Annotated in this window: 149 protein-coding genes and 1 tRNA gene (1 of these 150 running past the window's edge); 119 read left to right on the top strand and 31 right to left on the bottom strand. The window is 71.1% G+C overall.

Annotation, left to right across the window (positions count from 1 at the left end):
* The 25 genes from ABR738_RS00750 to ABR738_RS00630 form a co-directional block, all read left to right on the top strand.
* A protein-coding gene (locus ABR738_RS00750) for a hypothetical protein (RefSeq protein WP_350227963.1) crosses the window boundary here: on the top strand, nt 1-235 show its 3' portion. Its footprint begins 74 nt before the window's first position; 235 of the gene's 309 nt are visible here — the last part of the coding sequence; its start codon lies off the left edge, out of view; it ends in the stop codon at nt 233-235.
* Nucleotides 232-783: a hypothetical protein gene (locus tag ABR738_RS00745; protein WP_350227962.1), complete on the top strand. Its 552-nt coding sequence runs from the start codon at nt 232-234 to the stop codon at nt 781-783. Before ABR738_RS00750 ends, ABR738_RS00745 begins: the two co-directional genes overlap by 4 nt.
* Nucleotides 780-1466 (top strand): hypothetical protein, encoded by a 687-nt coding sequence (locus ABR738_RS00740; protein ID WP_350227961.1) that lies wholly within the window; start codon nt 780-782, stop codon nt 1464-1466. The genes ABR738_RS00745 and ABR738_RS00740 overlap by 4 nt, the downstream gene beginning before the upstream one ends.
* On the top strand, nt 1463-2128 hold the full coding sequence (locus ABR738_RS00735) for an ASCH domain-containing protein (RefSeq protein WP_350227960.1): 666 nt from the start codon (nt 1463-1465) through the stop codon (nt 2126-2128). The genes ABR738_RS00740 and ABR738_RS00735 overlap by 4 nt, the downstream gene beginning before the upstream one ends.
* The gene (locus ABR738_RS00730; RefSeq protein WP_350227959.1) at nt 2115-3308 is read left to right on the top strand and encodes a DUF5131 family protein; all 1194 of its coding nucleotides are present in this window, start codon (nt 2115-2117) and stop codon (nt 3306-3308) included. Before ABR738_RS00735 ends, ABR738_RS00730 begins: the two co-directional genes overlap by 14 nt.
* The gene (locus tag ABR738_RS00725) at nt 3305-3523 is read left to right on the top strand and encodes a hypothetical protein (RefSeq protein ID WP_350227958.1); all 219 of its coding nucleotides are present in this window, start codon (nt 3305-3307) and stop codon (nt 3521-3523) included. The genes ABR738_RS00730 and ABR738_RS00725 overlap by 4 nt, the downstream gene beginning before the upstream one ends.
* The gene (locus tag ABR738_RS00720) at nt 3523-3972 is read left to right on the top strand and encodes a RusA family crossover junction endodeoxyribonuclease (protein WP_350227957.1); all 450 of its coding nucleotides are present in this window, start codon (nt 3523-3525) and stop codon (nt 3970-3972) included. Before ABR738_RS00725 ends, ABR738_RS00720 begins: the two co-directional genes overlap by 1 nt.
* A complete protein-coding gene (locus tag ABR738_RS00715) occupies nt 3969-4598 on the top strand; it encodes a WhiB family transcriptional regulator (protein ID WP_350227956.1) in 630 nt (209 codons plus the stop codon). Before ABR738_RS00720 ends, ABR738_RS00715 begins: the two co-directional genes overlap by 4 nt.
* Nucleotides 4595-5527 carry a hypothetical protein gene (locus tag ABR738_RS00710; RefSeq protein ID WP_350227955.1) on the top strand — a complete coding sequence of 311 codons (933 nt, stop codon included), beginning with the start codon at nt 4595-4597 and terminating at the stop codon, nt 5525-5527. The genes ABR738_RS00715 and ABR738_RS00710 overlap by 4 nt, the downstream gene beginning before the upstream one ends.
* Before the next feature lie 175 nt (nt 5528-5702).
* On the top strand, nt 5703-5972 hold the full coding sequence (locus ABR738_RS00705; protein ID WP_350227954.1) for a hypothetical protein: 270 nt from the start codon (nt 5703-5705) through the stop codon (nt 5970-5972).
* Nucleotides 5973-6046: 74 nt separating this feature from the next.
* Complete coding sequence (locus tag ABR738_RS00700) at nt 6047-6418, top strand: hypothetical protein (RefSeq protein WP_350227953.1); 372 nt, start codon at nt 6047-6049, stop codon at nt 6416-6418.
* A gap of 86 nt (nt 6419-6504) precedes the next feature.
* Nucleotides 6505-6900, top strand: coding sequence for a hypothetical protein (locus ABR738_RS00695; protein WP_350227952.1), 396 nt, complete (start codon nt 6505-6507; stop codon nt 6898-6900).
* Nucleotides 6901-6985: 85 nt separating this feature from the next.
* Complete coding sequence (locus ABR738_RS00690; protein ID WP_350227951.1) at nt 6986-7438, top strand: hypothetical protein; 453 nt, start codon at nt 6986-6988, stop codon at nt 7436-7438.
* A complete protein-coding gene (locus tag ABR738_RS00685) occupies nt 7438-7935 on the top strand; it encodes a hypothetical protein (RefSeq protein ID WP_350227950.1) in 498 nt (165 codons plus the stop codon). The genes ABR738_RS00690 and ABR738_RS00685 overlap by 1 nt, the downstream gene beginning before the upstream one ends.
* Before the next feature lie 165 nt (nt 7936-8100).
* Nucleotides 8101-8445, top strand: coding sequence for a hypothetical protein (locus ABR738_RS00680; RefSeq protein ID WP_350227949.1), 345 nt, complete (start codon nt 8101-8103; stop codon nt 8443-8445).
* A 14-nt stretch (nt 8446-8459) separates the two neighbouring features.
* Nucleotides 8460-9353, top strand: coding sequence for a hypothetical protein (locus tag ABR738_RS00675; protein ID WP_350227948.1), 894 nt, complete (start codon nt 8460-8462; stop codon nt 9351-9353).
* A gap of 111 nt (nt 9354-9464) precedes the next feature.
* Nucleotides 9465-9905 carry a hypothetical protein gene (locus ABR738_RS00670; RefSeq protein ID WP_350227947.1) on the top strand — a complete coding sequence of 147 codons (441 nt, stop codon included), beginning with the start codon at nt 9465-9467 and terminating at the stop codon, nt 9903-9905.
* Nucleotides 9906-10113: 208 nt separating this feature from the next.
* The gene (locus ABR738_RS00665) at nt 10114-10263 is read left to right on the top strand and encodes a hypothetical protein (RefSeq protein WP_350227946.1); all 150 of its coding nucleotides are present in this window, start codon (nt 10114-10116) and stop codon (nt 10261-10263) included.
* Nucleotides 10264-10296: 33 nt separating this feature from the next.
* On the top strand, nt 10297-11079 hold the full coding sequence (locus ABR738_RS00660) for a hypothetical protein (RefSeq protein WP_350227945.1): 783 nt from the start codon (nt 10297-10299) through the stop codon (nt 11077-11079).
* Complete coding sequence (locus ABR738_RS00655) at nt 11076-11636, top strand: DUF1643 domain-containing protein (protein WP_350227944.1); 561 nt, start codon at nt 11076-11078, stop codon at nt 11634-11636. Before ABR738_RS00660 ends, ABR738_RS00655 begins: the two co-directional genes overlap by 4 nt.
* A gap of 29 nt (nt 11637-11665) precedes the next feature.
* A complete protein-coding gene (locus ABR738_RS00650; protein WP_350227943.1) occupies nt 11666-12460 on the top strand; it encodes a hypothetical protein in 795 nt (264 codons plus the stop codon).
* The gene (locus ABR738_RS00645; protein WP_350227942.1) at nt 12457-13119 is read left to right on the top strand and encodes a nuclease-related domain-containing protein; all 663 of its coding nucleotides are present in this window, start codon (nt 12457-12459) and stop codon (nt 13117-13119) included. The genes ABR738_RS00650 and ABR738_RS00645 overlap by 4 nt, the downstream gene beginning before the upstream one ends.
* Entirely contained in the window at nt 13116-13835 is a 720-nt protein-coding gene (locus tag ABR738_RS00640; protein WP_350227941.1) for a hypothetical protein, read from the top strand. Before ABR738_RS00645 ends, ABR738_RS00640 begins: the two co-directional genes overlap by 4 nt.
* A 160-nt stretch (nt 13836-13995) precedes the next feature.
* Nucleotides 13996-15723, top strand: coding sequence for a coiled-coil domain-containing protein (locus ABR738_RS00635; protein ID WP_350227940.1), 1728 nt, complete (start codon nt 13996-13998; stop codon nt 15721-15723).
* 25 nt (nt 15724-15748) lie between these two features.
* Nucleotides 15749-16777: a DNA polymerase Y family protein gene (locus ABR738_RS00630; RefSeq protein ID WP_350227939.1), complete on the top strand. Its 1029-nt coding sequence runs from the start codon at nt 15749-15751 to the stop codon at nt 16775-16777.
* A gap of 214 nt (nt 16778-16991) precedes the next feature.
* Here the strand turns inward: ABR738_RS00630 and ABR738_RS00625 are convergent, their stop codons facing one another.
* A complete protein-coding gene (locus ABR738_RS00625; RefSeq protein WP_350227938.1) occupies nt 16992-17186 on the bottom strand; it encodes a hypothetical protein in 195 nt (64 codons plus the stop codon).
* Nucleotides 17187-17250: 64 nt separating this feature from the next.
* A complete protein-coding gene (locus ABR738_RS00620) occupies nt 17251-17865 on the bottom strand; it encodes a MarR family transcriptional regulator (RefSeq protein WP_350227937.1) in 615 nt (204 codons plus the stop codon).
* Nucleotides 17866-18096: 231 nt separating this feature from the next.
* Here ABR738_RS00620 and ABR738_RS00615 point away from each other — a divergent pair, with 231 nt between their 5' ends.
* The 19 genes from ABR738_RS00615 (at nt 18097) to ABR738_RS00525 (ending at nt 27150) form a co-directional block, all read left to right on the top strand.
* Nucleotides 18097-18324, top strand: coding sequence for a hypothetical protein (locus ABR738_RS00615; protein ID WP_350227936.1), 228 nt, complete (start codon nt 18097-18099; stop codon nt 18322-18324).
* Entirely contained in the window at nt 18315-18698 is a 384-nt protein-coding gene (locus ABR738_RS00610) for a hypothetical protein (RefSeq protein WP_350227935.1), read from the top strand. Before ABR738_RS00615 ends, ABR738_RS00610 begins: the two co-directional genes overlap by 10 nt.
* 58 nt (nt 18699-18756) lie before the next feature.
* The gene (locus tag ABR738_RS00605; RefSeq protein ID WP_350227934.1) at nt 18757-19146 is read left to right on the top strand and encodes a hypothetical protein; all 390 of its coding nucleotides are present in this window, start codon (nt 18757-18759) and stop codon (nt 19144-19146) included.
* Nucleotides 19143-19373, top strand: a complete 231-nt coding sequence (locus tag ABR738_RS00600; RefSeq protein WP_350227933.1) for a hypothetical protein — start codon at nt 19143-19145, stop codon at nt 19371-19373. Before ABR738_RS00605 ends, ABR738_RS00600 begins: the two co-directional genes overlap by 4 nt.
* A complete protein-coding gene (locus tag ABR738_RS00595) occupies nt 19370-20449 on the top strand; it encodes an adenine nucleotide alpha hydrolase family protein (protein WP_350227932.1) in 1080 nt (359 codons plus the stop codon). Before ABR738_RS00600 ends, ABR738_RS00595 begins: the two co-directional genes overlap by 4 nt.
* Entirely contained in the window at nt 20446-21237 is a 792-nt protein-coding gene (locus ABR738_RS00590) for an N-6 DNA methylase (RefSeq protein WP_350227931.1), read from the top strand. Before ABR738_RS00595 ends, ABR738_RS00590 begins: the two co-directional genes overlap by 4 nt.
* Nucleotides 21238-21378: 141 nt before the next feature.
* On the top strand, nt 21379-21567 hold the full coding sequence (locus ABR738_RS00585; protein WP_350227930.1) for a hypothetical protein: 189 nt from the start codon (nt 21379-21381) through the stop codon (nt 21565-21567).
* Entirely contained in the window at nt 21564-21860 is a 297-nt protein-coding gene (locus ABR738_RS00580; protein WP_350227929.1) for a hypothetical protein, read from the top strand. The genes ABR738_RS00585 and ABR738_RS00580 overlap by 4 nt, the downstream gene beginning before the upstream one ends.
* 2 nt (nt 21861-21862) lie before the next feature.
* Nucleotides 21863-22192 (top strand): hypothetical protein, encoded by a 330-nt coding sequence (locus tag ABR738_RS00575; RefSeq protein ID WP_350227928.1) that lies wholly within the window; start codon nt 21863-21865, stop codon nt 22190-22192.
* Entirely contained in the window at nt 22189-22500 is a 312-nt protein-coding gene (locus tag ABR738_RS00570) for a hypothetical protein (RefSeq protein ID WP_350227927.1), read from the top strand. Before ABR738_RS00575 ends, ABR738_RS00570 begins: the two co-directional genes overlap by 4 nt.
* Entirely contained in the window at nt 22497-22790 is a 294-nt protein-coding gene (locus ABR738_RS00565) for a hypothetical protein (RefSeq protein ID WP_350227926.1), read from the top strand. The genes ABR738_RS00570 and ABR738_RS00565 overlap by 4 nt, the downstream gene beginning before the upstream one ends.
* Nucleotides 22791-22878: 88 nt before the next feature.
* Complete coding sequence (locus ABR738_RS00560) at nt 22879-23436, top strand: hypothetical protein (RefSeq protein WP_350227925.1); 558 nt, start codon at nt 22879-22881, stop codon at nt 23434-23436.
* Nucleotides 23437-23494: 58 nt separating this feature from the next.
* Nucleotides 23495-24082 (top strand): hypothetical protein, encoded by a 588-nt coding sequence (locus ABR738_RS00555; protein ID WP_350227924.1) that lies wholly within the window; start codon nt 23495-23497, stop codon nt 24080-24082.
* A complete protein-coding gene (locus ABR738_RS00550) occupies nt 24079-24453 on the top strand; it encodes a hypothetical protein (RefSeq protein WP_350227923.1) in 375 nt (124 codons plus the stop codon). The genes ABR738_RS00555 and ABR738_RS00550 overlap by 4 nt, the downstream gene beginning before the upstream one ends.
* Before the next feature lie 17 nt (nt 24454-24470).
* The gene (locus ABR738_RS00545) at nt 24471-24968 is read left to right on the top strand and encodes a hypothetical protein (protein WP_350227922.1); all 498 of its coding nucleotides are present in this window, start codon (nt 24471-24473) and stop codon (nt 24966-24968) included.
* A complete protein-coding gene (locus ABR738_RS00540) occupies nt 24965-25306 on the top strand; it encodes a hypothetical protein (RefSeq protein WP_350227921.1) in 342 nt (113 codons plus the stop codon). Before ABR738_RS00545 ends, ABR738_RS00540 begins: the two co-directional genes overlap by 4 nt.
* 106 nt (nt 25307-25412) lie before the next feature.
* Nucleotides 25413-26009, top strand: a complete 597-nt coding sequence (locus ABR738_RS00535; protein ID WP_350227920.1) for a hypothetical protein — start codon at nt 25413-25415, stop codon at nt 26007-26009.
* 396 nt (nt 26010-26405) lie between these two features.
* On the top strand, nt 26406-26801 hold the full coding sequence (locus ABR738_RS00530; RefSeq protein ID WP_350227919.1) for a hypothetical protein: 396 nt from the start codon (nt 26406-26408) through the stop codon (nt 26799-26801).
* A gap of 85 nt (nt 26802-26886) precedes the next feature.
* Nucleotides 26887-27150 (top strand): hypothetical protein, encoded by a 264-nt coding sequence (locus tag ABR738_RS00525; RefSeq protein WP_350227918.1) that lies wholly within the window; start codon nt 26887-26889, stop codon nt 27148-27150.
* A gap of 67 nt (nt 27151-27217) precedes the next feature.
* On the opposite strand, the gene ABR738_RS00520 is transcribed toward ABR738_RS00525, so the two are convergent.
* From ABR738_RS00520 to ABR738_RS00510, 3 genes are all read right to left on the bottom strand, one after another.
* Nucleotides 27218-27865 (bottom strand): Rv1352/Rv1906c domain-containing protein, encoded by a 648-nt coding sequence (locus ABR738_RS00520; RefSeq protein WP_350227917.1) that lies wholly within the window; start codon nt 27863-27865, stop codon nt 27218-27220.
* Nucleotides 27866-27938: 73 nt separating this feature from the next.
* Complete coding sequence (locus tag ABR738_RS00515; protein WP_350227916.1) at nt 27939-28319, bottom strand: toxin Doc; 381 nt, start codon at nt 28317-28319, stop codon at nt 27939-27941.
* A 3-nt stretch (nt 28320-28322) separates the two neighbouring features.
* Nucleotides 28323-28574 (bottom strand): antitoxin MazE7, encoded by a 252-nt coding sequence (locus ABR738_RS00510; protein WP_350227915.1) that lies wholly within the window; start codon nt 28572-28574, stop codon nt 28323-28325.
* A 127-nt stretch (nt 28575-28701) separates the two neighbouring features.
* On the opposite strand from ABR738_RS00510, the gene ABR738_RS00505 reads away from it, so the two are divergent.
* The gene (locus ABR738_RS00505; protein ID WP_350227914.1) at nt 28702-29190 is read left to right on the top strand and encodes a hypothetical protein; all 489 of its coding nucleotides are present in this window, start codon (nt 28702-28704) and stop codon (nt 29188-29190) included.
* 121 nt (nt 29191-29311) lie between these two features.
* The gene (locus ABR738_RS00500; protein ID WP_350227913.1) at nt 29312-29917 is read left to right on the top strand and encodes an NUDIX hydrolase; all 606 of its coding nucleotides are present in this window, start codon (nt 29312-29314) and stop codon (nt 29915-29917) included.
* Here the strand turns inward: ABR738_RS00500 and ABR738_RS00495 are convergent.
* Nucleotides 29914-31179 carry an NsdA family TPR-like regulatory protein gene (locus ABR738_RS00495; protein WP_350227912.1) on the bottom strand — a complete coding sequence of 422 codons (1266 nt, stop codon included), beginning with the start codon at nt 31177-31179 and terminating at the stop codon, nt 29914-29916. The two genes, ABR738_RS00500 and ABR738_RS00495, sit on opposite strands and share 4 nt — an antisense overlap.
* Before the next feature lie 514 nt (nt 31180-31693).
* On the opposite strand from ABR738_RS00495, the gene ABR738_RS00490 reads away from it, so the two are divergent.
* From ABR738_RS00490 to ABR738_RS00410, 17 genes are all read left to right on the top strand, one after another.
* Nucleotides 31694-31939 (top strand): hypothetical protein, encoded by a 246-nt coding sequence (locus tag ABR738_RS00490; RefSeq protein ID WP_350227911.1) that lies wholly within the window; start codon nt 31694-31696, stop codon nt 31937-31939.
* 221 nt (nt 31940-32160) lie between these two features.
* Nucleotides 32161-32595, top strand: coding sequence for a hypothetical protein (locus ABR738_RS00485; RefSeq protein ID WP_350227910.1), 435 nt, complete (start codon nt 32161-32163; stop codon nt 32593-32595).
* Nucleotides 32595-32819 (top strand): hypothetical protein, encoded by a 225-nt coding sequence (locus ABR738_RS00480; RefSeq protein WP_350227909.1) that lies wholly within the window; start codon nt 32595-32597, stop codon nt 32817-32819. The genes ABR738_RS00485 and ABR738_RS00480 overlap by 1 nt, the downstream gene beginning before the upstream one ends.
* Nucleotides 32816-33241 carry a hypothetical protein gene (locus tag ABR738_RS00475; RefSeq protein ID WP_350227908.1) on the top strand — a complete coding sequence of 142 codons (426 nt, stop codon included), beginning with the start codon at nt 32816-32818 and terminating at the stop codon, nt 33239-33241. The genes ABR738_RS00480 and ABR738_RS00475 overlap by 4 nt, the downstream gene beginning before the upstream one ends.
* A complete protein-coding gene (locus tag ABR738_RS00470; RefSeq protein ID WP_350227907.1) occupies nt 33241-33507 on the top strand; it encodes a hypothetical protein in 267 nt (88 codons plus the stop codon). The genes ABR738_RS00475 and ABR738_RS00470 overlap by 1 nt, the downstream gene beginning before the upstream one ends.
* A gap of 89 nt (nt 33508-33596) precedes the next feature.
* Nucleotides 33597-33854: a hypothetical protein gene (locus ABR738_RS00465; protein ID WP_350227906.1), complete on the top strand. Its 258-nt coding sequence runs from the start codon at nt 33597-33599 to the stop codon at nt 33852-33854.
* A gap of 135 nt (nt 33855-33989) precedes the next feature.
* Nucleotides 33990-34463, top strand: coding sequence for an NUDIX domain-containing protein (locus tag ABR738_RS00460; protein WP_350227905.1), 474 nt, complete (start codon nt 33990-33992; stop codon nt 34461-34463).
* Between the two features lie 54 nt (nt 34464-34517).
* The gene (locus tag ABR738_RS00455) at nt 34518-36944 is read left to right on the top strand and encodes a hypothetical protein (protein WP_350227904.1); all 2427 of its coding nucleotides are present in this window, start codon (nt 34518-34520) and stop codon (nt 36942-36944) included.
* Between the two features lie 35 nt (nt 36945-36979).
* Nucleotides 36980-37240, top strand: coding sequence for a hypothetical protein (locus tag ABR738_RS00450; RefSeq protein ID WP_350227903.1), 261 nt, complete (start codon nt 36980-36982; stop codon nt 37238-37240).
* Between the two features lie 75 nt (nt 37241-37315).
* On the top strand, nt 37316-37540 hold the full coding sequence (locus ABR738_RS00445) for a hypothetical protein (RefSeq protein ID WP_350227902.1): 225 nt from the start codon (nt 37316-37318) through the stop codon (nt 37538-37540).
* A gap of 270 nt (nt 37541-37810) precedes the next feature.
* Nucleotides 37811-40126, top strand: a complete 2316-nt coding sequence (locus tag ABR738_RS00440; RefSeq protein WP_350227901.1) for a hypothetical protein — start codon at nt 37811-37813, stop codon at nt 40124-40126.
* A 54-nt stretch (nt 40127-40180) separates the two neighbouring features.
* Nucleotides 40181-42682, top strand: a complete 2502-nt coding sequence (locus ABR738_RS00435; protein WP_350227900.1) for a DNA translocase FtsK — start codon at nt 40181-40183, stop codon at nt 42680-42682.
* Nucleotides 42683-42684: 2 nt separating this feature from the next.
* The gene (locus ABR738_RS00430; protein WP_350227899.1) at nt 42685-42879 is read left to right on the top strand and encodes a hypothetical protein; all 195 of its coding nucleotides are present in this window, start codon (nt 42685-42687) and stop codon (nt 42877-42879) included.
* Nucleotides 42880-42889: 10 nt separating this feature from the next.
* Nucleotides 42890-43054: a hypothetical protein gene (locus ABR738_RS00425; protein ID WP_350227898.1), complete on the top strand. Its 165-nt coding sequence runs from the start codon at nt 42890-42892 to the stop codon at nt 43052-43054.
* Nucleotides 43054-43638 (top strand): hypothetical protein, encoded by a 585-nt coding sequence (locus tag ABR738_RS00420; protein ID WP_350227897.1) that lies wholly within the window; start codon nt 43054-43056, stop codon nt 43636-43638. Before ABR738_RS00425 ends, ABR738_RS00420 begins: the two co-directional genes overlap by 1 nt.
* A 51-nt stretch (nt 43639-43689) precedes the next feature.
* On the top strand, nt 43690-44397 hold the full coding sequence (locus ABR738_RS00415; RefSeq protein WP_350227896.1) for a restriction endonuclease: 708 nt from the start codon (nt 43690-43692) through the stop codon (nt 44395-44397).
* Nucleotides 44398-44739: 342 nt separating this feature from the next.
* Nucleotides 44740-45768 (top strand): ATP-dependent DNA ligase, encoded by a 1029-nt coding sequence (locus tag ABR738_RS00410; RefSeq protein WP_350227895.1) that lies wholly within the window; start codon nt 44740-44742, stop codon nt 45766-45768.
* Nucleotide 45769: 1 nt separating this feature from the next.
* Here the strand turns inward: ABR738_RS00410 and ABR738_RS00405 are convergent, their stop codons facing one another.
* Entirely contained in the window at nt 45770-46792 is a 1023-nt protein-coding gene (locus ABR738_RS00405) for a helix-turn-helix transcriptional regulator (protein WP_350227894.1), read from the bottom strand.
* A gap of 666 nt (nt 46793-47458) precedes the next feature.
* Here ABR738_RS00405 and ABR738_RS00400 point away from each other — a divergent pair.
* Nucleotides 47459-47749: a hypothetical protein gene (locus ABR738_RS00400; RefSeq protein ID WP_350227893.1), complete on the top strand. Its 291-nt coding sequence runs from the start codon at nt 47459-47461 to the stop codon at nt 47747-47749.
* A gap of 221 nt (nt 47750-47970) precedes the next feature.
* Here the strand turns inward: ABR738_RS00400 and ABR738_RS00395 are convergent, their stop codons facing one another.
* Both ABR738_RS00395 and ABR738_RS00390 read right to left on the bottom strand, forming a co-directional pair.
* Nucleotides 47971-48462 carry a hypothetical protein gene (locus tag ABR738_RS00395; protein ID WP_350227892.1) on the bottom strand — a complete coding sequence of 164 codons (492 nt, stop codon included), beginning with the start codon at nt 48460-48462 and terminating at the stop codon, nt 47971-47973.
* Between the two features lie 35 nt (nt 48463-48497).
* Complete coding sequence (locus ABR738_RS00390) at nt 48498-48872, bottom strand: DUF6011 domain-containing protein (protein WP_350227891.1); 375 nt, start codon at nt 48870-48872, stop codon at nt 48498-48500.
* A gap of 420 nt (nt 48873-49292) precedes the next feature.
* Here ABR738_RS00390 and ABR738_RS00385 point away from each other — a divergent pair, with 420 nt between their 5' ends.
* The 8 genes from ABR738_RS00385 to ABR738_RS00350 all read left to right on the top strand — a co-directional run bounded on the left by ABR738_RS00385 (nt 49293) and on the right by ABR738_RS00350 (nt 55303).
* The gene (locus ABR738_RS00385) at nt 49293-50573 is read left to right on the top strand and encodes a DNA methyltransferase (protein WP_350227890.1); all 1281 of its coding nucleotides are present in this window, start codon (nt 49293-49295) and stop codon (nt 50571-50573) included.
* 15 nt (nt 50574-50588) lie between these two features.
* Nucleotides 50589-51053, top strand: coding sequence for a hypothetical protein (locus ABR738_RS00380; RefSeq protein WP_350227889.1), 465 nt, complete (start codon nt 50589-50591; stop codon nt 51051-51053).
* A complete protein-coding gene (locus tag ABR738_RS00375) occupies nt 51053-51256 on the top strand; it encodes a hypothetical protein (RefSeq protein WP_350227888.1) in 204 nt (67 codons plus the stop codon). The genes ABR738_RS00380 and ABR738_RS00375 overlap by 1 nt, the downstream gene beginning before the upstream one ends.
* A complete protein-coding gene (locus ABR738_RS00370; protein ID WP_350227887.1) occupies nt 51253-51792 on the top strand; it encodes a ParB/RepB/Spo0J family partition protein in 540 nt (179 codons plus the stop codon). The genes ABR738_RS00375 and ABR738_RS00370 overlap by 4 nt, the downstream gene beginning before the upstream one ends.
* On the top strand, nt 51789-52841 hold the full coding sequence (locus ABR738_RS00365) for a DNA cytosine methyltransferase (protein WP_350227886.1): 1053 nt from the start codon (nt 51789-51791) through the stop codon (nt 52839-52841). The genes ABR738_RS00370 and ABR738_RS00365 overlap by 4 nt, the downstream gene beginning before the upstream one ends.
* A 100-nt stretch (nt 52842-52941) precedes the next feature.
* A complete protein-coding gene (locus ABR738_RS00360; protein WP_350227885.1) occupies nt 52942-53229 on the top strand; it encodes a hypothetical protein in 288 nt (95 codons plus the stop codon).
* Between the two features lie 72 nt (nt 53230-53301).
* A complete protein-coding gene (locus ABR738_RS00355; RefSeq protein ID WP_350227884.1) occupies nt 53302-53703 on the top strand; it encodes a hypothetical protein in 402 nt (133 codons plus the stop codon).
* A gap of 40 nt (nt 53704-53743) precedes the next feature.
* Nucleotides 53744-55303: a terminase large subunit domain-containing protein gene (locus tag ABR738_RS00350; protein WP_350227883.1), complete on the top strand. Its 1560-nt coding sequence runs from the start codon at nt 53744-53746 to the stop codon at nt 55301-55303.
* 46 nt (nt 55304-55349) lie between these two features.
* Here the strand turns inward: ABR738_RS00350 and ABR738_RS00345 are convergent, their stop codons facing one another.
* The 6 genes from ABR738_RS00345 to ABR738_RS00320 form a co-directional block, all read right to left on the bottom strand.
* Nucleotides 55350-55565: a hypothetical protein gene (locus ABR738_RS00345; RefSeq protein ID WP_350227882.1), complete on the bottom strand. Its 216-nt coding sequence runs from the start codon at nt 55563-55565 to the stop codon at nt 55350-55352.
* 101 nt (nt 55566-55666) lie between these two features.
* Nucleotides 55667-55885, bottom strand: coding sequence for a hypothetical protein (locus tag ABR738_RS00340; RefSeq protein WP_350227881.1), 219 nt, complete (start codon nt 55883-55885; stop codon nt 55667-55669).
* Nucleotides 55886-56072: 187 nt separating this feature from the next.
* Nucleotides 56073-56420, bottom strand: coding sequence for a hypothetical protein (locus ABR738_RS00335; protein WP_350227880.1), 348 nt, complete (start codon nt 56418-56420; stop codon nt 56073-56075).
* A 142-nt stretch (nt 56421-56562) separates the two neighbouring features.
* Nucleotides 56563-57057, bottom strand: coding sequence for a hypothetical protein (locus ABR738_RS00330; protein ID WP_350227879.1), 495 nt, complete (start codon nt 57055-57057; stop codon nt 56563-56565).
* Nucleotides 57058-57212: 155 nt separating this feature from the next.
* The gene (locus ABR738_RS00325) at nt 57213-57497 is read right to left on the bottom strand and encodes a MerR family transcriptional regulator (RefSeq protein WP_350227878.1); all 285 of its coding nucleotides are present in this window, start codon (nt 57495-57497) and stop codon (nt 57213-57215) included.
* Nucleotides 57498-57587: 90 nt separating this feature from the next.
* The gene (locus ABR738_RS00320) at nt 57588-57809 is read right to left on the bottom strand and encodes a hypothetical protein (RefSeq protein WP_350227877.1); all 222 of its coding nucleotides are present in this window, start codon (nt 57807-57809) and stop codon (nt 57588-57590) included.
* A gap of 127 nt (nt 57810-57936) precedes the next feature.
* Between ABR738_RS00320 and ABR738_RS00315 the strand changes: the two genes are divergently transcribed.
* From ABR738_RS00315 to ABR738_RS00180, 28 genes are all read left to right on the top strand, one after another.
* Entirely contained in the window at nt 57937-58245 is a 309-nt protein-coding gene (locus ABR738_RS00315; protein WP_350227876.1) for a hypothetical protein, read from the top strand.
* Between the two features lie 66 nt (nt 58246-58311).
* Nucleotides 58312-60126 carry a hypothetical protein gene (locus tag ABR738_RS00310; RefSeq protein ID WP_350227875.1) on the top strand — a complete coding sequence of 605 codons (1815 nt, stop codon included), beginning with the start codon at nt 58312-58314 and terminating at the stop codon, nt 60124-60126.
* A gap of 56 nt (nt 60127-60182) precedes the next feature.
* Entirely contained in the window at nt 60183-61019 is an 837-nt protein-coding gene (locus ABR738_RS00305; RefSeq protein WP_350227874.1) for a hypothetical protein, read from the top strand.
* Between the two features lie 105 nt (nt 61020-61124).
* A complete protein-coding gene (locus tag ABR738_RS00300; RefSeq protein ID WP_350227873.1) occupies nt 61125-61535 on the top strand; it encodes a head decoration protein in 411 nt (136 codons plus the stop codon).
* A 14-nt stretch (nt 61536-61549) separates the two neighbouring features.
* Nucleotides 61550-62620, top strand: coding sequence for a major capsid protein (locus tag ABR738_RS00295; protein WP_350227872.1), 1071 nt, complete (start codon nt 61550-61552; stop codon nt 62618-62620).
* 2 nt (nt 62621-62622) lie between these two features.
* The gene (locus ABR738_RS00290; protein ID WP_350227871.1) at nt 62623-62895 is read left to right on the top strand and encodes a hypothetical protein; all 273 of its coding nucleotides are present in this window, start codon (nt 62623-62625) and stop codon (nt 62893-62895) included.
* 91 nt (nt 62896-62986) lie between these two features.
* Entirely contained in the window at nt 62987-63319 is a 333-nt protein-coding gene (locus tag ABR738_RS00285) for a hypothetical protein (protein WP_350227870.1), read from the top strand.
* Entirely contained in the window at nt 63316-64170 is an 855-nt protein-coding gene (locus ABR738_RS00280; RefSeq protein WP_350227869.1) for a hypothetical protein, read from the top strand. The genes ABR738_RS00285 and ABR738_RS00280 overlap by 4 nt, the downstream gene beginning before the upstream one ends.
* Nucleotides 64167-64421: a hypothetical protein gene (locus ABR738_RS00275; protein ID WP_350227868.1), complete on the top strand. Its 255-nt coding sequence runs from the start codon at nt 64167-64169 to the stop codon at nt 64419-64421. Before ABR738_RS00280 ends, ABR738_RS00275 begins: the two co-directional genes overlap by 4 nt.
* Nucleotides 64412-64621, top strand: a complete 210-nt coding sequence (locus ABR738_RS00270; RefSeq protein WP_350227867.1) for a hypothetical protein — start codon at nt 64412-64414, stop codon at nt 64619-64621. The genes ABR738_RS00275 and ABR738_RS00270 overlap by 10 nt, the downstream gene beginning before the upstream one ends.
* A gap of 28 nt (nt 64622-64649) precedes the next feature.
* Nucleotides 64650-65030, top strand: coding sequence for a hypothetical protein (locus ABR738_RS00265; RefSeq protein WP_350227866.1), 381 nt, complete (start codon nt 64650-64652; stop codon nt 65028-65030).
* Entirely contained in the window at nt 65027-65455 is a 429-nt protein-coding gene (locus ABR738_RS00260; protein WP_350227865.1) for a DUF6093 family protein, read from the top strand. The genes ABR738_RS00265 and ABR738_RS00260 overlap by 4 nt, the downstream gene beginning before the upstream one ends.
* A complete protein-coding gene (locus ABR738_RS00255; protein ID WP_350227864.1) occupies nt 65452-65853 on the top strand; it encodes a hypothetical protein in 402 nt (133 codons plus the stop codon). The genes ABR738_RS00260 and ABR738_RS00255 overlap by 4 nt, the downstream gene beginning before the upstream one ends.
* Entirely contained in the window at nt 65850-66284 is a 435-nt protein-coding gene (locus ABR738_RS00250) for a hypothetical protein (protein WP_350227863.1), read from the top strand. Before ABR738_RS00255 ends, ABR738_RS00250 begins: the two co-directional genes overlap by 4 nt.
* Before the next feature lie 82 nt (nt 66285-66366).
* A complete protein-coding gene (locus tag ABR738_RS00245) occupies nt 66367-66894 on the top strand; it encodes a phage tail tube protein (protein ID WP_350227862.1) in 528 nt (175 codons plus the stop codon).
* Nucleotides 66891-67448 carry a hypothetical protein gene (locus ABR738_RS00240; RefSeq protein ID WP_350227861.1) on the top strand — a complete coding sequence of 186 codons (558 nt, stop codon included), beginning with the start codon at nt 66891-66893 and terminating at the stop codon, nt 67446-67448. Before ABR738_RS00245 ends, ABR738_RS00240 begins: the two co-directional genes overlap by 4 nt.
* Entirely contained in the window at nt 67415-67801 is a 387-nt protein-coding gene (locus ABR738_RS00235) for a hypothetical protein (protein WP_350227860.1), read from the top strand. The genes ABR738_RS00240 and ABR738_RS00235 overlap by 34 nt, the downstream gene beginning before the upstream one ends.
* A 24-nt stretch (nt 67802-67825) precedes the next feature.
* On the top strand, nt 67826-73009 hold the full coding sequence (locus ABR738_RS00230) for a phage tail tape measure protein (protein WP_350227859.1): 5184 nt from the start codon (nt 67826-67828) through the stop codon (nt 73007-73009).
* Nucleotides 73006-73908, top strand: coding sequence for a phage distal tail protein (locus tag ABR738_RS00225; protein ID WP_350227858.1), 903 nt, complete (start codon nt 73006-73008; stop codon nt 73906-73908). Before ABR738_RS00230 ends, ABR738_RS00225 begins: the two co-directional genes overlap by 4 nt.
* Nucleotides 73905-74831: a hypothetical protein gene (locus ABR738_RS00220; protein ID WP_350227857.1), complete on the top strand. Its 927-nt coding sequence runs from the start codon at nt 73905-73907 to the stop codon at nt 74829-74831. The genes ABR738_RS00225 and ABR738_RS00220 overlap by 4 nt, the downstream gene beginning before the upstream one ends.
* Nucleotides 74831-75928, top strand: a complete 1098-nt coding sequence (locus ABR738_RS00215; protein ID WP_350227856.1) for a hypothetical protein — start codon at nt 74831-74833, stop codon at nt 75926-75928. The genes ABR738_RS00220 and ABR738_RS00215 overlap by 1 nt, the downstream gene beginning before the upstream one ends.
* 26 nt (nt 75929-75954) lie before the next feature.
* Complete coding sequence (locus ABR738_RS00210; RefSeq protein WP_350227855.1) at nt 75955-78159, top strand: hypothetical protein; 2205 nt, start codon at nt 75955-75957, stop codon at nt 78157-78159.
* Nucleotides 78160-78338: 179 nt separating this feature from the next.
* Nucleotides 78339-79154: a hypothetical protein gene (locus tag ABR738_RS00205; protein ID WP_350227854.1), complete on the top strand. Its 816-nt coding sequence runs from the start codon at nt 78339-78341 to the stop codon at nt 79152-79154.
* 8 nt (nt 79155-79162) lie between these two features.
* Nucleotides 79163-80623, top strand: coding sequence for a peptidoglycan-binding protein (locus ABR738_RS00200; protein WP_350227853.1), 1461 nt, complete (start codon nt 79163-79165; stop codon nt 80621-80623).
* Between the two features lie 17 nt (nt 80624-80640).
* Nucleotides 80641-80892 (top strand): hypothetical protein, encoded by a 252-nt coding sequence (locus ABR738_RS00195; protein ID WP_350227852.1) that lies wholly within the window; start codon nt 80641-80643, stop codon nt 80890-80892.
* A 15-nt stretch (nt 80893-80907) separates the two neighbouring features.
* Nucleotides 80908-81153: a hypothetical protein gene (locus ABR738_RS00190; protein WP_350227851.1), complete on the top strand. Its 246-nt coding sequence runs from the start codon at nt 80908-80910 to the stop codon at nt 81151-81153.
* Entirely contained in the window at nt 81132-81785 is a 654-nt protein-coding gene (locus tag ABR738_RS00185; RefSeq protein ID WP_350227850.1) for a DNA cytosine methyltransferase, read from the top strand. The genes ABR738_RS00190 and ABR738_RS00185 overlap by 22 nt, the downstream gene beginning before the upstream one ends.
* Nucleotide 81786: 1 nt before the next feature.
* Nucleotides 81787-82314, top strand: coding sequence for a DNA (cytosine-5-)-methyltransferase (locus tag ABR738_RS00180; protein ID WP_350227849.1), 528 nt, complete (start codon nt 81787-81789; stop codon nt 82312-82314).
* A 162-nt stretch (nt 82315-82476) separates the two neighbouring features.
* On the opposite strand, the gene ABR738_RS00175 is transcribed toward ABR738_RS00180, so the two are convergent.
* Nucleotides 82477-82626, bottom strand: a complete 150-nt coding sequence (locus ABR738_RS00175; protein WP_350227848.1) for a hypothetical protein — start codon at nt 82624-82626, stop codon at nt 82477-82479.
* A 132-nt stretch (nt 82627-82758) separates the two neighbouring features.
* A complete protein-coding gene (locus tag ABR738_RS00170) occupies nt 82759-83439 on the bottom strand; it encodes a GntR family transcriptional regulator (protein ID WP_350227847.1) in 681 nt (226 codons plus the stop codon).
* A gap of 330 nt (nt 83440-83769) precedes the next feature.
* Between ABR738_RS00170 and ABR738_RS00165 the strand changes: the two genes are divergently transcribed.
* From ABR738_RS00165 to ABR738_RS00150, 4 genes are all read left to right on the top strand, one after another.
* Nucleotides 83770-85071 carry an aminotransferase class III-fold pyridoxal phosphate-dependent enzyme gene (locus tag ABR738_RS00165; RefSeq protein WP_350227846.1) on the top strand — a complete coding sequence of 434 codons (1302 nt, stop codon included), beginning with the start codon at nt 83770-83772 and terminating at the stop codon, nt 85069-85071.
* A 14-nt stretch (nt 85072-85085) separates the two neighbouring features.
* Entirely contained in the window at nt 85086-86342 is a 1257-nt protein-coding gene (locus ABR738_RS00160; protein WP_350227845.1) for an SIR2 family protein, read from the top strand.
* A gap of 67 nt (nt 86343-86409) precedes the next feature.
* Nucleotides 86410-86865, top strand: a complete 456-nt coding sequence (locus ABR738_RS00155) for a GNAT family N-acetyltransferase (RefSeq protein WP_350227844.1) — start codon at nt 86410-86412, stop codon at nt 86863-86865.
* Between the two features lie 170 nt (nt 86866-87035).
* A complete protein-coding gene (locus tag ABR738_RS00150; protein ID WP_350227843.1) occupies nt 87036-87890 on the top strand; it encodes an SDR family oxidoreductase in 855 nt (284 codons plus the stop codon).
* Nucleotides 87891-87935: 45 nt separating this feature from the next.
* Here ABR738_RS00150 and ABR738_RS00145 read toward each other — a convergent pair.
* The 3 genes from ABR738_RS00145 to ABR738_RS00135 form a co-directional block, all read right to left on the bottom strand.
* Nucleotides 87936-88010, bottom strand: a tRNA-Trp gene (locus ABR738_RS00145).
* 70 nt (nt 88011-88080) lie between these two features.
* Nucleotides 88081-88842: a hypothetical protein gene (locus ABR738_RS00140; protein WP_350227842.1), complete on the bottom strand. Its 762-nt coding sequence runs from the start codon at nt 88840-88842 to the stop codon at nt 88081-88083.
* Nucleotides 88843-88940: 98 nt separating this feature from the next.
* Nucleotides 88941-89414 carry a hypothetical protein gene (locus ABR738_RS00135; RefSeq protein WP_350227841.1) on the bottom strand — a complete coding sequence of 158 codons (474 nt, stop codon included), beginning with the start codon at nt 89412-89414 and terminating at the stop codon, nt 88941-88943.
* Nucleotides 89415-89861: 447 nt separating this feature from the next.
* Between ABR738_RS00135 and ABR738_RS00130 the strand changes: the two genes are divergently transcribed.
* Nucleotides 89862-90599 carry a hypothetical protein gene (locus tag ABR738_RS00130; RefSeq protein WP_350227840.1) on the top strand — a complete coding sequence of 246 codons (738 nt, stop codon included), beginning with the start codon at nt 89862-89864 and terminating at the stop codon, nt 90597-90599.
* Nucleotides 90596-91534 carry a hypothetical protein gene (locus tag ABR738_RS00125; protein ID WP_350227839.1) on the top strand — a complete coding sequence of 313 codons (939 nt, stop codon included), beginning with the start codon at nt 90596-90598 and terminating at the stop codon, nt 91532-91534. The genes ABR738_RS00130 and ABR738_RS00125 overlap by 4 nt, the downstream gene beginning before the upstream one ends.
* Before the next feature lie 215 nt (nt 91535-91749).
* Here ABR738_RS00125 and ABR738_RS00120 read toward each other — a convergent pair whose 3' ends face one another.
* Entirely contained in the window at nt 91750-92034 is a 285-nt protein-coding gene (locus ABR738_RS00120; protein WP_350227838.1) for a hypothetical protein, read from the bottom strand.
* Nucleotides 92035-92169: 135 nt separating this feature from the next.
* On the opposite strand from ABR738_RS00120, the gene ABR738_RS00115 reads away from it, so the two are divergent.
* Complete coding sequence (locus tag ABR738_RS00115) at nt 92170-92649, top strand: hypothetical protein (RefSeq protein WP_350227837.1); 480 nt, start codon at nt 92170-92172, stop codon at nt 92647-92649.
* Nucleotides 92650-92664: 15 nt separating this feature from the next.
* Here ABR738_RS00115 and ABR738_RS00110 read toward each other — a convergent pair whose 3' ends face one another.
* Both ABR738_RS00110 and ABR738_RS00105 read right to left on the bottom strand, forming a co-directional pair.
* Nucleotides 92665-92916: a hypothetical protein gene (locus ABR738_RS00110; protein WP_350227836.1), complete on the bottom strand. Its 252-nt coding sequence runs from the start codon at nt 92914-92916 to the stop codon at nt 92665-92667.
* Between the two features lie 41 nt (nt 92917-92957).
* Nucleotides 92958-93404, bottom strand: coding sequence for a hypothetical protein (locus ABR738_RS00105; protein ID WP_350227835.1), 447 nt, complete (start codon nt 93402-93404; stop codon nt 92958-92960).
* A gap of 223 nt (nt 93405-93627) precedes the next feature.
* On the opposite strand from ABR738_RS00105, the gene ABR738_RS00100 reads away from it, so the two are divergent.
* Nucleotides 93628-94311: a hypothetical protein gene (locus ABR738_RS00100; RefSeq protein WP_350227834.1), complete on the top strand. Its 684-nt coding sequence runs from the start codon at nt 93628-93630 to the stop codon at nt 94309-94311.
* Between the two features lie 56 nt (nt 94312-94367).
* Here ABR738_RS00100 and ABR738_RS00095 read toward each other — a convergent pair whose 3' ends face one another.
* From ABR738_RS00095 to ABR738_RS00085, 3 genes are all read right to left on the bottom strand, one after another.
* Complete coding sequence (locus ABR738_RS00095; RefSeq protein ID WP_350227833.1) at nt 94368-94760, bottom strand: restriction endonuclease; 393 nt, start codon at nt 94758-94760, stop codon at nt 94368-94370.
* Nucleotides 94757-95224 carry a bifunctional DNA primase/polymerase gene (locus tag ABR738_RS00090; protein ID WP_350227832.1) on the bottom strand — a complete coding sequence of 156 codons (468 nt, stop codon included), beginning with the start codon at nt 95222-95224 and terminating at the stop codon, nt 94757-94759. The genes ABR738_RS00095 and ABR738_RS00090 overlap by 4 nt, the downstream gene beginning before the upstream one ends.
* A 475-nt stretch (nt 95225-95699) precedes the next feature.
* A complete protein-coding gene (locus tag ABR738_RS00085; protein ID WP_350227831.1) occupies nt 95700-96428 on the bottom strand; it encodes a TnsA-like heteromeric transposase endonuclease subunit in 729 nt (242 codons plus the stop codon).
* 247 nt (nt 96429-96675) lie between these two features.
* Between ABR738_RS00085 and ABR738_RS00080 the strand changes: the two genes are divergently transcribed.
* The 3 genes from ABR738_RS00080 to ABR738_RS00070 are packed head-to-tail and all read left to right on the top strand — an operon-like array spanning nt 96676 to nt 98865.
* Nucleotides 96676-97923 (top strand): NsdA family TPR-like regulatory protein, encoded by a 1248-nt coding sequence (locus ABR738_RS00080; protein WP_350227830.1) that lies wholly within the window; start codon nt 96676-96678, stop codon nt 97921-97923.
* Between the two features lie 7 nt (nt 97924-97930).
* A complete protein-coding gene (locus tag ABR738_RS00075) occupies nt 97931-98488 on the top strand; it encodes a GNAT family N-acetyltransferase (RefSeq protein ID WP_350227829.1) in 558 nt (185 codons plus the stop codon).
* Between the two features lie 20 nt (nt 98489-98508).
* The gene (locus ABR738_RS00070; protein ID WP_350227828.1) at nt 98509-98865 is read left to right on the top strand and encodes a hypothetical protein; all 357 of its coding nucleotides are present in this window, start codon (nt 98509-98511) and stop codon (nt 98863-98865) included.
* Between the two features lie 17 nt (nt 98866-98882).
* Here the strand turns inward: ABR738_RS00070 and ABR738_RS00065 are convergent, their stop codons facing one another.
* Nucleotides 98883-99296 carry a MarR family transcriptional regulator gene (locus ABR738_RS00065; RefSeq protein ID WP_350227827.1) on the bottom strand — a complete coding sequence of 138 codons (414 nt, stop codon included), beginning with the start codon at nt 99294-99296 and terminating at the stop codon, nt 98883-98885.
* Nucleotides 99293-99814, bottom strand: a complete 522-nt coding sequence (locus tag ABR738_RS00060; protein ID WP_350227826.1) for a MarR family transcriptional regulator — start codon at nt 99812-99814, stop codon at nt 99293-99295. The genes ABR738_RS00065 and ABR738_RS00060 overlap by 4 nt, the downstream gene beginning before the upstream one ends.
* A gap of 864 nt (nt 99815-100678) precedes the next feature.
* Between ABR738_RS00060 and ABR738_RS00055 the strand changes: the two genes are divergently transcribed.
* On the top strand, nt 100679-101080 hold the full coding sequence (locus ABR738_RS00055; RefSeq protein ID WP_350227825.1) for an SPDY domain-containing protein: 402 nt from the start codon (nt 100679-100681) through the stop codon (nt 101078-101080).
* Nucleotides 101081-101157: 77 nt separating this feature from the next.
* On the opposite strand, the gene ABR738_RS00050 is transcribed toward ABR738_RS00055, so the two are convergent.
* Complete coding sequence (locus tag ABR738_RS00050) at nt 101158-101763, bottom strand: hypothetical protein (protein ID WP_350227824.1); 606 nt, start codon at nt 101761-101763, stop codon at nt 101158-101160.
* Nucleotides 101764-101834: 71 nt separating this feature from the next.
* Here ABR738_RS00050 and ABR738_RS00045 point away from each other — a divergent pair, with 71 nt between their 5' ends.
* Complete coding sequence (locus ABR738_RS00045) at nt 101835-102053, top strand: hypothetical protein (protein WP_350227823.1); 219 nt, start codon at nt 101835-101837, stop codon at nt 102051-102053.
* Between the two features lie 32 nt (nt 102054-102085).
* On the opposite strand, the gene lexA is transcribed toward ABR738_RS00045, so the two are convergent.
* Complete coding sequence (lexA, locus tag ABR738_RS00040) at nt 102086-102742, bottom strand: transcriptional repressor LexA (RefSeq protein ID WP_350227822.1); 657 nt, start codon at nt 102740-102742, stop codon at nt 102086-102088.
* A 349-nt stretch (nt 102743-103091) separates the two neighbouring features.
* Between lexA and ABR738_RS00035 the strand changes: the two genes are divergently transcribed.
* On the top strand, nt 103092-103328 hold the full coding sequence (locus tag ABR738_RS00035; protein WP_350227821.1) for a hypothetical protein: 237 nt from the start codon (nt 103092-103094) through the stop codon (nt 103326-103328).
* Between the two features lie 400 nt (nt 103329-103728).
* Here ABR738_RS00035 and ABR738_RS00030 read toward each other — a convergent pair whose 3' ends face one another.
* Entirely contained in the window at nt 103729-104043 is a 315-nt protein-coding gene (locus ABR738_RS00030) for a hypothetical protein (protein WP_350227820.1), read from the bottom strand.
* 605 nt (nt 104044-104648) lie between these two features.
* On the opposite strand from ABR738_RS00030, the gene ABR738_RS00025 reads away from it, so the two are divergent.
* From ABR738_RS00025 to ABR738_RS00005, 5 genes are all read left to right on the top strand, one after another.
* A complete protein-coding gene (locus ABR738_RS00025; RefSeq protein ID WP_350227819.1) occupies nt 104649-104984 on the top strand; it encodes a hypothetical protein in 336 nt (111 codons plus the stop codon).
* A gap of 2 nt (nt 104985-104986) precedes the next feature.
* Complete coding sequence (locus ABR738_RS00020) at nt 104987-106057, top strand: hypothetical protein (RefSeq protein WP_350227818.1); 1071 nt, start codon at nt 104987-104989, stop codon at nt 106055-106057.
* Between the two features lie 26 nt (nt 106058-106083).
* Nucleotides 106084-106560 (top strand): hypothetical protein, encoded by a 477-nt coding sequence (locus ABR738_RS00015; RefSeq protein ID WP_350227817.1) that lies wholly within the window; start codon nt 106084-106086, stop codon nt 106558-106560.
* A 67-nt stretch (nt 106561-106627) separates the two neighbouring features.
* Nucleotides 106628-106966 (top strand): hypothetical protein, encoded by a 339-nt coding sequence (locus ABR738_RS00010; RefSeq protein ID WP_350227816.1) that lies wholly within the window; start codon nt 106628-106630, stop codon nt 106964-106966.
* A gap of 69 nt (nt 106967-107035) precedes the next feature.
* A partial coding sequence (locus ABR738_RS00005; RefSeq protein ID WP_350227815.1) for a hypothetical protein occupies nt 107036-107408 on the top strand: 373 nt, incomplete at its 3' end.

The following is a 107408-nucleotide window of genomic DNA, read 5'->3' as shown; positions in this document are numbered from 1 at the left end:
CCCGGTGCACGTCCTGCTGGCGCACGACACCAACCTGGACAGCTACACCCGCCTGGAGTGGGACGGCACCTACATCGGGCGCCTGCACGTCGGCGGCGTCGTCCTGGAGGGAACCGCCGAGGAACTGGCCCGCTTCGCCCGTGAGGCGGAGATCGCCGCCGCGATGGCCGCCGCCGCCCAGTACCTCGACGCCGACCGCCCCGGCACCCTCAGCCCGAGCGGGGGAGAGGCATGACCACCATCGCCCTCTCCGCCCTCGACACCGGGCAGGAGTACGACGTCGACACCCGGCCGGGCACCCTCGGCATGTACGAGGGCGTGGTCACCGGACCGCTCGGCAGCATCACCGGCGACGCCTACGCGCTTCATGAGCTGGGCATGGCCCTGATCGCCGCCTCCGGCAGCGCCCTGTTCGCCACCTGGCTGCGCGTCGACACTCCTGGTCCGCTGAACCCGCTCGAGGTCCCCGTCCCCGACCCGACCCAGCTCACCACCGGCCAGGCCACCGCCCACGAGGCGCAGATCAACGTCCTGCTGGTGTGGATGGGCGCCGGGCACGAGCACCTCCCCGTCGAGGCCGGCGACTGGATCGGCGACGACGACACCGCCACCGCCCTGGTCGACGACTACTCCGACCTCCACTTCGCCGCCGGGCGCCTGCACGCCCGCAGCCGCTGCCGCTACGACCACATCCACCGCACGACCGTCGAGCACCCCGACGACCTGGCCGCCGTATGCCGCCAGGCCCAGGAGTGCACCGGAGACGAGGACTTCACCGCATGAGCCCCGAGCCCACCACGCCCTTCCCCGCCCGGCACGCGGCGTACCTCGTAGAAGTCGATGCCCGCCAGGCCGCCGCCACCGACGGCGTCTGGGGCGTCTACGACCAGGACACCCTGGTCGAGGTCGTCGCCGGCCTCCAGGAGACTGGCACTGGCTACCGCTGCACGCGCCAGATCGCCCGTCTCGACGAGGACCCCATCGACAACATCGAGGGGCACTCCGACTGGGACGCCGACCGCGACTACCAGCAGCTCCTCAACGACGCCGCGTTCATGGCGCACGCCCGCACCGACGTACCGCGGCTGCTGGCCATCATCACCGAGCAACAACAGCGCCTGGCCGACCTCACCGTGAAGGTCCGCGAGTTCCGCATCCCGCTGCGCAACACCCTCGGCGGGTACAGCGAGCTCACCGTCGAGCGCGGCCCCGGCCCCTTCGACGCCCTGTGGGCCGTCACCGACGGAGCACCGCGCCAGAAGCGGTTCTGGCACGACAGCGCTGCGGCCCCGGGCTGGCACTACCTCAGCGAGGCCGGACCTGCGCACGCCTACCGCCACACCGTGCAAGGCGCCTTGGCACTCGCCGACGAGGTCGCCGCACTCGAGGGTGCCCTCCTCGACAACGAGATCATCAAAGCGCGCACACAGCAGGCCGCCCCCGGCATCCCGGGCAGCGCCCGGTGAGCGCCACGACCGACCACTGGGTGCGCTTCGACCCCGCGGGGTGCGCGCACAGCTCCGCGTATGTCGCCGAAGTGCCGCTGGCCGAGGACGCCTACCGCCGGGCTGTCCCGAAGATCGCCGACCGGCGCCGCGAGGCTGCGGCGGGCTGGACTCTGAAGCGCCTTACCAAGGAGCAGTGGCGCGAGCAGGCGAAGCCCTGCTTCACCGGCGACTGCGCCCACCAAGTCGTCGAACCGCCGCGTGAGGTACGCGCGCTGACGGTCCGCCAGCCATACGCCTGGGCACTGCTGCACGGCAAGCAGGTGGAGAACCGCACCTGGCCGGTCCCGGCCGCGCTCGTGGACAGCACCGTGCTGCTGCACGCCGGCAGGGAGCCGCACCGCCAGGGCCTGCACGACCCGCGAGTCCTCGGCCTGGAGGGGCTGCCCGCCCGCGAGGACCTCGTCACCGGCGCGGTGCTCGCCGTCGGTCGCCTGACCGGCTCCCACCTGGAGACGGGCGGCTGCTGCGCGCCCTGGGGCGACCGTGAAGTCTTCCACTGGACGTTCGCCGACTGGCGGCCGCTCAAGGACCCGGTGCCCGCCACCGGCACGCTCGGCCTGTGGCGCCCCAATGCCGACCTGCTCCGCCTCATCGAGGAGGCCGACCGTGTCCGCGCGTAGCAGCATCGAATGGACGGACATGACCTGGTCGCCGGTCATCGGCTGCACTCGGGTTTCCCGCGGCTGTGACGGCTGTTACGCGATCCGCACCGCGCACATCCGCAGCCGCAACCCCAACCCGAAGGTGGCCGAGGCGTTCGCCGGCACCACCCACCACAGCGGCGGCCGACTCGACTGGACCGGGCAGGTCAACCTGCTCGAGCAGCGTCTTACCGACCCCCTGCGGCGCACGTCGGCCTTGCGGATCTTCGTGGACTCGCAGAGCGACCTGTTCCACGAGCAGGTCCCCGACGCCTTCATCGCCCGCGTCTTCGCCGTGATGGCGCTGACCCCGCGCCACACCTACCAGGTGCTCACCAAGCGGCACGGACGGATGCGGGCCCTGCTCGGCAGCCCGGACTTCCGGCTGCTGTGCGAGGAGGCCGAGGCCGCCCTCGTCGCCGACCCGGCCACCCCCGGTCTGCCCCGCTACGCCCGCGAGCAGCACATGCGGCGGTGGTGGAGCAGCTTCGCCGACCCGCTGCCCAACCTCTGGCTGGGCGTCTCGGTCGAGGACCAGAAGACCGCCGATATGCGCATCCCGGCTCTTCTGGAGACCCCGGCCGCTGTGCGGTGGATCAGCGCCGAGCCGCTGCTCGGCCCGATCGACCTCGACGGCCCCCTCCACCCGCTGGGCGTGCGCCTCAAATTGACGTACTGGCTCACCGGCCGGCCTGGCCTCGGCGAACCCCGCACGACCGCCACCGGCCTGCAGATGCACCCGCTGGTCACCGGCCCCCGGCTCGACTGGGTGGTGGCCGGAGGCGAGGCCGGGCCCGGGGCACGCCCCGTCCACCCGGACTGGCTGCGCTCCTTGCGCGACGCCTGTGCCAGCTCCGGCGTCCCGTTCCTGTTCAAGCAGTGGGGCCAGTGGGGGCCGGACGCCCCGGTCGACGCCGAGGGCCGGATCGTCCGCGGGCGGCGCGGCCTGGGCGTGAGCCTGGCCGACGACGGCACGGTCTACCAGCCCGGCGACTTGGCCTACCCCGACGGCCCCCGCTACGGCGAGGCCCTGCGCGCCGGGCACGACCGGGCCCGGCTCACCCAGGTCTACAGCCTCGGCAAGGGGAAGGCAGGCCGCGAGCTGGACGGTCGCACCCACGACGACTACCCCACGCCCCGTACGGAGGCGGGCCCGTGACCGCCTACCCGATCGGTGTCGAGGTCGCCTGCGACGGGCCGGCCGCCGACCGGGACTGCCCCGAGTCGGCGGCGGTCCGCGCGCAGATCACTTCCACGACCGCGCGCGAGGTCCGCGCCGACGGGCGCCGCGACGGCTGGGGGCGCCGCCGCCGCGGCAAGCGCCTGGTCGACCTGTGCCCCAGCTGCGACACCGACACCCAGAAGGAGCGCTGATGAACAGCACCCAGCCGTCCGTACGGCCGACGGCCCGCAGCTGGCACCTCGAACTGCCCACCGGGCTCACGCTGATGACCAGCAACGAACGACTCCACCACCTGCAGCGGTCGGACCGCACCCGCGCCCTGCGCCAGGCCGCCCGAATCGCCGCCCAGGTCGCCCGCATTCCGCACCTCGAGCGCGCGTACGTCACCTGCTACCTGCGCGCCAAGGACCGACGCCGCCGCGACCCGGGCAACTGGTACCCCTCCGCCAAGGCCGTCCTGGACGGCATCGTCGACGCCGGCGTGCTCGCAGACGACGACGCCACCCGGCTCCTCGGCCCGGACATGCGCCTCGGCGACGTCCTCAAGTCCGGCCCCCAACTCCTCCTTGTGGTCACGGACCTTACCCAGATGGACCCCGGCCACCTCGCCCTTCTCGACCCCCTGGGAGCAGCAGCATGACCACCGCAGTCCTCACCCACCCCACCACCCCGGCCGACACCGACTGGGCCCGACGCAGCGCCTGCACCGCCGAGACCGCCGACGACTTCTTCGGCACCTCGGCCGCAGCCGAGGCCCGCGCCCGGGCGGTGTGCCGCACCTGCCCCGTGCGCATCCAGTGCCTCACGGAGCGGATCGCGGGTGACCCCGACGACGGCGGGGGAGTCCTCGGCGGCCTGACGGCGGCCCAGCGGCGCATCCTGACCACGGCTCAACTCCTCGGCGAGCGCCCCGACCTCCGCCGGGCCGACGAGCTGCTCACCCCGCGCTGGCGCTATCGGCTGCACCAGCTGCGCAGCGCAGCCGTCGCCCCCCGGCGGATCGCGGAGATCTTGACCGCCGAGGGCATCGAAGTGGACGCGATCACCGTACGGGTCGCGCTGTGGTGGAGCGGGGCCAGCGGAAAGGTGATGGGCCGACGGCAGCGGGGCGACCGGCGCCCGCTGTGGCAGCGCCTGCGTGACGACTACAGCGACGAACTCCAGCGCTTCCGGGCGCAGGGAGCCCGCCACGCCGACGGAGCGGACTACCTCGGTGTGGGGGTTGGCACCTACGGTCGGGCCGTGCAGGAGCTGAAGAAGGCGTGAGCGCAACGAGCACCGTGATGAACCCGGCGGTTCTGGCCGCTAAGGCCCGCTGGGCGCGCCGTCGCCGACGTCTGATCGCCTATGGGCAATGGGATCCCTTCATGCCGGCCGAGCCAGTCCGGGCCCACCTGGCGGGGCTCGCCGAGATCGGAATGCCCCGCAAGGGAGTGGAGCAGGCACTCGGCCTCCGTGAGAGCTCCCTACGGCACGTGGCCAGCGGAACGTACGGCTACGGACCGGGAGAAAAGGTGACCCGGGAACTCGGGGAGGCGGTCCTCGGCTTCTGGCCCGCTCTGGCCGACTTCCCCGACAGTGCCCGCATCGCCCCCCTCGGAACCGTCCGGCGGGTTGAAGCGCTGGCAGTGGTCGGCTGGTCCCGGGCGCAGGTGGCCGCTCGGGTGGGCCGCAACGGCGTCTCGTTCCGGAACTCCCTGCGGAGCGACAGAATTTCGGCGGCGCTCGCGAAGGCAGTGGTGCGCGTGTACGACGAGCTGTGGAACCAGCGTCCCGAGGACCACGGCGTTCCCGCGTGGAATGCCGAGCGTGTACGGCGCCAGGCGCAGGCTGACGGCTTTTACGGACCGCTTGCCTGGGATGACGAGGACGTCGACAACCCCGCCGCATTTCCTCGGGACGACGCGGAGGCCCCCGCGCCGACGCAGGGCGAGAACGTCGCCGACCGATACCTGCTGGGGGAGTCGGTGGTTCTGGACGCGAGCGCGCGCCGGTCGGTGCTGCTGCACCTGATGGAGTGGACGGACCTGCCCGTCGAGCAGGTCGCCGAGCGCCTCGAGATGACGGAGAGCGCAGTGTCGCGCGCCTGGGAACGGGCCAAGGACCGGGCCCGCGTGGAAGGCCGCCGGGCGCCGTGGCGACGGGTGTACGTACCCCGGCGCGAATCGGCCGCGGAGGAGGCCGACGCAGCTTGACGGGGGCCGGCCGTAGTACGTCGCGCCGGAACAGCTTCTGACCAGGGCGGTCTCCACTCGGAGGCCGCCCTTTTGGTGCGTCCTGAAACCCCTAAAACTGTTGCTTACGTATTGGGTTTTGCGTAGTGTCTGGGGTGCCGACAAAGACACGCGAACCACCCAAGGAGCTGGCCAAGTGACCACCACCCACGAGATGCGCCTGATCGACACCAACGGCTACACGGTCCCCGGCGCGGTCCGCTACGGGGTGCCCGCCACCCAGGTCGCGGCCACCGAGACCGAGCTGAAGGCCTTCGCCCCGGCCGACGCGGCCGACCAGAAGGCGGTGCACCTCGAGCACGCGGCCGCCCTTCACGACGAGGTCAGCGCCGACAACCAGCGCGCGGCGGCCCGCCGGATCCGGGCCACCGAGTACCGGGTGCGGATCACCCCGCCGCTCGCCTGACCGGCCAGGCCGGGGCCTTCGGGCCCCGGCCCCGCGCCCACCGCCAGCCCCGGCTACCAACTGGAGAGAACACGATGAGCATCCCGACCGCACGAGGCCACCTGCCCAAGGGCACGACGACCCGCAGCCGCGCCATCGCCCACAGCCGTCTCGCCAAGGCCATCGCCACGGCCATGGCGCTCTACACCGAGTTCGACACCCAGGCCACCCCGGCGATGATCGAGCGGCTCACCGACGCCGACTACGCACGCGCGGCCAACGCCGCCGGAGTCCACCCCCCGAACAGCGAGACGACCCGCGCCCAAGTGCGCCTCCTGCTCCGGATCCTGGTCGCCCTCGGCACCACCGAGGGCGCGGACGAGGCGGACGTCATCTCCGCCCTGCTCGCCGCACCCAGCCTGAAGGGCCAGCCCAGCCTGGTCGCCCTCCTGGTACCCGTCGCATAGACGACCGCGCCTCCTCACCGCTGGCCGGGGCACCTGCGCCCCGGCCAGCACTGCGCCCGCTCCCACCTCCTGAAAGGCGACCCCGCATGCCCATGCAGTCCACCGCCGCCCTGCTCATAGCCCTGGCATCCCAGGCACTCGACGGCCTCAACAGCGTCGACACCCGGACCCTGGACGCCTTCGCCGCCCACGGCCTGGCGACCATCACCTTCGCGTCGACGGGCGACCCCGCCACCGACCGGCAGGCGGTGGAACGGATCAACGGCGAGCTGTGCCTGCTGGACCAGCTCGACCTGACCCTGCCGGTCACCGTACGGCCGTCGGACGACAACGCCACCCTGGCCGCCGCCGCCGACTCCCTGCATCACCTGGCCACGCTCCTGGACCGCGCCCACCGCGACGCCGACCAGGACCAGCCCAGGCAGATGGACCGTGAGACCGCCCTGAAATTCGCGGAGAACGTCCTGAGCAGCGTCGGCTGACCCGCCCGGCAGCCCGCTCCGCGCCCGTCCGGGGCTCGGAGCGGGCCCCTTCGTCTTCCCTCTACGCGTGAAAGGCAGGCCCCTCGTGAGCGAGACCATCACCGTGACCGAACTGCGCTGGAACAAGGACGTCTACCCGCCGGTCGCCAGCGACACCACCAGTTGGGTCCCGTGCACTACCACCGACGGCACCCCCGCCGCCCTGGCCCTGGACGAGGAAGAGCGCGAGTCCCTCGGCGCCCGACTTCTCTACCTCGACCGCGCAGACGACGTCATCCACGACGAGTTCTTCGAGGCGGGACGGCTGTACCGCCGCAACGGCGTCACCTTCCGCTGCGAGAGCCTGGCCTCCTACCCGGGGACCAACGAGCTGCGCGCCTTCGGCTTCGAGCGGCACGGCAAACCCACCGCCCGCTGGGCGCCCGCCATGCTCAGCGACCGCGCCTGGCGCAAGGGCTGGCAGGACATCACCTGCCCGGCGCACGGCTACGAGTGCCCCCCGGACGCGGCGGCCGTCGACTGCACGGCCGGCCGCTGATGGGCACCGCCGTCCTCGAACGCACCCAGGACCCCGACGTCTCAGCAGCGCCACGCCTCGCCAAGGCGCCCCACCCTGCACCCGAGGCGCAGCCGTTCGGCCACGACCAAGCCCTCGACGCGATGCTCTACGCCGCACGCCGCATGGGCATCGTGGCCACCGACCGGCAGATCGCCACGCTGCTCGGCGTCGCCGAACGCCACCTACTGGTCCCCGGAAGCGACGGGAGCTCCTTCCCGCACGGAACGATGCGCGGCTACCGCCGCCACCGCCGCCGTAAGGAAGCAGCATGCGAGGACTGCCGCAGGGCGTGCCGCCTGGCGGCCGCCGAGCGCCGCAAGCGCAACCGGGTGGAGCGGCAGATGAAGCCGTGTGGCACCGAGGCCGCGTACCACCGGCACCTGCGCGCCTGGGAGGACCCCTGCGACTCCTGCCGCACGGCCCATCGCGCCTACGTGCAGGAATACCGCGAGCGCCGGCAACGCGCCATCGCCTGACGGGCCGGTTTGAACCGCACAATCCAAACCCGTTGCTTACGTATTGGGTTTGAACTAGTGTCTGTTCTGCACGGCCCCCACCCCCCTCCGGGGCCACGCACCGGCCGCGCTCGCCAATCCCCTCGGCGGGCGCGGCCACCCAACCCGCTCTACGGAGGCCCCCCGATGACGACGGCTCGCCGCATCACCGACCAGCTCGTGCCCCTGCTGATGGCGCTCGGCGGCCTGACCGTCGGACGGATCGCCCTCCAGGTCGCCGCAGCCCACGGCAGCAGCCTCCTGTGGCAGGCCGGCACCGCGCTGGTCGCGTACACCATCACCGTCACCCTGCTCGGACACACCGGCGGCGAGGACCCGTACGAAGCCGTCGCCTCCGCCACCCGCGCCCTCGCCTTCGTCGTGCAGACGGCGGTCACCGGCGCCCTGCACCTTCTGTGCTCCACCGTCCAGCTCCTGGCGCTCCTCTGCGGCGGCCTCGCCGCCCTCGCCGCCACTCCCGCAACAATCTGAAAGGCCACGCACTCGTGACCAGCCTGCCCCGCTACGCCCTGCACCTCCCCGACGGCCGGTGGGCCTACTACCTGCCCGAGCCCGACCGGCGACCCGGCACCCGCACCGGCCTGTTCGCCGACGGAGAGCCCGTCAAGCGCCTCGTGCCGATCGTCGATGCCAAGGGCCACTGGTACACCAGCGACCACCTCGCCGAGAAGATCACCGCCGTGTACCAGCCGCATCCGGAGGCGATCGGGTATGAGCTGAGCGACCCCACCGCGCTGTCCACGCGCTACCCGGCGAAGCTGACCCCCGAGGAGTGGAAGGAGCGCTCCTCCGACGAGTACTGGCGGCTGTACCGGTGCGTCACCCAGGACCGCGCGCCGGTCGAACACGTCTACGAGGGGCCGTTCCTTCCCTTGGAGGGCCGCCAGCCGCCCGCGCCGGACGAGCCCCAGTGGCGCGCGGACCTCCCGACCGAACTGACGCAGCGGGTCGAGTACCGCCACCTTTTCCCCGGCCACATCCCCGGACTCAAGCAGCACCTCGAGGCCCGCATCAAGCAGATGCCCCGCGTGCAGTACTGCTTCGTCGACTACAAGGGCGCGCCCGGGATCTACGTGAGCTTGCGTGTCCCCTTCGACGAGCCCCGGACCGCCTTCAGGTCGGACATCGGACGAAGGGGACAGCCGCTGAAGTCCGGGCGCACCGTGCAGGTTCTCGTCGACCGCCGCCTGGACCTGCCGGTCCCGGCGGCCGTGTACGGGCCCAACTATGAGACGGCCCTGGCCGACTGGGAGCGCCAGGTTGCCTTCTGGCTTGCGCAGGTCGAGGAGGCAGCGGTCGCCGCCTGTTCCGCCTGCGACGGCAAGGGCTACGTCCCGCACGGCGCCCTCGACCCCAGAGCCGCCGCGCAGCAGCTCTGAGCAGCGCCATGTACCTGCGGCGCCCGCTGCGCACCCGCGCGGCGGGCGCCGGCCAAGCCCGGCCGGGGCGTCCGCCCCGCCCGGAGACCGTCGAAGAAGGAGAACCCTCCTGTGAATGACCGCCCCGCCCATTTCGGCACCGCCTACGCGCTGTTGCGCGCCGCGGCCGACGGTGCCGACCACTGGGTGCAATCGGCCGTGTGTGCCCAGGCCAAGGGGGCCACCGACGCGGCCCCCGTCGTCTACGAGGACCCCAGGACGCAGGTGAAGACCCCCTTCGGTACCAACGGGGGTCGGCGGGCGTGTGCCTGGCACGTCGTCACCTACACCGCCACCCAGGGCCTGGTCCTCGTCGCGGGCACCCGTGTCCTCGGCGTCCGGCTCCACCCGGGCGCCGTTGCCGGTGCCCTCGCCCTCTCGAGCCTGACCCACTACGCCGCGGACCGGCGCGTGCCGAACGGGCTCCTGCACCGGCTCGCCAAGAAGACCGGCAAAGAACGGTTCTACAAACTCGCTGATTTCGGCATGAATGGTGCATATGCCCTTGATTAGGCATGGCACCACGGCTGGGAAACCCTGGCCGCCCTGACCGCGACCGCCGGAGCGAACCGCCGGTGACCCCCGGGAGCCCGCTTCTGGCCGGCCCCTGCTCGAGGGACTCACCCTCGGCGAGGTCCGCACGGAACTGGAGCGGCTCGTCGCGCTGGCGCAGACCGGCGACCGGCCGCGACCCACCCTGATCAACCCAGCCGGGCACCCGATGCCCGGCTGGGAGTGGGTCGTCGAACAGCGCACCGTACGCCCGCGGAACACCCCGCCCACCTGGTGGGTGCGCACCGTCGAGGACCCGGAGACCAGCGCCGAGCACCTGCACGCCGGCGTTGCCCGCCTCGAAGACCACCGGCCCTGAAGGCCACAACCCGAACCCCAGGAGCTGCACCTCATGAGCGACCGACTCGTCTACCTGGACACCGAGTTCGACCCGCGCAACCCGACGCTGGCCGGGTTCCTGTCGATCGGCGTCACCGACAACGCCGCCGAGCCCGTGGAGTACTACGGCATCAACGCCGACGCCGACCTCGACGCGCTCGTCGACCACCCCTTCATCCCCGACCACGTGCTGCCCTACCTGCCCGTCGTCATCGTGCGCGACGCCAACGGGACGCCCGTGAAGATCAGCTGGGACGAACACCACCCGGATTTCGCCCGCGTCCTGCCCGCCGAGCAGATCGCCGCCGACCTCGCCGCCTACTTCCCCGGCGAGGACGAGCCGGAACTGCTCGCCAACTGGGGCAAGGACGACCTCGGCTACCTCCACCGCCTCTACGGCAACGACTGGGGCGCCATGCCGCCCGGCATCCCACGGATCTTCACCGACCTCGAGGTCCTGCGCCGCCAGCTCGGCGCGCCCAAGCCGCCCGTCCAGCTCGCCGACGAGCACCACGCCCTGGCCGACGCCCGCTTCAACCGCGACTTCCACGAGCACCTGCTGCACTTCCAGGCCGCCCAGCGAGTCAACCTCCAGGACCTGGCCCAGCAGCTCTACACCGCGCTCGGCGCCGGGGCCGGACAGCGGGCCGCCCGGCCCGCCATGCCCGCCCGCCATGCCGGGACGCCCCGGCCCCGCTGGGACGAACTGACGGACGTCACGCGCGCCCACCACGAGCGGGTCGCGCAGGAGCTGCTCGCACGGTTCGACATCCGGAACCCCCAGGGAAGCCGATGACCGCGGGACTCGCCGCCCCGCCGCTGGCGGACCTGCTGGCCGAGGAGGACCACGGGTTCGCCGACCGCCCCCTGGGCACGGCCGTGTTCAACACCGCCCGCACCCACCGCTATCTGCTGACCCGGCTGTGGGACCAGAACCTGCCGCTCGCCGTCTTCATCATGCTCAACCCCTCCACGGCAGGCGCCCGGGACAACGACCCCACCGTCACCCGCTGCATGCACTTCGCCCGGCGCGAGCAGGCCGGCGGGCTGGCGATTGTGAACCTCTTCGCCCGCTGCGCCACCAACCCGGCCGCGCTGAAGACCGACCCCGACCCGATCGGCCGCTACGCCGACTCCTTCATCGACCACACCGTGGCCACCTCGCACTTCGTGGTGGCCGCCTGGGGCGCCCACGGTGACCTGCACCACCGCGCCGAGCAGGTCACCGACCGACTGTGGCGGCGCGGCATCGGCCTGCGCTGCCTCGGCACCACCGACGGCGGCCAGCCCCTGCACCCGCTCTACCTGCGCTCGGACACCCCCCTGGTGCCGTACGCGCCCCCCGGAACCTGACCGCCCACCACCACAGAGAGGACCGCGCCGTGATCAACACGACCGCCTCCACCAACGAGCAGCCCGACGACCAGGACGACGAGGAGACCCCGCCGACCGTCGAGGACACGCTCGAGACGCTGGCGCAGATGTACCTGCGGACCGTGGCGCTGCCGCTGCCCCGCAACCCGGCCACCTTCGGCTGGCAGACCACCGCGGGCACCCTCGCGGCGCTGTCCGCGCGGCTGCTGCACTTCGTGAACACCACCGACCCCGGCCGGGCGGCCGGGTTCGCTCGCTTCTACCACGGCCACCTCGGTGACGGCCCGCACCCGCTGGCCGTCACCCGGTGGCTCGAAGACACCGTGGCCGGCGCCGACTTCGACGAGTGGGTGGCACAGGCCAAGGAACAGGCGGCAGGCGCGTTCACCGCCACCAGTCACCCGTCCGGACTGGCCGACCTCGGCATCCTGCTCGGCGACGACGTCCTCGCCGTCCTGACCAACGGGCTCGACGCCACCTGGAAACAGTGGTCCGAGCACGGCAGCCAGCGGCGGGCGTGCTTCCTGCCCGGCTGCGTGCGCGACTTCGACCTCGTGGGCGCCTGGTCCGGGAAGGACGGCACGCACAGCGAGGGGTGGCTGTCCTCGTCCGCCATTGGATACGCCTGCCCAGAGCACGCCACGTACCTATGGGCCGGCGACCACCAGCACATCCCGCAGTGGCGCAAGGACGACGGCCTGGTCTGCTCCTGCGGCTGGACGTCGGAGCCGGTCAGGTTCCGGGCGCACGGCACCGTCCTGTACCAGGCGCACGCCCTCGCAATTCTGGAGGCGGACGCATGACCAACTCCGCACAGGCCCGGGCCGACGCGTTACGCGCCGCCCAGCAGCCCACCGGCTGGCGGGGACACCTGAAGGCGCTCCTCGGGTTCACCACGCCGGTCAGCGCTGCGGCCGAGGCCGAGATCCGCGACTGGGATGCCGGCGCCGAGGGGGAGCGCCGGACCGCCGAACTCCTACGGCCTCTGGGGCAGGAGGGCTGGTACGGGCTTTACGACCGTGCGGTTCCCGGGGCCGACGTCGCCAACGTGGACTTCGCCCTCATCGCGCCGAACGGCCGAGCCTTCACGGTCGACGCGAAACTGTGGAGCCGCGACGGAGTCGTCCGCGCCGTCAACGGCCGTTTGCTGCACGGCGATCGTCCCTACGACCGGGTGATGCCCTCCGTGCTGTTCGAGACCCGGCAGATCGAGGCGGAGCTGCAGAAGGAACTGCCGCGCACAGGCCGGGGGCGCACCGTGGTCACGCCGGTGATCGCAATGCACAACGCCCCGGTAGACGGTGGGGGATTCACTCTCGAAGGCGTCCGCATCATCCCGGCCGACCGGCTCCTTGGCCTGCTGCGCTCCCACGCGGGCCCGCCCGACCCGCAGTGGGCCGCCACCGTCGCCGCGGCGGCCGAACGGATCCTGCCCCGCTACGTCGAGGACGACGACCTGTGACCCCGGTTCGGGTGCGTGCCGAGCGCGCCGCTCACACCGTCGGGTACGGGCTGGTGACCGGACTGGCCGGGGCGGCGGTCGGTGCCGTGACCGGCGGGCTCGGCTGGGCCCTGGTTGTCGGCGGCGCCTCAGCGGTCGCCGGGGGCCAGGTCGGCCGGACACGCCCCGACAGCGCCGCACGGCGCAACGCCCGGCTGACCGCCGCCACGGCCGACCAGCTGGGCCCGCTGCGCCGCGACGGCTGGCATCTGCTGCACGCCCGGCCGATCGGGCAGGACACCGACCGCATGTACCACCTCTGCGTGCCGCCGTCGGCGCATCTGGTCGTCGTGGTCATGGACTGGGCGGGGTGGCCGGCGGACGCGCACATCTCCCGTGACGAGGACGGCAACCTCTACGCCGGCGAGGCAGACGGCGAAGTCGCTGTCGACTGGGTCCTGCACGCCGCAGACACCGTCGGGCAGGCGCTCTGGGCCAAGCGCAAGACACTCGGGAACATCGGCCTCGCCCAGGTCCTGCCGGTGCACGGGGCCAGCGTCGGCACCGACGGGCACGTGCAGGTCCACCGGGATCACGACAACGAGCGCCGTGAGATCAACGTGGTGCAGGCGCAGGCCCTCGTCGACAAGATGCGCACCGTCCCGACCGCCGTCACTCGCCGGACGAAGAGGGCGGCCTGGGCCTGCACCCAGTTCCTGGACGTCACGTTCCCCTGATCACCGCCGACCGTCGCGGGCCGCCCCCTCCCGGGGGCGGCCCGCAGTCGTTTCGGGGGCCGCGAAACAAGATCAAAAGAACCCTGAAATCTATTGCTTACGTATTGGGTTTTACCTACGTTGTGGACGACGCAGACCACCCGATTTGGAGGCCGCCCCGATGACTCATCCCGTCACTACGCTCGTCTATCGCTCGGCCATGCCGGTCACGCACCGCGCCGTGGCCGCCGTCGGCGGCGACGTGCTCGACGTCGTACGCGGCGCCTTCAGCAACTGGCTGAAGGGGAAGTACCACCGGGCGGTGCCGCTCGGCTCCGGCCACCACCACCTCGCCGACGGCTCGCTCCTCACGTCGCACGCCGCCTATGCCGCCGACGGCTCCGAGTACGCCACCCGGCTCGAACTCCGCCAGGACACCCCCGAGGCCACCTGGCGCACCACGGTCACCGCCGTCCTGCCCCAGGAACATCCCGGCGCGGTACGCCTAGACCTCGAGTGCTTCCCCACCGGCAGCGGGCAGCCGCAGGCCCAGAAGCCCCGGCTGGTGCGGGACCTGGTGCGGGAACTCGAGCTCAACGACGGCCTCTCTCGGCTGACCGTGAACGGCCTGCGCGTGAAGGCCGACAACGTCGGCCGCCTCGTGGATGTCCTGTGCGACCCGGCCCGCACCCTCCCGGTCATTGTGGCCGCCCGGCCCCGCCAGCCCGATCCGCTGTGGTCGGACCGGGTCAGCCAGACCATGCCTCGCGCGGCGGGCGACGCCTCCCTCTACCTGCTCTGGGACGAGGACGCGGTCGACGCCTTCCGGCGCGCTATCGGGACGCATCACCGGGTTGCCCCCGGCTCGGTGCGCACTTTCCTGCCCGGCGTGGACCCGGCCTGGGAGCCCGACGCCGCCCGCCACCGCTGGCTGGCCCAGGCCCGCTGGCTCGACCCCGGCGACCACGCCTGGCACGGGGTCGCGCGCACGGTCCAGAGGATGGCCCTGGCCATGCAGCAGCCGACGGCCCTGCGGGCTCTGCAGTTCCCCGACTTGGCCGAGCAGGAACGCCGCGAGCGGCAGGAAGCCGTGACCAAGGCGCGCTCCGTGGCCGCCCCCGCCCTCCATCAGCCCGAGGCGGCGGAAAGCGCACTCAAGGACGAAGTCGCCCTGCTGACCGGCCTGTTGGAAGTGGCGAGCGACCAGCTGCAGGAGGAGGGCCGAACCCTCCAGCTGGCCGAGCAGACCAACACCTCCCTGGCCGAGCAGCTCCAGGCGGCCGTCACCGCGCGGGAGGCCGAAATGGAGGACCACCTGCTGACCCTGACCGCGCTCGAGCGGGCCCAGGCCGAGAGCGACCGGCTGCGCGAGCTGCTGATGAGCCAAGGCCGCTGGGAGGAGGTGGCCGCAGCCACCGAGGCGCTGCCTGCCATTCCCGCCTCGTTCGAGGAGCTGTGGGCACGCATCGCGGCCTTCGAGCACGTGCGGGTCACCGCCGACCGCCGGATCACGCTCGGCCTCGACGAGCACGCCGAGGCCCGGACCTGGGCGGCGAAGGCGTGGAGCGGACTGGCAGCCCTCAACTCCTACGCAGAGCATCGTCTCCAGGGCCGGGCGGGCGGCTTCCGCCACTTCTGCCAGGACCCGCCCGCCGGAGCCCGGGTCTACCCGGTCAACCAGATTGCGATGGCCGAGTCGACAGCCACCATGCAGGCCTTCGGACGCGAACGGATGTTCCCGGCACTCGACGGGGAGCTGGTCGAGATGCAGCCCCACCTCAAGCTCGCCGGACGCGGCAACCTCTGCCCGAGAGTGCACTTCCTGGACGACGTCGCCGGTACGGACGCCTCCGGACTGGTGATTGTCGGCTACCTGGGACCCCACCTCACCAACACTCGAACCAGCTAGAACGAATGTTCGATAAGGTGGAGGGGTGAGCACGCCCGCACCCCTCCACCGCGACGAAGCCGCCCACCGGGCGGCCGTCCTGCACCTGCGGGTCGCGCCGGGCACACCCGAGGCCCAGTACCGGGCCGTCTTCGACGTTCTGGAACCCATCTCGCCGATCGTCCAGGTCATTCCACCCGGCGCGGCCCTCGTCGATGTATCCGGCGTCCTGCGCCTGCACCAGCGCACCCCCGCCCAGCTGGCGGGAATCATCCGGCTGCGCAGCCTCGCGCTGTCCGGCGTCGACCTCCATATCGGCGTAGCCGCGAACTGGGCCCTGGCTGCCACCGCCTCCGCACGCCCGGAGTCCGACGGCATCCGCCTGGTCCCCGACGACCCAGCCGCGGTCGCCGCCTTCCTGCACCCACTGCCGATCGACGCCCTGTACGGCATCGGCCGGCGCCAAGCCGACACTCTCCGGGGCTATGGCATCCACACCGTCGGCGCCCTCGCTGCGGTGCCCTCCGCCACCGTCCAGCGCATCCTCGGCGGTCGGGAGGGACGCCTCCTGCAGCAACGCGCCCACGGTCTGGACTACCGGCGCGTCACCCCGACGGCACTGCCCCGCTCCACCGGCGAGAGCAGGCACTTCGACCGAGACGTCCTGGACCGCGCCGTCCTGCGGGGCGCGATCCTGGATGCCGCCGTCACGATCGGCGCCCGGCTGCGCGACCGCGACCAGGCCGCGACCGCTCTCCAGCTCCAGCTCCGCTTCGCCGACCGGACCCTGCTGGTGCGCTCGCGCAGGCTCCCGGCCGCGACCGCACACAGCTTCGACCTGCGGGACACCGCATACGCGATCTTCGACGGACTGCACCTCGAGCGGGCCCGGGTCCGCGCCGTCACGGTCCGCGCGGAACAGCTCGTGGACGCCGACAAGGTCGCCGAGCAGATCTCGCTGGACCGTTCCGAGGAGAACGTCCGCCTCCTGGAGACCGCCGTCGACCGGGCCAACCGCCGCTTCGGCCCCGGGGCAGTCCGGCCGGCCACACTCGCCGGCCGCCGCACCGCCTGACGGGCCGGACAGCAGGCGCGACGACGACTTGGCCGCGCTCGACGGCTGCGCCCGTACAGTGCGCGCCACCCTCTGGTCCCGTACCGCCGATCAGGGGCAGCGGTACGGGACCAGAGGGTGGCGTCACCGGGTCGGCCTCCGCCGACGACGAGGCTGGGGCGCGGCGATGGTCGGGCATGGCCCCGTGCGGCGGAGTGCCCGGTCGTGCGGGTCCTCAGCGGGTCGCGGCGCGCGACCAGTCCCGCTTCTCGATGGCTCGCGCCCGGCGGCGCTGGCGGGCGCGCAGCTTGCCGAGCTGGCGGTCGGTGGTCGTGGCTTCGCGGAAGAGGTAGCAGGTGCAGCCGCGTCCGGCGTGGCGGCAGGGCTGGCTGGCGTGGCGGCGGGCGGTCTTGCTGAGCATGCGGGCCATCGGGTCCTCCTCGGTCGGATACGGGGCCGGGGCGCCCGCTGGGTGCGGGCGCCCCGGCGGGCGGCTACGCCTGTCCGGCGAGCCGGTAGCGGCGCGGGCTCTCGGCGGTCAGCTCGGCCTGGCCGTGGTCGGCGAGCTTGGCCAGGGCGTTGGCGACCGCCCCGGCGCTGCGGCCCAGCTTCTTAGCCAGGCCGGAGGGGCCGATCTCCTGGGTGGGGTGGGCCTCCAGGTACTCGTAGACCTTCTGCCGCAGGTCGCCGCGTGCCAGGCGCTTGGCGGGCGCAGGCGCGGCAGCGGGGGCCGGGGCCTCGGGCTCGCCGGTGGCCGCCGTCTCGGGCGCGGTGTCGGCCTCGAGGGCCTCGGCCGTAGCGGGCTCGGCGTCGTCGGCCGGGGCCTCGGTCTCCTCGAGCTCGTCGGAGATGTGCTCGGGCGTGGTCTCGACCGGCCGGTAGTACCAGCGGTCCGCCGTCTTGCGCCCGCCGTCCTTCTCGCCGCGCTCGCGGTAGGCGAGGTTGTGGCCCTCCAGGGCGGTGAGGGCCTTGCCCGCCGTCGAGCCGCCGATCCCGGCGTAGGCGGCGATCTCCGAGGCGGTCGCGCCGGAATGGTCGGCCAGGGCGGCGAGCGCCTTCTGCTCGGAGGCCTTGAGTCCGGCCGGGGCCTGCGCGGTGGTGTTCGTCATCGTGTCCTCTTCCTTCGGTTTCGGGCGTTCGGGAGCTCCCCGGCCGGGGGCAGCTGGTGCTGCGGTTGCCCGTGGCGCGAGGCCTTCGCGGTGTTCCTCGGGCACCTCCATCAACGCTCTGATCGGCCCCGAGAGTCAAGATCAAAACCGCGTTGAATGCTATTGCTTACGTATTGGGTTTCATCTATGGTGTGGACACGCGAACAACCCCACCCCCGAAGGGAGTCGGCGATGCCCGAGAACACCGACACCACGCACATGACCGGCGCCGAGCGCCTGGCCCAGGACCAGCTGGAGCGGCGAGTCGCCTACGCGGTCGCCCAGCTCAAGGCGGGCAAGTACCTCACCCTCACCAACGACTCCGCCGGCGAGGTCAACGGCATCTGCGGCCACGACCCGCACGAGGGCCGCCCGTACATGACCAAGCTCCTGGAGAGCGGGGTCCGCAAGTGGGACTGACCGCACCGGCTGCCGCCGACGCCACCGCCCGGCTGCTCGCCCTCATCGAGGCCGGGCTGCCGGGCGGCACCGCCCCGGTCCAGACCGCCCTGCTTCTGCTCAACGTCGCCACCGGCCAGGAAGAGGTCCGCCTCTACAGCAAGGTCCCGGGCGGCGAGCCCGGACACGAGACCAGCGTGTTCCGCTCCGAGGCCCCGCACGGACTCTTCGCCCTCGGCCTGATCGCCGCCCTGCACGCCCACCGCCTGCACAACTGGCGGCCCCTGCGCGACGGCTACATGCCGGGCGTGATCGACCTCAAGACCCGGCGCATCACCGGCCAGGTCGGCTGGGCCATCGACCTGCGCCACCACCTCGACACCGACGAGGACTGAACCCGCCCGGGGGCCCGTGCCCCCCGGGCCCGCCCAACCCCACCACGGAAGGCACCCCATGCCCATCAACACCTCGCCCTCCCCGGCCACTCACAAGAGCGTCCCCGACGCCGAGGGACGCGGCACCGTCCTGCGCGTCACCACCACCCACCACCTCGACGGCGAGACCCTGGCCCTGCACCTGTTCGAGTCCTTCGCCCACTACCTGGAGCACGGCGAGCCGCTGCCGGACGAGATCACCGCCGACACGGTGATGCACTGCCTCGGCCAGCAGGCCGCCGAGTGCGCCGAGGGCTGGCACCAGGCGGTCAACGAGCCGACCCAGGAGAGCTGGGAGGCGGTGTGGCCCTGGGCCGAGGCCCAGATCCGCCGCCTCTTCCCCGACCTGACCTGGAACGTCGAGGAAGGCCACCGCACCCTCAACCCGCCCCGGGGGAACGCGGCATGAGCACCCCCACCGAGACCTCCACACCGCCGCTCGGCATCACCGAGAAGAAACACATCGTGGCCCGGGCCCTGCTGCACCAGGCCGGGAACCTGGTGGAGTTCTGGAGTGCCATCGGCGACGACGACCGGGTGGACGCCGCGTTCGCCCGCGAGTGCCTGAACCGCTGGCTCAAGGACCTGCCCGGCGACGCCTGGGACCTCCGCCTCGGCCCGGCGAAAACCTCGTGAGCGCCCAGCTCGACCTGTTCGCCACCGGCCCCGCCGCCTTCGACGCGGTGGAGCTGGTGGCGGCGCAGGACTTCATCATCGTGAACCTGTCCGGCGGCAAGGACGGGCTGCGAGCCGCCGTGATAGCCCGGGACACCGCCGTCCGGGCCGGCGTCGAGGACCGGCTGTGGACCGTCCACGCTTCCCTCGGGCCGATGGAGTGGCCGGCCTGCACGCTCAACGGCGTCCGCTACCCCAGCGTCGGTGAACTCGCAGCCGAGCACTCCCGCCTCCTCGGCGTCCCGCCCGAGCGCCACCTGGAGCTGCGCCGCCACCGCGACGGCGTCCCCTACGACCTGCTCACCTTCATCGCCCAGCGCGGCGACTGGCCGTGGCTCGGCCCGGCCAGGTTCTGCACCGGCGACTGGAAGACCAAACTGATCTACGGCGCCTTCAGCGCCACGGTCCGCGCCTTCGTGAAGGCCCACGGCCGGCCCGCCCGGATGCTGAACGTGCTGGGCCTGCGAGCCGACGAGAGCCCGGACCGGCGCAAGCGCAAGCCGCTGCTCCGCACCACCGAGAACACACACCGCATCGTCGACGAGTGGCTGCCCGCCCACGCCGAGACCACCTCCTTCGTCAAGGACTGGACCGACGCCGGGAGTTGGCCACACCACTGGGCCTACGACTCCGCCCCCGGCGCGGGGGACTGGGCAGGCAGCAGCCGGTGCAGCTGCTCCGCGTGTGTGTTCAGCAACCACCGCGACCTCTTGCTCGCCGTCGCCCGCCGACCCCGGCTGGCCGCCCTGTACGCCGAAGTCGAGTACGCGCGCGGCATCCCCTTCAACCCCAACACCACCATCACCGCGCTCATCGAGGAGGCCGCCCGTCCCGGCGCCCCCGACCCCGGCGTCGTCCTGGACGACAACACCCCCGACTTCGACGCGCTGCAAACCGCCGTCCGCGCCGCCCTCACCCTGCCTCCGAAGCGCAAACCGCGCCCCGGCACCGGACCGGGCACCCTGCCGCCCCTGGGCGGCGGATGCGACGGCTGTTCCCTGGCCGGGGACGGCCTCCTACTGCTGGAGGAACTGTGACAGTCACGCCCCAGGAAGCCGTCACCGCCTGCGCACGGGCGGCCGAGGCCCATGCCCAGCACGCCCCATGGCGCGCGGCGCTGCAGTACACGATCCGCTCGCTGATCGACCGGGTCGCCGTAGCCCGCCACCTGGCTCCGCCCCGCCTCGAGCGGCCGGAGAACCAGATCGCCGAGCAGGCCCTGGACGCACTCGGCTCGCTGGAGGGCTGGCACATCCTGGACCTCGGCGACGTCCACCAGTACCTCCTCCAACTCACCGTCACCCACGACGCCGACGGCCGGGCCACCGTCAAGAAGGACGGCCTCGCCGCCCGCGGCACCCTCGGCTCCTGGTACACCCCGCCCGAGGTCGCCGCGTCGATGTGCCGCCTGTCCTTCGGCCCCCAGCTCGACCACCTCGTCCTAGATCCGGACCCGGGCGCCGCCCTGCGCCTGCTGGTGATTGACCCGGCCTGCGGCGTCGGCGTCTTCCTCGTCGAGGCCGCCCGGCTGATCGCCCGACACCTCGCCGAGCGCGTGTCCGGCGTCTCCCCGGCCCCGGCCGCCCACCTTCCCTACGCCCTGCCGATCGTGATCCGCGAGTGCATCTTCGGCGTCGACATCGACCCGGTGGCCGTCGACCTCGCCCGCACAGCCCTGTGGCTCGAGGTCGGCGGCCGCGAGCCGTTCGACTGGCTGGACGACAACATCATCGTCGGCAACGCCCTCGATGACGAGATGCCGCCCGGCTTCACCGCGCGCCGCGGTGAAGCGCCGACCGCGGCCGAGCGGCGGCGCGGCACCTGAGCCGGCGCCTCGCAGTAGACGTCTGCCTGGTGGGCCGCCACGAAGCAGGCCGAGGACGCGTCGCCAAGCTCCATAAAACCGTTGCTTACGTATTGGGTTTAGAGCTACTGTCGCACCGCATCCACCAAGAAGGAGACGCGCATGCCCCGATCTCGCCGCAGCCCCCGCAGTCCCGGCGTCAGCCTCGGCAACCGCGCCGCTGGCTTCCACCGCTACACCGACGAAGTCGGGTTCGACGGCGGCAAGAAGTACCTGCACCGCCGCGTCCGCTTCCAGGGCAAGGCCGCACTGCGCCGCCTCGTCCGCGAGGCGACCGGAGAGCAGCAGTGAGCCCGGCCACCACCCACACCCGCCCACGGGCGGATGCGGCCGCAGACCAACCGCCACCACCCGTCGCCCTCACTGTCGACCACCTCGGTCGGCCGCTGTGCGACGGCACCACCCACCGAGCCACCCGCAACTGCGCTCGGCTCGCCGACTTCCGGCTCGAGCGCCCCGGCGCCCAAGCCGTGCCCGACCACGCCTGCGAGCGCCACGTCGGGCAGGTCGCCGCTACGCAGAACGGCGGCGAGAGCGGACCCAGCTACGAGCACCGCCTGATACCGATCCGCACAAAGGAGTGAGAGTGCCCGCCCGGAGTCTCCAGCCCGCGCCGTACGGCTACGGCCTGAGTCGCCACGACGGCGGCACCCTCCAGCACATCCTCGCGGCTGACTGGACCATCACCTTCCACCCCGGCCACCTCGACAGCCTCTGGGAGGAGTACCGCGCCGACCGCTGGTACCCCACCGCCCCGGGCCGCTGCCGCCGTGTCGCCACCTGGAAGGCTCCCGCCGCCACTCCCGGCGGCGGGGGGCCGCCCCTCTGCCCGGCGTGCCAACTCACCGACCGCCAGCGCGCCCTGAACGACACCCGGATCGGGCCGCCCCTCACCAGGAGAGGACCTCTCGCATGACGCCCGACCAGCGCCCCTCCGTCTACGACGCCGCCCGAGAGAACGGCCACGCCGCGTTGCGTACCCTGCTGGGCGCGCACGTCGCGCCCACAATCGCCGACGCGATCACCAACGCAGCCCTCCAGGCCGGCCTGGAGATGCTCGCCGCCAACCGGATCACCGACCCCGGCTCCGCGGGCTACGGCGAGCCCGTCCACTGGCTCGTCTACAACGCGATGCACGAGCGCGCGCTGCGCGCCGAGCACGCCCTGGAAGCCGCGCTGCGGAACACGGCGGCGCAGACCGGCGCGGACGGCGGCGCACAGTGAGCGTGCTGATCACGCTGGGCCTCGGCGTCATGGCGTGCGCCTACGCCGGCATGCTGACCGGCCGCCTCGCCGGATACCGCGCCAGTGGCCTGCTCGCCGTGTCGTCCATCCTCGGCGCGGCCCACTCCGTCCGCAGCCACCACACCGTCAACGCCTGCCTGTTCGCCGTCCAGGCCGCAGTCCTCGCATGGGCCTGGTGGAACGGCGGAGGCGGCGACGACTCCCGCCGCGGCCTGCGCCGCCTGCGCCATCTGTTCACCCCCGTCCGCCGCACCGCCCCCGCAGCCTGAGCACCCAGGCCCACGCGAATACCTTGCTTACGTATTGGGTTTGGAGCTATGTTTTGGCTGTCCTGATCAGCTCCCACCTGGAGTCCGCATGCCCACCCGCACCGCTCGCGACTACGCCGAGACCGCCCTCCTCGAGCACATGATCACCGGCACCCTGAGCGACGACGACCACACGACGAACGCGGCCGTCGCCCTGCTCAACTCGACGAGAGCATGCCTCTGCTGCGGCAACAACGCGGGCTGGGCGGCCCTGGCGGTGGCCGAGCGCATCTTGATCGCCCTGGACCAGGGCCTGCCGGGCCACCGGTACCACCTCACGACCTCCTTCGACCACGACGCCGTGCGCCACGTCGTCGGGCTCCAGGTCGACAGGGTCGACGGGGAGCTCGAGGCGGACGCCGAGGACGCCATACGCTTCCTGCTCGTCCTGGCCGCCGGTGTGTGCCAGGGCAGTGCCGGACTGACGGCGCGCTCCTCGCGCCTCGGCGGGGACGACCAGGTAAGGGCCTGGAGCATCGGCGGCGGGGCCGTCTCCCCGCTGAGCCGCGCCGAGGTGTTCAACGCCTACTGCACCGACGCCGCCACGGGCGAGCCGATTCCGCCCTGCCCGCAGACCGAGTACTGCGACGCCTTCATCCTGCGCTGACACCGCCCACTCGGGGCGGCGGCTCACGGGCCACCGCCCCGCCCCCGGAGGGACCGAAGTGACCGAAATCCCCAACCCTGCTGACGGCGCGTCCGGCGGCGTCCGCATCCTGCCGCCCGCCTCCGGCAACCGCCACCACTACCGCTACCGCCTGGCCAAGACCGTCCTGGCAGACGCCCCCGGCGACCCGATGTACGGCACCGGAGGCGACCCGAAGTCCATCGTCGCCATCCACCACCACGCCGGCCGCTGCAACCAGAGCGCCAAACGCATCCGCGAACACGCCGACCTGAACGCCCAGTGGACCACCCTGCTGCAGAGCGTCGGCTTCACCGTCCGCGCCGGGCGCTGCGGCATCGTCGCAACCTGCGCCCTGCCCGCCACCCGCGCGGCCGTCGAACCGCACGGCCCGGCCGAGGAGTTCACCCGCACGGTGACCTTCCCCGACTACGGCGTCGGCGGCCTGCTGCGCTTCGAGCCCACCTACGCCAGCGCCGACTACTCCGTACTCACCGAGGACGGCACCTTCCTGTGGAGCGTCAAGTCACTCGACCAGGGCGTCGCCGCGCTCGCCGTGCACTGGGGCCTGCCCGACGACACCTTCGACACCACCTATACCCCGCGCGGACAGCAGGTGACCCGGTGACCGGACCGAACGCCTTCTCCGCCGAGGAGACCCTCGCGGCCCTCCGCCAGGCGATGCAGCCGGAACACATCGGCAACCGCTTCGACCGCGGCTACGCCTGGGCGATGGACGGCGCCCGCACGATCGTCGGCCGCCACCGGCCCGACGCCAGCGACGCCAAGACCCTCGCCGCCGTCACACCCGCACTGCGCGACTGGCTCGACGAGGGCCCCGACTACGACAGCCACGACTACAACCGCGGCTGCGAGGCCGGCCAGGAGGCCATCCGCCTCATCCTCGACGGCGACCCGGACGAGATCATCTCCCACCTCGAGGACGCCGCCCGCACCGCCATCCAGCTCCTGAACATCGCCCAGCAGCGCACCACCTGACCCGAGAGGACCCTCGCATGGCCCGCAACATCGGCATGGCGCCGGACGCCCAAGTGTGGCGCGCCGTCGTCACCAAGACGTTCTCCGACGGCGTCACCGAGACCGTGTACGAAGGCCCCTACGACAAGGCTGCCAAGGCCCGCGGCCGCGTCACCTTCTGGCGAAACTGGATGACCGACCGCCACGGCGGAACGGCCAAGGGCCACATCGAACGGGCCAAGCCCGTCTGGGAGAAGGCCCCGGACCCCGCTCCGCGCCGCACGCCCGTGAAAGAGACGGCACCCGCGCCCGCGGCCCCGACCGGCCCGGTAGACCGGACCGTCCTGCGGATGGTGTCCCTCGCCATCGACAACCGCGACGTCACCCACGGCCGCCACGTCGCCGACCTCCTGACCAAGCACGGCCACTGCGAGGAGGCCGAAGCCGTCACCGCTGAACTCCGCGCCCGCAACGGCCACCTCTCCGCCCGCCAGGCCCTGACCTTCCTCGAGCAGCGGGGGAGCGGCGCCCGATGAGCACCCGCCCCTGCACCTGCCGCTACTGCGCCCCACCGGCCGCCCAGCCCGCGCCCGAGCCCGCCGCGCGACCGGCCATCGAACTGCCCGACGCCCCGCGCGACTTCCGCGTCCACACGCCCGACGGCGAGACGCAGGACTGCACGCTGCACCCGGACGGACGGATGACCACCGTCATGGCCGGCCAGGTGTGGAGGTCGGGGCTGTCCCTGGAGGACATGCTCGAGATGAACTGGGCCGGGGCCCGGATCGAGTGGGACCCGGCCGAGGCGCCGCCGCCTCCGGCGGCCCCCGCGCCCCCGCCCGGCCCGGCGTACGTCGCGGAACCGGGATGGTGAGACGCCTCTGCCCTACGGTGGCCGACGCCATACTGGCCCCGGGGCCCCCGGGGCCCCCGGCGGGACCGGCGCCGCCCACCAGCCGACGACACCGGACGGACCGTTCATGACGAAGGCGGCCACCCCGTCAGCCAACCAGCCCGGACGGGGCGCACCGCGCGACCTCGAGGCGGAAGCGTTCGCCGCGGTCGCCGAGGCCGCCGAGCGTGGCCACCTGCTCAGTACCGAGCAGGTCGCCGCCCTGCTCCTGCGGACCGGGCGGGTACACGGCCCGGCCCTCCTGTTCGACGCCTGGTTCGGTAAGGCGATCGACGTCCGCACCCTCGCCGCCCACGTCGGCCGCGTGTGGAGTCTGGCCGAGTACCCCGACGCCGCCCTGGACCGCTCGGCCTGGCGCGAGATGTTCACCCTGGCCGGGTTCACCGTCGACGGCCAGCCCGCCGAGCGGCCCGCGGACCCAGTCGAACTCTGCCGCGGCAGCGTGCCCAAGCGCCGGACCGACTGGTCGTGGACCACCTGCCGGGCCGTCGCCGAGGGGTACGCCACCGGAACCGGCGCCCGCCGGCCGCCCACCGGCCGCCTGTACCGGACCACGGCCCCGCCCTGCGCGCTGCTCGCGTGCAACGCCGGCCGGGGCGAGGACGAGTATGTGCTCGACACGAACGGGCTGGCCATCGTCGAGGTGCCCCTCACCCACGGGTAGGGAGGGGTGCCCGCCCGTACTGTGACTGAGCACGGTGGTTGTCACCAGCGTCCAGGCGCGGCCTGGCGTTCCTCGTCGGCGTGAGCACGGTTGTTGACACCGGATGAGCGCGCTACTTGTCACCAGCTCGCCGTTCGCACGCTTGCTGTCACCTGCGCCGATCTCGCGAGACGGCCCTGACCTGCGCCGGTCGGCGTGGCCGATCTTGTGGCAGCTCCAGCCGAGGGTCGTGGTGACAGATACCGCGCTCACGGTGACAAGCGTCATGATCAGTCACACGTACCGGGGCCCCCGCGCCGAAGCCGAAGAAGATCGCCGAACCCTCTTCCAACTCTACAACATAGCGTTGTATAGTTAGGGCGTAGGGACAAGCCCGAACACCCCAAGGGGGACACCATGCAGACCACGGTCACCTTCGACAACGGCGCCAGCGCCCGGATCGGCCACTTCAAGGACATCGGCCACGCCCTGTACACCTTCGGCGACGACACGATCCTGGTGAAACCGGCCTACTACGGCCAGCCCGACCGGTACGACGTCGCCCTCAACCTCGGCAGGCCCGGCGACACCAGCGGCTACCGGCTCACCGGCCTCCACATCGGCGACTGGCTCCTGACCGGCACCGTCCTCTGCACCGGCTACAGCTTCACGCCGGTACCGCATCCCCACACCCCGACCGCCAACCCCCTGGCCGACATCACCGACCCGGCCGCACGGCAGGACGCCGCCGACCACCTCGGCCAGATCGCCTACCACTTCCACAGCACCCTCGCCCCCGCCACCAAGTGGTGAGTGACGGCGAACGCCCCGGCCCTGCAGCCCCCGAGCTGCGGGGCCACCGGGGGTGCCACAACCGCACCCACCGAAGGAGCACGCCATGCCCACCCAGACCACCGCCGAGGCCGTCGCCGCCGTCCACAACCACCTCGACGCCCTGCACGCCAGGGAGGCCCACGACCTCCTCGCCGAGCTCCTGGATGACCTGGTGGCCGCCGCCCACACCGGCGACCAGGCCGCCGTCGACCACGCGCTCGTCGCGGTCCACCTGGATCACGACGCCCTGCACCCCGGGGAGGCCCACGACGACCTCGCCGAGGTCCTTGCCGCCGTCGTCACCGCCGCCCAGACCGCGCCCGCGTGAACCGCACCGCCCTGGGCCCCTAGGCCAACCGCCTGGGGGCCCAGGGCGTCGCAAGAGGAGGGGTCACCTACTTCACGGGCTGCCACGAACCGCACGACCGGGTGGTGAACTGCCCGTCCCCGGCCCGAACCACGACCGTCACCGCCTGCGCGGACGTAGCGAACTGGTTATCCAGCGGCTCCCCAGACTTCGACGTCCGCTCCCAGTAGCAGTTCCGCAGCGCACCCGTAGTCCGGTATGTGCCCGCTGGGATCTTGCCCGTGCCGCCCCCTACCTCGTACGTACCGTCTGTGAACCAGCGCTCGAACGAGCCCGTCACCGCCGCCTGCAGCGTCTTCGACTGAGCTGGGCAGAAACGGTTCACACCATCCCGCAGCACCGCCTCGCTGTCGGGCTTGGGCAACTCCTTATCTGCCAGCCACTGGGCTGACGGCACGCCGTTGACCTCGCCATCGCCGAGCAGCTCGCAGTACCGCTTCATCGCGTCCGACGCCGAGGCGGTCCCCTGCCCGTCGAAGTAGAAGCGAGTTCCCAGCGCCACTGCGTCGAAGTCCCCCTCGGGCGTCGACGGTTCAGCCGGTTCCGGCTCCGTCGGCGTGCTCGACGGTACGGTCGTCGGCTTCGCGGCCGCTGCGCCGCCGTCGTCGCAACCACACATAACTACCGCCGCCAGCATGCAGGCCGCCGCGGTCCCCACCCCGTATACAAGTCTCATCCGCGCAGGATGCCACCCAAGGATCATGCGCGAGGCCAGAGTTCCGGGATTCGCGCCGCCCGGGCGGCGCAAGCTACTGAGCCGGGCGCAACGCGCGCAGCCGGTCGGCCACGTCGTAGACCGTCAGCTGCAGCGTGCGGATCTCGCGCACCAGCGTCTCCCATGGACCAAAGGAATCGTCGACTGTCTCCCCGGACGCCCGGATGTACGCCACGGCGACGCCGTACGCGAAGTACGCCGAGCGGGCCGGCAACGGGCGCAGGAGCACCAGCTGCTCCAGCAGCGCCGCAGCCCGCCAGTAGGCGTCGGGTTCGTCGGCGCCGAGCATCGGCGTGTTGACCCGGTGCCGGGCCACGGCGGCGACCAACGCCGAGTAGTCACGAACGCCCAGCTGACTGCCGAGCAGGTCCTCCTGGCGGTCAAGGAGCCACCGAAGGTCGACGTGCAGTTCCACGCGTCAGGCCGCCCGCCCCGTCACCCCGACGGGGGCCGGGGCCTCCTCGGGGAACGCCGCGTCGAACGCCTCGGCGATGCCCGGCCTGCCGGTGACCTCCTGGAAGATCGCCGTGGCCTCGGCCAGCTTCAAGTGGTTCTCCTCCTGCGCGGCCAGGTCCCCGAGGAACGCCCGCAGACTCTTGCCGTGCGCCGCGGCGACGGCGGCCAGCCGGTCGCGGACCTCGGAGTCGACCTTCACGGTGGTATCTGCCATGCCATCGAGTATCCATCTCTAGGTACCTCTGTGAATACCGAACGGCCGAACTCCCACGACGCCGTCGTGCGGTGCCCCAATTCGGACGCCCTGAACAGCACGAACACGCCAATGTGAGAATCGGGGCATGTTCGCCAAGCTCCGCCGCAAGCACCGCTCTGCCGCCGCTCCGACCCCTTCTCCAGCGCCTTCCCTGGAGCCCCCGGCATCCGTGCTCGAAACGGCGGACCACCGTGTGGTCGCCCGCGCCGAGCGGATTCGTACTGCCCTCCAGGAGGCCGGCGCCGACCTCGATAGCCTCGGCCCCGAACCCGCCTGGCTCGCAGTTGCCGGCACACAGAGCCTGCCTCTCGGCGACTTCGAGCGGGCCGAGCTGATCGCCTACCTGGGCAGCGCCACCACCAAATGCGTCAGCTCCGACGAGGAGTGCGCCAAGGCCCTCACCGCGCTCGACACCTACGTCGCCCACCGCGAGCTGGCCCGTGTGGGCCTGTATGTGGAGAACTGCAGCGCCAGCCTCCCCGCAGCAGCCCTGCGAACCCTCCGCGACCGCGCCCTCGAAGCCCAGCTCCCCGGTACCGAGGACTCCGCCAGCCAGCTGCCCCAGGCCCCCTGACCGGCCGTCACCCTGTTACAGGCCCGCACCCACCGGGATTACCCACCATGGGTAAACGGTGCCGGGCCGGCGGGCAAGGCTGTTTCTCTAAGGTGGGAACACGACCACGGAGGGGACCAACGTGTCAGTGCAGGAGCAGGCGTCCGGACAGGCCAACACCGCCACCGAGCGGAGCGAGGCCGAGAAGGCCAGCGAGTGGCAGGTCTTCGGCGAGAGGAATCTCTACGAGAACCGCTGGGTGACCCTCGCCAAGGTCGACATCCAGGAGCCCGACGGCAACCGCTACGAGCACCACAAAGTGCTTCTCCCGGCCGCCGCCATGGTCGCCATGGTCGACGACCAGGACCGCGTCCTGATGATGTGGCGCCACCGCTTCGTCCCCAACCTCTGGAACTTCGAACTGCCCGGCGGCCTCATCGAGGCCGGCGAGGACCCCGCTGCCGCGGCGGCCCGCGAGGTCGTCGAGGAGACCGGCTACCGCACCACCCGCCCACTGGAGCGCGTCGTCGACTTCGAACCGATGATCGGCACCTGCACATCGCCGCACCACGTCTACATCGCCCGCGGCGTCGAGAAGGCGGGCGAACCCACCGAGAAGAACGAGGCCGCCCACATGGAGTGGGTCCCGCTCGACGACATGCTCGGCCTGATCTCCGCAGGGAAGATCCGCAACTCCGGCACCCTCGTCGCCGTGCTGTTCCTCCTGGCCACTCGGGCCAAGGCCTAGGCGGCGACCCCCGCCAACACCTGGGCGATCCGGCGCCGCTGCCGTACCGAGCTCGTCAACGCCGCCAGGTCCTGCGCACGCAGGGCCTGGCGGCGTGCTTCCTCCCGCTCCCCACGCCGCGCCAGCACCACCGCCAGGTCGCACCGCACCCCAGCCTCCGCCCGCGTGAACCCGGACATGTCCATCGACGCCAGCGACGCCGTCAGGTCCTCCAGAGCTTCGTCCGCCCCCAGCGTTGCCAGCGCATTCCCACGCCACCGGTCCAAGTGCGAACCGCCCAGGAACAGGAACGGTAACGCCGGGTCAGCGGGGTCTGTCGGCCGCACTGCCTCCGCCCGGTCCATGCCGGCCCGGCACAACGCCTCGTGCCCGGCCACCGCGTGTGCCTCCGCCTCGGCCGCGAACAGCCACGTCTCCATCAGCGGCGGCAACCCGCCCCCAGCGCTTTCGCGGGCGAACCGCACCTGCTCCACCGCCTGATCCGCCTCACCCAAGTCCAGCAGCACGTAAGCCTGTTGCCCCATCGCGTGCGCCAGCAGCGCTGCCGAGCCCGACTGCCGGGCTGCTGACTTCGCCGTCTCATGCAGCCGCCACGCCTTCTGGTACTGACCCAGATCCAGGGCCTGCCAGCCTGCGAGCGTTGCGGCCTCCGTCAGCGCCGCCGCCATCGGCTCCCGGCCGCCCGGCGCCGTCCGGTACCCCAGCAGATCCTCCATCTGCGCGATCTGCGCCTCCAACTGGGGAAGCACGGTGGCCGCGCCCATCTGCCGGTCCATCTGGCGCATCGTGTCGATCTGCATCGCGTACAGCCGTGCCACCGTGCCCTCCGCAGCCGAGGCCCGCGCGAGCTCCCGCTTCAGCTCCAGCGCCTCGTCGTCCATGGGGAGGGCCAACTCGAAGGCCGGCGTCTGTGATCGGCGGCCGGGGGGCTGCCCCAGCGTTGCCGAGGGTGCGGCCACCGTGGCGTCACCCCGGCCCGCCTCCCACGGTCTCGCGGCTAGGCCCAGCATCGCCCCCGGGATCCCGATCCCGTCCGCGATCCGCTCGATCACGCCGATCTGCGTCACGGTCCGCTTGTTGGCGATGACTTCCGACACCCTGCTCGGCGTCATGTCGCACAGCCTCGCGATCCGCGACGGGTACAGGCCCGCTCGCTGGGCGAGCTTAAAGACCGTCCCGAAGTCACGGGCCTGGCAGGCGCCCACCATCTCCGGAAGCTCCAGCACGCGCGGCGGTAACGGACTCCACTCGACCTCGTGCATCGGCTCGCTCCCCGGGCAGCGATCACGGACTTACGCGGAGTTTACCCACGGTGAGAACCCACGTGGGCCTCCCAGCCAACTCTCCTGATCCAGAGGCTGAGTTCAGCATTCCACCTCTGTTCGAGTGACGGGAACATCGGCATGGATCGACTGCCCCAACACCTCACCGACTTCTGCGCGGTGCGCCCAGCGGGCCGCCGCCCTGGAAATGGGCCGCGCGTGGGGAGTGATAGCGGGTCAGGTGCTGCGCAGTCACGCGCGCACACACTCACGGCACGCCTCCTCGCTTGCGGTAGGGCAGTCGCTGACGGCACTAGCGAGATCAACGTCCGTCAGGCTTCAACCACCTCGGAGGGACTAGACAGCCTCATGGAACGCCCTAATACTGTCCCCCTCAAGGGTACATTCTGCGAGTTCGGGCCGGGAGGAGGTGCTGGTTGTGGCGATGCCTGCTGCGGTGCTCGACGCGGTGCGTTCGATACCTTGGTTCCCTTCGAGGGGACAAGGAGACGACGTGCCGGACGGGAATCCGTTGCTCGACACCGAAGCGGTGGCCGCCAAGATCGGCGTGGCGAGCGAGACGGTACGCATCTACCTCAAGCGCACACGCAAGCGGATCGCCGACGGACAGCCGGTGCGACCGCAGGATCTGCCGCTGCCCGACGACAAGTTCGGTCGTTCGCCGGCGTGGTTCGAGTCCACGATCGACGCCTGGGTCGCCGTGCGGCCGGGCCGTGGGCGCCGCCCGGCTGCCTCGTAGCTCAAACTCTCGGAACCGTATTGACCCGGTCCCGAGTGCCGCGTAAGTTTGTACCCGTGAAGGGGACAAACTTCCCCGTCGCAAGTCGGGCTTCCTACGGCCTGACATGCAAGAACCCCGGCTGGGATTCCTACAGCCCGGCCGGGGTCCACCTCGACCAGCGTCCTACCGCCGGCCGAGAACGGAACTGCCCACCTGCGCATTCAGGGAGGCCGATCCTCATGAAGGATCGCACAGCAGTACCCGCGTCCACCAAGGTGGACTGCGGAACGACGCCCTTCAACCAGCCCGTGTCGTTGCCGGGCCGCCTGCTCGTCGAGTACATCGGCGACCTGGGTCCCGTGACCAGGCGTCTGGACATGGTGCCCGCCACGACGCTGGTTGCGGTGACCGGGACCGTGACCGCGCTGCACTTGACCGGCCCGGACGAGGAGCCGCGCGCGGTGGTCACCGTGACCGGTTCAACGTTCGAGTCCGCGCAGTGCATCGTCGGCACGGAGCGGTACCTGGACCTGTGGGACCTCCTTGTTGAGGGGACCCGGGTGCGGGTGAGCGGCAGGGTACGTCGGCCGGTGTCCAACGAGGCCGGGTACATCGAGATCCTGACGATCGGTGAGGCTCCGACGCTCGCGGCGACGCAGGCGGTGAGTGCGTGATGGCGAAGACGACGGGGCACGCGGCCGCCGAGCCCGGTGCGAAGGTCACGGTCCGCACGATCGGCGAGGTCTTCGAGACGGTCCGGAACCACCCCGCTGACGTCTGGTCGGCCGACTACGAGGTTCTGTACACCCGGGCGTTCTACGCCTGCGGCGGCAAGACCCCCAAGGCGCCGACCGGCTCCACGACCGCCGGCGACAACGAGGCGGTGGCCCCGCGATGAACACCTTCTCCCAGACCTCGCGCACCGCCGCCGAGCGCGCCGCGCTGGCCTACCAGCCGGACGTCCACCCCGCCGTGCGGCCGCTCCTGGACGCCATCGCCCACCTGCACAGCTACCAGCCCGCCGACACCGCCGACCTGGCTCGCCTCCTGCGGTCCATCGGTGGCGACACCTCCGGTGCGACGAACGCCGTCGCGGAGATCGGTGACTTGGTGAAGAGCCTGGTCTCCAGCCCGGCGACCGCCGGTCTGCCGAGGGCCGACCGCGTCGCCCTGGCGCGTGAGGCAGCCGAATACGGCGAGGTCTCCCTGATGGGGGAGGGCGAGGAGCAGCTCAACCAGGTGATCTACCTCCTGGAGGGCAACTCCGAGCCGACCAGCACCCTCGCCCGCGCCGCCCGTGCGCTGGGTGGTGGCCGCTGATGACCACCACGCCGGTATCCAAGGACACGTACGACGAGGGTCCGCAGCTCTCCAAGGGCGGCGCCATCTTCGTGATGGTCATCGCCTTCGCTGGGATGGTCCTGGCCACGGTCGACATGTTCGTGAACGGCTGGCTCGCCGCCCTGGCCCACCTGGGCTGGGCCGTGGGGGTGTTCCTGGTGATCTCCCTCGTCCTGGGCCTGGTCCTGAGCCTCGTGCTCGGGGCCCAGGCCGCTGGCGTCGAAAGTCCCGCCGAATCCCCCTGATTACCAAGCCCGGGATGCGAGATCCCCAGGTGATCCATGTCCAACAGCGGCCACCCCGCGTCACCGCACTCTTACGGAAAGAGGCCTCCATGTTCCGCCGTCTGCTCGACAGCATCGCCGAAGTCCGCGACCACCACGCCCTCAGCAAGGACATCAACGAGGCGGTCGCCAGCGGCGACCGCGAAGCCGCTGCGGCCTTCACCTCCCGCACCGGCACCCTGGCCGCCGCCCTCACCCGCTCCGGCAACGAGCGGCGGGGCGCGGAGATCAGCGACTACGCGACCCACGTAGCGGACGCCGACGGCAACACCAACCGCGTCCACCGCCTGGGCCGCAGCCCCCGGTAGCCCACCGCCTGCCTACGCGACGGGCCCGGCAGGAGACGACACCGCCGGGCCCTCACCCCCTCAGATCCACACCTGCACAGCCCCGGGCTGCCCTTCGGCCTGCCCGATTGCCCTCTGAGCCCCATGGAGATCCCTGTGACCGAGACCCCGACCGAAGCGTTCCAGCTCACCGTCGACGTGGTGTGCGCCTGCGACGGCAAGCTCGTGTTCGTCGAGCGCGGCTCGGAGCCGCACAAGGGCAAGCTGGCCCTGCCCGGCGGATACGTGGACGCCGGCGAGACCGCGATCGCTGCTGCCGTCAGGGAGTTGAACGAGGAGACCGGCATCGTCGTCCGCGAGGCGGACCTCGAGCTGGTCGGCTTCTACGACGCGCCGGACCGCGACCCGCGCGGCCGGTTCGTCTCCGTCGCCTTCGCCGTGACCGTCCCGGCCAACACCCGGGCCACCGCCGGGAGTGACGCGGCGGCCGTGCAGTGGCAGACGCCGAGCCCCGAACTGCGCCTGGCGTTCGACCACGACCAGATCGTCGCCGACGCCACGAAGAAGCTCGGCCTCCCGGCCCCCCGCCGCCGCTCCCGCGTCCGCACCAACCTGGGCCGCCGCGACTGACCGCCCCCGCCCCCAACTCACCTGCGCCCGCAGAGCCGAAAGGACACCCGCCAGATGGCCACACGCAACAGCCGCACCCAGACACGCGGGGGCGGCAAGCCCGCCGCGAAGAAGGCGTCGGCTGCAACCCCGACTGCACCGAAGCAGGTGCTGGACGAGGCTCGCGCCAAGGCCGACGGCATCGTCGCCGACGCCGAGAAGGTCGCCGCCGCCGCGATCGCCGAGGCCACCGAGGAGGCGGAGGGCACCGTCCAGAGCCTCCTCGACGAGGCACAGCAGCAGGCGGACGCCCTGCGCATCGCGGCCGAGCACACCGCCGCCACCGTGCGCGCTGACGCCGAGCAGGCCGCCGAGCAGCTGAAGACCGACGCCGCAGCCCAGGGCGACCAGCTCCTCGAACAGGCCCGCGCCGACGCCGAGACCGAGGCCGCCGACCGCCTCGCCCGCGCGGCTGAGGCCGCCGAGCAGCTCGGTGTCGAGGCCGCCGCGGCCGCCGACCGGCTGCGCGCCGAGGCCACGGTCGCGGCCACGGAACTGGTCGAGCAGGCGAGCGCCGACGTCGAGCACCTCCTGGCCAAGGCCCGCACCGACACCGAGCACCTGCGCGGTGAGGCGGAGCGGGTCCTGTCCCGCGGCCGGGAGGACGCCGAGCGGCTGCGCACCGACGCGGAGGCCGAGGCCGACCGGCTGCGTGCGGCCGGCGCCGCCGATCGCTCCCGCGCCCAGGACGAGGCGGCGGCCGTCCGTGCCGAGGCTGAACGGCTGCGCACCCACGCGCAGGAGACCGCCGAGGCGCTGCGGACCAACGCCGAGGAGACCGCCCAGCGCATCCGCACGGCCGCTTCCGCCGAGGCCGCCCTGCTGCGCACCGACGCCGCCGCGGACGCCGACCGCACCCGGCGCACCGCAGAGGCGGAAGCCGACCGGGCCCGCACTACGGCCCGCGCCACGGTCGAGGACGCCGAGAACCACGCCGCGCAGCTCACCGCCCAGGCCAAGGACGAGGCGGCCGGCATCGCCGCCCGGGCCCGCACCCAGGCGGAGGAGCTGACCCGGAAGGCCGAGACGGCCTACCAGGACGCCGAAGCGACCCTGGACCAGGCGAGGGGCGAGGCCGTCGTACTGCGCGCCGACGCTGGCGCCGACCGCGCGCAGGCCGCCGAGGCGCTGGAGCAGGCCACCTCCAAGACCGTGCAGAAACTGGAGAAGCGGAAGCTGAAGGACGACGCGGCCGAGGAGCTACGCGCCGCTAAGCGGAACCAGAAGGAGGCCCGTCGGCAGGGGCGCCCGACCCTTTCGGACAAGACGCGTAAGGCCCTGCAGTTCATGGCCGTCCGCTTCCTGATCATCGTGCCGATCCTGGCGCCGATGGTGGTCGCCTGGACGGGGCAGAGCGGCTTCGCCATGCGGGTGTTGGGGTGGTCGTTCGCCGGGTCCCTTGTCTACGCCGCGGCGTACGAGATGACCACCGCGTACTGCGCCTGGCTGTACGACCAGGCCCGCCGCGACGGCGACAAGGGCTGGGAGTACCGCCTCGCCACATGGGCCTTCGGTATCGGTGCCGCGGTCCAGCAGTGGTGGCACTACTCCCACGACTGGGCCGCCACCCCCAAGGCCGTCACCTTCTCCGCGATGTCGATGGTCGGCGTGGTCCTGTGGGAGTTGTTCGCCCGCCTGATTCACCGGCGCAAGCTCCGCGCGGACCGCAACCTCCCGCCGGCACTGCCGAGTCTGGGTGCGGCCCGCTGGCTGCGCTACCCGGTCCGCTCCTGGACCGCCCGCTCCTTGATGATCGACGACCCGGACGTGTGGGCCAACACCAGCCGCGCGTGGGCCTACGCCGGCCGCATCATCGCGGACCGCAAGGCCCGCCGGACCGGCAAGGCGTACGCGAGCGTCTACCTCGTCTCGGTCCGCCGGTCCGGACCGGACCACGGACCGTCCACTATCCCGGCGGTCCAGGACTTCATGGACCGGACCGTTCTGGACCGCCTGGGCCTTATGGACCGGACCGCCACGGGCGGGACCGCGCGGCCCGCTGGTGGACCGGGCCGGTCCAAGGAAGTGGACCGTGGACCGGCGGACCGGACCGCGCTGCCTCCCGGCGGTCCGGACCGCGCCTCGATGGCCCGGACGCCGGCGGACCGGACCGGCGGACCGGACCGCCCGCCGAAAGGTGCTGCGACCTCGGCGGACCGTGGTCCGGACCGGACGGCCCGGTCCGCCGGTCCGACCCCCGCGACTCGTCCGGACCGCACCTCCACAGACCGGTGCCTCGCCGACGGACCGCCGTACACGGCACCGGACGGGTTCGCGCTCAACGAAGCCGAGCAGCGGGCCATCGACGTCCTGCGGTCCACGAACCGGTCCATCACCAAGCGGAACATCGGCGACGTGATCCGGACCGAGGGCGGGTCCATCGCCTCGGACCGCGCGGCGGAGATCGCCCGTCACTTCCCCCGCTCCCTGCGGTCCGCGTAACCGGACCGGACCGCCGACCCCGAAGGACTCACATCATGACCATCCAGCCACCGGTCTACGAGTGGAGCGCGACCACCGCGCAGGAGGCGGAGACCTCCCTCGAGGCCGCCACCAACCTCATCGATGCCCACCTCAAGACCCTTGTGCCGGGCGACGCCTACATCAAGAGCGACACCCGGCGGAACGCGCTGGTCGGCCTGCGGATCTCCCTGGACCTCGGCCCGCTGCTCCTGGCCATCAACGAGTCCCGGGTGCTGAACGACCAGCTCGACCTGGACATCCCCAGCGACTCCTGACCAGGAGAGATGACCCGACTCCGTGACCGTTCCGGCCTCAGACCAGCCAGACCACAAGCCCGAGGAGAACAAACCATGAGCACGCCCTCCGAGCCGACCGTCCTGACCGCCACCACGGTCGGCGGTGCCCGCGACATCCTCGCCGCAGCCAGCAAGCGCCTGGAGTCAGAGGTCTCCAGCCGCCTCCCCGGCGACCGCGATGGCCAGGCGTGGGCCCGCGACCAGGAGTTCGACTTGGCCGTCACCGTCGACTGGACCCAGCTCGAGCACCTCAGCACCTACAACAAACCGGCCCTCTGACAGTGGACCGCCTCCACGACGCGATCGGCCCCCACCGAGAACGGACATCGCAGAGCGTGACGTGAAGCTGGGTGCGTCAACGTCAACGTCAACTGTCCGGACGTGACGAGGAAACCCCCTTGCTCTGGATCAGACCCCGGAAACGCCGTCTGAACAGCCAACTTGACGTTGACGCGGCTCCCTGACGTTGACGTTGACGCTCCGGCTTGACGCCATGCCCGACACGCACAGTCACACCCAACATTGCCGCCCTGAGTGGAGGAAACCCCCGTGAGCACGACCCCCGACTACGACATGGCGCCGCCGGCCGCCGCAGCGACTGCGCCGTCGCCCGCCGCCGGGCAGCCCCTGGCGTCGGGCGCGGCAGCAGCCACGGACCCGGGTGCACAGCGTCCCCAGCGTCGTCGCGCAGCATCACAGAAGGACGAAAGCCTCGCCGGGCTCCTGATCCCCGGCGGCATCATCACCGGGTTGATCTCGCTGTGCTGGCTCGTCCACGCCTTCGGCCTGCCGATCGTCATCTTCGCGATCCTCGCCGCCGCAGCTACCGCCGTAACCGCCGTCGCCATCAAGGCCGGCCGCCGGGCTGCCAAGGCCGCGGGCCGTACGCGGTTGGGCCGCGGCGGCGGAGGCCCGGGTGGCGGGCGCGGGGGCGGCCGGGCCGGTGGCCGCTCCGGCGGAGGACGATCCGGTGTAGGCAACCGTTCCGGCGGCACTGGGCCCTCGCGCCGCTCCGGCGGCGGTTCGAAGGGCTCCAACGCCCCTGGCCTCATGTCCCGCAAGCCCTCCGGCCTCGGCTCGCTCAAGTCGTCCCCCCGAACCGGCCCGAAGAACTCATCCAAGGGTGGCCTGGGCGGCCGGAGCGGTCTGGGCGGATCCCGCTCGACCGCTGGCCCCAAGCCGCTGAAGGGCAGCCCGACCAAGGGCGGCCTGGGCGGTGCGAAGGACCGCAAGGGCCTGGGCAACAGCGCCTCCGGAGGCCGGGGCGGCCTCCTGGGCAAGCTCACAAGCGGAATCGGCACGAGCCCCAAGGGGACCGGCTCGGGCAAGTCCAACCGGAAGAAGGCACCCGGCGGCTTGGGCGGCGGCAGCGGCACGGCGCCGAAGTCGCCGAAGAGGACCCCGAAAGGCACGACCGCGCCCACCGGCACTGGCGGCGGGAAGAGCTCCACGACCCCGGGCAGTGGCAAGCCCACGGCGCCGAAGACCCCGAAGTCACCCAAGGGCGGCAAGGGGAAGGGCAAAGGCAAGCACCGCCACTACACCTGGAAGAAGAACCCTCTCCGCAAATCCCGGGGCCTGGCCAAGAGCGCTTACGTCAAGGGCAAGGGCCTGTACCGGGCGGGCAAGCGGGGCGCGGCCTGGGGCTACAGGAAGGTCACCAGCTCCAAGTTCCGCCGCCGCCTGCACCAGGCTGCCACTCCGTTTCGCGCGATGTACCGCGGCACGCGCAAGCACGGCGGGAAGTTGATGGCCAACGCCCTGCGCGTCGGCGGTCGGTGGGTCCTGGGGGCGCACTCCTTCCTGGGTCACATCCGGCTGTCCACCAAGGGACCGAACTGGCTCAAGCCGCTCTCCAAGGTCCTGTACTGGGCCACCAGCCCGCTCGCGAAGCTCGTCAACGTCTCACGCCGATGGACGTGGCTCTCCGCCTGGATCTACAAGACCGCGACCGCCCGGCCGATCACCAAGCCCGTCACTGCGTCGGGCCCGACGGCCCCGACCGCGGGCACCGGCGCACCCGCGCCCGCAACCGTCCCCGGCAGCCGCACGTCCGTGCCGTCACCGGCCACCGCACCCGCAGGAGGAACACCCGTGGACACCAGCCCGGTTCACCACGCCTACCCGCTCATCTACGCCGCCGACGCCATCCGGATGGCCGCCGCCTCATTCGCCGCCGCCCCGGCCGACAGCATGAAGGGGTACGAAAACGTCATCGAGAACCTGGGCCACCTCGAGTTCGCGATGTGCCACCTGATGCACGACATCGCGCAGGTCACCGAGGACGACTTCAAGGTCAACCCCGAGATCCCGAACCAGTTCCGCAACGTCGGCATCCAGTTTCTGTCCCTGGGCCAGTTCGTCGACGCCACCCACAAGGTCTTCCGCGACGTCCACGCGGAGCAGCTGGAGAATCTGGAGAACCCCACCTGGCAGGGCCGCAAGTGGGACGTGTCTGCGAACTGGGCGCACATCATGCCGCAGTTCGCGTGGCAGGACCCGACTGCCCACGCTCTGCCGCTGATGCTCGCCTCCGGCGCGATCCGTGACGCGGGCATCCACATCCGCCTGCACCCCTCGGGGAGCATGTTCGGCTACGAGATGACGATCGAGCACCTCGCGCCGCTCGCCGAGGCGCTGTACGTGCTGATGGAGACCGTCGCCTCCACCACCGAGTCGGAGTTCGCCGTCCACCCGGCCATCCCGGCCATGCACCGCGACGCCGGCCAGCGCTTCCGTGACCTCGGCGGCGCCATCCAGGCCGTGCACCTGCTCTACCGGCTCCTGCACCAGGAGCAGCTCCACAACATCGAGAACCCCACCTACCAGGGAGCCAAGTGGGACGTGGGCCGCAACGCCCCCTGACCCGGCCCACACACCATCCCCGCTCGGCCACGACGACGTAAGGAGATTCTCACCATGGCCCGCTCGAAGGACCGCGAGGTCACCCCCTGGGTGCACGGGGTGTTCGAGACCCCGCTGTACACCTCCGGCGTGATCTACCTCGGAGGTGTCGGCCTGGGCGCCGTCGAGGACCTGGGCCACACTGTGCCGCTGGAGATGCTCGGCATCGGCTCGGTCGGCGGCGTCATCGCCGCCGCCACCGCCCGTTTCCTGCGCACCGGCGGCCCCAACCGCTCCCGCCGCGCCCGCTGGTTCCACACCGCCTTCACGGGCATCTGGACCAGCGCCGCAGCGGCCTGGATGAACTGGGTGGCGGGCGGCACGCCTTGGACGCTGTCCTCCGCCGCCACCATCGCCGCCGCCACCGTCGTCATCGCACCCTTCTACGGGGTCGACCGCTACCTGCGGGGCGACGAGATCGCCGAGCAGTGGGCGAAGGAAGAGGCGGCCGTTTCCAAGCCGCTCACCGACTGGCAGGAGCTGTTCGCCGCCGTCGGCGCCCGCGGCGTCGTAGTCGAGGACAAGGAGAAGGCCCACAACGGGTTCCGGCTGACCTTGACCCTCACCGAGACCGACTACGACGGGATCCTGCCGCTGCTGAAGCGGCTGGAGATGAAGGCCAGGCTGCGTACCGGCGCGCTCACCCTCAAGCCCGGCGCGCACGCCGCCGAGGCGTTCCTGTCGGTGTCCACCCGCAACGTCCTCGCCGAGCACGTCGACCTCGACGACAGCGACCACCCCATCACCATCAACGAGCCGCTGACGCTGGGCATGCTCGAGTCCGGCGAGCCCATCGAGCTCCTCATGCGCCAGAACTCGGTGCTCATCGCCGGCCAGAAGGGCTCCGGTAAGTCCGTCACGCTGCACGTCCTGATCTCCCTGCTCACCCGCTGCATCGACGCCGTCGTCTGGATGATCGACATGGCCAGCGGCCACACCGCGAAGCGGTGGCTGCGCCCGTGGGTGGAGGGCTGGAAGGACAAGGACGGCAACACCATCTCCCGGCCGCTGCTGGACTGGGTCGCCACCAACGAGGACGAAGCCGTGCGCATGTACAACGCCGCGCACGACATCGCCGACCAGCGAGCCAGGACCGCCCGCGGCGGCAAGCTCATCCCCAAGGCCAAGCAGCCCGCGATCATCGTGATCACCGAAGAGGGCTCGGACCTGATGGCCTGGAGCCCGGTGGCCGTCAAGCCCAAGACCCGGGGCATCAAGAAGGGCCGCAAGGCCGCGATCGACTACGTCGACGTGGTGCAGCGCGGCACCGGCCCCAACACCGGTGGCGGCGAGATCGACTCCCAGTACGACACCACGATCGGCCTGCGCTTCCGGAAGAAGGGCGAGGGCCAGTACGTCTTCCCCGACTTCTACCACCAGGTCAACCTCGCCGCCTTGCCCGGCAACGGCGCCTGCTACATCAAGACACCGGCCATGGACCAGGGCGAGCCGCCGGAGAAGGGCCGGTTCGCCTACGTCAACGACGACGAGGACAGCGACCACATCGAGAGGATGGCGGTCGCCCGGGCGAACATCCGCCCCGACCTCGACGACGAGGCCATCGCCATCGCCAACAAGTGGGGCTACAAGGACCGCTGGTCCGACCACGAGCGCAGCGGCTGGATGCTCGAGGCGTTCGGTATCGACGCCCCAGCCACCGCCCCCGGCGGCAGCGCCGCAGTCGGCGGTGGCACCAGCACCCTGCAGGCCGCCCCGCCCGTCCCGCCGACCACCGGCGGCAGCGGACCCAACCGGCCGGGCGGACGGCTGCCCAGCGAGCTGGGCGACATGCCCTCCGCCGAGGACTACCTCAAGAAGTACGACGGCGCGCAGCAGCCCCCCGCCGCCGGCCCGCCCACCGCAGGGGGCCCCGGCGTTCCCGGACCCGACGAGGCCACGGTCAAGGCCGCATTCGACAAGGTGTGGGCGGGTGTGGAGGGCCTGGTCCAGGAGGCCGCCGAGCAGCACGAGGCTGCCCGCCAGGCCGAGGAGGACAAGAAACAGAGCCGCGAGCACCCCCGCAAGAACGAGGTCCTCGACATGGTTCGCGACGCCGGACCCGAGGGCGTCACGATCGACGGCTGCCGCAACCGGCTCGCCGAGCTGTACCCCGACGAGAAGCCGCCGAGCCGCCAGTCCGTGAACAAGTGGTTCGCCGACCACGAGCACGTCATCCAGCCCGGCGGCCCCAAGACGCCGTACCTGTGGGCCGACCCCGACCACCCCGCACCGCCCGAGGCCCAGGACACCGAGGACGACGACCGGCCCGAGCCGCTCGAGGGCGACGACCTGGAGCTGTTCCTGCACGCCGTCGAGCTCGTCGTCTCCACCTCGTTCGGCTCCACGTCGATGCTGCAGCGCAAGCTCCGCGTCGGCTTCGCCAAGGCCACCTGGCTCATGGACCAGATGACCGCCCGCAACATCACGGGCCCCCAGGACGGCGCCAAGGCGCGCGAGGTCCTGGCCAAGCCGCACACCCTCGACGCCCTGCTCACCCGACTGAAGGAAGAGAACTGACCGTGGCCCTCTCCATCTCGATCATCGTGCTCCTGGCGATCATCCTGGTCGCCCTGATGCGCAGCGGCTCCCTGAAGACCGGCCCCGCCATCGCCGCGGTCCTGTTCGGCTTCTTCCTCGCCTCCACCGGCATGGCACCCGCCATCCACCAGGCCCTCCAGTCCGGCGCCAACGCCATCGCCGCCATCAAATTCTGAGCGGCTCGTGATGCCCCAGCCCGCCGACCACTCCCAGGACATCACCGGTCCGAGCGCCAGCGCCCATCTCGTCATCGCCGACCTCGACCCGAACAGCACCTTGGCCACGAGCCCGCTCCGGCGGGCCCTGGCCGCCCTCGAACCCGCCCCAACACCAGACAAGGACACCCACTGATGCACTCCGACCTCACCCAGGCCGAGTACGACAGCCAGGCCCGCGCCCTGCTCGCGCGCCTGGAGAACGAGGCCATCACCTCCACCCGGAACGTCCCGGCCCCCGGCCCGGTCGCCCCGGGCATCGCCCCCTTCGTTGTTCCCGACGGCTACACCGTCCGCGAGACCGTGGAGACCACCGCCGACGGCGGTACCCGGACCATCCGCGAAGTCGTCCCCCTCGCCCCGCCGCCGGCGTCCACCGCCGCCGCGGCGCCCGCCCCGCGCCCGGCCCCGGCACCCAGCGCCTTCACAGAGCGCCGCGCCCTGCCCCAGTGGCTCACCTCCACCCGCGCCAAGGCGAAGGCCATCGCGTACGTCACCGGCGCCGCGGCCGTCACCACCGTCGGCGCCGTGTACGGGGCCGACATCGCCACCAGCGTCTCGGCGGGCGCCACCGTCCTGTGGCACGCCACTCTGACCGTGCTGAAGGTCGGCGGCATCTGCCTTGCCGGCGCCCTGTTCCTGCGCCTGGTCTTCGGCGGTGGCCGCCGCCGCACCGGCACCTTCGAGGGCTCCATCAAGGGCACCTGGCGCCAGGACTGACACCTCAACCGCTCCCACCCCGATGCCCCGACCCGACGAGGAGACCCGCCCATGGCCAGCACCAGCCGCCGTCCCCGCACCAGCCGCTCCACGGCCCGCCGCCCCTCCACCCGCCGCCACCCCGCCGCCCGGCGTCCTGCCACCCCGCGCCCCTGGTACCGCCACTTACCCGCACGGGACGGCGGCTCAGTCCTGCTCGTTGCCGCGGTAGCGCTGTTCCTCATCGGCAACTACCTGAGTCACCACCCGGCCGTCTTGACTGGGCTCCTGGTGCTCCTCGGCCTGGCCGCGATCGTGGCGGGCTACTACGGCGGCCGCCGGTGGACCCGTCGCCGGGGCCGCGCCGGGTGGGCCACGCTGCCCACCGCCATCGATGGCTGGCGAGCCCTGAGTCCAGGCGGCTTCGAGGAAGCCGTCGCCCAGTTGTGCCGGCGAGACGGCTGTACCTACGTGACTGTGCTCGGCGGAGCGGGGGACCGGGCGGGCGATGTGACGGCGCGCACTCCCGACGGGCGCTGGCTGTTGGTGCAGTGCAAACGGTTCGCCGAGGCGAGGAAGGTGCGTGCCGAGGTGCTCTATCAAGTGAACGGCACCTACCGGGACACCCATCGCTGCGATATGGCAGCTGTGGTGACGACCAGCACGTTCACCACGAGCGCGGTCGACTGGAATTGCGACCTTGAGGTGCCTCTGCGACTGTTCGGCTCCCGACAGCTCCTGGACTGGGCGGCGGGCACGGGACCCGCCCCCTGGCAGTAACCACCTCCAAACCATTCCTTACGTGTTGGGTTTCATGTAGTGTGGGCTGCACCGGAAGGCCGCGGGCATCGGCCGCACCGGTGGACGGAAACAGCCGTGGAGCAGCTGGATCCGTCGGGCAGTACGGGAGATTGGGAGCGCATCGGCCCCGGTCCGCCGCCATCAGGGCGCGGACCGGGGCCGCTGTCGTACCCGACGTGACGAGCTGCGGGGGCTTCTGCGGTGTGGTCCTCTCGCGGCTGAAGCCAGCCACCCGGAAGCTGTATGTAGGCGAGACTTCGCCGACCAGGGTGGGAAGGCTGGTGGCGCAGTGCCCGCAGCGGACGGTGGAAGGAGGCCCTGATGGCGCTGTTGCCTCCCATCACCCCCATGCTCGCCCAGCCTGCCGAGTCACTTCCGAGCCCCAGCACTCTGGCGCGCGGCTTGGTGGCCCTGGAGCAGAAGCTGGACGGCCACCGCGCGATTGTCTTCACCCCTGGCGGCCCCGGCGGACGCCTCCGCTTGCAGACTCGCCGCGGCAGCCTGATCCAGGACCGATTCCCCGACCTGGTCGCGGCCGGCGAGCAGCTGCCCGACGGCCTCGTTCTCGATGGCGAGCTTCTCGTCTGGGACACCGAGACCGGCCAACTGTCCTTCGAAGGACTCCAGCGGCGAGCCGCTGCCCGGTCGCGCACCGCGGCCACGCTGGGCGTACGTCTGCCGGCCTTCTATGTTGCCTTCGACGCCCTCCAGATCGACGGGACCGAGCTCCTGACGCGCCCGTACCGCGATCGCCGCCGCATTCTCGAAGGCCTCTTCGCAACCCACCAGTTGACCGCGCCGTGGACGCTCTGCCCCATGACCACCGACCTCGCCACGGCCCAGGAGTGGCTGGAGACCTGGACCGACGTCACCGGGGTGGAAGGCCTTGTCGCCAAGCGCATGAACCAGCGCTACCAGCCGGGCCAACGCGGCTGGACCAAGATCAGACGGCGGGACACCACGGAGGCCATCATCGGTGCGATTACGGGCACTCTGACACGACCGCAGCTCCTCGTCCTCGGCCGCTACGACGAACACGGCCGCCTCCGCACGGTGGGCCGTACCGTGCCCCTGCGCCCGGACACCGCGCAGCAGGTCGCTGCGCATCTGGAAGCCGCTGGTCCCGACCACCCCTGGAGGGGAGTGAAGTTCTCCTCAGCATGGGGGTCCCGGGACGTTCTGAAGACAACCCTGGTCCGTCCCGAACTGGTGGCAGAGATCAGCGCCGACCGGGCCGTCGACCATGGTGGCGTCTTCCGCCACCCGCTGCGCTTCCAGCGACTTCGCCTGGAGGCGGAGCCGGCGGACACGCCACGCTTCGGCCACGGGCCCGGCGCCCCAGCAGACTGAACTAGTCCCTTACGTGGCGGTCGGACGAAGTCGCGAACCAGTACATGACCTGCTCGTTCGTCTCCATGCCCAGTTCACTGCGCAGCTGCGCCATCTCGGCGCCGACCGTGCGGACCTTCCAGCCGAGCTGGCGGCCGATCTGCGCGTAACTGTGGCCCTGGCTGATGCCTCGCAAAATGGAGCGCTGGCGAGCAGATGTGATGGGCCGAACAGCGGGAGCGGGGGAGTCCTCCGCTTCGGCCTCGGACGCCGCAGGAGTGGTGTCCCAGGGCACCGCGTGCAGCCATTCGTTCTCGAAAGCACGCCGGATGTAGCCGATGGCCGCAGGGTCCCGAATGTGCCACGCACCAGCAGCCGCAGGCCGTCCGTCGACCAGGTCAGGGACGAAGGCATCGGTTCCGTCGATGACGATGGTCTTGGTCAACGGCGCATCGACAGTGCGGATCTGAGCTCCCAGCTCCAGCGCCATGGCGACGTAGCGTCGGACATGCGGGGCGGTCAGGTTGGATCGCTGGTAGATGGTGCGCAGGACGACCCCGCGCTCCATCATCTCCGTATCCCGGCTCTCGGAGTTCTTCAGATGCTCGGGCCGGCGCGCGCCGGGATGCATGGTCAGCACTTCCCGCTGAGCAGCGTAGGTGAGGCTGGTCAGTACTTTGTGGACCTCGTTCGACCCGTCCAGGAAGCGCGACTGGTAGTCACCGCTCGGCGTTCCGAACAGGCCGCGCTCGCCGTCGATGTCCTCGAGGAAGCCTTGGATTTGCGCCATGAACCCTGCGGCCGCGACCAGCTGCTGCTCGGCGGCCGCGTGCAGGTGCCGTTCGATGTCGGAGCGTGCAGACAGAACGTAGGTGCTCGGCCGGTAGGGCTCGGGGCGCAGTACGCCGAGCCTGGCCAGTTCACCGAGTCCCGGGGTGTCCTCCGCGATCTGCTCACCCTTCAAGGCACGGCGCAGCAGATCGCGTGCGGGGCTCGTGAGGGTGGGCGGCCGCTGGATGTCGGGTGTTCTGTCGGTATTGCTCATGATTTATTGCTGCGTCCTCCGGCGTTGCGTCTACACGCAGTGCTACCAGCCTTGATGTCGAGAGTGGAGGCGGCCAGCCTAGGTCAATGACATATGCAGGTCAGGTGTTTTCCAGGGGTTTTCCCTGACCTGGTCATCCGTCCTCCTGAAAGGACCCTTCCCCCGTGACTGTTGCTCGCCGAATCCGAACGGCTGCCGCGGCGGCACTTCTTGCCGCCTGCGCCGCCTTGGCTGTCTCTTCCCTACCCGCCGTCCATCACGGCGGCCCTGCACTTGCCGATACGCATTGGGACGTCGTCACGCCGGCGCCTGCCAGCCCGGACACGATTGTGGCTCCCGCCGACACCAACTGGGACTAGCCGCAAGGCTTGGGGTGTCTGCCCGGGCGCGGCTCGGGCAGTGCACCTCGCTCGCCGTAGCAATACGGCACCGGACGCACCACCAGGTTCCAGCGGCCCGGGACTGCCCCCCGACAGTTCCTTGCACGCACAGATGACAGCGCGGAGTGCTCCTCGCGCGACCTGTACGCCAGTGGTGTTCACGTCGTAGCGGACCTCTGCATCACAGACCCATGCTGCGCCGCCTCGAAGATGTCGCGTCTCGACGCGAGCCGAGTGCAGCCAGCAATGCACCGTGCACAGCAACTGCCAGAAGGGGCCGGGGAAAATGGCTTCAGTAGTACCGCATCGCACCAGTCGGTCCGCCCAGGGCGCGGCGAGCGGGGAGGACCTCCCGCAGCCGGAGCCCGGCGGTGTCCTGCGTCTGGTGGCCTCGGGGATGACCCTGGCGGCGAACGGGGTCGCAGACGGAACGCAGCTGTCGGTCGTCGAGCAGCCCAGGACCGTGTCACCGACGCTGGAGTGCGCCCGGGCCATCCGTCAGTCGCGGACGGCCGACATCGGCGGGCTGATCGAGCGTATGCGCAACACGGCGCCCGCCGCGCGGCCCGGGTTTTGACGCTCGGCGGCGCCGCGCTGATCATCAGACCTACGGGCCCGGCGTGACATCCATCCCCTTCTCTAAACCCCCCGTGCCGAGAAGACCGCCGGGCCCGACTGCACTTCCCGCCGGGAGCCCGCTCCCACGCGCAACGCCCCGCCGACGGCGGGGCGTTGCTGCTTTCGGTGCAGGGCCGAATGTGATGGGCCCCACCGGAGGGGCGGGGCCGGGTGGCTGGGTCAGGCTTGCGCGTACCGGACGGCGAGCGCGTGCAGCCAAGGCGGCACATCCTTGAGGGTCGTGCCGACGAAGCTGGTGGACGTCACGACGTCGGGCCGCCCCGTGCGTCGCGCCCGATAGCCGCTGACGTGTACGCCGCGCAGCCGCGTGGTCCCCTGCGCAACCTCGATGACGTACTCCAGCCACACGATGCCCGGCGTGAGCGCCGTGAGTTCGGAGCCCGCGGACAGTTCCGGCGCACCCTCGACGTTGAGGGTCTGGACGTACTCGGTCGTCCTGCGCAACTCGCGCACCGCGCGCGAGACTTCCTGTACCGCGACCCCCTCCAGCGGATCGGCCGGTTCAGCCGGTGCCGCCTGCTCCGGGATCAGGCGCACCGTGCGGCCGCAGGACGTGGTGACGAGCAGCGGCTTGCACTCATCGGCCGCCCACATGACGGCCTCTGCGATGTCCTGGTTTCCGTCGTTCCAGTTGATCTCGTACTGCTCCATGAGCATCCTCCTTGTGTGCGGCCCGGCCGCCGCCGTCAGGCGGCGGCGACTATCTGGGCGGCGATCCGGTGGTAGCAGGTGTGCTGGCCGCGCAGTCCGGCCGGGCAGGTGCACGCCTGGGCGGCGGTCTTGTAGGTGCCGGTCCCGCTGGAGGCGACCGCCTGGAAGACCCGGCGGGCACGCAGGGGGATCAGACCTCCGATGGTGATCAGGTCGAGGGCCTTGGCGACCAGGGCGGGCTTGTGATCGGCGACCGCGCGGGCGGCGGCCTTGATCCGGCGCAGGCAGGTCGGGCCGTACCCGGCCGCGGTGGAGTGAGCGGTGCGCAGGGCGCGTCCGCAGCGGAGGCAGTGGGTGTGGCCGGTGGTGGTGCGCTGCATCTCTGCCTCCTGGGTGCGGGTCGTCCTCACGCCTCAACTATACAACGCATCGTTGTAAAGTGGGAAGTCGTGCGGCAAGGTTCTCCACGCCAAGACGTCCGTCCCGCACCTGTGTGACTGATCATGACGCTTGTCACCGTGAGCGCGGTATCTGTCACCACGACCCTCGGCTGGAGCTGCCACAAGATCGGCCACGCCGACCGGCGCAGGTCAGGGCCGTCTCGCGAGATCGGCGCAGGTGACAGCAAGCGTGCGAACGGCGAGCTGGTGACAAGTAGCGCGCTCATCCGGTGTCAACAACCGTGCTCACGCCGACGAGGAACGCCAGGCCGCGCCTGGACGCTGGTGACAACCACCGTGCTCAGTCACAACCTGCCGCGACGCCCGCCCGGGGGACCCCGGCGGTCAGGGAAAATGGATCACGGCACTGTGGGGGTGGACGGAGTTGCCATGGGCACCCCCACGCCCACCGCCGCGGTGACCTACCTCGGAACCCGCGAGATTCCCTTCAACCAGCTCGACCGGTTCCCCGGCAATCCCCGGCGCGGTGACGTCGACGCCATCCGCGGCTCGCTGCGCCGCCACGGGCAGTACCGCTCCCTGGTGGTCCGAGCCGTCGACGACGACCGGTTCGTGATCCTGGCCGGCAACCACACCTCGGACGCCTTGCGTGCCGAAGGTTATGACCTCGCGCGGTGCGAGGTCATCGAATGCGACGACGACCAGGCCCGGCGCATCAACCTCGCCGACAACCGCCTCGCCGAGCTCGGCTCGTACGACAACGAGGCCCTGGCCGACCTGCTCTCCTACCTGGACGGCGACCTCGAGGGCACCGGCTACAGCGCCGACGACGTCGCCGACATCCTCGGCACCGACTCTGAGCCCGAGCCGCCGCTCACCGAGCCCGACGACATCCCCGACGTCCCCGCCGAGCCGCGCTCGCGGGTCGGCGACGTGTGGATCCTCGGCCGCCACCGGCTCCTGGTCGGCGACTCCACCGACGTCGCCGCCGTCGAGGAGATGCTCGACGGCGACCGCTGCGACGCCATGTGGACCGACCCGCCCTACGGCGTCGACTACGTCGGCAAGACCAAGGACGCCCTGACCATCTCCAACGACGGCGCGGCCGACCTTCCCGAACTCCTTGCCGGCGCCTTCGCGGTGGCCACCGTCGCGCTCAAGCCCGGCGCCCCGCTGTACGTCGCACACGCCGACACCGCACGCATCGTCTTCGAGACCGCGATGCGCGACGCCGGGTGGCTGGTACGCCAGAACCTGATCTGGGTCAAGAACACCATGGTCCTGGGCCGCTCGGACTACCACTACCAGCACGAGCCGATCCTGTACGGCTTCACCGACGCCCCGGCCGGGTCCGGGCGCCTGGGCCGCGGCGGAGACCGGTGGTACGGCGACAACGCCCAGACCACGGTCTTCTCCGTCGACAAGCCGGCCCGCAACGCCGAGCACCCGACGTCCAAGCCGGTCGAACTCATCACCGCAGGCCTGCGCAACTCCTGCGCGCCAGACGCCGTCGTCTACGAGCCCTTCGGCGGCTCCGGATCGACACTCATCGCCGCGCACACGACCGGCCGCGCCGCCCGGGTCGTTGAGCTGGACCCGCGCTACGCCGACGTCATCTGCCGCCGCTACCAGGAGCACACCGGCGACCAGCCCGTCCTGAAGGCGAGCGGCGAGGCCCACGACTTCACCACCTCGTCCCACGACGACTGACAGGGGGGTTGATCCATGCCCGCGTCCAAGGCCCAGCAGGCCGCCACCGCTCACCGCCGCGCCCAGGCCATCGCGCTGCGGCTCGCTGGCATGGACTACCAGACGATCGCCGAGCGGCTCGACTACGCCGACCGCGGCGCCGCGTCCAAGGACGTCCATCGAGCTCTGGAGAACAACCTCGAAGCGGAGTCGGTCGCCGCGGCAACCCTGCGGGAACTCGAAGTCCAGCGCCTGGACCGGATGCAGGCCGCCGCCTGGGCCAAGGCCGCCAAGGGCGACCTCAAAGCGATCGAAACCGTCTTGAAGGTGATCGACCGCCGGGCACGGCTGTTGGGCCTGGACCGACCCGCACGCACCGAGATCACCGGCGCCGACGGCGGCCCGCTCCAGGTCGAAGCCGTCGACATCGCCGAACTCGAACGCCTCATCACGCTGTCCGACGGCACCAGCTCCGACACCGAACCGGCGGGTGAGGCGTGATGCCCGCCCACCCGGCCGCCTTCGCCTACCTCGCCGCCCAGCTGCGCCGCACCCGCGACCCCGCCTGGCGCGACCACCTGCTGGACATCTGGCTCGACATCCGCGACCGCGCCACCGAATGGGACGCCCGCCAGTGGGGGCTCGAGCCCGACTCCTGGGCCCGGCGCATCATCGCCGACCACACCGAAGGACGCCCCGCATGAGCGCGACCCCAGCCGGCCTGCCCGGCACCATCTACGTCAGCACCCGCGACATCGCGCTGGACGACCTCACGCGCTATCCGGGCAACCCCCGCCGCGGTGACGTCGAAGCAATCCGGACATCCATACGCCGCTACGGCCAGTACCGCAGCCTGGTCGTCCGCGACACCGGCGACGCCCTGGTCGTGCTCGCCGGCAACCACACCTCCGACGCGCTGCGCGCCGAGGGCCACACCACCGCTCGGTGCGAAGTCCTCACCTGTGACGACGACACCGCGAGGCGTATCAACCTCGCGGACAACAAGCTGGCCGAGCTCGGCTACTACGACGAGGAGGACCTGGCGGCCATGCTCGCCGCTCTGGACGGCGACCTCGACGGCACCGGCTGGAGCCAGCAGGAAGTCGCGCGCCTGCTCACCGACGAACTGCCCGCCGGGTTCCCGGCGTTCGACGAGTCGATCGCCGAGGCCCTCAACCCCACCACCCACACCTGCCCGCAGTGCGGGCACACCTTCACCAACGCGGAGGCCGGGAAGTGAGCCGCCTCCCCGTTGCCCGCACACGGCTCGACTACGGCCAGGTCCTCAAGGACGCCTGGGCCGCACACCTGGCCCCACGCGCGCCTGACGCGCCGACCGTGATCTCCACGTTCGCGGGCGCCGGCGGAAGTTCGCTCGGCTACTCCATGGCCGGCTACCGGGAGCTGCTGGCCGTTGAGTGGGACGACCACGCGGCTGCGTGCTTCGGACGCAACTTCCCGCACGTGCCGCTGCACCACGGCGACATCGCCGACCTCGACCCGGATGCGCTCGGCCTCGAGCCCGGGGAGCTGGACGTCTTCGACGGATCGCCGCCGTGCCAGGGGTTCTCCGTCGTCGGGCGCCGCCAGGTCGACGACCCACGCAACCAGCTCTTCCGCGAGTACATCCGCTGCATCAACGCCTGGGCCCCGAAATGCTTCGTGATGGAAAACGTGGCCGGCATGGTGAAGGGGCAGATGCGCAGCCTCTTCGCCGAGATCCTCACCTCGCTCAAGGAGGCCGGGCCCGGGTACAGGGTCACCGCCCGCCTGCTCGACGCCTCCTACCTGCGGGTGCCGCAGAAGCGGCTGCGCATGATTTTCATCGGTGTGCGGCGCGACCTCGGTCTTGACCCGGTGCACCCGGTTCCGCAGTCCCGGCCGATGACGGTGCGCGAAGCGTTCGCCAACCTCGCAGACCCGGGCCCCTACCAGCTGCCCTCGGGCAAGGCGGCCCACGTTGCGCCGCTCATCCGTCCCGGCGAGGACGGCGGTGATGCGCTCCACCGACTTGGCGGCAGAAACGCCTACTTCAGTCTGCAGCGTCTGAGCTGGGATCGGCCGTCCTTCACGCTGATCAAGGCGATCTCCTCGTCGCGCAACGGGCTGCTCCACCCCGAAGAGAACCGGCTGCTGGGCATCAAGGAGCTGGCGCGACTGCAGTCCTTCCCGGACGCCTACGACTGGGGCGACAGCCCCGTCGAGAAGGTGTGGTCCCGCATCGGCAACTCGGTGCCGCCGCTCATGATGCGCGAGATCGCCCAGAACCTGCGGGAGAAGGTCCTCTAGCCGCCGAGCGGGTTCCGAACCCCCAACGGCCTTCCATCCTTACAACGATGCATTGTATAGTCTGAGAGTACGGAGAACACCGAACCGAACAGGAGAACCCGTGAGCAACCAGGCTGACGACAACGGTATTGACGTCCTGATCCACCGGCGCCCCTTCAGCACCAACGTGGTGGCCGAGTCCCGTACCGGCGCCCCCGAAATCCTGCTCGCCGCCCTCGACGGCCTCGGCTTCGACCGGAAGGGCCAGGCCATCTACATCTGGCACGAGCTGCCCGACAGCACGGACGCGGACGAGATCTCCCGCACCTGCCGACGCGCGAAGAGCACCCTCCTCGCGGCCGGGTACAGGGCTGTGGTCGACGACCGCCTGATCCAACAGCCTCAGTAACAGCGCGCCGAGTTCCGCTCCGCCCACCAGGGCACCACACCGCCTTCGGGCGGTGTGTCTCATGGAGGACCCATGCCGCACCTCGACCAGCGGCGCGCCGAACTGCTCCGCCGCCGCCTTGCGGGAGACGACTTCGCCACTCTGGCTCGCGAGCTGGACTACACCGACGCCGCCGAGGCCGCCGCTGACTTCACGCAGGCCCTCGCCGACACCGAGCCGCTCGAGGCCGCCGCACGCGACGAGGCCGATCGGCGCGCACTGGACGAACTCCAGCACGCCATCTGGGACCAGGCGGCGAACGGCGACCTCGACGTCATCGACACCACGCTCGCCATCCACGACCGCCGAGTCCGCCGCCTGGGACTGGACGCGGCGGCGCACCAGCTGGCTGACGGCCCCGCGCCGGCCCCGGCCGCCGTCACCGAGGCCGAGTTGGACGAGCTTCTCGCGCTGATCGAGGACCCGCCGATCTGAGGGATCATGTAGGGGTGCGCGGGGGTGCACGGAGCCCCTGATGATGAAGGCGCCTGAGCAGGAGGAACACCTCCTACAGCGCTACCGGACCCTTCCCCGAGACCAGCGTCTCCTCATCGCCCGCACCGCCTCACCAGACCTGCGCATCCGCCTCGCGCACGTCGAGCGGCAGCTGGCGATGGACCGCTCCCCAGGATCACTGGCCGCCCTGCTGACCGAAGGCCGCGAGCTGCAGGCCCGCCACCTCAACCTCATCGACTCGGCGTTCATGCGGATCGCCCGTGGCGAGCGGATCCGTCTGCTGCTCAACATGCCGCCCCGGCACGGCAAATCACAGCGCGCCGCGCGCTGGGCCCCGTTGTGGTACCTGCGCCGCCACCCCACCCACCGGCTGATGATCGCCTCGTACTCGGCCGTCCTCGCCGAGGGCCACGGCCGCTGGCTGCGCGACTCCATCAACGAGTACGGCGACCAGCTCGGCATCTCCCTGCGCTACGGCAGCAAGGCCGCCGGACGCTTCGACCTGGTCGGCGGACCGGGCGGCCTGGTCACCGCCGGCGTTGGCGGCTCACTGACCGGCATGGGCGCCAACCTGGCGATCGTCGACGACCCGCTCAAGGACGCCAAGGCCGCCGCGTCGCCGACCGTGCTCGGCGACCTGTGGGACTGGTGGCAGCAGGTCCTCAACACCCGCATGGAGCCCAACGGCAGCATCGTGGTCATCCAGACCCGCTGGTCGGAGAACGACCTCGCGGGCCGCATCCTCACCCAGGACGCAGCTCGCGACCGCGCCCGCTGGACAGTCATCAACCTGCCGGCCGTCGCCGACACCCCGGACGACGTCCTCGGCAGGGCCATCGGTGACCCGCTGTGGCCCGAGCGGTTCGGCCTCGAACACCTGCAGAACTTCCGCGAGGAGGTCGGCGAGCGCGGCTGGTGGGCGCTGTACCAGCAGCAACCCCGCCCGCTCGAGGGCGGCATCTGGCAGTGGTCCTGGATCCGCAACCACCGCATCACCGCCGAGCAGCTGCGCGGCATCAACCTCACCCGCATCGTCGTCGCCGTCGACCCGGCGGGCGGCGGAGAGGACAGCGACGAGGTCGGCATCGTGGCCGCCGGGCGCGACGCTGCCGGGAACCTGTACGTCCTGGCCGACCGCTCGGGGAAGATGGGCGCGGCCGACTGGGGCCGCGTCGCCTGCGAGCTGGCTCTGGAAGTCTCCGCCGACGCCCTGGTCGTGGAGTCCAACTTCGGCGGCGACATGACCAGGCAGGTGTTGGTCCAGGGCTGGGACGAGTTGGTGCGCGGGGGCGGGCCCGAGGCGGCCGGGGCCCTGCGCCCGCGGATCATCCCCGTAACGGCCAAACAGGGCAAGAGACTCAGGGCGGAGCCTATCGCGCAGCTCTACGAGCAGGCCCGCGTCCGGCACGTGGGGGAGTGGCCGGCGCTCGAGGTCCAGATGGTCACCTGGATGCCCGGCCTGGACAGCCCCGACCGGATGGACGCCTGCGTGCACGCGCTGACCGAGCTGGCGGCCCCCGGCACGAAGGACAACGGAACCGGCGGCTACCGCGACGGCCGCCTCAACGGCCGACGATGACGAACCGGCCCCCGGCCGAAGAGCCGGGGGGCGGTCGCGATCGGCGTCAGCCGACCTTCAAAAGGGTCCAGCGCTGCTTCCCGGTCCCGGGGCCCCAGTCCGCGTCGGTCTGGGCCACCCGGAGGTCGTACCCCCGGGTCGCGGCCCGCAGGGCGTCCGCGTCGGAGGCGTAGTCGTGGTCGTCGTAGTAGACAGTGGTGTCGTCGTCCTGGAAGGCCAGCCCGGTCGCCGGATTCAGTTCCTTCAGGATGTACAGGGCCATCGTCGTGTCCTCCTCGTCGTGGTTCCGGCCCGCGCTGCGGGGCGCAGGCTGGGCGATTCGGCCTGGGGCCCGCAGCGCGGGCCCCAGGCCGTCGGGGCGCTTTAGTGGCCCCACTCCAGGGCGTTGGTCGCGTCCTCGCTGAGGTAGCCGACCTGCTCGCCCTCGCCGATCCAGCAGGTGCCGTCCTCCGCCTCGACCACTTGGCCGATCGTGTACTCGAAGGGGTACCGAGGCTGCATGGCCAGGCGGATCGGGGCGTCGGGGTCCACGCCCTCAAGCTGCTCGATCAGTTCCGCGACCGTCATTCCCATCTCCGCCATGCTGGTCTCCTTCGTCGGTTCGGCTGGGGCTCGGGGCGCCCCCTTCGAGATCAACTATACAACGCAACATTGTAAGGTGTGAAGGGGTTTCGTGATCTTTCTCGGCAGGGGAGCGCGCCGCCAGGTGCGCTCCTGGACGCCGCGTACCGCCCGGTGGTCGGCCGGGCGGTACGCGGCGTCCAGGCGGCTACGCGGCGCAGGTGTCCAGGATTGCGATCCCGTGGGCGGTGGTCTGGAACTCCCATATCGCGCCGTGCAGCAGGGTGTCGCGCGCCGCCTCGAGGTTCCCGTCGTACTCGGCGAGGTCGATGCGGCCGGTGCCTGCCGCGTCCTGCAGCGCCTGCCGCCAGTCCGCGCCTACGCCCATCACGCGGGTGTCGCGGTAGTCGAGGAAGGTGGTGCGCAAGGTGTCCCGCCGCCAGCTGCGCTCCTCGCTGTCCAGCTCGCTCGCCGGTCCGAAGTTCTCATCGATGTCCCTGCGGGCAAAGGTGGCGCTGATCAGGGCTCTGCGGAGGGTGCTGGTCATCTCGGCCATGCCGTTCTCCTTCGTTATGGGGTGGGCCCGTCTTCCGTTGCCCCAACTATACAATGCAGCGTTGTAAGGTTGGAAGTCGAGGAGCGATCTTTCTGGGCAGGGGGCTCCACGGGCTGCGCCCCGGCATCGGCCGGGGCGCAGGTCAGACCGTGATCGCCTTCCACCGCGTCACGTAGTCGGCGGCGGCGGCCCGCAGGAAGGCGGCGGCCAGGTGGTACGTCGGGCCGTCCACTCCGACGTCGGCGCCGAACGGGTACCCGTCGGGGTGGTCGGGATGGGGGCCGGGGTTCAGGTACAGGTCGCTGCAGACCACGTAGCCGGAGAAGCCCCAGTCGCCGACCTCGATCATCTGGTCGTGCACGTCCCTGGCGGCCGGGTCGCCCAGGCTCACCGAGACGGCGGGCTCGTCGTCGAAGTCGTACGAGGCGGGGTCGTCCCGGTAGACCGGGTCGATGTACTTGTCGATCAGCAGGGCTCCGGTGATCGGGCAGTCGGAGCCGGGGAAGTGGATCGCCGGGTCATGAACGGCGTACCGGATGCTCGTGGTGCCGGGCACCCAGGCGCCGACTCCGTGCACTTTCAGGGGGTCGCACGCAGGCAGTCCGTGCTCGTTCAGGTCCAGGCTCACGGTGAACATGACTTCCTCCCCTCGGGCCGGCGGGTCCGGCCTCATGGAACTTACCTTATAATGTTTCGTTGTAAGGTGGAAGTCGTTCGGGCCCTTTTCTCGATCTTGGGAATGCCGCGCACCCCCGGCTCCGGGGGAGCGGGGGGCGCGAAAGCGGGGCGGGCTCAGGCGTCGGGGTCCTTGAGGTCCGAACGAAAGCCCTGGCCGGGCCGGTTGGCCACCCATTCCCTGATGGTGTCCGGGTGCCATCCGGGCTTGTCGCCCAGCATGACGTCCGGCTTGGGCAGTAGGTGCTTCTTCTGCGACCAGTAATAGCGGATGGTTCCGACGGCCACTCCAGCCGCATCGGCGACCTTCGCGTACCCCCACACCTCGGCCTGGCCACCGGGAGCATTGCTCCTGGCCTTCTGCTTCGCCGTCGCGGAGGGCTTGTCCGTTTCCTTGGTCATGATCCTCGTCCTCGTGTCGTCGGTGCAACGATGGGGCGGCGTGGTCCACCCCGCTTGCCTCGGGGTGGACCACGCCGATACCGCGGCTGCTCAGGTCGTCTCGACCGTGCGCATGATGAGCTGGAGCAGATCGTCGTACGACGCCGACTGGGTGGCGGACGCCGCGAAGGTTGCTGCCGCCTCGCTGTGCCCGGCCTGCCGCAGCGCCCTGCGTACGAGCCCGATGAGGTGGTAGGCGTTGCCGCCTGCGCTGGACAACTGCACCTCCATGTCGGGGTATTCGGGGCCTGCGGGCTGCGTGGCGTGGTCCATGGCTGATCCCTCCCGTGCCGGACTGCCTGCTCCCGGCACTGACTATACAACGGTTTGTTGTTTCGAGCCCTACAATACAATGTAGTGTTGTAGGGTGAAAGCCTGTCGGCCCGAAAGGACGCCGCTCATGTTGACCCCCGCCCGCCTCGCCGAGATCCGTGCGCTGCTCGACGACGAACACCGCACCCACGACCAACTCGAGGATGCCCTACAGGAACTGCTCGACGACCGCGCCGCCCTCCTCTCCGCGGAGGCCCGATTCGCCGTCCGCTGGAACGGCGGCAGTGAACCGGCGACCTGGGACTACGCCGAAGCCCAGACCCAGGCTCGCGCCGCGCTCGCACGAGGTCACCACAACGTTGGTGTCGCCTGCTACCGCCTCGAGCAGGTCGACTGGGTGCGCGCCACCGAGTTCGTCCACGAAGAGCCGCGCTGACGCCCGCCCGTCGGCCCGTCCTGCCCCGATATCCTTGATCACGGCGCGGGGCCGACGGAGGACGACGTGGGCCTGCGGCAGTTCATCATCGACGCCTGGGGCTGGCTCAACTACAAGCCTGTCTACGCCGACCCGACCACCGGCGACCCCAACCGGCGCGCCTTTCCCGGCGCCTTCGCGACGTGGGTGCCCGAAGAGGACACCCGACGGCTGGCCGCCTACACCGTGCTCGCGGCGTACGACGGCGGCCAGGCCGGCGAACTCGCGGAGGTACGCGACGGAGCCGATGCCCGCGAGCGCCGAGAGTACGGCGACCCCGCCGCTTTCATCGACGCCATCACCAGTGACGTCCTCGGCGACGAGCAGCGCATCGTCGTCGACGGCACCGAGCAGGATGACACCACCACCGAGGACGACGAGGCCCGCGCGGTCCAGGAGGACCTGCTCACCTGGGCTGAGGACGAACAGTTCGCCATGCGGATGCAGCAGGCCGAGCGTAAGGCCGTAGGCCTCGGCGACGCGGTCTACCGGCTGTCCTGGGAGCCCGACAAGCGCCGTCCCGTCGTACGGGTCGTCGACCCCGGCTTCTACTTCCCGGTCCTCTCCGACGACGGCGAGTTCCCAGTCCGCGTGCACTTCGCGTGGGAACTGCCCGCCGACCCCCGGCGCGGGCTGAAGGACCGGCTGCGTCGCATCACCTACGAACTCGGCCCCATCCGGCCCGCGACCGTCACCCGCACGACCGACCGCGGGCGGGCGATGCGCACCTTCGCCGGCGACCAGGACGACCCGCTGCTCGTGCCTGGCGACACCGCCGACGAGCAGGGGACCATCTGGCGCCAGTACGCCTGGAACGACGAGCCCTCCGCCGTCACGTGTTACCTCACCGACGCCACCTGGCTGCTGGAGGACCTCGAGCGCCACAGCGACGTCGACAACCTCCCGATGAACAAGGCCGCCTACGCCCGGCGCGGCGACGGCGAACTCCTTGACGGCCTGGACCTGCTCATCGACTTCGTGCCAGTGCTGCACCTGCCGAACTCTGTACCCGGAGCGGAGGAGCACTGGGGCAAGGCGAGCCTGGCGGCCGTCCTGCAGGTCCTCGACGAGCTGGCCGCCTCGGACACCGACGCCGCCCGTGCCTCGGCGACCACCGGCATCCCGATCCTGTCCGTCTCCGGCCTCCAAGACGGCCGCGCCAGCCTCCAGGTCGAGCCGGGCGTCGTGTTCAAACTCGCCGACGGCGGACGCATGGACGTCGTCAACACCGCGCCCCAGCTTGCCCAGCTCCTCACCACGGTCGAGACGCTCCGCGACCGCGCCGCGGTCAACCTGCGGCTGCCCGCCGTGGCGTTGGGTACCCACGACCCGGCGCAGATGCCCTCCGGGTACGCGCTGAAGATCAGCCTGGGCCCGCTGGACAAGCTCGTCGCGGCCATGCGTCTGGCCCGCAGGCACAAGTACCAGCTGTTGCTGCGGTTCGTGCAGCGGCTCTACATCGCCGGCCAGCACCCCGACTGGGTCGGCCGCAAGGTCCACTCGGCGAACCTGGTCTTCGGCGCCTACACGCCTACCGACCGGATGGGCGTCCTGGAGGAGGTCGCCACCGCGTACGCGGCCCGCCTGATCAGCCTGGAGACCGCGCTGCGGATGCTCGCCGAGGGCGGCTGGCCGATCGAGGACGTCGCCGTCGAGATCGACCGCATCCAGGCCCGCGCGTTCGACCAGGCCGCGGCACTCGCCGATGCCACCGGCGACGCGCAGGCCGTCCGCGACTATCTCGGCATGAAGCCGGCCGACCCCGAGAAGGTCCCGGTCCCCGTACTGCCCGGCCCCGCAGACCCCAACGCACCGCAAACCGACGCGGGACAGCAGCGGTGACGATCACCCCTAAACTCGTAGAAGGCGCGGGGGCGCACCGGTGGAGGACACCAAATATGGACCACAGCACCCCCCGACCGCGCCCCATCCCCGGCGCCATCGTCGGCTACGTCAACGGCCGTCCGGTCCGCGTCATCGCCGGCGGAAGCGGCGAAGACGACCCGGCGCCGACGACCGAGCCCGCCGCGCCGGTAGCGCCTGCACCCACCCCGGCCGACCTCGCCGTCAAACACTCAGCACAGGCCGCCGAGGCAGACGCCGCGGACGCCGAGGAGAACGTCACCGTCACGCAGAAGCGGCTGAGCCTGCTCCTCACGCGCGAGAAGGACCAGGGTCGGCAGGCAGCGCTCCGCGCCCTCGCCTCGGATGCCGGCCTCGACCCGGACACCATCGACGCCACCCAGCTCAAGCGGGTGCTCGCCGACGCCCGCGCCCTGCGGGAAGCCCAGCTCAGCGACGAGCAGCGCCGGGAGGCGGAGTTCGAGCGGCGGGAGCAGGCCGTGGCAGCCAAGGAGAGCGAGGCCGCCACGGCCCTGGCGGCGGCGCAGACACAGCTCCAGGAAGTGCAGCGCACCGCCGCCCTCGTGGGCATCGGCGCAGCCGGCGAGGACCTCGAGGACGCACTCGTGCTCCTGGACAAGGCCCTCAAGGACAGTGCCGACCCGGACACCGACGCGATCGCCGAGGCCGCCAAGGACCTCAAGAAGCGGCGCCCGGGCCTGTTCGGCGCCGCCGAAACGACGACGGCCCCCAAGCAGCCCACCCCGCCCGCCCCGTCCGGCTCCCCGGCGGGCGGAACACCGCGCCGCCAGGCCGCGGTGGGCAAGCCGGGAGACGCAGGGCGCCGGATGGCCGCCCGCATGTTCGGCGGCAACACCGCCGACGCCGCCTGAACCAACCAGTAACACCTCTGGGACCACGCCCAACCCCATTCCTCCCGTGGACGGCACCTCGGTGCCACGCATCTCTGCTGCGCCCCGCCACGGGAGGACCCCGGCATGGACATCCAGCCGATCACCACCACCCAGACTCTCCGCGTCGGCCGTGCCTGGCTGCTGTCCGGCCACGGCACGGAGACCAACCAGACCATCACCCTCGACGTCGCCAAGTTCGCCGAGAACACCCACTGGGTGCGCGGCATCAAGACGGTCGAGGCCCGCTTCAAGTCCGGTCTGCCCCTGGCCCGCAACGCCACCAGCGGCCTGTACGAGCCGTACGACCCGGCCGCCACCGACGGCCACGAGGTCCTGGCCGGATTCCTCGACACCGAGACGGCCTTCGGTGTCGGGTCCAAGGCCATCGGTGCGGCGCTGCGCGTCCACGGCCTCATCGCCCCGGCGAAGCTGCCCGTCGCCTTCGACCCGGCGGCCGTGAAGAAGACCACCGCCTCCGTCACCTACGCCGCCTAAGAAGGAGCCACGTCATGACGACCGAGACGAACGACATGCTCGAGCTCCTGCTCCGGGAGCTGACCCCCACCGACATCAACGCCTTCGTCCGGGCCATCCCGGGCCCGGAGGACTACGAGCTGACCCGCAGCGTGCTGCCGGAAGTCCAGCTCAACTCGGTGAAGTGGCGTGTGAAGCGCACCAACCGCCGGGTGCCGGCGGCCAAGTTCCGCGCCTGGGACGCGACCACGCCCGTCGCGACCCGCGAGATCACCATGGTCGAGACCGAGGGCAAGCTGCCGCCGCTCGGCCAGAAGTACCTGGTTGGCGAGATGGAACAGCTGCTCCTCGACGCCGACCGCGGCGCCAGCTCCGACGAGCTGGTCCAGGCCGTCTACGACGACGTCGCCGCGCACGTCCTGTCGATCCGCTCCCGCATGGAGCTGGCCGCGGGCGACCTGCTCGCCGATGGAAAGTTCACCCTTCGCGGCGAGAACAACCTGTACATCGAGTACGACGCGCAGGTCCCGGCCTCCCACATGCCCACCGCCCCGCTCCCATGGACCGACCCGGCCGCAGACGCACTGGGCGACGAGCGGCGCTGGATCCAGGCCCTGCGTGACGCGCGCGCTCCGCTGCCCACCCGGGTCGTCACCTCGTTCAAGGCCAAGGCGCTCCTCGCGGGCAACCAATCCTACCGGGCGGCCTACTACGGGGCGTTGCTCGGCTCGCAGATCCCCACCACCGTCCTCGCCCCCAACGAGGTCGACGCCGTACGCGCACGCTACGGTCTGCCGCCGATCGAGGTCTACGACGTGCAGATCCCGCTCGACGACGGCTCCAACCCGCGCGCGCTGCCAGAGAACCTGTGGCTGATGCTGCCGCCCAACCCCCGCCAGTGGGGCGAGACCCAGTACGGCGTCACCACGGAATCCCTCATGCTGTCCCGGGGCACCAACCCCGCGATCTTGCGCGAGGACGCCCCGGGCATCGTCGTCACCCACGGGTACACCGACGACCCGGTCACCGTGTGGACCAAGGTCGCGGCCAGCGCCATGCCCGTGCTGTACGTGCCCGACATCCACATCGCCGCGCGGGTGTGGTGACGATGGCCCGACTCGCCTCCACCGTCTACGTCCTCGACCCCGACACCCACCAGTGGGTCATCTGTGACGCCGGCACCGAGCCCGAACCGCACCTGGCCGCACTCATCCGTACCCCCTCCGCCTGGGAGGACGGTGAGGTACCGGAAGCTGCCATGGCAGCGGCCCTCGACTCAGCAGAGGGCACCACTGCTGGCGGTCAGGAGACGGCCGGGGCCGAGACGGAACCGGACAAGAAGCCGCGGACCCGCAGGCCCGCAGCGAAGACCGACGAGTAGTCACGGTCCCCTGAACGTCCGGTGCGGTCCAGGCCTGTCCTCTCCTGGGCCGCACCGGACCCCTCTCCCCTCCACCTCCTGGGGCTGCCCCGTGGACGACGCATCGCGCCGCTGGCTGTTGGCCACGCTCGGCCCGGCCACCGACACCACCGATCTCGACCAGCGCTACGCCCGGCTGCATTCGCTGCGGGCCGTCGCGCTCGAGGTGCTGCGCGAACGCCGGGCCGCGTTGCTTGCCCAGCCCTTGAAAGTCGCGGTGTCCGGCGTCGTGTCCGTCGACTCCAGCGGCAACGTCGCAGCGCTGGAGCGGCAGGTCACAGAGCTGGAGGACCCCACCACTCCAGTCCCCGGGGAGGAGATCCCGGGCGACCCGTACGGCCCGGGGAGCGGCGTGCTGTACCTGCGCGAACGGCCCCGCCGATGACCACGTTGCACGAACCCACCCGCAATCAGGCCCTGGACCAGCTCGTCGCTGCCGCGCTCCACCAGGCCCGGGCCGACTGGGAGCACCTGACCAACGCCCAGCAGCAGCTGCTGCGCACCTTCGCCACCGCCCGCCGCCGCAACCGCCGCACTGCCGGCCTCTCGTCGGTCCCCGCGTCGCTCCGCGAGGGCCTGTCCCTTTTCAACGTGGCGACCGCGCGCTTCAACACCAACCTCGGAGCGCTCGCCGAACGATGGGCGGCCGTCGACCTGCCCCGCGCCTACCGGCTCGGCGCCGAGGACGCCCTCACACACGCGGTCCTCGCCCGAGGAGGCCACCGCCCGGCCTTCGCCTGGAACGCCACCCACCAGCACGCCCTGTCGACGCTGACCGCCGCCTCCTACCCGGTGCTGATACGCCGGGTGAGCGACACCGTCCGCCGCAGCCAGGCCTTCGCCCGCGCGATCGCCACGGCCGCCCGCGCCGCCGAACCACCCACCGCAGCCGAACTGGCCGCCCAGCACCCCCTGGACACCGTCACCTACGCCCGCGGCGCCCAGCACCCGGTCGCCTCCTGGGCCCGCACCGCGCTCGCCGCCCAGGGCATCTCCGCTGCCAACACAGGCGCACTGACCGCCACCACCGCCGACCTCGACGCCCAATGGGTCCAGGTCATCGACGGCCCCGAGTGCGGATGGACCAGCCACGACGAACTCGACCGCGCCCACGACACGCTGCGCTCCGCCGACGAGGCCGCCAGCTACCCGATCGCCCACCCCGGATGCCTGCGCCGCTTCATCCCGCGCCCAGACCTCAACACCGCCGCCATCGAGGAGGGACAACCCGCATGAGCGACGAACTGCCGGTCCTCGGCCGCATCGTCCACTACGTCGCCCGGGGCAGCGCCGACGGCCGCTTCCCGTGCACCTGTCGCGCCGCCATCGTCACGGCCGTTGACGAGGCCGGGCAACCCGCCCTTGCCGTCCTCAACCCCGAGGGCCTCTATTTCAACGGATCACTGCCGCACGCTCCCGCCGCCCCACTGACCGGTGGCACCTGGCACTGGCCCACCGTGGACGAGGACGGCCGCCGATGCGCCTGACCGTCCGTGCCCCCGGCCGCGAGATCGACATCGAACTCGCACAGAACAGCACCGCCGCCCTCAAGGCGGCCGAGACAACCGCGCTCGCGCTGCTCAAGGCACTGCCGGCCCAGGAGGCCGACGAGGACGTCCCCTTCGGCTTCGCGGTCTCCTCCGACACCGAGCGAGTTGAGACCGTGCCGTCCGCGGACGACGAGTAGCCCGCCACCCATCGACGACGAGGACCCCATGAACGACGCCAGTCTGGCCGCCAACCTGCACCCCGTCCGCATCACCGCCGACGGCGTGCGCGCCGCCGTCACCATCGACGGGCACGACGTGTCCGCGTCCCTGTCCGCCTACACCCTCGAACACCGCGCCACCCAGCCGCCCCTGCTCGTGCTCTACGCCCGGCCGCCGGTCGACGGCGCCCTGTTCGAGGGCTACGCCGAGGTCGCCGTCGCCACCGAGACACCGCCCGGCGAGGCGATCGCCGCGTTCCTCGGCGGCATCGACGCCGGCATGCTGCAGCGCGCCGCCCTAGAGCGCACCGACCTCGACGGCACCCCGACCGAGCTGACCACCGCCATGCTGCGCCAGCTCACCGACTGGGCGGGCGGGCGGACATGAGCCGCCTCGACCTCAGCGCGCTCGGCCCGGTCCTGCAGGAGATGTTGATGGGGGACACGGTCCGGATCAGCCGCCCGGCCGGGCCGCCCGTCCTCAACCCGGAGACCGGCGAACTCGAGCCCGTTCCGCCCCACGTCGTCTACGAGGGGCCGGGCGCGGTCTACGACAGCTCCCAGGCCCCCGGCGTCGTCACCCCGCTCGCCGGCCAGCCCTACCCGGACGACCCCAAGAACCCGTACCGGCTCCTCACTCCCACCATCGCCCCAATCGCCGAACGCGACGACACCATCACCGTCGTACACGCCTCCCAGGACCCCACCCTGGTGGGCCGCTCCTGGCGCTGTGTCCAGCCGTCCGGCGCCAGCAGCCTCCTCGTGGTGCGGGTGACCTGGCTGGACGAGAACAACGAGACGGAGACGCGGTGACCGAACGCCGCTTCACCGACGCACGCCAACTCGCCACCGCCATCACCACGGCGGCCACCGCCATCGGCCCGGCCACCACCACCGCCATACGCCACGAGGCGATGGTGCTCCAGGCCCTCATCCAGGCCTCCGCCAGCGGACGACCCGGGCCCAATGTCATCACGGGCGCCTACCGCGCGAGTTGGCAGGTCGACGTCCGCACCCGGCGCGGCGGTGCCACCGCGACCGTGGGCACCTTCGCTCCGCAGGCTCGCCGCCTGGAGCTGGGCTTCACAGGCACCGACGCCCGCGGCCGGGCCTACGCCCAGCCGCCCTTCCCACATGTCGCCCCGGCCCTAGCTCAGATCCAGCAGAACTTCGCCGAACGCATCGGCCGCGCCGTGCTGGAGGCCCTGTGATCGAGCGCCGCCAGGTCACCGACGCCGTTGCCGCCCTGCTGAGCACGGGGACCGGCAAGCCGTGCGGCGTCGGCAGCCTCCCCGTCGCCGCCGGCACTCCGGCCACGCCCCCGTACACGGTGCTGTACTCGCTGCCACTCACTCTGGACGGAGCCCCGCTCACCGACCTGTGTGAGGACGCCTTCACCGTGTACCAGGTCAGTTGCATTGCCCGCAGTCACGCGCAGGCGGAGTGGCTGGCCGACCTGGTCCGCGCTGCTGTCCTGGCCCGTGACCCGGCGTTGGGGGAGTGGAGGTGGGAGCTGAAGGTGCCGGGCTGGCTGTGCTGGCTGCGGGAGCTGGACAGCGACGCTGGTATCGACGCTGATCCCGGTGCCGCTATCGTTTCCTATGTGATCAGGTTCCGGCTCGGCTGGACCCTGGCCGGCTGAGTTCCGGCACTGCCCGCACCGCGGCGGCCCCTCTCGCGGACGCACCCGAATATCGGTTCAGCGTTTCCAAGGGGCCTCATCCATGGCACTGCCCATCAGCACGCCGGTGCAGAAGTTCTCTCGGCGCGGCATCAGCATCTTTCTGTGGCTGCCCACCATCAAGGACCAGGTCGGCCTCGTGCCGACCCGCGCAGAGCTGGAGGCGGGAACCAACCTGTCTGCGGCGATCGCCGCGATCTCCGGGTTCACGCTGGAAAACCAAGCGATCGAGACGCCGGACATGGGCGATGACTTCAACTCCTCGATCCCCGGCTCCGACAAGGCCGACGACTCCGCGCTCACCCTCTACGAGGACAAGATCACTGAGGCGATCGAGGACCTTCTGAGGAAGGGCACGGAGGGCAACGTCGTCATGCTCCGCAAGGGTGATGTCCCCAAGTCCAAGAGCATGGACGTCTTCCCGGTCCGGGTCGGCTCCCAGTCCCCGGCCTACACCACGGACAACGAGGCCGCGAAGTTCGAGGTGAAGTTCACGATCGTGCGGCGCCCGGTTCAGGGGCAGCCGGTCCCGGACAAGCCCGCTCAGCTCGCGAAGAAGGACGCCCAGTGAGCGCCGTCCCGCCGCCGCAGGCGGTCGCCGCAGACGCCCACTGGTCGGCCAAGCTTGCTCGGCTTCGCGCCCGGAAGGCCGCGGAGGTCCGCCTGACGCTGTGGCAGGATGCCGATCTGCGCGAGGCCTTCGAGGAAGCGCGGCGCGCCGCCCGCAGCGCACGTCGGCTCGCCGAGACCGACCCGGACAACAAGGAACTCGCCCGGGAGGCGCGTGCCGCGGACACGGCGCTTGAGAAGGCCCGGGCCGCCCATGACGCCGACGCCGAGGTGCTGGTCTTCCGGGCCCTGCCAGGTGAGGCGTTCACGGCGCTGGTCAAGGAGCACCCGCCGTCCGAGGAGCAGGCAGCCGCTGGCGGCGACTGGGATGAGGAATCGTTTCCCCCGGCGTTGATCGCCGCCTCGTCCGCCGATCCGATGACCGAGGAGGACGCGGCGCTACTCCTCTCCGAGTGGGGGCCGGCCGACCGCATCGAGCTGTTCCAGGCGGCGCTGGCCGCGCAGAACGTGAAGCGCGCTGATTGGGGAAAAGACTTCGGGCTGATCCCCGGCTGAGGGCCGAACTCGAGCTGTGCAATCGCTGGGGCATCCCGCACTCGCGATTCCTCGGCGGCGACGGCACCTGGAGCCCCCGCGACCGGGAAAAGGCCCTGGCCTACCTCGAGCTGACCCGTGCCACCTGCGCCGATTGCGGCACTCGCCACGAGGAGTGGGACGAGGACGAGGGCGGCGACCGCTTCGCCTACGTCGGCACCACCAGCCGCTGCCCCGGCTGCGAACTCATCGCCACCGAACGCGAACACGTCCCCGAAGGCCCGCACGGCCACGGCGTCAAAGTCGGCCTCGTGCCCCGGGTCTGGCACGAACAGCGCACCCGGGCGCTCACCCGCCGGGACCACCGCGAATAACCCCCAGCAAGAAGGAGCGCGTCGGTGGTCGCGTGGAGCCTCTCGGTTGCCCTCACGGGCAACGGTGACGCCCTCGCGCGCACGCTGCGCCAGTCCGCGACCGCCGCCCGAGACCTCTCCCGCGACCTGAACGCCGTCCGCCGCAACCTCACCGCGCTCGGCGGCGGTGCCGGAGGCCTGCGCACCCTGACCACCGGCCTGCGCGGCGCCGGGACCCTGCTGCGCGACGTGCGCCATGACGCCTCGGGGGCGAGCCGCGATCTGCGCAGCCTGGGTGCCGCCGCCAACCGGGCAGCCACGGCCACCCGCGCCAACACGGCGGCGACCCGCGACAACACCGCCGACCTGCGGTCCATGCAGCGCCAGTTGCAGGCCGCGACCCGCGACCTGACGGCCCTGGCCCGGGCCGCCCGGTCCGCCGACACCCGCCTGGGAACGGTCGGCAGCCGCGGCACCCACTCCCTGGGCCAGATGGACTCCGCCGCCTCCCGCCTGCGCTCGCGGCTGGCGGGCCTGACCGGTCTGCTGGCCGGCGGCGCCCTGGTCTTCGGCCTGCACGATCTGGTCGAGCAAGGCAACGAATACCAGAAGGAGATGAACCAGTTCGGCGCCGTGACCGGCGCCAACGCGGTTCAGATGCAGTACGCGGCGGCCGTCGCCAAGCAGCTGGGATCCGACCTGACGCTGCCCGCGACCACGGCCAAGGACGCCGCCGAGGCCATGGTCGACTTGGCGAAAGCCGGCTTCAGGGCGGACCAGGCCATCATCGCCTCGCGCCCCGCCCTGGAGCTGTCGACCGGCCTCCACGTGAAGGCCGCCGACGCCGCGATGTACCTCGGTGACGTGATGGATCAGTTCGGCCTGGGCGCCAACCAGGCGGGCAAGGCCGCCGACACCCTCGCGGCGACAGCGACCGGAGCCAGCGGAGGAATTCGCGACATCTGGTACGCCATGAAGTACGCCGGGCCGGTCGCGAACGCGCTCGGAGTGTCCCTGCAGGACACCGCCGCGGCCGTCGTCGGGCTCGGCAAGAGCGGCATCATCGGCCAGACCGCAGGAACGACCCTGCGCGGTGCGCTGTCCAACCTCGCCGCCCCCACCAAGCAGATGCGCCAGGGCCTGGCGGCCCTCGGCATCGAGGCCTTCGACTCCACCGGGAAGTTCAAGGGCCTTGCCACGGTCATCGACGGGCTGAACCGGGCCCAGCACCGCATGACCCAGCAGGACTACATCGAAGCCGTGAAGAAGGCCTTCGGCAAGCCCGGCATGAGCGGCATGGTCGCTCTGGGACACCAGGGACTCGAGGCCTTCCAAGCCGGCCTGGACACGGTGAGCCAGTACGGCAAGGCCGCCCAGATCGCCGCGGCCCAGTCCAAGGGCCTGACCGGCGCGATGACCCAGCTCAAGACCCAGGCCAGGACCACGGGGCTGGAGATCTACAGCAGCATGGCCCCCGGCCTGGAATGGCTCACCCGAGGGCTGACCTCGGGGCTCGCCCGGGCCACCCCGTACATCACCGCCGGCATCAACTACGCCCACGACCTGGCCACGGTCTACGGCCCGAGCCTGGCCGAGAAGGCCAACGCGGGCCTGGGCGGCCTGATGGACAAGGCCCGCGAACTGATCGGCCCGCTGCGCGCGCTGGGAGAGCACGCGCTCGCCGACGGCCTCAACCTGCTGATCAACGCGGGCCGGTCGCTGATGGACGTCCTCGGCAACGTCGCGGACGGCCTGGCACCGATCGGTCACCAACTGGCCCGCCTCGGCGGCGACGGCAGCAGCGCTGCGTCCACGCTCGACATCGTCGTTCTCGTCGTCAACGCCCTGGCCAGCGCGGTGGGCTGGCTCTCCGGGGTCCTGGTGCCGGTCGGCCAGGTCGTCGGCACTCTCGTCGGAGCGTTCGGCGCCCTGCCCGGACCGATCCAGACCGCCCTGGCCTCCATCCTGCTGTGGCGGCGCGTCGGCCCGATGCTCTCCGGCCTGGCGGGCACCGTTCGTGGCAGCGTGACAGGCGCCTTCGCGTCGTTCAACGCGCAGATGACGGGCATGCGCCTTCTGGCCTCGGCCAGCGGAACGAGCCTGTCCCGGTTCGGCGCCGCCTTCGCCGTCCTACAGGCCCGCGTCCCGCTGCTCGCCGCGATGGCCACCTCCTTCCGCACCGCGAGCACGGCCGGCAGCGGCTTCACCGGCACCCTCAACGGCATGGCCCGCGCGGCCGGCACCGGACTGGCCGGAGCCATGCGCGGCCTGATGGGCATCATGGGCGGCCCCTGGGGCATCGCCCTGCTCGGCATCACCGTCGGCCTCGGGATGCTCGCCTCCTACCAGCAGAAGGCCGCCCAGGCCGCCGCCGAACACCAGCAGCGCATCGCCGATCTGACCCGGGCCCTGCGGGACTCTGGCGGCGTCATCGACACGAACGTGCGCGCCGCGGCTGCTCAGACCCTCCTCGATTACAAGCTCCACGACAGCAAGACCCGGCTGGTCGACGTCATGGAGCAGTCGGGTACGTCGATGCGGACGCTGACGGATGCCTACCTCGGCCAGGGCAGCAGCCTCGAGGCGCTGGAGAAGAAGTACCGCGATCTGGCCGAGGCCAACAAGGCCTACGTTGACCAGGCCGGCGGCAAGTCGAGCGTCCTGAAGTACACCGACACTGGCGAGCGGTACAAGCGGGCCGCCGACGCGCTCAAGGACATGCGCGGCGAGATGGAACAGAGCGTCACGGACGCCAAGCGGCTGGCCGAGGCGCAGAATCCTTCCGGCAGGGCGCTGTCGGCGTACGACAAGCTGAAGTTGGCGGTGAAGGACCTCGCGGACACCAGCGGGGACGCGGACCGCCGCACCCGCGGCCTGAAGGACGCACTCGACCTGCTCGGCGGCGGCTCGGTGTCCGTCCAGGCCGCGCAGGCGCGGCTCAATGAGGCGATCCTCAACGCAGGGGAGGCCGTCGACGAGGGAATCAAGAAGAGCGGCGACTACGGCAAGGTGCTGCTCGGGCTCAACGGCACGCTCAACACCACCACGCGCAACGGGCAGCAGCTCTTCAGCAGCCTCAACGGCATCTCCGATGCGGCGGCCAGCGCCGCCCTGGCCGCGTACGACTTCGCGCAGAAGTCGGACAAGACGCTGCCGGAGTCACTGAACGCAGCGCGTACGGAGATGGACAAGGCCCGCGATGCCGCGATCAAGCTGCTGGGGCAGTACGGCATCGTCGGCGACGAGGCCGGCCTGGTCGCGGACAAGATGGGTCTCATCCCGGGCCGGGTCAGCATCCTGCTGCAGACCAAGGGCATGGGCGAGGCCCTGGCCGAACTCCTCGCCGTGCAGGCCGAGTTCGCCCGGTTCCCGGACAAGCGCACCGTCAAGGTGGATGCGCTGGGCGACGACGCCAAGAAGGAGCTCCAGGACCTCCACTACGCCGTCGAGCTCATCCCGAGCACCCGCGAATACAAGATCACAGCGCCGACGCTGGCGGCCCGGGCCGAGCTGGACGCGCTGATCGCCAAGATGTCGGCTGTCCCGGACAAGTCCGTCCGAGTCAACGCCCTGACGGCCGACGGCATCGCCAACCTCCAGAACTTGCAGGGGCGGATCAATGCCACGCAGGGCCGCACCTTCACGATGACCGCGCTGACCGCCGACGCGCGGGCCGCGCTGCTGGGCCTCGGCTTCACCATCCAGAACACCAACGGCAAGACGGTCGAGATCACCATCCCCACCGGCACACCGACGTCGGCCGCCGCATCCATCCAGGGCGCCATCGACAGCGTCCACGGTAAGACCGTCTCCGTCCGGGTCAACTACTCCCCGTACGTCAACGTCGGCCCGCCGCCGCCCGCCAACCCCTACCTGCGCACCAACGCCAACGGCAACGTGTATTCGGCGCCGGGCCGGGTGCTGGCCTTCGCCGACGGCGGGATGCGCGAGAGCCACGTTGCCCAGATCGCCCGCGGCGGCGAGTACCGGGTCTGGGCGGAGCGGGAGACGCAGGGGGAGAGCTACATCCCCCACGCCCCATCCAAGCGCCCGCGTTCCCGGCGGATCCTGGAGGAGACCGTCCGGCGCCTGGGCGGTGACCCGGCCAGCATCACCTGGTACGCCAACGGCGGGGGCACCGGCACGAACTTCAGCTACACGCCGGCGTCACTCAACACGCTGTCCTCCGTCGCGTCCTCCTCCCAGGACAAGGACGGCAAGTTCGACCTGGGCGTCTTCGCCAAGAAGCTGCACTCCAGCGTGGGCACCGCACAGCGCTGGCGCAACGAGCTGGCAACCGTGGCCGCCCGGGCGGGCACCGACGTCGCCAAGGCCTTGGAGGCGATGGGGGAGGACGGCGTCGACCTGGTCCACAAGATGGCCACCGGCTCGCGCACCTACCTCAACCAGATGGCATCCGATCTGCGAGGCCTCGCCAACACGGCGAAGGCCTCGCTGGCCGACTACACGCGCGAGCTCACCACCGCCAACAACACCAACGCGGACTTCCAGAAGAACCTGATCAAGCTTGCGGGGATGGGCTTCGGTGACCTCGCCGCACAGCTCAACCAGCAGGGCGACGCCGCCGCCCAGGACCTGGCCGCACAGGCTGTACGCGACCGGGGCAAGGCCAGTCAGGCCAACACCCAGGCCAAGACCGCGGGCGCACAGCTCACCTCTGACGAGACCGGCGAAATCGTCCAGATCATCGGCGCCGTCACCTCCAGCAAGGTCGGCCTCCACCAGGTCGCCGACACCACCACACTCGCCGAGGACGAGATCATCCGTGTCCTCGCCAAGGCCGGCCAGCAGGTCAAAACGGCCTTGGGTGACCGCGGCTCGAAGCTCCTCGACGACCTCAGCCGTGCGCAGCGTGGCCTGTCGTATGCGGATGGCGGCATCCGGGAGGGCATCTACGCCACCAGCAACGGCCTGGTCCGTTTCGCCGAACCCAGCACCGGGGGAGAGGCATACCTGCCGCTCGGCCTGTCCAAGCGCCCGCAGGCCACCAACGTGCTCGGAGACGTCGCCAGCCGGTTCGGCTACGCCCTGGTGGGCCGTCAGGACGCCTCCGCCGGCCGGGTCCAGGTCATCGTCATCCAGCAGGCGGCCCCGCTGATCGGCACACAGACCATCCAGATCGACCGGCCCGGCGCCACCGAGCAGCAGATCGCCGCCGCGATCGGCTACCAGGTACGCCGCGCCCAGCGAGGCGGGGTACGCCGATGACCACACCTCTCACCGACTTCCAGTACGACCTTGGCGGCATGGTCATCGGGACCAACACCCCAGTGCCGGTCGCCACGATCGAGGGACTGGGCCGCGCCACGGTCCGTACCGGCGACGTGGAGCCGCCGCACTCCGACGGCACATGGCTGGGCGCCGACTACTACAACGGCCGCACCATCCGCATCGACGCGGCGATCAAGACCCCCGGCAACCCCGCAGCCGCTCTCGACATTTTGGGCGCCCTGCAGGAGCTCCACGACGACCCGGCACTGCGCCTGACCGGCGGCGCCACCACCGCCTTGCGCATGCAGTTCCCGGGACGGGACGTACGCGTCATGTTCGGACGCCTGCGCAAGGCCGACGCCGACCTTGAGCGCCTCGTCCACGGATGGGTCCCCCTCGACATTGAGTTCCTGACGGCGGACCAGCTCTTCTACGCAGACCACCAGCAGCAGTTGGTGCTGCCGCTCCGGACAGTCGTCGGAGGCGGCTTCACCGCGCCCGTTGTCGCGCCCATCGTCGTCACCCCGGCCCCGGGCGAACCAGAGCGACCGGGCTGGATCGATGTGGAGGGCAAGGCCCCCACGTGGCCCATCCTGCGGATCGACGGACCCTGCGCCACCCCGGTCATCACCCATGTCGAGAGCGGCCAAGTGCTGCGCCTGGACACCGTCATCGGACGCGACGACTGGGTGGAGATCGACACACGGCCCACCTGGCGCTCCGTGCTCCGCAGGGACGGCGGCAGCGTGCCCCTGACCGCTGGCCGCCTGGACGCCTTCAGCCTGCCGCCCGGGCGCAGCGAGATCCGCTGGCAGGCCACCGACCCCACCAACTCCGCCCGGCTGACCGTCACCTGGCGGCCGGCCTGGCCCACCCTCCGAGGAGCAGCATCATGACCCTGTCCCCTGCCCCCCTGCTCACCAACGGGGCAACGCACTCGGCTCAGAGCTTCAGGATGATGATCCGGGACCTGGCGCGCGGCGGCGAGGGCGTCACCCAGGGAGGCGACCTCAAGGTCAGCCCCCTGACCGTGCCCGCAGGCGGCGTCCAGGTCGGTGACGGCTCCGCCATCATCCAGGGTCGCGCCTCGCCCTGGCAGGGTCACTACTCCGCTTACAACATCGGCAGCGCAACGGTGCAGATCGCTCCGACCGGAGCCAACGCCCGCAACGACTTGGTCGTCTTGCGTGTCCTTGACCCGCAGTACGAGGGCGGACGCGACCCGGCTAAGGACCCGATCGTGACCTTCGACGTCATCTCCGGCGTGCCCCCGGTCTACGCGTCCGTCCCGGCTGGCTACTCCGCGATCCCGCTCGCGCTGATCAACCTCCCGGCGAATACCGGCACGGTTACGGCCTCGATGATCAGAGACATGCGGCAGGTCGCGAACCCGCGCCGGACCAGCCGGATCTACACCGCGAGCCCCGCCGGAGACCAGGACTGGCCGGGCAACCGCGCCGGCCAGTGGGTGGCATGGCCGCCCGTAGCCCAGTGGGACGTCCAGGTACCGCCGTGGGCCGTCACCATGCGCGCCGAGATGACCATCGCCGGGGTGCAGGTCATGAGCGGCAGCGTGTGGGGCGGCTCGGCGTTCAAGGTCGGCGCGGTGCAAGGGCAGTCGGTGTGGTTCGAGACCGGCAGCGCCTCCCGCATCCACCTGATCAGCGCCGACACTGTCGCCGTGCCCGCGGCCATGCGCGGCACCACGCAATCCCTGCAGGCTCTGATCTCCCTCGACCAGAACAACGCAGGCGTCCTCCAGGCCGACGTCGCCACCACAGCTATCGCGCGCCTGGAATTCGAGGAGGGCATCTACTGATGCCCTACCGCTACTTCGCTCAGCACCTCCTGACCGGCCAGATCCTCGCCGCCGACCTGCCGCTGTCCGACGTTGAGTTCGGGCCCGAACTCAACGGTCCTGGCGCGCTGCGGGCGAAGCTGACCCCGCGCTTTGCCCGTACAGTCCCCGAGCTCCTCGAGGAGGGCACCTGTGCGCTGTACGTCGAGAACGGCGGTGTGCTGCGGTGGGGCGGCATTCTGTGGCAGGCCACCCCCGAGGACCGCACGCTCTCCCTCGAGGCCGCCGGCTGGTCCTCCTACCTCCAGCGCCGCCACGACATCCATGGTGAGCTGGACGGCCGCGGCCCGTACGTGAACGCTGACCCCTGCCGCGTGATCCGCGACATCTGGGCCTATGCCCAGTCCATCCCGGACGGCGACCTCGGCGTGGTCGTCGACCCGGCCACATCCACGGCCAAGGTCGGCACCACCGCCGAGCCCATGCACTCCAACTGGTGGGAAGACCCGGTCCTCGGCAACACGGTCGACGACCTGGTCAAGGCCGACGACTCGCCGGACTACACCTGCGACACGGCCTGGGGGCCGAACGGCACGATCGTGCGCCGCCTGCGCCTGGCCTACCCCCGCCTCGGCGCGCGCCGCGACGACGTGTCCTTCGCCAGCGGGGTCAACATCCTCGACGCCCCGGCCGTCACCAGGAACGCCGACGACTACGCCCAGACGGTGATCGCCACCGGGGCGGGGGAGGGCCGCGCCAAGGTGCGCGTCATCGACTCGGTCCGTGACGGGCGGCTGCGCCTGGAGCACGTCCTGGACCTGCCCGACGTCAAGGGCACCGACATCCTCGCGCAGCGGGCGCGTGCCGAGCGGACCCGCCGTCAGACCCGCGGCAGCGTCGACCAGATCCGCATCCGCCCCGACCACCCCGCCGCCCCCCTCGGCTCATTTCAGGTCGGCGACGACGTCCAGGTCACGGTGCACAACGAGTGGGCCGAGTGGTTGGGATGGTGCCGCATCACCGGCTGGACGGTGCACACGGGCGGTAGCGACGGCGAGACCGTCACCGTCGACTTGGCGCGCGCGGACAGTTACCACTACGGGCCGGCTGCGGCCTGACCCTCGTCATAAGGAGTCACCCCGTTATGCCCGACGACCTGCACCGGCTGGGCGGCGAGATCGCCGATCTCAAGCGCCGACTCGACCTCCTCACCCGTTCCTCCCGGCTCAGCCACTCCTCCATCGAGAACGGCGCCGTCCAGGTGTACGACGACGCAGGCTCCCTGCGCGCGGTCATCGGCCAGCAGGCCGACGGCACCAGCGGAGTCAACGTCGTCAACGGACCGCCCCCGCCCCAGCCGGCGCCGCCCGCCGTGACCGGCACCCTCGGCGGCATCAGCATCAGTTGGGACGGCCGCTTCACCGAAGGCCAGCCAGTCCCGTTGGACTGGGCCCGCCTGGAGATCCACGCCGCTGTCGTGCCCGACTTCACCCCCGGTCCGGACACCCTCCGCGCGACCCTGGAATCACCGCAGGGCGGCAGCGCCGTCGTCATCACCGACACTCCCCAGTACGTACGCCTCGTAGCCCGCAACACCTCCGGCACCGCCTCCGCCCCCTCCACCACGGTCGGTCCCACCGGGCGCTTGCCCGTGGTCGCCGAAGACGTGATGGCCGGCATCGTCGATGAACTCGCCCTCGCCGAAGGAGCGGTGACCCGGGCCAAGGTCGCGGTTGGCGCGATCGATTCCGACCGCCTCGCCATCGGCACCGGCAACCTGCTGCCCGACCCGTCCTTCGAAGGAGCCTTCACCGACCAGCTGCTGGTCGGGAGCACCAACTGGAGCACCGCGGCCTCGGGCCGCAACTCCGCCCGTTGCCTCAAGGTGGACGCCACCGCCCCCACCCCCACCACCCGCGCCCAGATGCTCACGACGCTGCCCGCGTCGCCCGGCGACCGCTTCTACCTGGCCGTCGACTACGCCACCAGCACCGACTGGCAGGGCACCCCGAGGTTCTACCTGCGGTGGCTGGACACTGCGGGCGCCACTCTCGGCTACGGCCTCCTCGAAGCGCCCGCCGCCGCGAGCACGACGTGGACCCGGCCGACCGCCCAGGTCCAGGCCCCTGCCAACACCGTGCACGCCGCCGTCTACTGCGAGGCATACGCCGCCAGCGCGGGCAGCGTCCTGTTCGACAACGCCGAGGTCCGCACCGTCATCACGGCCGGCCTGGTCCTCGCCGGATCCATCGGCACCCCGGAACTAGCGGCGGACTCCGTCAACGCCGAGAAGATCGTCGCGCAGAGCATCACCGGCCGTGAGATCAAGTTCAAGACCCTCACCGGTGACCACCTCGACGTCAACTCCGCCCGCCTGGCACTGCTCACCGCGGGCGTCATCACCGCCGACATGCTCAACGTCGACGCCCTTAACGGCAAGACCATCAAGGGCGTCCACATCATCGGCGTCCAGATCGACGGCGCAGTCCTACGAACCGGGGACGCCGGAAGCCGTGTCGAGATCACCCAGATCCCCGCCACCGACACCCAGCCCACCACCGGGCAGGTCCGCCTGCTGTCCGGCGCAGCCACCGAGACGGCACCAGCCGCGCTGTACGCCGCGTACGACCCCGCCACCAACACCTCTAAGCTGCGCCTGCAGTCCGCAGAGTTGCGCGCGCCGACCCCGCCCGCCGGCGGAGCGATGCCACGCCTCGGCGGCCCCATGGCCTACCCCGGCGCCTCGCTGTCGATGTGGTCCGAGCCCGCCAAGGGACGGATGGAGCTCAGCGCAACCGAGATCTCCAGCTCCGCCGAATCCACCCTGTTCGGCTCCGCCCTGTACGACCGCATCGAGATCGTCAGTGGCGGCTCCATCAACGCCCGCAGCCACGACGGCAGCCGAGCGGAGGTCTACTTCCAGAACAGCTTCTACATCGGCACCGACGGCCGAATAGGTCTGTACAACCAGGGCTGGAAAACCCCGTCCCTGGGGTTCAACTGGGCCCAGTACGGGGGCGGCTTCGACAAGGTCGCCTACCGCGTCTACCCGGACAACACTGTCGGGCTCCGCGGGATCCTCAAGCGCACGGCCAGGTCGACACCGGCCGTCGGTGAGGAACTCTTCACGCTGCCGGACGAGGCGGTGCCGGGCAACACCCTCGTCCAGCAGTGGACCCTGGTTGTCTTGCCCACTGGCGCCCTCGGCACCGCCAGCGCCATGGTCAGCGCCAACCTGACCCCGGCCACCGGCAAGGTGACTCTCTCCAACATCTCCAGCGCGGCCAGCACCCAACTCGCCAGCGGCAACGGATACGTCACCTGGAACGTGCGCTACCCGCTGGACTGACGAGGCCGACGCTCGACAGCGGGCCCCCGGCCCGCCTCTATCATTGATCACGGCACTGCCGGGCGACCCTCCGCCCGCGCCGCCTCCGCATCTGCGGCCCGCACCACACCCCGAGGGATCGCTCGGCCAGATGGCCAGGCATCCACTTTGCCGGGGCGCGGGGGAGAAGCGGACCGACAGTGCCAACCACTCACGGCGTCCTCGTACGCCATTACGACCCCCACCCGGCGCTCGGACGACACCAAGTCCTCGACGCCCGCTCCCTGCGGTTCCGGCACCGCGCCACCCGGGACACTCTGCATCCCGTCAGCTGGCAGCCGACCATCCCGGTCCTCGACCAGCAGAACCTCCAGGCCCAGCACATCCGGACGTCACAACTCGTCGACGGCACGCCCGACGTGGACGCCCTGGGATCGTGCACCGCCAACGCCGCAGCCGCCGCCCTGTCGATCGTCCTGGACGCGCCCCGCCTCGCGGCAGCCGGGCTGACGCCCGACGCCCGCGCGGCCGAGGAATGGGCGATCCGGCTGTACGCGGACGCCACCGCCGCAGACGAGTTCACGGCCTGGCAGTGGCCGCCGAACGACGCCGGCAGCTCCGGCCTCGGCGCCGCGCGCGCCCTGCACAGCCGCGGTCTCATCGGCTCCTACACCCACATCCTCGACGCCGACGCCCTGGCCAGCGCCCTGCAAAGCGGCCCGGTCCTGCTCGGACTGCCCTGGTACGACGCCTGGTTCACCCCAGGCACCGACGCCTTCGTCGACACCGTCCCGTACTGGCGCACCTCCGGCCTCGCCGGCGGCCACGAGGTATGCGCCCTCGCCCTCGAGGAGGTCGCCCAGGACGCGAGCGGCCGGGTCATCCCCGAACGCACCGTCCTGCGGGCCCGCAGCTCCTGGGGCACCGCCTGGGGCGACGGCGGCGACTTCCGGCTGCGCCTGAGCACCTACAACGCGTTGCGCGACCAGATCGACGCGATCCAGCTCCACGCCTAGGAGGACCCGTGACCACGCACCACGCCGCGATCATCCACCCCGACCGGTCCCTCACCTACTGCGGAACCGTCGACGAAGAGCACCTCGACACCGTCCGCGCGCTGGCCGCGCTCCCCGACACCCCCCGCTTCACCCGCGAGCACCCGGCCCGCCCGGGCTCGCTGTTCGTGCTGCGCGAGGACGGCGACCTCGACTGGTACGAGCCGGTCGACGCCGCCCCGTTCACCGTCCACGCCCCCGACGGACACACACCCGCCGAGGACACCGAGCCCGGCCCGGCGTCGGCGACTCTGCCGCGCGGCGCGTCCGGCACCACCTGGATCTCCGGCGCGATCGGCATCGGCGACGGCTCCATCGGCGGTGCCATGGACACCCCCGACAACCCGCCCCGCGTCGTCCTGCACACCACCGAGTCCCCGGCCGGCGGCCGTTACCTCGAGTCGATCGGCTCCTACCTGGTCCAGGTCGCCTCTGAGCCGCAGCTGATCTACTGCCCGGTCACCGACCGGGTCGGACAGTTCGGGCCGCTCAGCCAGTCCGGGCGCGCCCTGAAGAACGACGGCGCGCGGCGCACCAACCGCGAGGGCAAGGTGTGCATCCAGATCGAGGTCCTCGGCTACGCCTCCAAGCCGTGGACCACCGGCTGGGACCCGGCGTCCAAGCCCGGCTGGCAGAAGATCCTCGCGGCCGCCCGCTCCTGGGGCGTCCCGAAAGCGTTCCCGGCCGGGCCGCCCGCCCGCTACCCGGGCCCGGACAAGCCCCGTTCGCGGTCGGTCTGGCAGGGCAGCGGCGGCTACTTCGGGCACTGCGACGTGCCCGGCAACGACCACGGAGACCCCGGCCAGATCGACACCGGCAAGGTCCTCGGCGGAGGCGGACCCCCGCCACCGCCCGGAGGCGGCGACGCGTTCCCCGGCGCTGGCAACTTCGGGCCGGGCGCGAGCAACGCCTACGTCACCCGGCTCGGCAACATGCTGTGCGCCCGCGGCGGCCGCCGCTTCTACTCGGTTGGCCCCGGCCCGAACTGGGGCGACGCCGACCGCAACGCCACCCGCGCATTCCAGCAGGCCCAGGGCTGGTTCGGATCGGACGCCGACGGCCTCCCGGGCCCCACCACCTGGGAGCTGCTCGTCACCGGCCGCGGCAACGACATCCCCGGAGGCGGATCGACGCCCAGTGTCAGCGTCGCCCACCTCAAGGCAGCCGCCAGCCAGGACATCCCGGCCCCGGACGGCCACACCACCTACCCCTCCGAAGTCCGCGTCCTCGAGGACGCGTTGGCCGCGGAGGGACTGCTGAACAGGGCCTACGTCGACGGGTCCTTCGGCACTCGGACCCGCGACGCCTACGCGGCCTGGCAGCGCAGCTCGGCTGGCGGCGGCTACAGCGGCTCCGACGCCGACGGTATCCCCGGCCTCACCTCCCTCCAGCGCCTCGCCGCCCGGCACGCCTTCACCGCAACCGCCTGACCCCCAAGGAGCAACGCATGTCCCAGTCCACCCCCAGCGCCCTCGCCGACGTCGCCGAGCGCACCGTCCTCACCTACGTCGAGGCGCTCCTCGGCCTCCTGCTCGCGGGCGCCACCACCGACCTCGTCAACCTCTCCTTCCTGGAGGCCAGCGCCATTGCCGCGATCCCCGCCGCGCTCACCGTCGTCAAGGGCGCGATCGGCACCCGGCTCGGCCAGGTGGGCACCGCCGCCTGGCTCCCGGCCAAGACCGACCCCAACCGCCTGTAGAAGGGACTCCTCGCCATGCCCGATGGAGAGGTCGCACTCGCGCTGGCCGACCTGCGCCGCAGCCTCGAAGTCGGGCTGGCGGGCATCGACGGCCAGCTCGCACTCCTGGTGCAGCGAAACGACCAGACCGACAAGGACGTCGCGGACCTCCAAGACCGCGTAGCTGCCCTGGAGCGCAGCCGCTGGCCCCTGCCCACCCTCAGTGTCTTGATCGCCCTCGGTGCGCTGCTGGTCGGTGTGTGGAGTGCCGTCGGCCACTGACCCGACCGCCCCGGGAGGCCCGCCTGAAAGGGCATCGCCTGACCACCCCTACCGTTCCTGCCCGCCCCCGTATCGGCTCGCTCTGCAGCGGATACGGGGGCCTCGATCTTGCCGTTAGCGACGTACTGGGCGGCGAGGTCGTCTGGCACTGCGAGTACGACCCGGCCGACCCGCAGCAGCGCTCGGCCCGCATCCTCGCCCATCACTGGCCCACCGTTCCCAACCACGGCGACGTCACGGCCGTCGACTGGAGCGCCGTCGCCCCGGTCGACGTGCTGACCGCCGGGTTCCCCTGCACCGACGTGAGCCTGGCCGGGCGCCTGGACGGCCTCGCTCCCGGCACCCGATCCGGCATCTGGCACCACGTCGCCGACGCCATCTCCGTACTCCGACCCTCCTTGGTGGTGATCGAGAATGTCCGAGGTCTCCTATCTGCTCGCGGTGTGGGACGCGAGCACCCGACGGTGGCTGACGGCCCGAGCCCCGGGGAGCTGCGCGCCCTCGGAGTTGTACTCGGAGATCTGGCCACCCTCGGGTTCGATGCGGAGTGGATTCTGCTCCGCGCCTCGGACGCCGGCGCGCCGCACCGCCGCGAGCGGATCTTCATCCTCGCCTGGCCACAGGCGGCGTGATGTGGCGCCAGGCGTCACCTACGCGCGCGTCGCCGGGACGCACCGGTCACGGAACCACCAGGTCCCGCCGATCCCGGCCGAGCCGTGCCCGGACGCTCGCCCGCTGCTGAAAACCCCGACGGCCCAGCTCGCCACCAACGGCGGCTCCCAGCACCCGGACAAGCGGAGGGCCGGCGGACACGGACCCACGCTCGCCGACGAGGTCGAGCACCTCCTGCCCGGCGGCGCGCACCACCAGGCCGGACCCGACGACATCCCCGGACCGTGGGGCCCTTACGCCGCGGCGATCACCCGCTGGGAACAGCGCACTGGGCGCGCGGCACCGTCGGCGGTGAACGAACGCGGGCGGCTGGCACCGGAGTTCGTCGAGTGGATGATGGGTCTGGAGCAGGCGTGGGTGACCGGCGTGCCGGATCTGTCGCGGGCCGCCCAGCTCAAGGCGCTGGGCAACGGGGTCGTTCCGGCCCAGGCCCGGGACGCGATCGCGCTGCTGCTGGCGCGCACCGGGGGAGCGGCCTGCCGGGCGTAGCCGTGCGGCGCCGCACGCAGTGAGGGGCCTCCAGCCGCCCGGCCGGAGGCCCCTCACTGCGGTGTTGATGGTGGCGCTGCACATGCCCGGGAACCCTCGCCCGTGAACGGGTGCCGAACAACCACCAACACACCGCCGTGGCGGTGTGTTGGTGGGTAGGGCCTACCAGTCGTCGCAGGCCGGGCACCAGGGCCCGTCGCACCGCTTGCAGTGCGCCTCGTACGCGACCTCGCAGCCCCGGCAGATCCCGTACCCCAGGTCCTCAACCTCGTCGATGCGCGCTTTCTCCGCGGCGTCCAGCTTCTCGGCCATCGTGGTCCCCTCCCTCGGTTCGTGTTCTCCCTACGCCCCAACTATACAATGTAATGTTGTAAAGATGGAAGTCGGTCCGCGATCTTTCACCACGAACAAGAACCTGCCCCGCGGGCCCGCGCCTGGGGAGGGCTACCCGCCAGCGCCTTCCGGCCGGTATGCCAGCGTGAAGCGCTCGGCGAGCACCAGCGTCTCCACCACGCGCGCCGTCCCGGCCTCCGGCCGTTCCACCTGGGTGGCCACCAGCAAGGGCTGCCCGGCAACGCCGTCCAGCACCCGGCCCTCTGCGTCCGACGCCGGGCGAGCAGCGATGTCCACCGACAGCGCGGCGGCAGGCGCCTTCCCGCTGGCGAGGGCGTGGACGGTCACCAACTGCACGGCCTGCCCCTCGTGCCGAAACAGCCGCACTGAGCGCCGTACCTTGCGGCCCGCCCGGACGCCAAGCGCCGCCGCGACGGCCGCAGGTGCGGAGATGCTTTCCTCCGGCTCCACCGGGACCACATCCGGGAACAGTCCGGTCTCGCCGGCCTCCAGGCGGAACAGGGGCTGCTCGCGGCCCTCGGGAGCTCCGTACACCAGCCGCAGCGGATCGGGCCGACCGCGCACGTACGTCCCGTCACCGGTCTTAGCGACGAGAAGCCCCTCAGCCACCAGGACCTTGCGAGCCTCGAGGATGACTGTGTCCGAGCATTCGTAGGTGTCCTGAAGCGCCGTCAGCGACGGAATCCGGTCCCCGGGCCTGAGCCGTCCATCCGCGATCTGGTCACGCAGGTCCTGGGCAACGCGCCGGTATGCCGTTGTACGCCTGGCCACCGAATCCCCTCGTGTGCGGCCGTCATGTCGCCTTAATCATGGCACGGCGTCCAGCACTGCCCGTCGAATCTCCTCCGCCCGGCGCCGCGGCGCCGGGCGCTGAGCCGACGCGAACCGGCAGTTGAGGATCCGAGGCGTTCCCTATGAGCTTCAAACCGTATACGTAAGCCCGTGTCTCGGGTACGGTGGAGGCCAGCCGGGAAGCGCGCCTCCGGACGTGAACTTCTGCACGCCCGGACGTCTCCGTGTAATCCCGGCACCCACCCACGTCGCACCGCCCCGGGCGCTCTGACGCGCCCAACGGGCGGGCCCCACGAAGGGACGTCTCACGTGGAACGGCACTTCTCCCAGCGCGACCGCCTCCTGACCTCCTCCCGGCCGATGCCGGACTTCGACGTCGTGGCCGCGCACGGATCCTGGCTCCATCTCGCGGACGGCCGTCGCATCCTGGACGGCTCCAGCGGGCTCATCTGCACGAACGTCGGCCACGGCAGCACCAGCGTCATAGCCCGCCTTCAACAGCAGTTCTCCCGCGCGGCGTTCGCCGGCGCCGCCGTCGTCCAGCCCCACACCCAGCTCGAACTGATGGACCGTCTGTGCCGGGCCGTGGGACGCCCCAACGACTCCGTCGCCCTCGTCACCTGCGGAACCCTCGCCGTCGAGGTCGCCATCGCGCTGGCCAAGAACATCGCCCGCACCCGCAGCGGAAAGCGTCGCGCTGACATCCTGACCTCGACCCTCAGCTACCACGGCATGAGCGCCCTCACCCTCGGCCTGGCCGGCAACGGCGTCAGGCGCCCCCACCAGGAGGACGCCCTCGGCCTCGGCCCCGCCTTCGCTCCGCCCTACCCTCCGACCCACCCCCACCCCCACGGCGTGTGCGACGTCTCCTGCGCCGACGAGGTCGCCAAGGCCATCGACAGCAGGGGCCCCGAGAACGTCGCCGCAATCCTGCTGGAACCCGTCAACGGGACCACCGGCGGCGCCTACGTCCCGCCGGACGGCTACCTCCGCCGGGTCGCGGAGATCTGCCGCGAACGGGACGTCCTCGTCATCCACGACGAGGTCCTTACCGGCCTGTGGCGCACCGGCACCGCTCTGGCCAGCCACCATTGGGACGGCAGCGAGCCGGACCTGTGCATCCTCTCCAAGGGCCTGGGCTCCGGATACACGCCCGTCGGCGCGGTCCTCGTCGCCCCCGAACACGCCGCCGTGCTGCGCCAGGACGGCGCCGCCCCGCTGCCGGCCCTGGGGACCATGGCCACCCAGCCGCTCCAGGCCGCGGCCTGCCTCGGCGTCCTCGACGAACTCGAGGCCATGAGCAGCACCGGCCTTCAGCAGCGCGGCCAACAGCTTGGCGCAGGCCTGCGAGCGCTGACCGGTCGCCCCGGCATCCGCGACGTACGAGGGCTGGGCCACCTCTACGCCGTGGAACTGGAGCCCGGTCTGCTCTGGCCCCTGATGGAGCAGGCCGAGCGGCACGGGGTGTTCTTCTACCCGTTCACCGGAGCGGGCGAGCCCAGAAGCGAAGGCCTCGTCGTGGCCCCTCCGCTGACCTCCCCGGCCCACGACGTCGAATTCCTGATGACCGCCCTGTCCGACGCGGTGACTGCCCTGGAACACACCAGCTAGCAAGGAGGATCCCCGTGTTGCTGCCTCACCCCGTGATCGACTCTCTCACCGCCGACCAGGTTCGGACGTGGGAGGCAACCTTCTCCCCGGAGGCCGGCGGGCAGCGTCGCCCGGCCGTCGAGGAGGGCATCTGGCGACGTACCCAGGACCCGACCAACGCGGACCTGTCCGGCTGGAGCGCCGACGAATCCGGCCGACGGCGCATCGTGCACTACCGCCTGCACTACGGCCTCGACCGCACCCAGCCCATGGACCGCTTGGTCCTCGAGGAGCTGTACCTCTACGTCTCCTGGCTCGCCCCGGCCGCCGAAATCACCGCACACCGACGCGACCTCAACGGCTGGCTCACCACCGGAGGATGGCGCCCGGTCAACAGCCAAGACGCCTCCTGGCGCCGCGGCGACCTCCACGTCACGATCACCGAGCACATGGCCCACCCGCAGGACGAGCGCGCAGGCCGCGACACCCCCGACGGCTTCACCGCGCTCGACGTCACCATCCAGTCCGAGGACTACACACTCACCCGCGCCGCACGGAACCTTCCCTGGGACGTGCTCGCCGGCGGGATGCGCATCAAGGAGCAGCGCGGCACCCCCGCCTACGCCGCCGACCTCTCCGGCCTGCTCGACCACCTGCCCTTCGTCGTCGAGGCCGGGTGCGGCACAAGCATCGAGGCCGGTATCCCGCCCCTGCACTGGCTCCACGAGGTCTACCGAGTAACCGAGCGCTCGGGCAACGACCTGACCCAGACCTTCGCGTTCATCCTCGCCCCAGGTGAGGACCTCCTAGTCCACGAGGTACTCACCGACACCGAGCGCAAGATCGAGGACATGGTGTCGATGTTCCGCGCGCTCGTCCTGGCGGAGCCAACCCCCGCGCACCACGTCCTCAAGGCCCTCCACGACGCCGGCCACATGGTCGGCCCCGTCGCCACCCACAACTTCGACCGCCTGTTCACCAGAGTGGGTCTCAACGAAGCGTTCATGCGGCGCTACGACCAGCGGATCCCGCACATGCCCTTCCCGCCCGAGGCCAAGGCGCTACTCGTCGTCGGCCTGCACGCCGACCGACGCAACGTAGAGGCCCGCGCCCGCGCCCTCGGACTGCCCATCTTCTTCCTCGACACCGAGGGCCTGATGGAGAACGGCGTCTACAAGCCCTACCCCCTCGAGGGTCCCCGAGAGGGCGACGTCATCGTCCGCTCCGAAGCCATCCCCGCCCTGCTGCACCTGGGCAAGCTCCTCGGCGTGAACCTCCCGACGGGCCTCTGACACAGCCACAGTTCGCCAGGGGCCGCACCGCGCCGGCGTGGCCCCCGAACAGACAGGGAGCCCTCTCGTGAACGACATCGTGCTCCGCCGCGCCGCAGACGCCGACGCCTACCCGGCCGCCGACGTCTGGTTCCGGTCCTTCACCGCCGCGCTGCCCTCAGTGCGCTGCGCCCACTCGCCCGACGACATCCGGGACTGGTTCGCGCGCGTGCTCGTGCCTCAGTACGAGACGTGGGTCGCCGTCCGCGACGGCCAGATACTGGGCCTGCTGGTACTCAACGGCCCGGAGCTCAAGCAGCTCTACCTCGAGCCCGAGTCCCGCGGCCGCGGGCTGGGGGACCGGCTGATGGCACTGGCCAAGAAGCAGCGCCCCGATGGCCTGTCTCTATGGACGTTCCAGGTCAACGCTGCGGCCCGGCGCTTCTACGAGCGCCACGGCTTCCGGGAGACGGAACGGACCGACGGATCTCGTAACGACGAGAAAGAGCCAGACGTCCGCTACATCTGGCAGCCCGCCAGGTAAACAACAGCACTCGAACAGCGCCGAAACAGGCGGTCACTCCCCGCGCGGGGTGGCCGCCCTTCGCGTTCCACGCTGACCTGCAACGCGCCAGAACAACCCCGTGCGCAAACGGAGTTGGACGTAAATCGAACCCCGCGAGGCCTCGTCGACACCGCACTACGGTGGCCCGTATGACGACTCTGATCATTGGCGGCAGCGGCTTCCTGGGCACCGAACTGACCCGGCAGGCGACTGCGGCCGGACACAGCACGGTAGCCACCTACGCCACCGCGCCCGGCGACCCGGCCCAGGCCAAGTGGCACCTGCTCGACCTGGAACAGCCAGGCCAACTCGAACAGGTGCTGGCCGACGTACAGCCCACGCTGGTGGTGAACGCCGCAAGCAGCAAGGCCTCCTGGACGGTGACGGCTCAGGGCCCCATCAGGATCGCCATGGCCGCCGCCCAGCACGGCATCCGCCTGGTGCACGTCTCCTCCGACGCCGTGTTCTCCGGCGACGGCCGCGTGCACTACGACGAGACGTGCCTTCCCGACCCCACCCTGCCGTACGGGGCGATGAAGGCGGCTGCGGAAGCCGGAGTGCTGGCCGTGAACCCGCAGGCAGTCGTCGCCCGTACTTCGCTGATCATCGGCCGGGGGCAGTCCGTACACGAGCGGGCCGTGCACGAGATGGCCGCCGGAACGCGCGAAGGGGCCCTGTTCACCGACGACATCCGCTGCCCGGTCTTCGTCGAGGACCTGGCCGCCGCCCTTCTGGAACTGGCCGCGGCAGAGGCGGCCGGCATCCGCCACCTTGCCGGGGCCGATGCGGTCAGCCGACACGAACTGGGCACCCTCATCGCCGGACGCGACGGCCTGGACGCCTCCCGGCTCCCTGCCGGGCTGCGGGCGCGTACCAGCCTGCCGGGAGCCCTCGACGTACGTCTGGACAGCCGGGCCACCCAGCAGGAGCTGCGCACGAAGCTACGCGGCGTACGCGAGTTCTGCACCGCCGAAGTCTCGGGCGCAGAAGCGGACGGTGCCTGAGCAAAGTGGCCGGGCCCCCAGATCAGGGGTCCGGCCACTCAAGGGCAGGGGCGGCAGGATTCGAACCTGCGGCGTGCGGGTTTGGAATCCGCTGCTCTGGCCGGCCTGAGCTACGCCCCCTCGCTGTAGGGGGAGCTTGGCACGCCCTCGCCCGCCCGGGCCACCGGATATCCGCGAGCGCGGGGCGCGTTCAGCGCTGGGCGGCGATGGTGTCGGCGAAGTACTCGCAGTCGGTGGCGGTGAGCGTGAACGTCACCGTGGTGCCGACGTCTGCGAGCTGGGGCTGGGCGGGGATGTTGAGTTCAAGCAGCCGCCGGGCGTCCTCGGCCGAGCAGTTCAGGGATACCGAGCCGTGGGGGTGCCCGGCCCACAGCGCGCCGGGCGCGATGCCCAGGCGGTGGCGCAGGGCGAGGAGCAGGCGCTGGCTGGGGGCCTGGTCGTCGCCCCCGGCCGGACGGCAGCCGTCGATGACGTCGTCGAGGCGGGACTGGTGGGCGCGCTCGACCTCGTGGTCCGGCGGCACGGGCACGGGGGAGGGCTGGTGGCAGTGGATGTTGCGGGTCCAGCGCAGCCGGCTGTCGCAGTCGGCGACGCGCAGCGGGGTGCGGGCCTGCGCGGCGAGCGCCTCGGTCATGCGCCGGCCGGTGGTGGCGTGCAGCAGGTCGTGGGTGCCCCGGCCGTCGACGTACAGGGACAGCACGGTGCCGTCGGCGGTCAAATCCAGGCCCTCGAGGTGCAGGTTGACCATGAGGCGGTGCAGCGCGGGATCGGCGGCCCGGTTCGTCGCCGCGCCCGCGGCCACCGTCTCCCAGGCGGGGCGCACCAGATCGGCGAGGAGCTGGCAGGTCGCCTCGACCACGTCGGCGTCGCGGTGGTCGTCGGGGTGGAAGTGCCAGCGCACGCCGTCACCGGTCAGCGGGACCAGGAATTCGGGCGGCACGGTGTGGAGCACGAGAAGGCCTTTCGGGGACGGTGGCGCCTTCAGGGTAAGGGAGTGCCGGGCCCGACGGCAGTTGTCCGCCGGCTACACCGCACCAGACCTGCAGGCCGTCACCGCTCCCTGAACGGGGCCGTGCCCACCGCCAGACCCGCACGCGCGACGGCGGCGGACACGGTCTCCATCAGATCGCCTGTCTTGCCTGCCCCAGTGCCAGACACCAGCCCCAGGTCGTCGCCTGCGTAGATGAGGACGCATCCCAGCTTCTGGGCCGCGCGGCGCCATCCCGGCGGCAGCGTGAGACGCAACGGGTGCAGGAATGGGGCGCTCAGGCGCGGCGAATGGACGCTCAGCAGGCCTTTGGACAGACGTACCTGCCACCCCTCGGCCGCAGGTACGGACAAGGTGCTGTTGCGCGGCGCCAGGTGGAGACCGGCACCGAGCGCGGCGGCGACGAACGTGGTGACGGTGTCGGACCCCGATGCCGTCACCTGCTGCTGCGGGTCTTGCAGCAGCAGGTGCGGGATCGCCCCCTCGGGATGGTCGAGGAGCGCGGCCTGAGCGTTCACGGTGGTGGTGATGGGCATGGCCACATCCTCGCGGAACCGGCGTCCTAACAAGATGCTGTTGGCGCCGGGCCACCCGATCGTGCGGTCAGTCGACGCCACAACGACTGGGTTCGGTGACAAACGGGCTGGGTTCCTTGGCAACGTACAGAGACACCGCACATCCAGGTGTGTCCGACCGTCGTGTCTTGAAAATAACAGCAAACAGCCAAGAGCCCAGGTGTACGGGTCGGCCGGGGTGGGGGAGCGCGTGGCCCGGAGGCCGGAGGGGCGCAATGTTCGTTACGAGGCGGCACGTTCGTTTCGGTTCGACACGAGCCGAAACGATGGGCTGGCTGGAGGACGGGGTGCGGTGATCGCTAGCTACTTGCTGTTATTAAGTGACACGACGGTCGGACACGGCGCATACTTTCGCCAGCGCGGAACCCTCCGCGGCCCGACGGGTGCTGTGCGAAGGAGATGGCGGCGTTGTCCAAGCTGACCCGAGTGGAACTCAGCGAACTGCCCCGCAAGCCGGTGGGCGGCATCGAGATCCAACGCAGCTGGTCCCGCCTGGTCGCCACCTACTGGGCCGTCAGCGGCCTGTTCACCACGCTCAACGAGCTGCGCGCCGCGCAGGACGACATGCGCGGCGCGATCTCCGAAACCCATCGCGACCAGGCCCGCGCCGCCATCGTGTTCACCGCCGCCGGCATCGACGCCTGTCTTCGCACCCTGCTGCGCGACGCCCTGCAGACCCTCCTGCAAACTGACGGCCCCGCGCACGGCGCCTTCATCCGGCACTTCATGCGCAAGGACGGCGGCCGGCTGGCCGGCGAGCTCTCCTCGGCCACCAAGAAGGCGATCGTGGACATCGACCCGCGCTCCGCGCTGATCGACCTCTACGTCGCGGATCTGACCGGCTCCAGCATCCAGGGCTCCAAGGAGCTGGCCAACTGCCGCTCCGCCCTGGGCCTGGACGATGACCCCGCCCTGGCCGACGCGATACTCAAGAGCCACCAGCCCTTCTTCAACGCCCGTCACGAGGTCGTCCACGAACTCGACCTGGTCGACCCGTCGGGCAAGGGCACCCGCAGTCGGCGTCACCGCGACATCACCGTCGTCGGCGAGCAGTGTGACGGCGCGCTGCGCCTGATGTACGACTTCATCGCCCCCACGGCCCGCGCGGTGCGCCAGGTACAGCGCGAACTCGGAGATACGGCATGACCGTTCCCCCCCGGGCCCGCGCCGCCATCGGGCAGTTCACTGCCACACTCAAAGCCGCATCGACCCGCCGACAGCGCTCTGCCCTCCTCGGCGAGTATCTGGCCTGGACTGCCGCCACCAGGCAGTACGGCACACACCAGGTCGCGACCGTGGACCTCTTGGACCAGGACAATGCCATCGCCTGGCTCACCGCGGCCCGCCGCGGCGCCACTCGCCGCCGACCCGGCCTTGACGGCCCCACCACCCGGGCCTCGGTCAACTCGATGGCCGCGCGCACCAGCTGCCTCAACGCCTTCTCCCGGCACTGCGGTCGCCCGCTCGAGCTGACCCCGCCCGCTCCCGAGTTCGCCGACCGGCTCACCCCTCGCGAGGCACACCGCACCTTGCGCATCCTCTCCGGCGACCCTCCGGCCGGGATGCTCCAGGCCACCTGGGAACGCACCGTCGCCGTCATCGCGCTCGCCATCGCCACCGGCCACGGCATGTCCGCGCTGCACCCGCTGCGCCTGGCCGACCTCGACCTCGAGCGGAAACCGCTGCCGCGCGTCCGGGTCGGCGAGCAGTGGTACCCGATCATCGACGCCGTCAGCCGCGACGCCCTCACCCGCTGGACGGCCACCCACCAGGCGCTCACCGCCGGACACTTGAAGGTGCTGCGCGGCGGCGACGTCGAAGAGCTGTGGGTCACCACCGCCCCCGGCCGCCCCCGCGCCGGCCAAGTCGCGCCCCCGGCCGGGCTCCCGGCCGCCATACGCACCCTGGAGGCGTCCCACCGCAAGCTCACCGCCCTCGCGCTCGGCAGCCCCCTGCTCCTGGAACAATTCTGCGCCGTCGAGGACGACGAAGCCCCACCCCGCAGCGCCAGGACAGCGCAAAGGCCAGGCGCTGCGCCCGTGGGCGCAGCGCCTGGCCCCAATGGCCAGACCGAAGCCTGATCGCGAAGGCCAGGTTCCCGCCGGTCCAGCCGACGATTGAGCTTGTCCTCCGCTTCCGGGTCCGCAAGGCCCGGCGTGCACACACATTCCCTCGACCCGGGCGAGGAGGTCAAGCGCCTTCGCGGACCTCCCCCACCCCGGCCAGGAACCCGCCCGCGGGCGGCCCGTATCGGGGTGCTGGTAAGAACGCTGTCACCAGCCACAAACGACAGCCGTCAAGGTTGCTCGTCCCCGCGGAACTTCCGCAGCCACTCGGTGGGGTCGACTTCGTGGAACGTACGGCCGGTCAGTTCACCCAGCAGCTCGGAGTTCCCCGTGTCCATCGCCATCATGATGGCGGTGCCCTTCAGCGCGGCGCTGACGGTGAGCAGGTCTTCGTCGCTGTACTCGTCCAGGTGCCAGCCGACGTCACCCATCCGTTCGACCAGCAGCCGCAACATACCCGCAGTGCTCGCGGCCTGGCGGGCGACGGCGGCAAGTTCCTCGTTTCGGTTCTCCACATCCCCAGCATGAGCTGCTGAACGCGACCCCGCCGCACGGCACCGCGAGCGGCACCCGTCGTTTGCGGCTGGTGACAGCGTTCTTACCAGCACCCCGTATCGCACGCCTGCGGCCTCTACGTATGGTGTGGCGGCATGACATCACGGCTCGACAACGTACTCGGCGCGCTCTCGCTTCAAGACCGTCTGGAGATCGTGCGGCGAGTCCGGGCCGGGTCCTTGACCTTGCAGAACGGCGACCGGGTGCGGGCCACCCACCGGCTGCGCGGGACCTACCTGGACGAGGACCTGGAGACGGAGGGCGAAGACTGCCACGAGCCGTACGACGTGCCCGCCGGCGCGCTCGGCCGCCTGCTCCGGGTCCGGCGCTACGTCACCCCGTTCCCGTACCACGTGCTCTTCGACAGCGGCATCGAGCTGAGCCTGGCCGCGGGCGCCGTCGAGCGCACCGACGAGCAGCCCTCCGACTTCGAGCGCGAGCAGGACGAGACGCTCTGGCACATCCCGGAGGGCGAGTACCTTCGCGGCCGATGCTCGCGGTGGATCGACCGGGTTGCCCGGCCCTGCCCGCAGTTCACCCGCCACCAGGGGCCGTGCGGGCTGCCGCCGCGGTGACCCCGGCCGGCTCTCCTACAGTTCGTCGACGCGGGCGACCTGGCACATGTAGCCCTGCCCGGCCGCCGACCACGGTCCCTGGGGCACGTACCCGGCGCTTGTGAGCGTCAGCTCGGCCTGGTCGGCGTCGAACGCCTCGAGCGCGGGAAGTTCGAACGTGTCGGCGATCTCCATTCGCTCGTCGAGCACGTTGACCTGGTAGCCGTGCGGCGTCCGCCCCTCCACGGGAAGCGAGTTCGGTGTGCAGCTGGCGTACAGCTCGGACATCGGCGCCAACCCTTCGTCGGTCACGGGACGGCCGGGGCGGGTCACAGGACGCTCCCGCTCTGCCGACGCAGGCGGCCGGTCTCAGCGATGGCGACCTCCAGCCCGGCGGCGATCCGGTCGCCGTCCTCGTGGAGCAGGTCGGCCTGCTTCTCGCAGCGGCGCAGCCGGTCCTGCAGGAGCGCGCCGCGCAGCGCCGAGGAACCGCCCTCGGTGTCGGGCGCGAGGGCGACGACCGTGCCGTAGAAGCCGTGCATCACGTCGTCGAGGTGCTCGGTGCCGTCCGGATCGCCGGGCGTGGACGTGATGCTGCGGGTGAGGATCTCGGCCGCAGCGAGCAGGTAGCCCGCAGCGATCGCCGGGCGCTCGTAGGCGCCACCGAAGTCGGGGTCGATGTGCAGGGCCCGGAGCGCGTCCTGGATCTTCCGTACAGCGTCGGGTACTTCAGGGGCCTCGTCGGTGTCGTCGAGGGTGGCTTCCTGGGGGTTCATGCCGGGCAGCGTAGCGACTGGAGCCAGGTGCGTTGATGGGAAGTCCCGAACGGAGTGGGGTTCCGGGGAGCGGGAGGGACTCGCCCTCGCGCTCCCCGGAACCTGCGGACAGTTGCCCTTTGCCGACAGAGGCCCTACGGATCGGCACCCGGGCCGGGCTCGATCGTTGCACTCCACGACGCCCCGCCGACCGGCGCGGGCCGGACAGTGGGAGGGCTCCCGGGTGAGCGAGATCGATTCGTACGACGAGCTGAAGAAGCAGATGGCCGCCGCGAAGGATCGCTTCGCCTCCGAAGTCGACGGCGCGACGATGACCGTGGTCAAGGACGAAGGTGTGCACCGCCATCTCACCTTCCGGTTCCCGAAGGCGTCCTGGGACTGGTTCGAGGTCGTCACGTGGCCCGGCGTGCTGACCCTGCGCGGCGGGCTGGGCTGCTGGTCCTTCACCCGCAGCGAGGACATGCTCGACTTCTTCCGGCCGGGCCCGAACCGCGAGCGGATCGACCCCCTCTACTGGGCGGGCAAGCTGGTCCCCGGCTCAGGCAGCGAGGTGAAGGTGTACGACGAGGGCCGGGCCCGCGCCTACGTGCGCCAGGCCGTCGCCGAAGCCGTGGAGAGGCACGAGCACATCCGGGCCGAGGACGCCGAGGAGTGGCTGTTCTCGGAGTTCAGCTACGCGGAGTGGGACAGCGAGGCGGCACTGATGCGCACGCTGGGCTGGTTCGAGGGCCGCGTCGACGCCGAACGCCCGGTGGGCGGCTCTGTGGAGAAGTTCACCGCCTCTGAGTTCCACTTCCCGGTACAGGACTGGGACTTGTACCGCTACAGCGACTGGTTCCTGCTCTCCTGCGTGGTACTGCCCTGGGCCGCCGAGCAGTACGACGCCGCCCTGGTGCCCGTCGGCTGACGGCCCTGCTTCAGACGGCGGCTGGCTCGCCTTCGTCCTCACGGGTGGCGGCACCTTCACGAGTACAGGGCCGGCTCCGGTGTTGCCTCGACGAGCCGGTCGAGGCGTTCGTATAGGGCGCGCAGCAGCCGGGCCTTGTTCTGCACGCTGCGCAGGGTCGAGGAGGGGCCTGGCAGTCGGTCGGCCGCTTCGCTCAGCACAATCTCAGCGAACAGTCGCTTCCCGTCGTCGTCACTGAGGCGGGCGGCGTACTGGCGGACGTCGTCGGCGACGACGTGCGCGGCGCCAGAGAGCAGGAGGCCGACCTGCTCGTAGCCGCCGGCATCGAGGACGGCCGCATCGGACCAGGCGAGCACGGTGCGCACCAGCTGCTCGTGCGTCTCGCGGTCCAGGGGTAGTTTGCCGATCTGGCCGCTCGAGTCGAGGAGCACGTCGAAGGTGTCGGTCATGAGGCCACCGTCTGCCGATCGTCCGCGTCCCGCTTACGCAGCGCGCCGACCAGCCGGTGGGCATCCCACAGCCGGGACGCCCCGGGGACGGGTTCGCTGATCCAGTGGGCCGCGGCCGACCCGTGCCCGCTGAGCGGCACGAGGACCTGGTGACCGTCGGAGAGTACGCGGACGCCGGGGAGCCCGTCGGCTGCGGCCGCGGTGCCCGCCGGCACCATCACGTACAGCCTGCTGCTCAGGTGGTCGGCGAGAACCGGGTAGCCCTCCCCAGCCTCGACGTCTAGGAGGTCGAGCGCCTCCAGGCCGCGCTCCAGCGGATGCACGGCGATCGCGTCCCAACCCGTCCCGCAGCGCGCCCAGTGAGTGGTGCTGGAACTGCGCAGCCACCGCTGCCTGGTCTGGTCGTCCACGGTGGCTTTCGAGGCCCAGGTGGCACGGCGTTCGCCGTGGTCGGAGTTCTGCACGGGTTCTCCCGGATCGGCTGTCGTCTCGGTACTCCTAGACAACCGCCACCCGTACGGGTGGTGCCCTGCACCGTACGGAGACTCACCCCCAGCTCATCCGCCTTCGCCTGGGCCCGCTCCACCAGCGAAAGGGACGAAGGGTCGTACTCCGGTCGCCCGGGCGTGCCCGGCTCGGCGTCGGGCGGTAGCCCGGTCTCCACCTCCACGATGTGGCGTTCCCACTCCCTCGCAGCCGCCCCCGCGGCCTCCGGCAGCGTCGCCAGCAGACCGAACGGCTCCAGCGCGGGCAATGGCTCCGTGCCGGTGACCGCGAAGTCTGGCGCCGCCATCAGATACGAGGCCAGCACCACCGACTCCACTCCGCCTTGCGAGCGCAGCCGTACCGACGTCCCTGCCAGCGCCACCACCTGGTGATCGCCGTCCTGGTAGGTGATCCAGTCCCCAGGCCGCAGCACCGAGGCGTTCTGGCCGGCCATCACCGCACCACCCCCGACGATACGAGCGAGCCCGCGTGCAGTGGCACGGACACATCCACCGCCAGCTCGTGCGACCACAGCAGATGGAACAACACCGGCAGCACCGAGATCGGGTCCCCCACCGCCGCGGCCCCGTCGACCAGAGGCAGCGGTTCGGCGAAAACCTCCCGCAGCGCGGAGGCGACCGGTTCCACCCGGTGCCGCGGTGTGCGGTAGCCCGCCAGCCACCGCACGTTCCGGACCATGATCTCGTCCGGCGCCCCGACCAGCCGGAACTCCCACCCCACCCGGGCGCAGGCATCGCGCGTCGCCTCGAACTTCACCCAGTCCCGAGGCCCTCGCCGGTCCGCCGGGCGGCAGTCGATCACGACCGCCGAGCCGTCAACACGGCGGGCGAAGTAGTCCGGAGCGTGGGAGATCCCCTTGCCGCTGTCCGACGCCCAGAACAGCCAGAACGGCTGGGAGGACACCCCCACCACGGTCGGGTCGAAGTCCAGCAGCATCACGTGATCGCGCTCCAGCCAGGACTCGTACCCGACGTGCCCGCCGACCGTTGACGACCACCACAGCCCCGGCAGATGCCGCTGCCCCTTGTACGACTTGAACTCGCGCACCGGTACGACGACCTCGAACCGCGTCGCCCACACATCCGCGAGCGGGCGCCGGAACTCCGACCCACCCGGATCGATGTACCCGACCTCGAAGCCCTCCGCCGGAGGCCCTGCCACACCGCCCGGTACCACCCCTAACGCATGCACCACGACCAGCTAACTCCGCCTCTCGATGCAAGGTCACGCTGACCTGTGCAAGATCACGTGCAGCCTAAAGCTGGTCAATGCAAGGTCGACCAGTACCGGACAGGTGGGCTCAGGCCAGTTTGCGGGCAGTTTCCGTAGGGAGACCGGACAGTTTTGCCTACGGGTGACGCGCTCCAGGACTACCGTCACGCGCACGCTCCACACCCCCGGGGGACCGATGGCCAGACGGCGTAACACCGTCCTCGAAGCTCTGCTCGCCGAGTACGACTTCACGCACCGCACGCTGGCCGCCGAGGTCAACCGGGTCGCCGAGGAGCTACTTGGCAAGCCCGGCGACTGCGCCGACCGGCACGTACGTCGGTGGGTCTCCGGTGAGGTGCGCTGGCCATGGACCCGCTACCTTCTGCCGCTGGAACAGATCTTCGACCGTCCAGCCCAGGCCATGGGGTTCGTGCCACGTGGGAAGAACAGCGCCAACCTGCCCGCCCCACCGCTGCTGCCACGGTCGACGCCGGCACAGAAGCAGCAGGAGGAGGGAACCGTGCAGCGCCGCCGTTTCATCACCGCGTCCGCCGCGGCCACCGTCGCGCTCGCCCTGGGCATCGACGACACCCCCACCGGGGGCCGTCTGGCGATGAGCGACGTCCAGCGCGTCCACGAGCGGATCGACAGGATGGACGCCCATTTCTTCTCCATCGGCGGGGGCCCCCTGGTGTCGGTGTCCACTGAGTACATCGCCCGGCTGCGCGGCGCCTTGGACGGCTGCACCTACGGCGAGCGCGTCGAGAAGGCGCTGCACGCCGCGATCAGCAGCCTGTACGCGTCTGCCGGTTGGGCCTGCCACGACAGCGGCAACGCCGACCAGGCCGGGCTGTTCCACGCCGCCGCCCTGCAGTCCGCGATGCTCTCCGCCGACCCCGCCGCCGTCGCCCGTGCCTGGTCTGACCTCTCGCTGCAGGCGCGCCGCGCCGGCCGCCACCGCGAGGCCGTCCAGATCACCCGGGCCGCGCTCGACACCCGCCGCGCCCGCCAGGACCCGCGGATCGCCGCCCTGCTGCATGCCCGCCTCGCCATCGGCCAGGCCCGGACCAACGACCGCACTGGCGCCGCCCGCTCACTGCTCGGAGCCGAGAAGGCGTACGACCGCATCGATCCCACCGCGCCGGCCCCCACGTGGCTGGCGTTCCTCACCCCGGCCGAACTGTCCGGCCTCGCTGCCATCGCCCACCGGGCCCTGGGCCGCTACGACCAGGCTGAGGCCGCCACCGCGCAGGCCCTCGACCTGCTGCCGGAGCCGATGCGCCGCAACCGCACCTACTACACCGTCCAGTTGGCCGAGCTGCAGCTGGCCCAGGCCAAGCACGAGCAGGCCGCGGCCACTGTCGCCGACCTCGACGTTGCCTCCCTCGACAGCCGCAGTATCACCGACCGCCTCGACCGCGTCCGCACCCGTCTCACCGCCTAGGAGCCCCGTGACCGGCATCGACATACGCCACTACGACCACCGCCACGCCGCCGAGCTGCGCCCACTGCTGCTCGACGTCTACGCCGAGGTGTACGCGAAAGCCTCCGAGAACGACCCGTTCGCCGGCGTCGACCGCTTCGCCCAGGGCCTCGACGGCTGGAGCAACCGCCCCGGCTGGACGTGCACCATCGGCTACGACGGTGACCAGGCAGTCGGCTACGCCTACGGCGCCCCACTCCCGCCCGATGCGAAGTGGTGGGGCGGACTGCTCACTTCGGTGCCGACCGATGTCGTCGAGGAGACCGGCACCCGCACCTACGCCCTCTCCGAGCTGATGGTGCGCGTCCCGTGGCGCAAGAGCGGCATCTCACGCCGCCTGCACGACGCTCTACTCGCCGAGCGAACGGAGGAGCGCGCCACGCTCCTGGTCGACCAGGAGCACCCCAAGGTCTGGGCGCTATACGAGTCGTGGGGCTGGATCACGCTCGGAGACCTACGCCCCCGCATCCCGGACGCCCCGCTGTTCCACGCGATGCTGCTCGACCTCCCCCAGTCCACGAACTGAAGTCGAGAAGGGACTTGTACATGCCCATCATCGGCCCCGGCTGGACCGACCCCGAGTACGACGATTACGACCCAGCGTGGAGAGGTCAGGAAACCCCGTTCCGGCGGTGGCTGCTCGAGAAGCTCACTGCCGCCGGGAACCCCTGCGCCGCCGACATCGCGTGCAGCTACGCGCCGGACAACCGGTATAACGGGCTCGGCAAAGGGGACTGCTACGACCTTGCCGTGATGACCGGCTGTACGTACGAGGAGGTGCAGGCCGCGCATCAGAAGGACCTCGCCGTGTTCAAGGAGGAGCAGCGGCTCCTGATGGAACACCCGGAGCTGGTCGTGCTCGGCGCCGACCTGGACCGGCTCCAGCGGGGGAACCGTCTTTGAGTTGGCCGGCGCCAGGCCTACACGGATCGGATGGTGCGCCGGCGCCGGGCGTCGGCGTTGCTGACCTTCCGCGGGGCCTCCGCCCGGGTGTCTGGGGTGATCTGCGGGTCGGCGAGGGCGGAGGCAACCAGCTGGCGCAGCGTCGGGTTCGAGCTGAGTACGTAGCGCGCGTTGATGCGGTACTCGCCGGCCTCGTCCCGAACAAGCAGGCCGAGCGCGGTGAGCCGGGCCAGCGCCTCGTAGACCGTGGACTCGGCCAGTTCAACGTCGGCGACGACGTCCTCGACGGGGACGGTGATCGCCGCAAACAGGCCGCCGTTGCGCTCTATCCAGTCGAGTACGCATCGCTGGGCCGCGGACAGCCGCAGCTTGTACAGCGGAGGTGTGACGAACTCGGCCTCTGGGTCGAATGCAGCGGGATCAGCGGTCATCGGCTCGTCTCCCCGGCAGCTCGTCGAAGGGGCGTCGGTTCGGGCAGCACCTCGTCCGGCTCCTTGGCCGCCGCCCTGGCTTTCGCCTTGTCGTCAGGTGCGATTCTAGGCGGTGCGAGACGCTTGGTCGCGGTGACCTGGGTGCTACCCGCGCCCTCCCAGTACCGTAGCGGCGTCAGCTGGTAGGCAGCGGCCCTGGCGCTCGGCTTGAGCAGGATCCCGAGCCTGACAAGTCGCGACAGGGATTTTTTGCACGTCGACTCGTTGGCGCTGATCTCGTTGGCGAGGCTGGCCGGGGTCAGCCGGATGTAGGCGTTCGCGCCGCCGTTTTCGCGGAGGAAGTCCAGGGTGTCCCACTCGGCGCCGGTCAGGTTCAGCTTGTACAGCGGGGTCTCGGCGCCGATGGACTGCATCGTGAAGCCCCTGCCCTCGAAGTCATGGGCGACCCGGGGCTTGGGGTCGACGACCTCTCCAGTCTCCTCGTCGACGAGGAGCAGAGGGCGTTTCCGTGTCGGCATTCCGCTGTGCTCCGTCCGCGTGCGCTAAGGGACACTTTTCTGCCCCTTAGCTCCGATGAACAACCCCTACCGGCGGAACAGTAGCTGACCCTTCTCCGGAAAATGGCCCCTTGCTTCGTGCACTCTCAGGTTTTGCCGCCGAATGATCAACCAGCCGGTCGGGCAAGGCATCAGATGGGGCGTCAGCCCTGGCCAGGGCTAAGGGCCGGTTTTCCGCTCCCTACGGGATAGTTTTCCGCCCCTTAGTAGAGCGTTGTTGCAGGTCAGGGGCATGGTGGTCTTCTGTCGGTACACGTGCGCGCGATACCACAGCAGCCGCATGGGGCTCAACGCACCACGCGGGCCGGTCTGTTGGGTGCAGCTCCGCCGAGGGGACGGAGCAAACGCAAGCAGCAAGGAGGAGCGCCGGCAGTTGGCCGCGGGTCTCCAACGGCGTCGCGGGCTGGGCTCGCTTCGCGCGCGGCACCGTCGTCAACTGTCGCTGGTGGACAGCACCAACGCTGCCGAGTCTCGGGTGGCCTGGACCGTGACGATTAAAAGTATGGAAGCGTGGCTGGGGCCGGCGGGGGCGGGCCGAACCTCCCGTGCGCCGCCTGTCGGGCGACAGCTTTCGTCGGGGCGCGCTGTCATGGGCTGAGGTCGTTGCGGGAGGTCGTGGTCGATCAAGGAAGCAAGGCAGCGACGAGGCCGGTGGGCGCGGTGGACGGCGGGCGGTCCGCAAAGACGCCGCCACCCTCTTATCAAGTCCAATTCGGCATCTTTTGGTGGGCGTTGATGTGGTTCGGGTGGTCGAGCTACGGTCCTGGTCACCCGGAACCGGTAGCCGGGCATTTCCGCCGGGACATGAACAAAGGGGACTTGACTATGACGCGCACCCGCATACCCGCGCTCCAGGCCGACGAGGGCGAGCCGTCGGTGGCGATGGACGTCTTGCTGGCGGCGGGCTGGGTCGCACACAGCGACCCGTCGGCGAACTGCCAGCTGGTGGCGCCCGGTGGGGCGGCGCGGCTGGTGTTCCAGCCCGAGTCGGCCGCCTACGCCAGCACCGACGTGCTGTGGCGGGTCGAGGCGGTGACCTTCGAAGTAGGCCCGGACGAGGCCCTGCTGGCGGTCCCGGCGAAGCCGCGCACCTGGTCGGCCACGTTCACCGGCGAGGTACCGGTCGAGCTGATCGCCGCATTCCTGGAGCGCCTGGTCGCCCCCGACGGCATCGACCGCAGCCCCACCGACCCGACCCCCACGGGACCGGCCGCCCTTGCGGCCTGACCCGCCTGGGATAGGCCTGGGTGCGGCCCCGCAGGAACCGGGGCCGCACCCAGGCCGCCCATCGTAGGCCGCGGCGGCTACGGCTGCAGGGCGTCCGCGTCCGGCAGGTGCGACAGGGCTGTGGCGAGTTGCCGCACAGACACCGATCCGGTGTCGGGCAGCCCGGCGTCCTGCCAGGCCCGGCGCGCAGCTTCCTTGTCGCCCTCGGCGGCGGCCAGGACGTTGTCCTTCGCGGCGTGCTCGTGGATCGGGTCGTTGTCCGGGCCGTGGTCGGCGAGGTGGACGACGGTACGCACCTGGCGATTGGCGTTGCCGGACATCTGCTCGTTGAGGCGGTACACCCGCAGCCGGTGCCCGACCAGGGCACGGGCGCGCTCGATCATCGCCCGGCCGGCGTCGGAGTCGCCGCGGTCAGTGCGCAAGTGCTCCAGTTCACCGGAGGTGTTGCGCAGAAGCAGGAGGCCGCGGGTGCTGGTCGCCTCGAGCCGCACGCTAAGCAGGGTGGCCGTGAACTGCTTCGCCGAGTCGAGGCGGGCGAGGTCCTGCCCGACGGTGTCGGCCAGGGTGTAGAGGCTCACCGCCCGGGCGCGGACCTGCTCGGTCCAGGCGGCCTCCTCGTCGGGCGGGCAGGGGCCGACAGCCCGGGCGGCAGCAAGGGTGAGTTCGAGGTCGCGAGCGTTCACGGGTCCATCATCGCGCGCGGCCGCGCGCCTTTCGTACGATGCACGCAGATCAACACCGAGGAGGAGGCCCCATGACCGGCGATCCGTGGCCGTCGATCGTGTGCCCGGAGTGCGCGATGGAGTCGTGGCACCCGAAGGACGTCGAAGAGGGCTACTGCGGGCGCTGCCACTGGTGGACCGGCGACCCGATCCTGTACGCGGCGTGGAAGGCCGATCGGGCCGAGCAGGGCATCCTTTCCGCCGCCCAGGTCGACGGAAGGGAGGCCCGCTCCAGCGGCGCCGTGGGGTGATTGGTGGCCAATCACCCCACGGCGGACGGGTGTTAGTAGGAGCGCATCACCGCGGCGAGCTTGCCGAGGATGACGGCGTCGTCGCCGGGAATGGGCGCGTACGCCGGGTTGTGCGGCATGAGCCAGACACGGCCGTCCTCCCGCTTCAAGCGCTTGACGGTGGCCTCTCCGTCGATCATCGCGGCCACGATGTCGCCGTGATCGGCGCTGTCCTGACGGCGCATGGTCAAAATGTCGCCATCACAGATTGCTGCGCCGATCATGCTGTCGCCGACGACCTTCACGGCGAACAGGTCACCCTCGCCGACCAGGCTGCGAGACACCTCGAGCACGTCCTCGACGTCCTCCTCCGCCAGGATCGGGGCGCCGGCGGCAATGCGGCCCAGGAGCGGCACCCGGGCCACGGTGGGCCGGTGCGCCGTCCGCCCGTCCGAGGGAAGGACGTACGCGCGAGGCCGGTTCGGGTCGTGGCGCAGCGCGTGCTTCTTCTCCAGGGCCTGGATCTGGTAAGCCACCGACGAGGTGCTGCCGAGGCCCACGGCGGCGCCGATCTCGCGCATGGAGGGCGCGTAGCCGTGCCCGCTCTGGAAGGCAGCGATGAAGTCGATGATGGCCTGCTGGCGTGTGGTGAGCTGCCCGGCAGTGCGGGCGCCCGGAGGCTGGCCGGGCTCCAGGGTGGTGGTGTGCATAGTGGTTCCCCCCATCGTGCGGTCGTACTTCCACCGACGGTATCCACTGGCCGTGGATCTTGGAACAAGATTTCGAGTGACGAGCGCGTTCGTAACGCTCCGGTGGCAACCCGTCGCCCCACTGCCCGACTTTGCTACGCAGCGTCGCGCCAGGACGCCGTCATGGCGCAGGGAGCACGGTGCTGCACACCATCGACGGTGCCCCGTACCGGCTCGTCCGGGAGTACCGCATATGCCGCCCGCCTGGCCGACCGACGGTGAACCGCATGTGGACGGCCGTGACAGGTGTTCTCGAGGAACTGCTGCCCACCGGGCGAGAGTTGTCCAACACGAGGGGTAAGTTCACAGCATGACGCCTTCCACGCTGCTCACCCTGTGGCTCGCCAACTGGCTGGTCATGTCGGCCGTCGCGGTCGTCCTGGCGCCGCGGGCCCGGTCCCGCGGCGGGCGCAACCCAGTGGACCTGTGGGAGCTCGAGAACAACCTTCCGGGCCTGATCGCGCTGCTGCTGATCGCGTGGCCCGTGCTGCTGCTGCGCCTGGTCCCGGTGGCGCTGCCGCCGACCTCGGCTCGCCCGCGGCGGTAACCCGGAGCCGGCCGCCGCAGGCACCTGCTCGCGGCGCCGACGCCCGCCTCGTAGAACCGCCTCGGCACCGAGGCACTGAGCGGCTTCGGGCCGCCGGCGCGTCTGGAGGCCGAGGAGTCCATCGACTCCTACGTACTCGGCCCGCTGGTACGGGAGTTGAAGGAGCGAGCGCCTCCACCCCAACGTGTTGGCCTCGCCGCGTGGGCGCGTTGTGGGCCCTGCAGTCCCCGGGAGCGTGTGGCGCTGCGACGTGCGGCCGTGTGTGGCCACGGCGGGCCAATTCCGGCGCCCGGTGGACTCGGAGAGAATTAATCGGACATCAAGGGCGTGCCGCACCGACGCCCTAGGACGACCTGTACAGCCCCCGTTTCGTTCGGGAGCCATACAGGGGGTCCTAGGGCTAGTTGGCGCCGCCCATGCCCCACCAAATTCCGCGTGCGGCGTCGGCCTCGTCGCGGCGCTGGGCCTTGAGGCGCGCGTCCCGCTCCTCGTCACTCTCCTGCCAGACCGTCTCAACCTCGACGCCCTCGTGCCGGTGGAACCGGGCCAGACTCTCGGCTACCGCCTCCGTGCCCTGCTCCTGCTCCCCGTTGTTGAGGTACGTCGTTCCGGTGTGCCGCCCGTTCTTCGCGTACCAGCAGGTGGGGTCGCAGATGCAGGTGTAGGAGTAGCGGACCTTCCAGCGGTTCTTGGTGAGCAGCTCGTTGCGGTTCATTCGGTGCCTCCCCTTTCCCGGCGGGGCTTCTCCCCGCCCCGGTAGCCCAACTATACAACGAAACGCTATATAGAATGTGCCAAGTCGGCTCCAAATGAAGAGATCAACCCCACTCACCCCAGGGCTTCCACATTACCTCATTACGTTGTATGGTCACTATGAACGGGGGCGCCTTCAAAGCCGCCCCGAATGTCCGATTAATTCTCTGCGACCGCGCCACGCGGCGAAGTTGCCCCGACGTGGCGCCACGTTGCCGCGTGTGGCCGGGGAGTGAGGAGCAGGGACTGCTGCCCGCCCCCACGACAGCCAGGCAGCTGGCCGATGAGGGCGGCTTCGGCTCCTGGCGGAGCTTCCGCGTCGCGGCCCCCCGACCCTTGCCGGTCGCCCTCCCGCCGGCGCTCGTCGAGGCGCCGGCCCGCGGCGGCAGCATCGCCAAGCAAGAGCCCCCGCCGCGCGGGCAGGGGCCGTGGGGCCCGCGCCGGTCGGGGCGCTCCCTCGTTCGGGGGGCGCCCAGGCCCGGCGGGGACATTCCCCCATCACCCTCGTATAAATTCCCTTATACGAGGCTGCTTGTCTGAGCGGCCCTCAGCCGAGGAGTGCACTTGATGCCCGAGACGGTCCCCAGCGTTACGGACGTCCGAGAGCTGGCCGAGTTCATCAGCCTGCGCGTCAATGAAGAACACGACGCCGCCCTCGCCGACGAAACCCTGGAGCCCGAAGCCCAGGCCCGGTTCTTCCGTGTCTCGAACTCCAACAAGCACGGCCTCGCGGGTACCGCCGAGTCCATCCTGTTCCACCTCGATCAGGACAACGCCGAGGCGGCCGAGCGAGCGTGGCACCTCCTGACTGGAGCCGGCGAGCAATGGCGCGACCACCCCGACTTCCTCCCGACCTGGCAGAACCCCCAACTGGCGAGCGTCCGCCAGGCCCTTGGAGCCTGACGATGACGCAGCCTCCCATTGCCGATGCCTGGGACGAGCGGCCGGTCGACGACATGCCTCAGATAGCGCGCATGCCGGCCGCCCGCCGAATCCGCCCGGTCGAGTACCCCGGCGACCCGCACTTTCCGCCTGTGGCCAACGGCGTTGACTACCTCGTCAGCGTCGTCGAGCTTCTGCAGCGCGAAGAAGGGCCAGCCAGCGCCCGGGACCTCAAGTACGCGGTGCTGCACCTGGCTGCCGGGACCGAAGTCCTCCTCAAGGCCCGGCTGTTTATGGAGCACTGGAGCCTGGTCTTCACCGACCCCGGAGCAGCCACCCGCGCGGCTCTTGAGGACGGCTCACTGTCCAGTTGCAGCCCGGACCAGACGCGAAAGCGCCTGAAGAACATCGTGGGGATCAACTTCGCCGGCCACGAGGAACAGGCGCTGAAGGACATCGCCGCCAAGCGCAACTCCCTGCAGCACTGGGGGCTGGTAGGAGATCAGGCGAGCGCGGCCTCGGTGGCGTCGACCACCGCCACGGTGCTGAACTTCTTGGTCTCGTTCGTGGACAAGCACCTGCTCCCCGAGCTGAAGGAGCCCGAGCGCAGCGCGGCCGAGCTGGAGATGGAACACGTCCGCGACGGACTCCACTACATCGAGGAGTACGTGCGCGAGCGCATGAAAGACCTGGCGCCGCGGCTCGGCCCGGTCCGGCGTACGACCGTCCGATGCCCGCTGTGCGGGCAGTGGGCACTGGTCGTGCCCGGGTACACCGACGCCCCTGGCGCTGACAGCATCAACGACACGTACAACGTCGAATGCCTCTTCTGCAGCGCGACTCTCAATGCGGTCGAGGCGGCTCACGAGTACAACGCCGTCATACTGGGACGCTACGGGGAGGCCGAGGAGTACGACGGCCCGGAGGGCATCTACACCTGCCCGTTGTGCCCACACGGCCTGCTCGTCCACGGAGTCTCCACGGCGGCCGACCGGGACCGCCCGGTGAACTTCTGCTTCGCCTGCGCGACCGAGCTCGACAGCCCGCCACCGCCCGCACTCCACCGCCCCGGCTGGGGTACGCGAGAGGTCTGATCTTGAGCACTCCCACCCTTCTTCCCGTGCCGGCGCCCCTTGCCCCAACCGGCGACGCGGCTCCGGTGGAGAAGGCCGTCCTCGCCGGTATCGCGGGCGGCTTCGAGCCGGAGACCTTCCTGTGGGTCACCTTCCACCGCCCCGACGGCGGCGCGCGCAGCCGCTACGCCTGGACGGCCGGCGGCGATGCGCTCGGCGACCGCGTGGACCGGCTCGCCACGTCCGCTGGGTGCGACGCCACGGACTGGTTGCACATCGCCGACCGCCACCAACTGACCTCCGCCCGGGGCCGGGTGACGATCTGGGCCTACCCGCTGCGTCCCGTCCTCGCTGACGTACGGGACGGCGTGCGCGGACCAGAAGAACGGCGCGACGGGCTTCGCCGCGTCCTGCACGTGGCCGCCGAGCGCACCGGCCAAGCCCCGCGTACGTACACCCCGCCGTGGCTAGGCTTCGGCCCCCTCCTCACCGCCCACCGGATCCGATCGGCGCCGCCCGCTTGAGACCATACAACGTTACGTTGTATGGTCAGGGCGTAGTGACAACGGCCCACGGGGAGGAACGAACACCATGAACACGAACTGCACCTCGACGTACACGCGAGAGCGCGAGCAGGACGCGACGACGTACACCTGCAGCCGCGAGGCGAACCACCCCGGCTGCCATCGCGCGGCGCACACCGAGACGGTCAACGCGACCCGCCGGGTCCAGAAGTGGGGCACCTGGTTCACCGAGCAGTACACGATCGAGGCGACGATCTGGTGGACCGACTGGGAGGCGTTCCTGGCGGCGCAGCGCACCGCGCCGGACGCGACGGTGCTGGAGCTCGGGGCGCACCTGGCGAGCAAGGAGGCGTGGTACCCCGAGATGCTCGCGCGCCAGCCCCGGTACGCAAAACTGACCGCATGACCGCATGACCGCATGACCGCACGTACCGCGTAGCGGCGCCCCGGCGGACCACCCGCCGGGGCGCCGCTCGTGCTCGCCCACGACCTCCACGCCTGCCAGGACCCCCGCTGCCGCTACGCGCCCGGCATCTCCGCCGTGGCGCTCGGGGCGGCCGACCACGGAGAGCGCATGTACCAGTCCGACCCCGCCGTATTCACCCGGTTCCTCGACGCCCGCCAGGCCGACCCGGACCGCGAGGTACCGCCCGCCGTCCCCCTCGCCGCACTGGTCCGCAGCGACCTGGAGAACCGGCTGCCCGACACCACCGCACCGGGCGGCGAGCTGCGCCGGCTGCTGGCTGCCCTCCCCGTGGAGCAGCCGACGCCGCCCGCCTACGAGGAGGACCAGGCCCTATGCCGCTTGGCGATGTCTGCCGAGACGCTGCGCCAGGCCCTGTTCGTCC

It is taken from the genome of Streptomyces sp. Edi4 (genome assembly GCF_040253615.1).
In the GTDB taxonomy this organism is placed as follows: domain Bacteria; phylum Actinomycetota; class Actinomycetes; order Streptomycetales; family Streptomycetaceae; genus Streptomyces.
The sequence above is the reverse complement of the archived record's forward strand: the minus strand, read 5'-3'. Positions and strand labels throughout refer to the sequence as shown.

Bases quoted from the DNA above. Each gene is read 5' to 3' on its own strand.
- ABR738_RS00745 (WP_350227962.1), top strand. From the start codon at position 232: ATGACCACCATCGCCCTCTCCGCCCTCGACACCGGGCAGGAGTACGAC.
- ABR738_RS00740 (WP_350227961.1), top strand. From the start codon at position 780: ATGAGCCCCGAGCCCACCACGCCCTTCCCCGCCCGGCACGCGGCGTAC.
- ABR738_RS00720 (WP_350227957.1), top strand. From the start codon at position 3,523: ATGAACAGCACCCAGCCGTCCGTACGGCCGACGGCCCGCAGCTGGCAC.
- ABR738_RS00715 (WP_350227956.1), top strand. From the start codon at position 3,969: ATGACCACCGCAGTCCTCACCCACCCCACCACCCCGGCCGACACCGAC.
- ABR738_RS00700 (WP_350227953.1), top strand. From the start codon at position 6,047: ATGAGCATCCCGACCGCACGAGGCCACCTGCCCAAGGGCACGACGACC.
- ABR738_RS00695 (WP_350227952.1), top strand. From the start codon at position 6,505: ATGCCCATGCAGTCCACCGCCGCCCTGCTCATAGCCCTGGCATCCCAG.
- ABR738_RS00685 (WP_350227950.1), top strand. From the start codon at position 7,438: ATGGGCACCGCCGTCCTCGAACGCACCCAGGACCCCGACGTCTCAGCA.
- ABR738_RS00680 (WP_350227949.1), top strand. From the start codon at position 8,101: ATGACGACGGCTCGCCGCATCACCGACCAGCTCGTGCCCCTGCTGATG.
- ABR738_RS00665 (WP_350227946.1), top strand. From the start codon at position 10,114: ATGCCCGGCTGGGAGTGGGTCGTCGAACAGCGCACCGTACGCCCGCGG.
- ABR738_RS00660 (WP_350227945.1), top strand. From the start codon at position 10,297: ATGAGCGACCGACTCGTCTACCTGGACACCGAGTTCGACCCGCGCAAC.
- ABR738_RS00655 (WP_350227944.1), top strand. From the start codon at position 11,076: ATGACCGCGGGACTCGCCGCCCCGCCGCTGGCGGACCTGCTGGCCGAG.
- ABR738_RS00645 (WP_350227942.1), top strand. From the start codon at position 12,457: ATGACCAACTCCGCACAGGCCCGGGCCGACGCGTTACGCGCCGCCCAG.
- ABR738_RS00635 (WP_350227940.1), top strand. From the start codon at position 13,996: ATGACTCATCCCGTCACTACGCTCGTCTATCGCTCGGCCATGCCGGTC.
- ABR738_RS00625 (WP_350227938.1), bottom strand. From the start codon at position 17,186: ATGGCCCGCATGCTCAGCAAGACCGCCCGCCGCCACGCCAGCCAGCCC.
- ABR738_RS00620 (WP_350227937.1), bottom strand. From the start codon at position 17,865: ATGACGAACACCACCGCGCAGGCCCCGGCCGGACTCAAGGCCTCCGAG.
- ABR738_RS00615 (WP_350227936.1), top strand. From the start codon at position 18,097: ATGCCCGAGAACACCGACACCACGCACATGACCGGCGCCGAGCGCCTG.
- ABR738_RS00605 (WP_350227934.1), top strand. From the start codon at position 18,757: ATGCCCATCAACACCTCGCCCTCCCCGGCCACTCACAAGAGCGTCCCC.
- ABR738_RS00600 (WP_350227933.1), top strand. From the start codon at position 19,143: ATGAGCACCCCCACCGAGACCTCCACACCGCCGCTCGGCATCACCGAG.
- ABR738_RS00585 (WP_350227930.1), top strand. From the start codon at position 21,379: ATGCCCCGATCTCGCCGCAGCCCCCGCAGTCCCGGCGTCAGCCTCGGC.
- ABR738_RS00570 (WP_350227927.1), top strand. From the start codon at position 22,189: ATGACGCCCGACCAGCGCCCCTCCGTCTACGACGCCGCCCGAGAGAAC.
- ABR738_RS00560 (WP_350227925.1), top strand. From the start codon at position 22,879: ATGCCCACCCGCACCGCTCGCGACTACGCCGAGACCGCCCTCCTCGAG.
- ABR738_RS00545 (WP_350227922.1), top strand. From the start codon at position 24,471: ATGGCCCGCAACATCGGCATGGCGCCGGACGCCCAAGTGTGGCGCGCC.
- ABR738_RS00540 (WP_350227921.1), top strand. From the start codon at position 24,965: ATGAGCACCCGCCCCTGCACCTGCCGCTACTGCGCCCCACCGGCCGCC.
- ABR738_RS00535 (WP_350227920.1), top strand. From the start codon at position 25,413: ATGACGAAGGCGGCCACCCCGTCAGCCAACCAGCCCGGACGGGGCGCA.
- ABR738_RS00530 (WP_350227919.1), top strand. From the start codon at position 26,406: ATGCAGACCACGGTCACCTTCGACAACGGCGCCAGCGCCCGGATCGGC.
- ABR738_RS00525 (WP_350227918.1), top strand. From the start codon at position 26,887: ATGCCCACCCAGACCACCGCCGAGGCCGTCGCCGCCGTCCACAACCAC.
- ABR738_RS00520 (WP_350227917.1), bottom strand. From the start codon at position 27,865: ATGAGACTTGTATACGGGGTGGGGACCGCGGCGGCCTGCATGCTGGCG.
- ABR738_RS00510 (WP_350227915.1), bottom strand. From the start codon at position 28,574: ATGGCAGATACCACCGTGAAGGTCGACTCCGAGGTCCGCGACCGGCTG.
- ABR738_RS00505 (WP_350227914.1), top strand. From the start codon at position 28,702: ATGTTCGCCAAGCTCCGCCGCAAGCACCGCTCTGCCGCCGCTCCGACC.
- ABR738_RS00495 (WP_350227912.1), bottom strand. From the start codon at position 31,179: ATGCACGAGGTCGAGTGGAGTCCGTTACCGCCGCGCGTGCTGGAGCTT.
- ABR738_RS00485 (WP_350227910.1), top strand. From the start codon at position 32,161: ATGAAGGATCGCACAGCAGTACCCGCGTCCACCAAGGTGGACTGCGGA.
- ABR738_RS00480 (WP_350227909.1), top strand. From the start codon at position 32,595: ATGGCGAAGACGACGGGGCACGCGGCCGCCGAGCCCGGTGCGAAGGTC.
- ABR738_RS00475 (WP_350227908.1), top strand. From the start codon at position 32,816: ATGAACACCTTCTCCCAGACCTCGCGCACCGCCGCCGAGCGCGCCGCG.
- ABR738_RS00470 (WP_350227907.1), top strand. From the start codon at position 33,241: ATGACCACCACGCCGGTATCCAAGGACACGTACGACGAGGGTCCGCAG.
- ABR738_RS00465 (WP_350227906.1), top strand. From the start codon at position 33,597: ATGTTCCGCCGTCTGCTCGACAGCATCGCCGAAGTCCGCGACCACCAC.
- ABR738_RS00455 (WP_350227904.1), top strand. From the start codon at position 34,518: ATGGCCACACGCAACAGCCGCACCCAGACACGCGGGGGCGGCAAGCCC.
- ABR738_RS00450 (WP_350227903.1), top strand. From the start codon at position 36,980: ATGACCATCCAGCCACCGGTCTACGAGTGGAGCGCGACCACCGCGCAG.
- ABR738_RS00445 (WP_350227902.1), top strand. From the start codon at position 37,316: ATGAGCACGCCCTCCGAGCCGACCGTCCTGACCGCCACCACGGTCGGC.
- ABR738_RS00435 (WP_350227900.1), top strand. From the start codon at position 40,181: ATGGCCCGCTCGAAGGACCGCGAGGTCACCCCCTGGGTGCACGGGGTG.
- ABR738_RS00425 (WP_350227898.1), top strand. From the start codon at position 42,890: ATGCCCCAGCCCGCCGACCACTCCCAGGACATCACCGGTCCGAGCGCC.
- ABR738_RS00420 (WP_350227897.1), top strand. From the start codon at position 43,054: ATGCACTCCGACCTCACCCAGGCCGAGTACGACAGCCAGGCCCGCGCC.
- ABR738_RS00415 (WP_350227896.1), top strand. From the start codon at position 43,690: ATGGCCAGCACCAGCCGCCGTCCCCGCACCAGCCGCTCCACGGCCCGC.
- ABR738_RS00410 (WP_350227895.1), top strand. From the start codon at position 44,740: ATGGCGCTGTTGCCTCCCATCACCCCCATGCTCGCCCAGCCTGCCGAG.
- ABR738_RS00405 (WP_350227894.1), bottom strand. From the start codon at position 46,792: ATGAGCAATACCGACAGAACACCCGACATCCAGCGGCCGCCCACCCTC.
- ABR738_RS00400 (WP_350227893.1), top strand. From the start codon at position 47,459: ATGGCTTCAGTAGTACCGCATCGCACCAGTCGGTCCGCCCAGGGCGCG.
- ABR738_RS00395 (WP_350227892.1), bottom strand. From the start codon at position 48,462: ATGGAGCAGTACGAGATCAACTGGAACGACGGAAACCAGGACATCGCA.
- ABR738_RS00385 (WP_350227890.1), top strand. From the start codon at position 49,293: ATGGGCACCCCCACGCCCACCGCCGCGGTGACCTACCTCGGAACCCGC.
- ABR738_RS00380 (WP_350227889.1), top strand. From the start codon at position 50,589: ATGCCCGCGTCCAAGGCCCAGCAGGCCGCCACCGCTCACCGCCGCGCC.
- ABR738_RS00375 (WP_350227888.1), top strand. From the start codon at position 51,053: ATGCCCGCCCACCCGGCCGCCTTCGCCTACCTCGCCGCCCAGCTGCGC.
- ABR738_RS00370 (WP_350227887.1), top strand. From the start codon at position 51,253: ATGAGCGCGACCCCAGCCGGCCTGCCCGGCACCATCTACGTCAGCACC.
- ABR738_RS00355 (WP_350227884.1), top strand. From the start codon at position 53,302: ATGCCGCACCTCGACCAGCGGCGCGCCGAACTGCTCCGCCGCCGCCTT.
- ABR738_RS00350 (WP_350227883.1), top strand. From the start codon at position 53,744: ATGATGAAGGCGCCTGAGCAGGAGGAACACCTCCTACAGCGCTACCGG.
- ABR738_RS00345 (WP_350227882.1), bottom strand. From the start codon at position 55,565: ATGGCCCTGTACATCCTGAAGGAACTGAATCCGGCGACCGGGCTGGCC.
- ABR738_RS00340 (WP_350227881.1), bottom strand. From the start codon at position 55,885: ATGGCGGAGATGGGAATGACGGTCGCGGAACTGATCGAGCAGCTTGAG.
- ABR738_RS00335 (WP_350227880.1), bottom strand. From the start codon at position 56,420: ATGGCCGAGATGACCAGCACCCTCCGCAGAGCCCTGATCAGCGCCACC.
- ABR738_RS00330 (WP_350227879.1), bottom strand. From the start codon at position 57,057: ATGTTCACCGTGAGCCTGGACCTGAACGAGCACGGACTGCCTGCGTGC.
- ABR738_RS00325 (WP_350227878.1), bottom strand. From the start codon at position 57,497: ATGACCAAGGAAACGGACAAGCCCTCCGCGACGGCGAAGCAGAAGGCC.
- ABR738_RS00320 (WP_350227877.1), bottom strand. From the start codon at position 57,809: ATGGACCACGCCACGCAGCCCGCAGGCCCCGAATACCCCGACATGGAG.
- ABR738_RS00315 (WP_350227876.1), top strand. From the start codon at position 57,937: ATGTTGACCCCCGCCCGCCTCGCCGAGATCCGTGCGCTGCTCGACGAC.
- ABR738_RS00305 (WP_350227874.1), top strand. From the start codon at position 60,183: ATGGACCACAGCACCCCCCGACCGCGCCCCATCCCCGGCGCCATCGTC.
- ABR738_RS00300 (WP_350227873.1), top strand. From the start codon at position 61,125: ATGGACATCCAGCCGATCACCACCACCCAGACTCTCCGCGTCGGCCGT.
- ABR738_RS00295 (WP_350227872.1), top strand. From the start codon at position 61,550: ATGACGACCGAGACGAACGACATGCTCGAGCTCCTGCTCCGGGAGCTG.
- ABR738_RS00290 (WP_350227871.1), top strand. From the start codon at position 62,623: ATGGCCCGACTCGCCTCCACCGTCTACGTCCTCGACCCCGACACCCAC.
- ABR738_RS00280 (WP_350227869.1), top strand. From the start codon at position 63,316: ATGACCACGTTGCACGAACCCACCCGCAATCAGGCCCTGGACCAGCTC.
- ABR738_RS00275 (WP_350227868.1), top strand. From the start codon at position 64,167: ATGAGCGACGAACTGCCGGTCCTCGGCCGCATCGTCCACTACGTCGCC.
- ABR738_RS00270 (WP_350227867.1), top strand. From the start codon at position 64,412: ATGCGCCTGACCGTCCGTGCCCCCGGCCGCGAGATCGACATCGAACTC.
- ABR738_RS00265 (WP_350227866.1), top strand. From the start codon at position 64,650: ATGAACGACGCCAGTCTGGCCGCCAACCTGCACCCCGTCCGCATCACC.
- ABR738_RS00260 (WP_350227865.1), top strand. From the start codon at position 65,027: ATGAGCCGCCTCGACCTCAGCGCGCTCGGCCCGGTCCTGCAGGAGATG.
- ABR738_RS00245 (WP_350227862.1), top strand. From the start codon at position 66,367: ATGGCACTGCCCATCAGCACGCCGGTGCAGAAGTTCTCTCGGCGCGGC.
- ABR738_RS00225 (WP_350227858.1), top strand. From the start codon at position 73,006: ATGACCACACCTCTCACCGACTTCCAGTACGACCTTGGCGGCATGGTC.
- ABR738_RS00220 (WP_350227857.1), top strand. From the start codon at position 73,905: ATGACCCTGTCCCCTGCCCCCCTGCTCACCAACGGGGCAACGCACTCG.
- ABR738_RS00215 (WP_350227856.1), top strand. From the start codon at position 74,831: ATGCCCTACCGCTACTTCGCTCAGCACCTCCTGACCGGCCAGATCCTC.
- ABR738_RS00210 (WP_350227855.1), top strand. From the start codon at position 75,955: ATGCCCGACGACCTGCACCGGCTGGGCGGCGAGATCGCCGATCTCAAG.
- ABR738_RS00195 (WP_350227852.1), top strand. From the start codon at position 80,641: ATGTCCCAGTCCACCCCCAGCGCCCTCGCCGACGTCGCCGAGCGCACC.
- ABR738_RS00190 (WP_350227851.1), top strand. From the start codon at position 80,908: ATGCCCGATGGAGAGGTCGCACTCGCGCTGGCCGACCTGCGCCGCAGC.
- ABR738_RS00175 (WP_350227848.1), bottom strand. From the start codon at position 82,626: ATGGCCGAGAAGCTGGACGCCGCGGAGAAAGCGCGCATCGACGAGGTT.
- ABR738_RS00150 (WP_350227843.1), top strand. From the start codon at position 87,036: ATGACGACTCTGATCATTGGCGGCAGCGGCTTCCTGGGCACCGAACTG.
- ABR738_RS00135 (WP_350227841.1), bottom strand. From the start codon at position 89,414: ATGCCCATCACCACCACCGTGAACGCTCAGGCCGCGCTCCTCGACCAT.
- ABR738_RS00125 (WP_350227839.1), top strand. From the start codon at position 90,596: ATGACCGTTCCCCCCCGGGCCCGCGCCGCCATCGGGCAGTTCACTGCC.
- ABR738_RS00115 (WP_350227837.1), top strand. From the start codon at position 92,170: ATGACATCACGGCTCGACAACGTACTCGGCGCGCTCTCGCTTCAAGAC.
- ABR738_RS00110 (WP_350227836.1), bottom strand. From the start codon at position 92,916: ATGTCCGAGCTGTACGCCAGCTGCACACCGAACTCGCTTCCCGTGGAG.
- ABR738_RS00105 (WP_350227835.1), bottom strand. From the start codon at position 93,404: ATGAACCCCCAGGAAGCCACCCTCGACGACACCGACGAGGCCCCTGAA.
- ABR738_RS00095 (WP_350227833.1), bottom strand. From the start codon at position 94,760: ATGACCGACACCTTCGACGTGCTCCTCGACTCGAGCGGCCAGATCGGC.
- ABR738_RS00080 (WP_350227830.1), top strand. From the start codon at position 96,676: ATGGCCAGACGGCGTAACACCGTCCTCGAAGCTCTGCTCGCCGAGTAC.
- ABR738_RS00070 (WP_350227828.1), top strand. From the start codon at position 98,509: ATGCCCATCATCGGCCCCGGCTGGACCGACCCCGAGTACGACGATTAC.
- ABR738_RS00065 (WP_350227827.1), bottom strand. From the start codon at position 99,296: ATGACCGCTGATCCCGCTGCATTCGACCCAGAGGCCGAGTTCGTCACA.
- ABR738_RS00060 (WP_350227826.1), bottom strand. From the start codon at position 99,814: ATGCCGACACGGAAACGCCCTCTGCTCCTCGTCGACGAGGAGACTGGA.
- ABR738_RS00055 (WP_350227825.1), top strand. From the start codon at position 100,679: ATGACGCGCACCCGCATACCCGCGCTCCAGGCCGACGAGGGCGAGCCG.
- ABR738_RS00045 (WP_350227823.1), top strand. From the start codon at position 101,835: ATGACCGGCGATCCGTGGCCGTCGATCGTGTGCCCGGAGTGCGCGATG.
- lexA (WP_350227822.1), bottom strand. From the start codon at position 102,742: ATGCACACCACCACCCTGGAGCCCGGCCAGCCTCCGGGCGCCCGCACT.
- ABR738_RS00035 (WP_350227821.1), top strand. From the start codon at position 103,092: ATGACGCCTTCCACGCTGCTCACCCTGTGGCTCGCCAACTGGCTGGTC.
- ABR738_RS00030 (WP_350227820.1), bottom strand. From the start codon at position 104,043: ATGAACCGCAACGAGCTGCTCACCAAGAACCGCTGGAAGGTCCGCTAC.
- ABR738_RS00025 (WP_350227819.1), top strand. From the start codon at position 104,649: ATGCCCGAGACGGTCCCCAGCGTTACGGACGTCCGAGAGCTGGCCGAG.
- ABR738_RS00020 (WP_350227818.1), top strand. From the start codon at position 104,987: ATGACGCAGCCTCCCATTGCCGATGCCTGGGACGAGCGGCCGGTCGAC.
- ABR738_RS00010 (WP_350227816.1), top strand. From the start codon at position 106,628: ATGAACACGAACTGCACCTCGACGTACACGCGAGAGCGCGAGCAGGAC.